Here is a 115,343-nt window from a genome sequence, read left to right as displayed (position 1 = left end):
CTCACCGCCGGGGCGCAGGATCCGCTGGGCGCCGGTGAACATCCGCCACGCTGTCGTGTCGGTCGTCGCCTGGTGCGAGTGGAACGGAGGATTGTTGAGCACCAGGTCGACGCTCCCGGCCGGCACCCCGGCCACCCCGTCCCCGACCCGGAACTCCGCGTGTCCGGGCACCCCGTTCGCCTGGTACGTCGCCTCCGCCGAGGCGACGGCCTGGAACGACTCGTCCACGAACAGCACCTCGGCCCCGGGATCGGCCAGCGACACCGCCGTTCCGACCACGCCGTTGCCGCACCCCAGGTCCACGACCCGGCGCCCGCCCGTCGTGGCCGGCAGATGCTGGAGGAAGAACCGGGTGCCGATGTCCAGCCGGTCGGCACAGAAGACACCCGCGTGATTGACGACCGTACGCCCCGAGAGCGGACCGATGCCGTCGGGCAGGGCGTAGCGGTACGGCCACGGGTTGTCGCCCCGCTCCCGCGACGGCTCCGGCGTGCAGAAGACGAGCCGCGCCTTCTGTTCCGCGAGCGAGGTCCGCGTCGGCCCCAGGATGCGCTCGAACAACTGGAGGGTCGAGGTGTGGATCTCCTTCACCATGCCGGTGCCGACGACGACCGTGCGCTCGTGCACCGCGGGTGCCAGCCGCAGCAACTGGTCCTCGAGCAGCGCCAGGCTCTTCGGAACCCGCACCAGGAGGACGTCGATGCGGGCCGGCGGCGCGTCCCGCGTGGTCAGCAGCGCCACCGAGCCGGCCTCGACACCGTTGCGGGCGAGGTTGGCCGAGGTCGCCTCCCGGGTGAGGAAGGAGTCGGTGATCTGCGTCGGCCGGTGTGCCGCGAGCGCCGTGACCAGCGCGCCCCAGCGGTCCCCGACCACCACGACCGTGCCGGACAGCGGGACCCCCTCGTCCGCCAGGTGCCGCAGCAGATACGTGTCTGAGGCGTCCCAGGCACGCAGTCGGTCACGCGGGTCCGCGGGGAAGCGGGACAGCTCGAACTCGCCCAGGGGAGTCGTCATACGGTCGTTCATCGTGCGTCAAGGCTAGCCGAGCCGCAGCTCAGTGCTGGTCGGGACGGCGTCCCCCGGGTGCACGCGGGAAACCGCACCGCCGGAACCGGGCCTGACCGGACGGCTGAACATCAGGCTCGGAGTCAGCGGCCTGCGGGCCGACGGCATCCGCGGATCATGGGAGACTCGCCCTCATGAGCGGGAAGGCGGACCCTCGGACGAACGGGGAAGGGATGACCACCCACCGGACGCGGCTGGACCGGGGGCGGGGCGCGCTCGGGCCCGCCCTGGAACTCGTGCACACCGGACGCGCGCCGACCCGTGCCGTCCTCACCGCCGAGCTCGGCGTGACCCGGGCCACAGCCGGTGCCGTCGCCGCCGAACTGGAGGCCCTCGGGCTGATCCGGGTGGACGCCCGGCCCGGAGCGGCGGCCGGTTCGCAGGGGCGGCCCTCGCACCGGCTCGCGGTCGCCGAGGAGGGACCCGTCGTCCTCGCCGCGCAGGTGCACGCCGACGGGTTCCGGGCGGCCCTGGTCGGGCTGGGCGGCCGTATCGTCGCCACCGCGCCCGGCTGCGAGACCGTGGACGCCGACCCGGCGAAGGTCCTGAGCTCCGTCGTGGAAGCCGGGGCAGAACTGCTGCGCACCACCGGACGCAGCTGCGTCGGCGCCGGCCTCGCCGTGCCGTCCGCGGTCGCCGAACCGGACGGGCTCGCACTGAATCCGCTGCACCTGGCCTGGCCGGTGGGGGCGCCGGTGCGCCGCATCTTCGAGGAGTGCGTGCGCGCGGCCGGCATCACCGGACCGGCGTTCGCGGGCAACGACGTCAACCTCGCCGCCCTCGCGGAGCACCGGCACGGCGCGGGCCGCGGCGCTCGTGACCTGCTGTGCGTGGCCACCGGGCACCGGGGCGTGGGCGGGGCACTCGTGCTGGACGGGCGCCTGCACACCGGCAGTTCGGGTCTCGCCCTCGAGGTCGGCCACCTCACCGTCCATCCCGAGGGCCGCCCCTGCTACTGCGGCAGCCGCGGCTGCCTGGACGTCGAGGCCGACCCGCTGGCCTTCCTCACGGCCGCCGGACGGGACCCGGGCCCGGAGGTGTCGCTGCTCCAGCTGGCCAACGACCTGATCCGCGACCACTACGACGACCCGTCCGTCCGCACCGCCACCGAGACCCTCATCGACCGGCTCGGACTCGGCCTCGCGGGCCTGGTGAACATCCTCAACCCGGACCGCATCATCCTCGGTGGCCTGCACCGCACCCTCCTCGACGCCGACCCGGACCGGCTGCGCGCGGTCGTCGCCGACCGCAGCCTGTGGGGACAGAGCGGCGGCGTTCCCCTCCTCGCCTGCACCCTCGACCACAACAGCCTGGTCGGCGCCGCGGAGTTGGCCTGGCAGCCGGTCCTCGACGATCCGCTGGGCGCGCTGACATAGCCGCCCGGCCCCGTCGTACTGCCCGGAAGATCGCCGTCATCGGCGAGACACCCGTACCGCGGGAGCGGTCGGCCCACTTCGCCGCGTAGGCTCGGTGCATGCGGATCTCCGTCTCCTCGGACATGGACGAACCGGTCGCGCGCGGTCTCGTGGCGGAGCTGCGGGCGCGCGGCCACGACGTGGTCGCCCACGGGGCGCTCGAGCCCGGCGACGACCCCCGGTGGGCCGTCTGCTCGGAGGCCGCGGCCCGCGAGGTCGCCGACGGCAGGGCCGACCAGGCCGTCGTGTGCTGCTGGACCGGCACCGGCGCCTCGATCGCCGCGAACAAGGTGCCCGGCGTCCGTGCGGCCCTGTGCACCGACGCCTACACCGCCGACGGCGCCCGCCGCTGGAACCACGCCAACGTGCTCGCCCTCAGCCTCCGGCTGACCTCCGAGCCCCTGCTCAAGGAGATCCTCGACGCCTGGTTCTCCGCCGAGGCCGGCGAGGACACCGAGGACCGCGAGAACGTGGCACACGTCGGACGCCTGGACCACGGCAGGGCCCCGTAGATCACCGGCACGGACTCCACGGGGCCGCCACCGGCGGTCGGACAGCGGTGGGCGCGGATCGCCCGGTCGTGCGCGTCGCACACGCCCAGGCGTACGGGGCGGACGTCACCGGGCAACCGTACGGACCGTGCTCACCACTGGCGTCCCCGGGGCAGCCGGTCACGGCCCGGCGCCGACATGTGCAGCACCCGGAAGATGTCTCCTTCGGCCTTCGGGATGTCATGCTCCCAGAGCGAGAACCGGACCAGCTCCCAGCGGCCGGTGTCCACGGCCGCCGCCGCGAGGACCGCACCGTCCTCCCCGGCCAGCCGTTCGGTCTCCCGCACGGCATCCTCCATGCAGGCCGCCAACTCCACGCCGTCCGGCACGGGTTGCCGGTGCCGCACCGCAACCCGCGCGGGCGAACCGACGGTGCCGCCCTCCTCGTACGCCACCCCTGTCCACTGTCGCACCGACGGCCGCCCGAAGTCATCGCTGAGCCCCTGGAAGGCGCCACCCCAGAGGAAGGAGTTCATGCCCTCCATGGTGTTCCACAGGTAGAACGGCGCGTACTGGTTGACCGGCGAGCCGTCCACACCGCGCTCGCGCAGCAGATACGCCTTGCAGCCGAGGCCCTCCCAGTCGTCGAGCAGATGCCCGACGCGTCGGACGCGGTCGCGGATCACGCCGGTGTCGTAGTCGGCGGGCAGGGTGAGCTCGTACTGCATGGCGTGCACGGCGAAGAACTCCTTTACCGGGTACGGGTGTTGTCGCGGGGGGCGAGGAGTGAGAGCAGGCCGCGCACACCCGCGTCGAAGGCGGCGGGCGAACCGGACGCGCGGGCGAGGACGTAGCCGCCCTGGACGGTCGCGAGGACGGCCGCGGCGATCTCCTCGCCGTCCAGCCAGGGCGCGAACTGGCCCTGCTCCTTGCCCTCCTCGACGATCCCTGCGATCCGCTCGCGGATCAGGTCGAACGTCTTGTCGACGGGCGCGCGCAGCTCGTCGCTGGCGACGATGTCCGGGTCCATCGTCAGCCGCCCGACCGGGCACCCGCGCAGCACATCCCGCTCGCGCAGGAGATAGGCCTCGATCCGTTCGTACGGAGTGCCGGGCCCGTCGAGTACTCCCTCGGCGGTAGCCAGCAACTCCTCGGCTGTGCGCCGGATCGCGGCCAGGGCGAGATCGGGCTTGCCCTTGAAGTGGTGGTACATGCTGCCCTGTCCGGCCCCCGCTCGCTCGAGGATGGCCTTGGGGCTGGTGCCCACGTAGCCGCGCTCCCACAGCAGCTCGCGGGTGGAGTCGATCAGTCGCTCCGAGGTGCTCATGCGCCAACTGTACATACTGGTAGTTACAGAAGTCGAGTCCACAAGGAGCAGCGGAGACCTCCGCGCGTACTCCCAGGGAGGTACACCGACTGCCGCTGGCCGTACGACGACCCGGGCCCCTTCCCGGCGGGAGTCTCGAGACATCACCAAAAGACCCACTGAGGAGATGACCCGAGATGCAGACCCTGGCGAACTGGGACGGCGGACCCGGCCCGTGGATCCTGTTCTTCCCGCTGATCTGGGCGGCCGTTGTGATCGGCGTCGTCACCGTCCTGCGCCGCACCGTCTGGCGCGGCCGCCGTGGACCGTGGCGCGCGGCGGGCGGCAGCGGCCCCTGGCGCGCGGCGGGCGACATGGACCCGTCCGGCGACTCCCCAATCGCGATGCTCGGCCGGCGCTTCGCCTCCGGCGAGATCGACGAGGACGAGTACTGGCGCCGACTGTCCGTCCTGGACGAGCAGTTCGGCCGTGGAGGCAAGGGCGGTGCGGCATGACCACCACACCCTGCGACCACGTGCCGCCGAGCAACACCCCCCAGTACCCGGGGGAGGCACCGCCCGGTCAGCCGGCGACGACCGACCGGGCGGGAGCGCGTTCCGGGCGGCGCAGGTCGACCGCGTGCTCGGCCTCCGCGAACCGGTGTACGGGCGTGTCCACGAGCTGACGTCGGGGCGGCCGCGCGGCGTTCGCCCGCGTGGACGACGGCGTGGGCAGCGTGAACCACACGACCTTGCCGGAATCGCCGTCCGGCCGCGCGCCCCAGCTCTCGCTGACCGCGGCGACCATCGCGAGTCCGCGCCCGCAGGTCGCGAGCGTGTCCGCGTCGGCGTCTTCGATGGATCCCACGACCGGCAGGCGCGGGTCGTGGTCGCGCACCGAGACCCTGAGCCGGTCGAGCACCAGCTCGATCTCGACCGTGCATGTCTTGTCGGGCCGGGCGTGTTGGTGGACGTTCGTCAACAACTCCGTCACACCGAGCGCCGCTCGGTCTATGAGGGGATCCAGATGCCAGTAACGCAACTGCGCCGATACGATTCTGCGGACCTGGCCGATCCGCGACGGCAGGGCTTGGAGTTCCACGGTGCAGTGCCTGCTCGGGTGACTGATCACGGCTGCGACTCCCCGACGTAGAGGTCCGGAAGAACACGGAGTTCGGATCGATCCAGCAGAGTGCCTGCGTGAACCGGCCGCCTGCTGTAAGTGCCCGGCGGGCTGGTTCGCAGTGTTGTCGCCGGTAAACCCAGAGTGACGTGAGATCAGCGTGACGCAGGGGATGCGGTCCCGCAACTCGTAGTGACTCAGCCGCTACGCCCCGCAGCCCTGCGTACGGCTTCGATGAACCGGCGTGCCGCGGGCGGACCGGGCTCGCCGGGGGCCGGGTCCTGCCCGCCCAGGGTGAGCAGGTACCGCTTGCCGTTGAGGTCCGCCAGGGCCCGGTCCTCCGGGGCGAACCAGGGTTTGGACGCGCGTACCGCCTGCACCGGCGCGCTGTCGATCTCGCTGCCGTAACTGGTGAGCAACTCGAGTCTGCCGCCGCTGATCCGGACCTGCCCGGCCCGCGTGAGTGAGCGCAGCCGTTTCCCGATCCGCACGCCTGTCGCCCTGAACTCCGGCTCCGCCATCGCGCCCCGCCCCCTTGTGCGTGTGGTTGTGCCGACCCGCGCTCCCGCGGGGGCCGTTGTCCTGCTCCTGTCCTGTTCCAGTCTGCGCCCCCCGTCCGGACCTTCGTCCCGACGGGCAGTCTGCCCGCTACCGGCGTGGAGCACCAGTGCGCATCGACGCTTCGCCAGGGCGCTCGGAGCACTCACGCCAATGCGCCCCCATGACCGTGCGCCGCCGTGCCCCCAGGGCTGCCTTTGACATCTCCAAAGGTGTGTTTATGCAGGTGAGGAGCGTGCGAGAGGTGTCTATGATCGGTGTGTCGGCCGCGTGACGCGCCGTCGGCGCGCAGCCTAAGGAGCCCTGCCGTGACTACCCCCCAGAAGACCCGGACCGGAGACACCCTCGACGTCGACCACAGCGACGCCGCCTACCGTGGCTGGCTGAAAGAAGCCGTCCGCAAAGTCCAGGCCGACGCCAACCGCTCCGCCGACACCCACCTGCTCCGCTTCCCGTTGCCCGAGCGCTGGGGCATCGACCTGTACCTCAAGGACGAGTCGACCCACCCGACCGGCAGTCTCAAGCACCGGCTTGCCCGCTCCCTCTTCCTCTACGGCCTGTGCAATGGCTGGATCCGGCCGGGACGCCCGGTGATCGAGGCGTCCAGCGGCTCGACGGCCGTGTCCGAGGCGTACTTCGCCAAGCTGATCGGCGTGCCCTTCATCGCCGTCATGCCGCGGACGACCAGCGCCGAGAAGATCCGCCTGATCGAGTTCCATGGCGGGCAGTGCCATTTCGTGGACGACTCGCGCCGGATGTACGAGGAGTCCGCCCGCCTCGCGGTGGAGACCGGCGGCCACTACATGGACCAGTTCACCTACGCGGAACGGGCCACGGACTGGCGCGGCAACAACAACATCGCCGAATCCATCTTCCGGCAGTTGCGGTTGGAGCGGTTTCCGGAGCCTGCGTGGATCGTCGCCACGGCGGGCACCGGCGGCACCTCGGCGACCCTCGCGCGCTACGTCCACTACATGCAGTACGACACCCGCGTCTGTGTGGCCGATCCGGAGAACTCGTGTTTTTTCGAGGGCTGGACCACCGGCGATCCGGACGTCACCTGCGGACGCGGCTCCCGCATCGAGGGCATCGGCCGGCCGCGCATGGAACCGAGCTTCGTGCCCGGCGCGATCGACCGCATGATGAAGGTCCCGGACGCCGCCGGCATCGCCGCCGTCCGCGCCCTGGAGCAGGTCATCGGCCGCAAGGCGGGCGGCTCGACCGGCACCGGGCTGTGGAGTGCGCTGAAGCTCGTCGCCGAGATGGTCGCCGAGGGCCGGCAGGGGAGCGTCGTCACCCTGCTGTGCGACCACGGGGACCGCTACCTCGACAAGTACTACTCCGACGCATGGCTCGCGGAACAGGGCCTGGACATCGCGCCGTACACGGCGGCGATCACCTCCCTGCTGGAGACCGGCGTCTGGCGCTGAGGGGCTGGTGAAGGATGTCTGGCGCTGAGGGGCTTGTGAGGGAGCCGACGACCCGCGAAGTACGGGACTAGCGGGCCGTAAGACGCCGGTCCAGGGAGGTGACGGCGTCCCGGAAGGCGCGTCCGAGGCCCGCGCGAGCCAGCGTCAGCCCGAAGCGGAACGCCGCCGGACCGTCGGCGGCGAGGGTCCACCGCACCCGGGTGCCGGTGCCCACCGGGACGAGCCGCCACTCCTCGACCAGTGCACGGGCGCCGGGCGCGTTGGTCACGTCGACGCGGTACGCGTACACCTCGGGCTCCTTGGCGGCCAGCACCGTCTCCAGGAAGCGGGTTCCGCCCTTGAGCCGGATCTCACGCCGGGCACCGTCGTGGAGCGGCCGGGCCAGTTTCACCGCCGTGAACCACTCGGCCCACCCGGGCACATCCTCGGCGAGAGCACGGAAGACCACTTCCGGGGAGGCGGAGATCTCCCGGGTGAAGGCGAGCCGTACGGGCGCGGTCTCGACGAACTCGAGGCCGACCGGGAGGAGTTGGCGAGCCATGTGCGGAACCCCCTGGGCAAGAACGGGTGGTTGACCGGGCGAAGTCGTCACGCCCGACGGCGGGGCGAGCGGCAGGCCATCTTAATTGACGAAACGTCAGATGTCCGTACCGGCATCGCGCTCGCCCGCCACCACCAGCCGCCGCAGATGCTCCGACACCTCCGCGCGCGCCTCGCCCGACAGTCCGGCGTCCGTCACCAGTGTGTCGACCTGCTCCAGCGCCGCGAACGAACTCAGACCCACCGTGCCCCACTTGGTGTGGTCGGCGACCACCACGACCCGCCGCGCCGACTGCACCAGACGCCGGTTGGTCTCGGCCTCCGCGAGGTTCGGCGTGGACAGGCCGGCCTCGACCGATATCCCGTGCACTCCGAGGAACAGCACGTCGAAGTGGAGCGCCGCGATCGCCTGGTCGGCCACCGGCCCCACCAGCGAGTCGGAGGGGGTGCGCACCCCGCCGGTCAGCACCACCGTGGCCGCACCCTGCCGGGGGCCCGAGGTGCGCTGCGCCGCGTGGAAGACGTCGGCCACCCGCACCGAGTTGGTGACCACGGTCAGATCGGGCACGTCCACCAGCTGCTGTGCGAGCGCGAATGTCGTCGTACCGCCCGACAGGGCGATCGCGCTGCCCGGCGCGACCAGCTCGGCGGCGGCCCGCGCGATGTCCTCCTTGGCGGACAGCTCCAGACCCGACTTCGCCTCGAACCCCGGTTCGTGCGTGCTCGCCTCGACCACCGGGACCGCGCCGCCGTGCACCTTCTCCAGGACACCCTGCCGGGCGAGCGCGTCCAGATCGCGTCGCACCGTCATGTCCGACACGCCGAGCTTTCGGGTCAGCTCGTTGACGCGCACACCGCCACGCCGCCGGACCTCGTCCAGGATCAGGGCGCGCCGCTGCTCCGCGAGGAGGTTCTGATTCTCACTCACGTACGCTCCGGTCCTTTCGCTTCAAGCCGTCCGGCACACCTCGCGCCACCCGCTCCGACATGGACATTTTGCCCGTCCCTGGTGCGGGGATGTCTCATCCTCGCATGTGCCGTGTCGGGAAGCCCCACCGACGGTCGGGCCGCGCGGATGTCATCCACGCGACATCCGGGCTCCCGGCTGGCACACGGATCGGGGAGATTCGGTGACGAGAGGTGTACATCGCGCGCTCAGCGGCGATCCTTGTGCCCGCACAGACAGATGCCGACAGCGCGTCACGGGGGAAGTGCGAACAGTGGAACCTGCGCAGGAACGTGTCCCGACCGACAGAGCCGACGGCCGCGGCTCCCCGACCGACGAAGCCGGAACCGCCCTGGAACTCCTGGTTCACGGGGTGGGCGGCACCACACCGGAGCAGATGCTGGACGATCCGCGCACGGTGCGGATCACCGGCGACGAGGTCGCGGCCGTCTTCCGGCGCGCCGACGACGCCGATGCCGAATCCCAGCCGGCCCAGTCGGCCGACCGCCGCGGCCGTCCGGTTCCGGAGGCGTACGTCTGGTGCAATCTGACCTCCGGCAACGGCAGCCGTGCTCTGTGGCTGTTGCTCCTGCCGTTCATGGTCGTCAACCTCGCGCACTGGATGCGTCCCACGGCCCGGGGCCGCCTGCGGACGGTGCGTCTGTACGGGCTGCTGGTGCGGCTCACCGGACTCACCCTGACCGTGCTGCTGGTCGCCGCCGCCTGCGAGGTGGCGCTGGATCTCGCGGCCTGGCAGTGCGCGGGCACACGCGCGTGCGCCGAGCGGCACTCCTGGCTGGGCTTTCTGTCGCCGGTGGTGTCCGAGGGCGGCTGGTGGAGCAGGCCTGGCCGCCGTCTCGTGGTCGCGGCCCTGGTCCCGGCCGTTCTCACGGCCCTGCTGTGGTACCTGTCCCACCGCACCTGGAGCGCGTACGAGTCCCAGGAGCCGATGTCCCGCGCCGCGGAGCCCGAGGAGGAGACCGGCCGCACCGCGCTGAGCCGGCCCGGCTTCTGGTACGGGCGCCGCCTGGTGGCCCGGCTGCGTGCCGCGCACACCGCCGCCGGACTGCTGACCGTCACCGCCGCGGTGGGCACCTCGGCCGCCCGCTTCGACCACCGGCCGGGCGGCCCCGTCCTCCTCGACGTCCTGGGCCGCCTCCTGGAGACCGCGCTGGTGGTGGCCGCGGCCGGTGTGGTGTGGGTGGTGTGTCGGCGGGGCCGCAGCGAGCACCGCCTGGACCGGGAACTCGACCGGCATCTCGTGCGACGGCTGCCGCTCGCCGCCGTCGCCCTGCTGGTCCTGACGGCGGTGTACGCCGGGTGGGAGCGCCCGGGGTGGGAATCGGCCGGCCGGCTGCCCGGCAACCTGACCTTCGGGGGTATCACTCTGGTCCAGGGCCTGTTGGTGATCGCCCTCGGTGGGGTCGCCCATGTGCTGCACCGGGCGCATCCCGACCCGCGGGCCGCGATGCGCGGCCTGGGCGGGCCGGCCGTGGCGATGCTGGCCTGCGCGCTCGGCGGGGTGATGTCCGGCGGGGTCTCCCAGCGCGTCGCCGACTGGCTGGACGGCACCGGTACCGACATCCCCGGGCCGCCGGTCCTGCTGACCTGGCAGGCGTCCGTGATCCCGCCGCTGCTCGTCGTTCTGCTGGCGCTGTTCGGCTGGCTGGCATGGCGCACCTGGCTGCTGCGCCGTCTCGAAATGGCCGCCGTGGAGCGTGACTACCCGGACGAACCGCTCGACACCACGCGCACCCGCCGTATCGCCCGCACCCGCGCGATGGCCACCCTCACCGACCGGGCCCCCCTCCTGGTCGCGGTCGTCTCCGCCACGACGCTGCTGCTGGGCGCCGCCGCCCTGGTCGGCGCGACAACGGACAAGACACCCGGCGAGGCCGCCCGGCACACGTACGCCGTCGTCGAGAGCGCCGCCGAGACCGCCCAGGCGCTCGGCTCCTGGCTGATCGGACTCGGCTTCATACTCTTCGTCACCTGGGGCCGACGCGCCTACAAGGACCCCTCCGCGCGGCGCACCATCGGCATTCTGTGGGACGTCGGCACCTTCTGGCCCCGCGCCGCCCATCCCTTCGCCCCGCCCTGCTACGCCGAGCGCGCGGTTCCGGATCTGACCTGGCGGATGGCGACCTGGACCCGGGCCACCGGTGGCCGGCTCGTCCTCTCCGGCCACTCGCAGGGCAGCGTGCTGGCCGCCGCGGCCGCCTGGCAGTTGACCCCGGCCGTCCGCAAGCGCGTGGCCCTGCTGACCTACGGCTGCCCGCTGGAGCGGCTCTACGGCCGCTGGTTCCCGGCGCACTTCGGCTCGGCCGCGCTCAGCGCCCTGCACCGTGACGTGGACTGCTGGCGCAATCTGTACCGGCCCACCGACCCCATCGGCGGCCCGGTCCGCCTGCCCGGCGACTGCGGCCCCGAAGTCGACCGTGAGGCCCTCAAGGACCCGCTCGCCTACGGCCGTACAGCCCGGCACCCGCTGCCCGCACCGATCCTCGGCCACTCCGACTACCAGGCCGACCCGGTGTTCGCCGAGGAGCGCGAACGGCTGTTGGGCCGGCTGCGGCCGGAGGTGCCGGTGCAGCGGCCTCAGGCAGACCCGGGCAGGTCCTCGCCGTAGAGCAGGGTCAGGTCGTCCGTGTCCGGGTCGGTGAGCTGGGCGACCCGGCTCGCATGGCGTTCGACCATCGCCTCGAAGGTCTGGCGGGCGGTACGGCCGTTGCCGAAGGCAGGGCCCTTGGGGAGCGTGGCGAAGTACTTCAGCAGGGCCTCGGCGGCGCCCGGGGCCAGCCGGTACTCGTGCTCCTCGGCCTGCTGCTCGACGATCCGCAGCAGTTCCTCGGGGTCGTAGTCGCTGAAGGTGATGGTCCGCGAGAAGCGGGACGCCACCCCCGGGTTGACCGAAAGGAACCGTTCCATCTCGGCCGTGTAGCCCGCGACGATCACCACGACCGCGTCCCGATGGTCCTCCATCAGCTTCACCAGCGTGTCGATGGCCTCCTTGCCGAAGTCACGGCCCGAGTCCTCCGGCGACAGCGCGTACGCCTCGTCGACGAACAGCACACCGCCGCGCGCCTTGTCGAAGGCCTCCTGGGTACGGATCGCGGTGGAGCCGATGTGCTCGCCCACCAGGTCGACGCGGGACACCTCGACCAGATGGCCCTTCTCCAGCACCCCGAGGGAGGCGAGGATCTCGCCGTAGAGTCGGGCGACCGTCGTCTTGCCGGTGCCGGGGGAGCCCGTGAAGACCAGATGGCGCTTGACCGACGCGGCCTTCAGGCCCGCCTGCCGACGACGCCGGCCCACCTCGATCATGTCGGTGAGGGCCCGCACCTCGCGCTTGACGCTGTCCAGACCCACCAGCGCGTCCAGTTCACCGAGCACGTCCTTCGGAGTGCGCGTCGCCTTCTCCGGTTCGGCCGCGGTGACCAGCGGTTCCTGTTCGGTGGCGCGCTGGCCGGGGATCGAGCCCAGCAGTCCGGGGGAGTGGGACGTCGTCTGGACGGCGGTCTCCCGGGGGGTGGGCGGCCGCAGGCCACCACCGCTCTCGTCGCTGGTGCAGTCCTCCACGACGGGACCCGCGCCGGGCGGCGCGTCGGGCCCGGCGTCCGCGAACTCGTACCCGCCGCGCGCGCACCGTTCCGTGCGGCACTTCGTCAGCGTCGTCCGGCAGCCGTCGATCACATGGAAGCCATAGCCGCCACTGCCGGTCACCCGGCAGTTCAGGAAGCTCCCGCGGCCGCCCGCCGACACGTAGAAGCCCGCTTCGGCGGGGGAGTCGACAGTGCAGCGCTCGATCGTCGGGTCGGCGCCCTTGGTGACGATCACACCGGTCTGGGTGCCGTCCACAGTGCAGTTGTTGAGGGTGCCGCCGCTGCCGTGGTCGCGGAACCAGGCGCCGGTCGCCGCGTTGCTGATCCGGCAGTCGTCGAGCTGCGCGGTGGCGCCGTCGCTCACCGACACAGCCGTGTTGCGTACCTGGGACAGGTCGCTGTCGACGACGTCCGCGCGTGAGCCGCGGTCGAGGACGAACAGGGCGTCCGGCACGTCGTGCACGCGGCAGGAGTCCAGTACGGCGGTCGCGCCGTCGCTGACCCAGACGGCCGGGTAGTCGCCGGTGCTGTCGAAGATCTCGCACTGGTTGGCGTCCACGCGGGTGCCCGGGTCCCACACCGACAGACCGTTGCGGCCGAACTGACGGACCGTCGTGCGGGTCAGCGTCAGGACCGAGCGTGAACGCAGGTCGACCGCGTTCTCGGGGATGTCGTGGATACGGCAGTCGGCCAGGGTCAGCACGGCGTCCGTGTCGAGCGTGACGCCGTCGGCGGTGGTGCGGTGCACGTCGCAGTCGGTGAGGTGGGCGGTGGCCCGGCCGGTGACCTGGACGCCGCTGCCGCGGACCTCGTAGACCTCGCAACCCACCGCCTCCAGCGCGGAGTTCTCGCCGGTGACCGACAGGCCCACGCCCGAGGTGTGGTGCACCCGGCAACGCTCGAGGCGGGGGTGCGCGCCCCCGCCCACCGCGACGCCCGCCTGGCCCGCCGCGACGACCTCGCACTCCTCGAACACCCCGCCACCGCCGTCGAGTACGGCGATGCCGATGCCGGCCGGGTTGTCGACGGTGCAGCGCCGCACGGTCGGCCGGGCGCCGCTCCGCACCTCGATGCCGGCCGCGGAGCGGGTGACGATCCGCAGGTCCGCGAGTTCCGGTGTGCCCTCCTCGACGAGCAGCGCGGGAGCGGCCGCGTCCTGGCCCTCCACGTGCAGGTCCTGGACCACGGCCGAGGCGCGCACGGTCAGCGGCACTCCGTCCAGGGGCGCGATCCGTACGGAGCCGGGGGAGCCCTCCGGGCCGCGCAGGGTCACCGCCCGCTGGATGACGAGGTTCTCCCGGTAGGTGCCGGGGGCGACGGTGAGGACGTCGCCGTCGGCCGCGGCCTCCAGGGCGGCGGCGAGCGACGCGTACTCACCCGTGCGGCGCCGCCACCTCGATGTGCCGGTGTGCGTCACCTGGACCGTGCCCTGTGCCATGGCGTTGCTGTGCCCCCACCTCGTGATACGCGGGTCGATGCCGAATGCGTTCGGCCGGTCCACCGTAGCGTGCGCGCAGGCGGTGGGTTGACCAGAGCCGGAAGGCGGTCAGCTGCCGGTGCCGGTCCTGCCCCAGTCCGGCCCCGCCCGGTCCCATGCCTGGTCCCAACGGGCGTACCGGCGGCGGACCATGCGCCACAGGGCCAGCCGTCTGGCGCCCTCGACGACGCCTGCCGTCAACAGGGCCGCACCGATCCCGCCGAGGACGGCGTGGGTCGTCGCGGTGGCGGAGTCCAGCGGCCGGGTCACCATGCGGCCGTGTTCGTCCGTCCACAACCTGAAGTGGTCGCCGCGGTGCGGGCTCTGGAGGGCGGCCAGCACCGTGCCGTGGTGGGCGGTGCCGTCCGGAGCGGTCCAGTCGGCGACCACGCGGCTGCCCAGGTCCCGGCCGGAGGAGGCCTCGGGGTCGGCCTCCAGCGGGGAGCGGTCCAGCTTGCGGACCACGGTGGCCGTCACCTGGCGATGGGACTCGCGCTGCTCGCGGACGGCCCGCTGCAGTGTGGCCTGGGCGGCGCCGCCGACGAGTGAGCCGATCACGGGCCCGACGACCAGGATCACCAGCAGAGCCGCCAGGCACACCCAGCCCTCCACCTGATCGGTCCTGCGGCGCAGCGGGTTGTGCCGCCAGCGCCAGAGTCCGCTGATTGCTCGCACCGTTCCGCACCCCCTTCCCGCTCGGTGACAGCCGCCGCTGCCGTTCACGTGCGGCCCCGGTCGAAGAGAGAGGGAAATCACCGCCGGGGCCTTTCACGAACCTCACACGGAAAATCCAACGTCCGGGCACCCGGGCAGTGTTCCCGGGATCTTCGCCGGAGCGGGATCCGTCCTAATCGAGGACGGTGACCGGGTCGCCGACGCGGATCGTGCCTCGGGATTCGGGCACCAGGTTCTGTCCGAAGGCGAGCTTGCCGTCGAGGCGGCGGTGTCGGCCGAGGGTGCTCAGGGGCTCCCTGCCACGATCGGCGGTGGCCTGGTCGGTGGTCGTCACGACGCACCGGCCGCAGATCTTGGCGACGCGGAAGGTGACCTCCCCGATGGCGACGCGCGACCAGTCGTCCTCGGCCCAGGCGACGGTGCCCGCCACGACCACGTTGGGCCGGAAACGGTTCATCGGCAAGGGGCCCTCGTGCGCGTGATCACCTTGGGCGATCAGGGAGTTGAGGGCGTCGAGGGAGGCCGCGGAGGCGAGCAGCAGCGGGTAGCCGTCGGCGAACGAGACCGTCTCACCGGGCAGCGCGTACTGCGGTTCGACGGGCCGCCGGGTGGCGGGGTCGTCCATGTGGACCAGGCGCACGTCGGCGCCCAGGTACGCGCCGCACCAGGCGTGCGCGGCGTCCCCCTCGGCGGGCACGCCCTCGGCCTTGTCCCCGAAGATGATCACCGGCACCGTGCCGGACGGCTGGGGGACGGGCACCGCCAGCGGGTCCCTGCCGGGCGCGGACAAGCGAACGCCGCCGCCGGGCAGAAGCTCGGCGGCGGCCAGTGCGAGGCGCGCGTGCTCGCGTTGTGTGACGACCTTTCCCCTGTCGTCGATCAGCGCCCAGCGCCGGTCTCCCGCCAGCCCCCAGGGCTCCACGACGGCCTCCCGGGGCGCCAGGCCCCGGAACGCCTTGACCGGATGAACATGAATCGACTGCAGTTGCGCGTTCCCCATGCATCCATGGTGCCAGGCGGCACGGACAGTCCGGGAGACGTGTCAGTAACCGCCGCGGTACGGCTGCTGCTGGTTGTTGTACGGCTCCTGGTAGGTGGCCTGCGCCGGCCGGGGAGCGGCGGGACGCATCGCCTCGTACCCCGTCGTCATGCCCATGCCGGGGGCCGCCGGGCGCGGCTGCTGCGGCTGCTGTTGCTGTGGATACCCGCGCGGCGCGGCGGCCTGCTGCGGGATGTACGCGGCGGGCGCCTGCTGGAGCGGGGCGGGCTGCTGATGCTGCGGGTAGCCGTAGTTGGGCTGGGAGGGGGCCGACGGAAGGGCGGGCAGCGCCGACGGAAGGGCGGGCAGGTGACTGCCCGGCATGTCGTACGCGGCGGGGACCCGGATCGGGGCGATCTGCGGGGTGCCCCGCTCGGCCACGAGTGAGTCGTAGATCGGAGTGTCCGGGAAGGAGGCGGAGTAGTAGCCGCCGCCATAAGTGGAGCGGGGGGAGGTCATGGCACATAAGTTAAGCCCACGATGTGCTGGTTGGGGAGACCGATAAGAGGGTTGTTTTCCGTGTCGTCAGTGGTGTGGGATCCCCAATGCGAGCGAACTCGGCAAAAAGGGGCGGCGTCCTGGGCAGTGTTCAGGTAAAGGCCGAGTTCCCCACCCGTTACTGCGGGTTGGAGACCCGCCGCCCTGTGCCGCTCCCTGTGCCGCTCCTTGTGCCGCTCATGGGAGTTCGCCGTCCCGGACAATAGGTTGAGCGAGTGGCCGGGACGGACAGGACTGCCGGGGCTCGGCCCTGGCACGCCGACACATGATGGGGGCGGACATGTCAATGGCGAAGGGTTCCAACGCTCCGGTGCCGACGACGGCACTGCGCGTCGCACTGGGCTGGCGAACCGGGCCGGGCGTGCCCGACGCGGACGCCTCGGCTCTGCTGCTGGTGAACGGAAAGGTCCGCTCCGACAACGACTTCGTCTTTTACAACCAGCCGGTGCACTCCTCCGGCGCGGTCCGGCACGAGGGCAAACGGCAGGCGGGCGACCAGGTGACCGACACCCTTTTTGTCGACCTCGCGCGCGTGGAGCCCACGATCGGGACCGTGGTCCTCGCCGTCTCCGCCGACGGCGGCACGTTCGCCGCCGTGCCCGATCTCCACATCGAAGTCAGGGACGCCGAGAGAGACACGGTGGCCGTCCGGTTCGACAGCACCGGGGCCACCGTCGAAACCGCTTTCGTACTCGGCGAGTTCTATCGCCGGCAGGGCGCCTGGAAGTTCCGGGCCGTGGGCCAGGGCTACGGCAGCGGACTGGAGGGCCTCGCCACGGACTACGGCATCACGGTCGACGAACCCCAGCGCGCCGCACCCGCACCCGCACCCGCACCCGCCCCCACCGCCCCGCCGGCCGGCGCATCCGCGGTCACTCCGCCCCCCGCCCCCACCGCCCCGATCACCCCGCCGGCCGGCGCACCCGCGATCACACCGCCCCCCGTCCCCGCGCACCCGTTCACCTCGCCACCACCACCACCGCCTCCTCCTCCTCCTCCCTCGGCACCCTCCACCGCGCCGCTGCGCCTGACGAAGGTGACGCTCACCAAGGCGGCCCCCTCCGTCTCGCTCACCAAGCAGGGCGGAGCCTCGGGCGCCCTGCGCGTGAACCTCAACTGGGAGGTGCACAAGCAGTTCTCGGGCTGGGGCAGCAAGCTCGGCCGCGCGGTCGCCCGAAACGCGGACCTAGACCTCGACCTGTGCGCCCTGTACGAACTCACCGACGGCGGCAAGGGCGTCGTCCAGGCCCTCGGCAACGCCTTCGGAGCCCTGCACCGTCCGCCGTACATCCACCTGGACGGCGACGACCGCACCGGCTCCGTCTCGAGCGGCGAGAACCTCACGGTCAACCTCGACCACAGGCAGGCCTTCCGGCGCATCCTCGTCTTCGTGACCATCTACGAAGGAGCGCGCTCGTTCGCCGACCTGCACGCCACGGTCACGCTCCAGCCGCAGCACGGCGCCGCGATCGACTTCTCCCTGGACGAGTGCACGGTCCCCTCCACGGTGTGTGCGCTGGCCCTGATCACCAACAGCGGAAGCGACCTGGTCGTCCAGCGCGAGGCCCGTTACCTGGTGCCCGAGCGCGGGGTGAGCCCGCAGCGGACCCTCGACCGCGCCTACGGGTGGGGCATGAACTGGGCCCCGGGCCGGAAGTGACCGCTCAGGTCTCGTCGCCGACGACGGCGTCCGGACGTGTGTAGGTGCGGCCCTTCCAGGCGGCGCCGCGCCCCCTGTAGTGCTGCACCGCGGAATCGACCGTCATGAGGAGATAGAGGAACGCGGTGAACGGCAGCAGCGGAGCGAGCCACAGCGGCTGCCGGTAGTAACGCAGCATGGGCACATACGTCCCGGTCATCACCAGCCACGCGAGACCGCCGACGACCCCGGCCGTCGTACTCCCCATGGCCAGGCCCACGACCAGGGCCACCGGCGGCACCAGGTAGACCAGCGCCAGCCCGGCCACCGTACCGACGAGCAGCAGGGGGTTGTGCCGCAGTTGCGCGTACGCGCTGCGCGAGACCATGCGCCACAGGTCGTGCAGCCGTGGGTACGGACGGACGCTGTCCACTCCGTCCGCCAAACCCAGCCAGATGTGGCCGCCGCTGCCCTTGACGGCCCGCGCGAGTGCCACGTCGTCGATGACGGCGTGCCGGATGGCGTCCGGGATCCGGGCCTGCTCGGCGGCCCCGGCGCGCAGCAGCACACAGCCGCCCGCCGCGGCCGCCGTCCGTCCTTTCCGCCGGCCGATCCACCGGAACGGATACAGCTGTGCGAAGAAGTAGACGAAGGCCGGCACGACCAGTCGCTCCCACAGGCTCTCCACCCGCAGCCGGGCCATCTGGGAGACGACGTCGAAGCCGCCCGCGCTCGCCGCCGCGACCAACTGGCGCAGGCTGTCCGGCGCGTGGGCGATGTCGGCGTCCGTGAGGAGGAGGTACTCGGGGCCACGCGCGCGTGCCAGGCCGACGCCATGGCGTACGGCCCACAGCTTCCCGGTCCAGCCGGCGGGCGGTTCACCGGGTGAGGACACGGTCAGCGGCAGTCCGCCGTGGCGGCGGGCCAACTCCCGCGCCAGTTCCCCCGTGCCGTCCGTGCTGCCGTCGTCGACGAGGAAGACCTCCGCCCGCCCGGGGTAGTCCTGGGCGAGCAACGACGGCAGACTCGCGGGCAGCACCGCCGCCTCGTCACGGGCCGGCACGACGACACAGACGGACGGCCACGCCTCCGGATCCCGGCGGGGCGGCAGCCTGACGTCCGTACGCCAGAAGAAGCCCTGGCCGAGCAGCAGCCACAGCCACGCGGCGAGTGATCCGGCGGCGGTCCACACGATGGCGCTCACGGGCGCAGTCTGCCCCACCGGCATGGCCGCTGAGGACCCATCGTCTATCGTGGCGGGGTGAAGATCGCGCTCATGGACTCCGGAATCGGTCTGCTGGCGGCCACCGCCGCGGTACGGCGCCTGCGGCCCGACGCCGATCTCGTGCTCTCCCTCGATCCCGACGGAATGCCCTGGGGCCCTCGCACCCCTCAGGACCTCACCCGGCGCGCTCTCGCCGTCGCCGAGGCCGCCGCCGCGCGGCGGCCCGACGCCCTCATCATCGGCTGCAACACCGCCACCGTGCACGCGCTGCCCACCCTGCGCGCCCGCCTCGAACCCGGCATCCCGGTCATCGGCACGGTCCCCGCGATCAAGCCCGCCGCGGCCGGCGGCGGACCCTTCGCGATCTGGGCGACGCCCGCCACCACGGGCAGCCCCTACCAACGCGGGCTCATCGACGACTTCGCCGACGGTGTGGCGGTCACCGAGGTGCCCTGCCACGGCCTCGCGGAGGCGGTGGAGCACGCGGACGAGACGGCCATCGCGTCCGCCGTCGCCGCGGCCGCGGCCCTGACCCCCGACGACGTGACGACCGTCGTCCTGGGCTGCACCCATTACGAACTGGTCTCCGAGCACATTCGCGCCGCCGTGCAGCGCCCCGGTTTCCCCCCGCTCGTCCTGCACGGCTCCGCCGGAGCGGTCGCCGCCCAGGCGCTGCGCCGGCTCGGTGAACAGCCCGCCGCGCGGGCAGCGGCGAACGGGACCCTGACCGTGCTGCTCAGCGGTCGCGAGGGCACGCTCCCCGAGCCCGCACTGGCCTATGCGGAAGGCCGACTCCTCAAGGCGGTCAGCCCCGCCTGGTGACCCCCACTCGGAGCAGTCACTCTGTGCAACGCCCTACCGGCGCAGCGAAACCTGAGTAGTCTCATAGCCATGAGGGACCACCCCCACGGCAAGACCACTCCACACTCCGATGTCTGGACCGGGCGGGCCTCCAACCGGTTCCAGTGGCTGCTGGCGCTCGGCGGCGCCGCCTGTCTGGCGCTCGGCATCGAGCTGGCCGTCGACTCCAAGTGGACGACCGGCATCGCCCCGCTCGTGATGTCCGTCGTCGGCTGCATCGCGGCCGGGCTGCTGGTCCTGTTCGGCACCCTCGCCTTCGTGCATGTCGCCCTGAAGGTCGACAAGGAGTCCCTCGAGGTGCGCTGCGGCCACATCGGCGTGCCGCGCCGCCGTATTCCGCTGGCCCATGTGGTCGGCGCCGACTTCGACCCGCTCGTCACTCCGCGCCACTGGGGTGGCTGGGGCTACCGCTGGCGCCCCGAGAAGGGCACCGCCGTCGTCGTACGCCGGGGCGAGGGTGTGGTGCTGCGACTGTGGGACGGCCACACGTTCACCGTCACCGTGGACGACGCCGAGGCGGCCGTACGGGTGATCAGGGAGCGGCTGCGGTCCGGCGCCGCGCACTGAAGGGCACGGATCGCGGCGCGGTGAACCCGGGGATCACAGCGCACGGGACCCCCATACCCCCGCTGTCTCGTAGTTCACGGAGCCGGCCAGCCACCACGTGCGCGGACGCCCGTGCCGCCGGCCACCACGTGCGCGGACGCCAGTTCGGTGCCGCGGTGACTCGTCGGCCAGGGGACGGGCTGTGGCCGGCCCCGCCGGCAGTCCCGCGCCACCGACACCGTGGTGAAGCCCAGGGCGTTGCCCAGGCAGGCGATCGCCGCAACCGCCGTCGGGGCCGCACCCGGGGCCATCCCCGTGGAGCCCACCCCGCCCCCGAACCCCGGTCGCCCCCGACCAGCGTCGTCCCCGGTCGTACGGACGTCACCGGCCCGTACGACAAAAACGTGGGGCACACCGTAACCGCTGATGACGGTTTGTGGACGAGTTGGACCGAGATGTGCAGGAACGACGGGGCCGACGTGAGGGCCGGCGGCCCTGGGGCGGGAGGGGCCGCGCTGTCGGCGCCGAGGCCGGCCGCCGTACACTCCCACAGTGACCGTCACCGCAACTTCCGTGGACGAGTCGGACCAGGTGAGGCCGCCGATCGCGCCCGCATCGCGCGGGACGCGGCTCCTGCGACTCGTTCCGGCCGCCGCCGCAGTGCTCTCCGGAGTGCTGCTCTATGTCAGTTTCCCGCCGCGCACCCTGTGGTGGCTGGCCCTGCCGGCCTTCGCCGTCTTCGGGTGGGTGCTGCGCGGGCGCGGCTGGAAGGCGGGCCTGGGTCTCGGCTACCTCTTCGGCCTCGGCTTCCTGCTGCCCCTTCTGGTGTGGACCGGCGTGGAGGTCGGCCCCGGGCCCTGGCTGGCGCTGGTCGTCATCGAGGCGATCTTCGTCGCGCTGGTCGGCGCGGGCGTCGCCGCGGTGTCGAAGCTGCCGGGCTGGCCGGTGTGGGCGGCCGCGGTGTGGATCGCCGGAGAGGCGGCACGCGCGCGTGCGCCCTTCCACGGCTTCCCCTGGGGCAAGATCGCGTTCGGCCAGGCGGACGGTGTCTTCCTGCCGCTCGCCGCGGTGGGCGGCACCCCGGTGCTCGGCTTCGCCGTCGTCCTGTGCGGCTTCGGCCTGTACGAGGTCGTGCGGCTGGCCGTTCAGGCGCGGGGCACGGGTGCCGTTCGACGGTCGGCGGCGGCCGTGGCCCTGCTGAGCGTGGCCGTGCCGGTGGTGGGCGCGGCGGCCGCGCGGCCGCTGGTGACCGACAAGGCCGAGGACGGGAGCGTCACCGTCGCGGTCATCCAGGGCAATGTGCCGCGCGCGGGGCTGGAGTTCAACGCTCAGCGGCGGGCCGTGCTCGACTACCACGCGCGCGAGACCGAGCGGCTCGCCGCGGAGGTCAGGGCAGGCAAGGTCGCCAAGCCCGACTTCGTGCTGTGGCCCGAGAACTCCTCCGACATCGACCCGTTCGCCAACGCCGACGCGGGCGTCGTCATCGACCAGGCGGCCAAGGCGATCGGCGTGCCGATCTCGGTCGGCGGTGTCGTGGAACGCGACGGCAAGCTCCTGAACGAGCAGATCCTGTGGGACCCGGTGAAGGGGCCCGTCGACACCTACGACAAACGGCAGATCCAGCCGTTCGGCGAGTACCTCCCGCTGCGCTCGCTCCTCGGGGCGATCAACAAGAACTGGACCTCCATGGTCCGCCAGGACTTCAGCCGGGGCAGCGAGCCCGGCGTGTTCGACATGGGCGGCGCCAAGGTCGGCCTGGTCACCTGTTACGAGGCCGCCTTCGACTGGGCCGTGCGCTCCGAGGTCACCGACGGAGCCCAGATGATCTCCGTGCCGAGCAACAACGCCACTTTCGACCGCAGCGAGATGACCTACCAGCAGCTCGCCATGTCCCGGGTACGCGCCGTCGAGCACAGCCGGACCGTCACCGTCCCGGTGACCAGCGGCGTCAGCGCGATCATCATGCCGGACGGCCGGATCACCCAGAGGACCGGCATGTTCGTGGCCGACTCGCTGGTGCAGAAGATTCCCCTGCGGTCCTCGCAGACGCCGGCCGCGCGTCTGGGCATCCTGCCGGAGATCGCTCTGGTACTGGTCGCCGCGGGCGGACTCGGCTGGGCGATCGGCACCGGTGTGCGCCGTCGACGCGCCGCTGACGTGTAGCCGTACGCCCGTCGCACGCCCGGCGAAGATCACCGGAGCCGGGAAACCGGCCCGTTAGGGTCGGGGCATGGCTACTCCTGACTTCATCCGCTCGCTGCGGACCTCCATCGGCCACACGTTGCTGTGGCTGCCCGGTGTCAGCGCCGTCGTCTTCGACGACGAGGGCAGAGTGCTGCTCAACCGCCGCACGGACACCCTCAAGTGGGCGCTGATCGGCGGTATCCCGGAGCCGGGCGAGCAGCCGGCGGCCTGCGCCGTGCGCGAGGTCGAGGAGGAGACGGGGGTGCGCTGCGAGGTGGAGCGGGTGATCGTCGTGCAGACGCTCTCACCCGTCACCTACGACAACGGCGACGTGTGCCAGTACATGGACATCGGCTTCCGCTGTCGGGCCGTCGGCGGCGAGGCGCGGGTCAACGACGACGAGTCGCTGGACGTGGGCTGGTTCGCCGTGGACGCCCTGCCCGAGCTGAACGAGTTCGCGCTGCTGAGGATCAAGCAGGCCATGGCAGACGACCCCACATGGTTCGACTCCACCAGCTCCGAGTGAAGTATGGGTGGTGACCACATGGGGCGGGAGGCGGGTGCTGCCTAAGGTCGGGGCATGACCGCTCGCAGCGCCCTCCCGGGATCCCACGCCCCCACGCTCGACCTCGGCGGCCGCACCGCCCTCGTCACCGGTGCGGCCGGCGGCATCGGCCGCGCCTGTGCCCTGCGGCTCGCCGCCGCCGGGGCCAAGGTGAGAGCGGTCGACCGGGACGCCGCCGGTCTGGAGGCGCTCGCCGAGCAGGGCCGGGACCTCGCGGGCACCGTCGAGGCACACGTCCTCGACCTCACGGACCTGGACGACGCCGAACGCGCCGCCGCAGGCACCGATGTCCTCGTCAACAACGCCGGGCTGCAACTGGTGTGCCCCATCGAGGAGTTCCCGCCCGACGTCTTCCACACCGTGCTCACGGTGATGCTGGAGGCGCCCTTCCGGCTCATCCGCGGCGCCCTGCCCCACATGTACGGACAGGGGTGGGGCCGCATCGTGAACGTGTCCTCCGTGCACGGCCTGCGGGCCTCGGCCTACAAGTCCGCCTATGTGGCCGCGAAACACGGGCTGGAGGGGCTGTCCAAGACGGCCGCCCTCGAAGGCGCCCCCCACGGGGTCACCTCGAACTGTGTGAACCCGGCCTATGTGCGCACACCACTGGTCGAGAAGCAGCTCGCGGACCAGGCTCGGGCGCACGACATCCCCGAGGAGCGGGTACTGGCCGAGGTGCTGTTGCAGGACAGCGCCCTCAAACGGCTGATCGAACCGGAGGAGGTCGCCGAGGCTGTCGCGTATCTCTGCGGCCCGCATGCCTCCTTCGTGACCGGGACCTCGCTCGTCCTCGACGGCGGCTGGACCGCGCACTGAGGGGGGATGGCGGTGACCCCCGGAGTTTTCCACAGGGCTGACGCGGCGGCCGGACGATGAGGAATCCTGTGGGCATGTCCCGCGATCACGTACAGTCCGCCGAGCGAGCCGTTGGCGCCGACGTCGCCGACCCACCGGCCGACGACCGGCTGGCCGACGGTGCGCCGAGCGACGCCGCCCAGGTGCCGGCTCCTGGCGATGTGGGCGCCGCGTCGGTGCCCGGCAGCGCCGAGGCGCCCTTCCTGGAGCTGCTGGCCCGGGGCGCGTCCGCCGACGCCTATGAGCAGCCGGTGCTGATCGCCCGCGCCGAGGGGCGGCCCGCCCGGGAGATCACCGCGCTGGAGGCGGCCAAGCTTTTCGCGCTGCGCGTGCGCTCGGAGCTGGAGGGCCGGCGCCGGCGGGAGGCCGAGCTGTCCGCCCTCTTCGAGACCGCCCACGACCTGGCCGGACTGCGCGACCTGGACGCCGTGCTGCAGGCCATCGTGCAGCGCGCCCGCTCACTGCTCGGCACGGACGTGGCCTACCTCAGCCTGAACGATCCGGCCCGCGGCGACACCTACATGCGCGTCACCGAGGGCTCGGTCGCCGCCCGCTTCCAGCAGTTGCGCCTCGGGATGGGCGAGGGACTCGGCGGCCTCGTCGCCCAGACGGCCCGGCCGTACGTCACCGACGACTACTTTAAGGACGCCCGCTTCCAGCACACTCTCCCCATCGACGCGGGCGTGCGGGACGAGGGTCTGGTCGCCATCCTCGGTGTGCCGCTGATGCTCGGTCCGCAGGTGATCGGGGTGCTGTTCGCGGCGGACCGGCGGGCCCGGGTCTTCGAACGCGAGCAGATCGCGCTGCTCGGCTCGTTCGCCGCGCTGGCCGCCGCCGCCATCGACACCGCCAACCTCCTCACCGAGACCCGCTCCGCCCTCGCCGACCTGGAGCGGGCCAACGAGATCATCAGAGACCGCAGCGGGGTGATCGAGCGCGCCTCGGACGTCCACGACCGGCTCGCCGAACTCGTTCTGCGCGGCGGTGGGGTCCATGACGTGGCCGCCGCGGTCTCCGGAGTCCTGGGCGGCGCGGTCGAGTTCAGGGAGGCGACCGCCGCCCCGGCCGGGGCGTTGGAGGCATCCCGCGCGGACGGGCACGCGGTGCGGCATGCGGACGACTGGATCGCCGCCGTGGCCGCCGGCGGCGAACTCCTCGGCGTCCTCGTCCTGCGCGGCCACCCGGGGCTCGATCCCGTCGACCAGCGCACGCTGGAGCGCGCGGCGATGGTCACCTCACTGCTGCTGCTCGCCCAGCGCTCCGCCGCCGAGGCCGAACAGCGCGTGCGGGGCGAGCTGTTGGACGACCTGCTGGACGCCCGTGACCGCGACCCGCGGCTGCTGCGCGAGCGCGCGTCCCGGTTGCGTGCCGATCTCGACGCCACCCATGTGGTGCTGGCCGCGCGTCTGGACGGTAGGGCGGCCGACGCCGACCAGGAGGCGGCCGCCCGTAGGCGTCTGTGGTCCGCCGCCTCCCACCTCGCCGCGACCCGGCACGGCCTGGCCGCGGCCCGCGACGGCGGCACCGTCCTGCTGCTGCCGCTCGAGCCCGGCGACCGTGCGTCGGAGGTGGCCCGCCGCACGGCCCGCCACCTCGGCACCGCCGTGCACGAGTCGGTCACCGTCGGAGCGTCCGCCCCCGTCGAGGACCTCGCCACCCACCCGGACGCCGTGGCCGCCGCCTATGAGGAAGGCCGTCGCTGCCTGGACGCGCTACGGCTGCTCGGCCGCTCCGGCGACGGAGCCGCCGCCGAGGACTTCGGCTTCCTGGGCCTCCTGCTCGCCGGGGACCGCGACATCGCCGGCTTCGTCGCCCGCACCATCGGTCAGGTCGTCGCGTACGACGAGCGGCGCGGCACCGAACTGGTCCGCACCCTCGACGCCTTCTTCGCGAGCGGGATGAGCCCGGCCCGTACCAAGGACGCACTGCACGTCCATGTGAACACGGTCGCCCAGCGGTTGGAGCGGGTCGGCCGCCTCCTCGGCGCCGACTGGCAGAGTCCCGCCAGGGTGCTGGAGATCCAACTTGCCCTGAGACTCCACCAGTTGTCGGGCGCCGGGCCGCGCTGACCCCCGTACGCACGGTCGTACGGGGGCCGGAGCCGGACTCGTTGCGGGCTCTCGGGGTTCAGGCCGTGCGCGCGTCCGCGGCCGTGACGGTCGCGGGTTGGGCGTCGGCGGGAGCTTCCACGTCGGCCAGGTCCCGGCGGCGGGTCTCCTTGGCCACGCCGACCGCGACGACCGTGAGGACTGCGGCGGCGATGACGTACAGCGCGATGGGGGTGGAGCTGTCGTAGTCGGCCAGCAGTGCGGTGGCGATCAGGGGTGCGGGTGCGCCGGCCGCGACCGAGGCGAACTGGGCGCCGATGGAAGCCCCCGAGTAGCGCATCCGGGTCGCGAACATCTCGGAGAAGAAGGCGGCCTGGGGTGCGTACATCGCGCCGTGCATGACCAGACCGACGGTCACGGCGAGGATGAGGCTGCCGAAGCCGCCGGTGTCGATGAGCGAGAAGAACGGGAACATCCACAGGCCGACGCCGACCGCGCCCAGCAGGTAGACGGGGCGGCGACCGACACGGTCCGACAGGGCACCCCAGGCCGGGATCACCGCGAAGTGCACGGCGGAGGCGATCAGCACCGCGTTGAGCGCGGTCTGCCGGGAGACACCGGCGGAGGTGGTGGCGTAGACGAGGATGAACGCGGTGATGACGTAGTAGCTGATGTTCTCCGCCAGGCGGGCGCCCATCGCCACCAGCACGTCCCGCCAGTGGTGCTTCAGCACGGAGACGAGCGGAAGCTTCTCGGCTTCGGCTTCCGCCTCGGTTTCGGCCGCCCGGGCCGTCTTGCGTGCCTCTGCCTGCGCCAGTGCCTGCTTGAACACCGGAGATTCATCGACAGACAGACGAATCCACAAACCGACGATCACCAGCACACCGGAGAGCAGGAACGGGATCCGCCAGCCCCAGTCGCCGAACGCGCCTTCGGACAGAACGGCGGTCAGCAGGGACAGCACACCGGTGGCGAGCAGTTGCCCCGCGGGCGCCCCGGTCTGCGGCCACGAGGCCCAGAAGCCGCGCCGACGTGCGTCCCCGTGTTCGGACACCAGCAGCACGGCGCCGCCCCACTCACCCCCGAGTGCGAAGCCCTGCACCAGACGCAGCACGGTCAGCAGCACGGGAGCGGCGGTGCCGATCGTGGCATGCGTGGGCAGCAGCCCGATCGCGAAGGTCGCCCCGCCCATCAACAGCAGGCTCAACACCAGCAGTTTCTTCCGCCCGAGCCGGTCACCGTAGTGCCCGAACACCAGGGCCCCCAGCGGCCGGGCGGCGAACCCGACGGCGTACGTCAGAAACGACAGCAGCGTGCCGACGAGCGGATCCGAGCCCGGAAAGAACAGCTTGTTGAAGACGAGGGCGGCCGCGGAGCCGTAGAGGAAGAAGTCGTACCACTCGATGGTGGTGCCGATGAGGCTGGCGGCGACGATGCGTTTGAGGTTCGACGGGGCAGGCGGAGCGGTCGCGGGGGAGGACATCGGTACCACTTCCAAGCGGTTGGCGGGGACGTGTTCGTGTCGCCATACCGTAGGAATCCGCAGGTCAGGGGCACATGTGGTGGGACACCATAGTTCTGGGTGCTGAGGTGCGTGCGGGCACCATGCGGACGCTGCCGACGCCACTGGGAGAGCCTCAATCGAGCCCGCGAGGGTGCTGCCTGATGTGCACTATTCAGGCACGCTTTTGAGGTGGGGTGCTGATTCCCGTGCTGGTTCGGTGCTGACTGAAAGCCCATGTCATCACCCGTTCTCACCTCTCCCGTGCTCGACGCGGGGCGGTGACGGCGTCGACGGAGTTGAATCCCAAATGAGTGTCGGCAGACGGCGTTGACGCGGATGCCGCGGGGCGCGTATTCGAGGGCGGCGCTGGTGGTCAGGCCGATGACTCCGTGCTTGGAAGCGTGGCAGGAAGCGCGGCCGGGGAGGCCGACGAGGCCGCCGAGGGAGGAGCCGTTGACGATGGCGCCGCTGCCCCTGGGTGCGCATGTGCCGCAGCTCGTGCTTCATGCAGGCCCAGACCTCGCGGAGGTTGATCGCGTTGACGCGGTCGAAGCGTTCGGCGGGTTCGTCGGCGGCGTCGCTGGGCGGGATGTGGATACCGGCGTTGTTGTAGGCCATGTCGAGGCGACCGAACGTCTCCACGGTTCGGTCGACCGCGTCGGCGACCTGGCCCTCGTCGCTGACGTCGCAGGTCAGGGCGAGGACCCGATGGCCTGCGTCGGTGAGATCCTTCGCGGCTGAGTTGAGGGCTGCTTCGTCGATGTCGGTGAGGCGACGGCGGCCCCGGACTCGGCGAACGCGCGGGCGGTCGCCAGGCCCATGCCGAAGCTGGCTCCGGTAACGAAGGCGACCTTGCCGGTGAAGTTGTAGGTGGGGTTCATGTCGTGCTCTTCGATCGAGGGCTGTTCTGTGGCCCGGGTCTCGTTATTGGGTTCGTGGCGAGGTCTGCGCGCTTGCTCTGTGCGCCGGTCCGTGTCGGTGGTCGTGCAGCGGAGGGTCCGCGGTCAGCGAGGGGACGGCGCCTGTGCGGATATGTCATCCAGCGCGTGGGCCGGGGCGGTGCGCTGGGCCACGATTCGGCTCTTGCCGGAGGTGCCGCGGACGGCGAGGGCGATGAGCGGGAAGAGGGTGAGCACGGCGATGAGGGTGCCGACCAGGGGCGGGCCGGTCAGCCCGAGGGAGGAATCCAGGGCCGCACCCGCGATGAAGGATCCGCCGGCCACGCCGACGTTGAAGGCGGAGGTAGTCAGCGCGGACGTGAGGGTGGGCGCGTCGCCGGCGAAGCGCATGGCGAGCGCTGTGACGACAGGGTTCACCGCGAAACCGGTCAGGCCCATGAGGAAGACGAGGACGATGGCCGTGACCGCGTTGGTGGACAGCGGGATCATCAGGAACAGGACCAGGGCGGTGGCCGCGGCGGCGGTGATGGTGGTGACCATCGGACGGCGTTCACCCAGACGCCCACCGGTAGTGGTGCCGCCCAGGGCGCCGAGGCCGAAGGCGATGAGGACGAACGGGACGGCGCCCGCCGGGATCCCGGCGCGGTTGGTCAGCAGCGGGGTGATGTAGCTGTACGTCGCCAGGACGCCGCCCATGATCAGCATGGCGGCGCTCAGTGTCAGCCATAGCCGGCCCTGGCGCAGGGCGCCGAACTCGGCGCACAGCGAGGCGGTCGCGCGCTGTTCCTGGGTGGGGATGAAGCGGCCGATGAAGACGGCGGCGAGCGCGGAAAGAGCGGCCAGGGGACGACGCGGAGGCGGCGGCGGGCGTGTTGTCGGTGCAGGCGGTGACGGCGAGCAGCAGGGCGGCGGCTACGGCGCCACGGGCCGCCAGGTTGGGGAAGGCGGTCGGCATCACGGGGCGTCCAGGGATTCAGTCGGGCAGCGGCTCGGAGTAGTGGCGGAAGCCGTCGCGCTCGGTGTGGATGTCATACAGGCGCCCGGCCAGGGCGTCGGGGCTGCTGTGTTCGGCGTCGGGCCGGATGGCGCCGGGGACGATCAGCTGGGCGACGTGGATGTTCTCCGGGGCGAGCGCGTCGTGCAGCATGCGGGCGTAGGCGCTCTCGCCGGCGAAAGCGATGGAGGTGCCGGCGACGTTCGGGTTGGGCCGTACGGCGCTGGAGCCGTTGACGAACAACAGCGTGCCGCGTCCGAGTTCGCGCATGGCGGGCAGGACGGCGTTCACGGCCGAGACGGGGCCCTTGACGGAGAAGGCGAGGGGGGCGTCGAGGTCGTCGGCGCCGGTGTCCAGGACCGGCTTCATGAAGTCGGCGCGGGGCACGGCGCTGTACTGGAGGATCTCGATGGTCCCCAGCGAGGTGCCGGCCGCGTACAGGGCCGCGGTCAGGGACTCGATGTCGAGGACGTCGGCGGCGAAGCCGCGGGCCTTGATGCCGTCGCGGGCCAGCTCGGCCGTGAGGTCGTCCAGGTGCTGGGTGTTGCGGGCGATGAGAGCGACGGAGTGGCCGACGGTTCCGAAGCGGCGGGCGGTGGCGAGCCCGAGGCCGGGTCCGGCACCGACGAGGGCGAAAGTGGTCACGGTGGTCCTTGTCCAGGAGGGGGCCGTCCGGGGTCGGGCAGGGGATGCCCGGCTCCCGCGATGGACGATTTACGGGTCAGGGCTTCAGAAGCGCTTTTATGGCGCGGCATTCGTCCATGGCCCGGTAGCCCTCGGCGACCTGGTCCAGGGGCAGGGTGAGGTCGAAGACCTTGCCAGGGTCGATCCGGCCGGAGAGGACCCGCTCGATCAGATCGGGCAGGTAGGCGCGCACCGGGGCGGGGCCGCCGCGCAGGCCGACCTGGGAGAAGAACAGCTCCTGGCCCTCGACCGAAACCTCGTGCGGGACGCCGACGAAGCCCACGTTGCCGCCGGGGCGGGCGGAGTGCAGGGCCTGGTGCATGGACTCGGGGGTGCCGACGCACTCCAGTACGGAGTCCGCGCCGATGCCGTCGGTGAGGTCCTTGACGCGGGCGATGCCTTCGTCTCCGCGTTCGGTGACGATGTCCGTGGCGCCGAACTCGAGGGCGAGCTTCTGGCGGGACGCGTGGCGGCTCATGGCGATGATCCGCTCGGCGCCGAGTTCCTTGGCGGCGATGACGCCGCACAGACCGACCGCTCCGTCGCCGACGACGACGGCGGTGGAGCCAGGCTTCACTTCGGCGGCGACGGCGGCGTACCAGCCAGTGCCCATGACGTCGGAGACGGCGAGCAGGCTGGGCACGAACTCGCCAGGCGGGTGCTCGTGGGTGGCCACGAGCGTGCCGTGGGCGTTGGGGATGCGCACATAGTCGGCCTGGCAGGTACCCATGAACTCGCGGTGCAGGCAGGAGGACTGCCAGCCGTTCAGGCAGTTCGCGCAGGTGTTGTCCGAGGTGGCGAACGACCCGACGACGAACTGGCCCGGCTTGACGTTGGTGACCTCGCTGCCGACTTCCTCGACGATGCCGACGTACTCGTGTCCCATTGGATGGGGTTCGGCCACCGGCTCCGCGCCACGGTAGGGCCACAAGTCCGAGCCGCACACACAGGTGGCGACCGTGCGGATGATCGCGTCGGTCGGCCGGCTGATCTTCGGGTCGTCGAGGGTCTCGAAGCGCACGTCGCCGGGGGCGTGAATGACTGCTCCGCGCATGATGGGGTGCTTCCTTCGGTACGAGGGTCTGGAACCGCAGTCTGGAATCTGGGGCGGCTGCTCGATATCGAGCCTCACACGCGAGGGCGGGCGCGAAAAGCGGAGGAATTTATCCGGGGAGAGGAACATCCAGGGAGGAAATTCTCCCCCCTTGCTCATGAGCGATCGATGTCATTCTGGGAAGCATGACCAGCACCGTCCCCCTGAATGAACTGGGAGAATTCCTCAGGAAGCGCCGCTCACAGCTGAGCCCGCGCACGGTCGGGCTTCCATCGACCGGCCGGCCGCGCCGGGCCGAGGGGCTGCGCCGTGAGGAGGTCGCCCATCTTGCCGCGATCAGCACGGACTACTACACGCGTCTTGAGCAGGGCCGTATGCAGGCGTCCGCTCCTGTGCTGGACACCATCGCCCGCGTCCTCCACCTGGGCGACGACGAGCGGGGCTATCAGTTCCAGCTCGCGGCCAGGACCACTGTACGCACGCGGCGCCGTGGCGTGCAGGAGGTCCGGTCGCTATTGCAGAGGGTGCTGGAGGGCCTCACCTCCATCCCGGCCCTGGTCCAGGGGCGGCGCGGTGACATTCTGGCGTGGAGCGCGCTGGCGGCCGCCCTGGTCACCGACTTCTCTCGCATTCCGGCGAAGCACCGCACCTACCCGCGGCTCCTGTTCACGATTCCGGCGATGCGCGAGCTCCACGCCGACTGGGACACGGCCGCGCAGGTGACGGTGGCGCAGCTGCGGATAGAGGCGGCGAAGTATCCCGAGGACCCCCGTCTGATCGCGCTTGTCGGTGAATTGTTCATGCGCGACAAGCAGTTCGCCCAGTGGTGGGGAGATCATCGCGTAGCGGCCCGCCCCGTCGGCACCAAGACCCTGATCCATCCGGTCGTGGGCGAGGTCACCCTCGACTGCGACACTCTCACCGCCACCACCGACCCCAACCAGTACATGACGGTTTGGACCGCCGCCTCGGGATCTCCCGCGCATGATCAGCTGCGCGTCCTCGCCTCCTGGGCCGCCGACCAGAACCTGCCGACCTCCTCAGGATGGGAAGCATGACCAGCAACGTTCCTCTCAATGAGCTGGGCGAGTTCCTCAAGAAGCGCCGTTCAGAACTGAGCCCGCGCACGGTCGGGCTGCCGGAGACGGGCGGACCCCGCCGGGTGGCCGGGCTGCGCCGTGAGGAGGTCGCCCAGCTCGCCTCGATCAGCACGGACTACTACACGCGTCTTGAGCAGGGCCGTATGCAGGCGTCCGCTCCTGTGCTGGACACCATCGCCCGTGTCCTCCACCTGGACGACGACGAGCGGGGCTATCTGTTCCAGCTCGCGGGCAAGACCACTACCCGCACCCGGCGCCACGGCAGGCAGAAGGTTCAGCCCCAGCTGCAACGCGTGCTGGACGACCTCACCGCCACCCCGGCCATCGTGCAGGGGCGGCGCGGTGACATTCTGGCGTGGAACGCGCTGGCGGCCGCCCTGGTCACCGACTTCTCCCGGATCCCGGAAAAGCACCGCAACTACCCGCGGCTCATCTTCACCGATCCGGCGATGCGCAGCCTGTACGCCGACTGGGAGCACTCGGCGCGGATCGCCGTGGCGCAGGTGCGGATGGAGGCGGCGAAGTATCCCGAGGATCCCCGTCTCATCGAGCTGGTCGGTGAACTGTCCACGCGGGACAAGCAGTTCTCGCAATGGTGGGGCGACCACAAGGTCGCCGCCCGCACCGTGGGCACCAAGACCCTCCATCACCCGGTCGTCGGTGAGTTGGTTTTGGACTGGGACACCCTCACCGCCAACACCGATCCCGACCAGCATCTCACCGTCTGGACCGCCGCCCCCGGTTCTCCAACCCACGAGCGGCTGCGCATCCTCGCTTCATGGGCCGCCGACCAGAACATGTCGGCCTCTTCTACCGTCCGCTGACCGCGGTCAATGACATCGCAGGAGTTGCTCGCTGGGGGAGCACCGGAACCCCTTTTCGACACCACTTGGCGGGCCGAGCAACTGGATGATGTGTCGACGCTGACCTGGACCTGGCGCAGGAACCTGTTCCGGCAGCCTGGCTTCTACAATTATGTAGATGATGTGGTGAGTGCCGGTCGGGGCGCGATGGCCGGCGGCGAGGCGTCTATACGATGGACCGCCTGTGAACTCGGGGTCGGTGGAAGGGAGACAGGACGTGACGGATCAGCGGCAGGGCCCCCGGCGGCGGGGCCAGGGGGAGCTGGAGGCGCTCGTCCTGTCCGCGCTGCGTGAGGCGGATCGTCCGGCGAGCGCGGGCTGGGTGCAGGAGCGGCTCGGCGGGAACCTCGCCTATACGACGGTGATCACGATCCTGACCCGGCTGCTGGCCAAGGGTGCGGTGACCCGCGAGCGCGCCGGCCGGTCCTTCGCCTGGACCCCGGCCTCGGATCAGGCGGGTTTGGCCGCGCACAAGATGCGCAAGGTGCTGGACGCCGAGAGCAACCGGGAGGCTGTGCTGTCCAGCTTCATCACCTCTCTGGAACCGGACGACGAACGGCTGCTGCGCGAACTGCTGGGTCGAGCCGAGAATGAAAGGGAAGACTGAATCCTCATGGGGGTGTTCGTCTTTCTGCCGCTGGTCCTGCCGCTCACGGCATGGCCGATCGCACGCCTGGCCGAGCAGCGGCTGCACCCGCGGACCGCCACGCGGTTGCTGACCGGGCTGGCCGTCGTGATGGCGGTGTGCAGCACCGTGTGCCTGGGACTGCTGATGGTGGTCGGTACCGCGCAGCTGCCCGGGAACCCGCTGCCCGACGCCTGGTCGGACCCTGAGGTGCGCGAAGCCGTGCCGTACGACGAGGTTGCCGGAAAGCTGGCCATTCCGGCGTTGCTGGCCGTGTTGCTGACGTGCGGCCGGTCCCTGTTGCGGCATGGGCGGGTCCGCCGCCGCGCCCACCGGGCCCTGGCCGGGCTGCCGGGCGCCGAGGTGGCGGTGCTGCCCCATGAGGTGCCCTACGCCTACGCGCTCCCCGGCGGGCGACGGGACCGGGTGGTCGTGACCACCGCCATGTTGTCCTGCCTCGAACCTGCAGAACGGCGTGCCCTGTTCGCCCACGAGCGTGCCCATCTCACCGCCCGGCACCACCGGTTCCTGCTCGCCGTTCAACTGGCCGCACGCGCCAACCCGTTCCTGCGACCACTGCGTACAGCCGTGTCCTACACCGCGGAGCGGTGGGCCGACGAGGAGGCGGCCCGGACGGTCGGCAGCCGCACGGCCGTGGCATGCGCGATCGGCAAGGCCGCCCTGGTCTCCCGCGGCACCCCGGCCCCCACGATCGCGGGCTTCGCCGCGCCGGGACCGGTGCCGCGAAGGGTCGCCGCCCTTTTGGGGCCCCCGCCCGCGTTGCGCAACTGGCCGCCGGTGTTCACCTCGGTGGGCCTGGCCGCCTGGGGTGCGGCGGTCGGGACCGCGGTCTCCGCGCTGTCCTCCGCGAACTCCGCGGTGACGATGGTGCTCATCCTGCACACGGCGACACCATTCTGAGGACGATCTCTGGGTGTGGCAGGGGCCACTGATCAGACGTTGTCGATGAATCGGGGCGATTCCGATGACGAGGCCCAGGGCGGGTTGGCCGAGACCTCCCCGTCGCGAAGAAGGAGGCGAACAGGCCGGGTGTGCTGTCGGTGCCGCCCATGTGCGCCCCTTGACTTCCGTGTCTGCCGACGTGTCTTGAAGACGGGTGGTGTGGCGTTCCCGCTTCTGCGTGCGGTGAGAAAAACCCGCCTGCGGCCCGTATATCTACATGGATGTAGAGTTTCGCCGTTCGGTGACCATGGGCACCGAACGCTCGTGAGCGGCTGATCGGCCGGGCGCGGCCGAACGGGAGGAAGGGGCCCCGGTGGGCGGTACGGGACAACGGCGGCGCGCTCCGGCCGGAAGCAGGCCGACGCGGCTGACGCGGCGGGGCCGGATCCTCGCACGGGTCGCGGGGGCGGTCGCGGTGCTCATCCTCGGCGTCGCCGGAGTCGGTGCCTGGATTTACCAGGACCTGGACGACAACATCAACGCCGCCGACCTCGACAACAAACTAGGCGGGGACCGCCCCGCCAACCTCAGCCCGGGCTCGAAGAACATCCTGGTCGTCGGCTCGGACAGCCGCGACGGAGCCAACGCGAAGTACGGCAAGGATCTGACCACCATGCAGTCGGACACCCTGATGGTGATGCACGTTCCGGCGAACCGGAAATGGGCGACCGTGGTGTCCTTCCCCCGTGACTCGTGGGTGCGGATATCCGCGTGCGACAAGGGCGACGGCGTCACCTCCGCCCGGCACCACGCCAAGATCAATGAAGCCTTCGCGATCGGCGGTACCAGCGGCAAGGTCGCCGAGGCCGCCGCCTGCACCATCAAGACCGTCGAGGCCGACACGGGCCTGCGCATCGACCACTTCATGTCCGTCGACTTCCAGGGCTTCAAGGGGATGGTCAACGCCCTGGACGGCATCAAGGTCTGCCCCGAACAGGCCATCCACGACGAGAAGGCACGCCTCGACCTGGAAGCCGGCTGCCAGACCGTCAAGGACGAGGAAGCGCTCGGCTATGTACGCGCCCGCTACAGCGTCGGTGACGGCTCCGACATCGGACGCATCGGCCGCCAGCAGGAGTTCATGGAGGCACTCGCTGAGAAGGCCCAGTCCAAGCTGACCAGCCCCAAGGCCCTGTACGACTTCCTGCAGTCCGCAACCAAGTCCCTCACCACGGACGAGGACCTGGCCGGCATCAAGCCGCTGTACAGCCTCGCCTCCGAGGTGAAGGGCATCCCCAGCCAGAGGCTGACGTTCCTCACCGTCCCCAACTATCCGCGCGAGGCGGATGTGGCCACCGACAAGGCCAACATCGTGTGGCAGTATCCGCAGGCCGCCGACCTGTTCACCTCCCTTGCCCAGGACAAGGAGGTCAACAAGAAGGAACTGCAAGCCGACGCCCAGGACTTGATCTACGCGTCCAGAGTGCGCGTCCAGGTCCTCAACGGCACCGGCGTCACAGGGCGTGCCGCAACCGTCGCCGGAATGCTGCGCGAGGCCGGCTTCTCCGTCGCCGGAACGGGAAACGCGCCGGAGACCACCCGCACCACCACGGCCACCTACCCGCAGGGCCTGGACGAGCAGGCGAAGGTACTCACTTCGCGGCTGCCCGGCGCCCGGGCCACGCAACGGCCGGATGCCGCCGCGGGTGTGGTGACCCTGGTGGTGGGAACCGACCTTGACCTTGATGACATCCGGTGATCCAGTTGGACATGGAGTACTTCGTGACGGCTCTCCGGCGTGGGTACCTGGCCGTCATTGTGTGGAAGACCTTCTTCGGTTCACTCCTTCCTCCTCGAAGTCGTCCAGAAGGTCGGTGAAGCAGCACACCTGTTCCTCCTCGTCCGGCACCGCGCCTGGCCCCAGGCGGCCTGGTCGGGGTCCTGGCCGGCGGGCACGTCGCCGTAGGGCGCGACGGACGATGTCGCCGCCGAACACCGGTGCTATACCGCTTTGTTGATGATCTCTACGGTTTCGGCGCCGTCGGCTGATACCTCGCCGGGCTTCGGCTCCGTGACCGAGGTATAGCGGCGGTCGTGGTACAGCAGCGGTCCGGGCTGGTCTCGGCCGCTGTGGCCGCCCCTTTCCGGCGCGGCCAGGACGATGTGGTGGTCGCCCGCCGGGATGCGGTCGACGATCCGGCATTCGAGCCAGGCGACGGCGTCGGCGACCGACGTCCGACCGTCGTCGTCACCGATGGCCGGGTGATCGAACCGATCGATTCCCGTGGTGGCGAATCTGTGGGCCAGCTCCTGGCTGTCCTCGCCGAGTAGATGGATGCCTATCCGGTCAGTCACGGACAGGGCCGGCCACGCGGACGCCGTCCGGGCCACGCAGAAGAGCACGAGCGGTGGATCCGCGGACACGGAGGTGAGCGATGTCGCCGTCAGGCCGGCCCGGTCGCCACGGTCACCCCCATCCGTGGTGATGAGGGCGACCGTGGCGGCCTGGCGGCGCATGATGCGCTTGAACAGTTCCGGGGTCATTGGCCGGATCACAGAGTCAGCGAGACAGTGGGCATCATGTCGAAGGCGACCCGGCCGTGGTCCTCGGCGAGGATGTAGGGCGTGAAGTACGGGTGCCGGGTGCCGACAGCGACGTCCCGCCAGAAGCGCTGCAGCGGATTGGCGTCGGCGAATCCGCTCGCACCGTGGAGATCGAGCAGCAGTTCCAGCGCCTCGCGGCACTCCCGGGCTGCTGTCGTCAGCTCCACTCGCAGCCGGATCCGTTCGGTCACCGGTATCGCCGCACCTGGACGGAGCGCGTCTATGACGTCCGCCACCCGCAACGTCCGCTGCAGGGCCGATTCGGTGCGCTGGAGCGCCTCGGTGAACCAGTACCGGCCCAAGGGGGAATCCGCGACGCGCGCGTAGGTGGTCGCGTACGGAGCCCGTTTACCGGCGATCGCCGCCTCGACGACGTCCAGTGCTCCGCGTGTCGCCCCGATCATGGGCGCGAGCGCCGCGAGGCCGCCCATGAACACCGCCTCCGGCGGGACCATGGGGCCGGCACCGTCCGGGAACGTGACGAGGCTTTCCGGTACGAAGACGTCCTCGGCCACGAGGGTGTGGCTGCTCGTCCCGGCCAGGCCCGCCGCCCTCCACGTACGGTCGACCGAGAGGTCCGATGCCGGTACGAGAGTGGGGCAGACAGTCGGCGGCCCGTCGCCCGTCAGCGGCACCATGACCATGGCCCAGGACGCCAGTTCGGAGCCGGACGCCATCGCCCACCGCCCGGAGATCCGAAGGCCGCCGGGCACGCGCTCACCGCGGGCGCCCTGGGGGACACCGGAGGCGCAGACGACCGCGTTCGGGTCGGCCAGGAGAGCGTCGCGGGCCGTGTCGGAGACGATCGACGCAGTCAGTTTCTTGGCCGAGGCGCACAGCGCGACGACCCAGGCGGTCGAGGCGCAGCCGCGTCCCAACTCGGCGATCACCTCGACGAATGTGTGCAGGTCGACGTCAAGGCCACCGGCCTCGGTGGGCACGGAGAGAGCGAACAAGCCGGCGTCGCGCACCGCCGTCACGCTGTCCGGCGCGGGCCGCAGTTCGCGTTCGGTAAGTGCCGCGTTCGCTGACAGCGTCGGCACTGTTTTACGGGCAGCATTCAGCAACGTGTCGTTCACAGCTGGTGATCTTCCTTAAGCAGGTAAGAGGCGGAGTCAGCCTCGGTCGGGGTGGCGACCCTGGGTGAGGGCAAGGCGAGCGGCGTCGACAGAGCCGGTCTCCGCGGTGAAAACCACTGCGCGGAGGTCGCCCTCGTGGATCGTCATGATGTCGCAGTCGACCGTGATGTCTCCGGCGTCCGGGTGGTGGATCGTGACCTGATCGTCCTGATAACGCGTGTCCACATGCGCCTGCCACAGGCGCGCGAACGTTTCGCTGACCGTTTGCAGATCAGCGACGAGATCCCGCAACCAGTCGTCGTCCGGATACCGCAGGGCCGTGGCGCGCAGGTCCGTGACGAGCGAGGACTGGAAGCGGATCTCCTTCTCGGAAGTCCGCTCCGTACGTCCCTGATCCCCGGTGAAGGCACGCCAGGCCATGTTCCGTTCCCGGCCATGGGAATCGATCGAGGCGCAGCCCAGTTGCTCCCAGGCTGTGTTCCAGGCCAAAACGGTCCAGGCGGCGTCACTGATACAGACCGGGGTCTCGCCGAGCCGGTCGAGCAGACGTCGGGCGCCGGGCCCGACCTGGTGTGGTACCCGCCCGGCACCCGAAGGCGCGTGCCCGGCCAGCGAACAGAGGTACTCGTACTCCGGCCGGGACAACCGCAGAGCCCTGGCGAGTGCGTACAACACCCCGGCCGACGGCCGTCCCCGGCCCTGTTCAAGCCGTTTGATGTATTCGGCGGACACCCCGGCCGCAGCGGCGAGCTCGTCCCGGCGCATCCCAGGTGCACGTCGGCGGGTGGAGGAGCCGAACCCGTTCTGCGGCGGCGTCGCCTGGTCGCGCCATCGCCGGAGTACGACGCCGAAATCATTGCCTGCGGTCATGCAGACGATGATGCCGTGAGTCCGGCGGAACAGCGTGGCCCGGAAACTACCAGGATCAACGCTCGGTCGTGTCCTCTAGTGCCGCGGCAGGCAATGTTCGCCCCGTCGCGACGCCTGGCACGCACTCTCGCCGCACCGGGCGAAAGCCCAAGTACATCCAGTACGAGGGCTTCCGCCCGGCACGCCGATAGCACGCACCAGACGCCGCTCCTTCTCGGGCAAACATTGCCTGCCGCGGCACTAGCCAGACCCACCTGGATATCGACCGCCCCGGGGCCTCATCCATCGTCACCCGGCCCGCCGGACGAGCACGATCCCGTCGAGGTACCCGACCTGCTGCCCGCTCCCCGGACGGAGGACGGCCGCGCGGCGTGGGAGGCGGACGGGTCTGTTCGCCTCGACAGAAGCGGAGGGGACTGTGCCGCGGCCCTCGGGGCATATCTGGGGTGAGCATACTTCTCAATGAGGGGCAGTCATGGAGATCTCGGGTGTCATCAGTGCCATCGTGATCGGCATTGTCATCGGCCTCCTTGGGCGGCTGGTCGTCCCTGGACGCCAGCACATCGGCGTGCTGTGGACGATCCTCGTAGGCATCGCGGCCGCGTTCGTCGGCACCGGCGTCGCTGCGGCGTTCGACGTGGCCGACACCAAGGGGGTCGACTGGATCGAACTGGCCATCCAGATCGGCCTGGCGGCCCTCGGCGTCGCCGCACTGGACCGGACCAAGGGCCGCCGCTGACACCGCGCCCGACACACTTGTGGGTGGTGTGGTTACGCTGCGGTCATGCGGGCGGTGGCGAAGTGCCCGTCACCTCGAGACAGGCGGCCGGCCACCGGGTCCGCACCGCGAGCGGCAGGGTCTGCCCCAGGGGCAGCAGCACGCTCGCGACGGAGGCGCCGTGAACGGGTGAGCGTCCCGCCTGCCGCTTCCTCGAGTGGCGTTCTCCGACAAGGGATACCGGCGTTCCCGGTCCGGATGGGCGGCCGCGTTGCCGTACACAGGCGCGAGGCAATCACACGATGGAGCAGCCGAGTTGAACTGAACGGGCTCGGACACGCACCACAACGACACCAGGGTCTCCCGGCACTGCTCGGTCAGATGCGCATCCCCGAGCTACCGACAGGGCCTGCCTTCATGCGCTTACAACGGGAAGATCACCCGGCGGGAAACCTGTTCGACCCCACGTTCCATGATCGGTTGAGGTACGGCTCCTGCGGGTCGCCGGTGAGCTGGTGAGCTGATGTGCCGGCAGAGGAGTGCGCCGCCCAGAGGCACCAACTGCGCATCAGCAGGGCGTTCTCGGGGAAGGGCACGGCCAGGTACGGGGAGATGTGGGACAAGCGACGAGCCTGAAGTGCCCGGCGGCGCGGATTCACCGCATGCCGGACTTCTCGGGCGAGCCCGTGGCAAGGCTCGACCTGCGCGTGGGGGCCGAGCGCTTGGCTCTGCAGGTCACCGGCGTCAACAACGGCGTGATGGTTGAAGCGTTCGGTGCTCCGGAGGGCGTGAGCGTGACTGAGGTACGGCTGAAGCCGCGGCTGGACCGGCCCACAACGTGACGGAGGCCGGCGACTTCGTGCATTGATCCCCTCCCCCCCTTGACCGGACGCCGTCCCGCCGGAACTCTCCACCTCCAGTGCCCGCACCACAGTCAGCAGCGGTCGCACGTCTTGACCCCCGTTTCGAGTTGCGCCTACGCTCCGGCTGTAAACATCGGATGCCTTCTCAAAGCTGGAAGGCTCGATTAATGTTCAAAGTCGTCCACCGGGCGTGTCCGTCACCGCGGCGACATTGGCTTGACGTCCCATCCGAACTGCGAGAACCACCTAAATGGCGCTCTCTGTCCGGGGCAGGTGCTCCTTCTATAGCTGGCCACGTGATCGCCAGCCAGATGCTCGGAGATCCGATGCCTAGATTCGTTCGTTTGGCTTCCGGCCTTACCGCAGCCCTGCTCTTGGGCGCTCTCGGCACCGCGGCCTCCTCCTCCGCGGCGCCTGCGCCGCCCCCTGTGCTGCTCCACGCGGCACCGGACGGATCCGGATCGGCGTGCACCTTGTCGCGGCCGTGCTCCGTGCTCGGCGCACAGCAACGTGAGCGGCAGGCGCTGGCCGGCAACGAGGGCGCGGGCCGGGACGTCGTCGTCATGCTGTCCGACGGCACGTACCGGCTCACCGCGCCGCTGCGGTTCGGGCCGGCCGACTCCGGCCGGAACGGACATCGGGTGACCTGGACCTCCGCACCGGGCGCTCGACCGGTGCTGAACGGCGCGACACGTGTGAAGGGTTGGCGGTTGACCGATCCGGTGAAGAATGTCTGGTCCGCTCCCCTGCCCGCGGGCCTCGCCACACGGCAGATCTACGTCGACGGCAAGCAGGCGCCGATCGCGCAGACCACTCCGGATGAGCAGGGCGTCACCTTCGCAGCCACCGACGGCGGTTACACCACCTCGCCGGACTGGGCCGCCGGACTGCGGGACCGTATCGGTGCCGCCGCGATGTCGCGGGTGGAGTTCGCCTACACAGGGAAGAACGGGGACTGGACCGAGTCGCGCTGCCGCGTCGACTCGGTCAGCGGAACCACCGTGCTGATGCAGCAACCCTGCTGGCGCAACATCACCAGCCGCCCGGTGTTCACCCAGGCATCCGGAGGCCTGCCCAACATGAAACCGGGCACCGCGCCGACCCGGATGGAGAACGCCTACCCGTTCCTGCACACCGGGCAGTGGTATCTCGACCCGAAGCGGCAGGTGCTGAACTACGTTCCGCTGCCGGGGCAGGACGTGAACCGCCTCGACATCGAGGCGCCTCGGCTGACCTCGCTGGTCACGGGTGCCGGCACGCTCGACCAGCCGGTGCACGACATCACCTTCAGGGGGCTGCGGTTCGCGTACGCGACATGGAACGAGCCGAGTTCGGCCGCCGGGTTCGCCGACGTGCAGGACAATCTGCGGCTCACCGGCGCCGACCCCACCTACCCGCAGGGGACGTGCACGTTCGGAGCCCCGCCGGGCACCTGCCCGTTCGGCTCGTTGACCCGTCAGCCGGGCAATGTGCAGTGGCGTGCCGCGCACGACGTGACCTTCGAACGGAACACGTTCACCGGCCTGGGCGCCGCAGGACTGGTCTTCGAGTACGGCAGCCGGCACAACACGATTCAGGGCAACGTGTTCAGCGGTATCGCCGGCAACGGTGTGATCCTCGGCGACACCACCGACCCGCACCCGTCCGACGTGGGCGCGGACGACCGGGAGATCAACGCGTACAACACGATCGACAACAACCTGATCGAGCACGTCGGCACCGACTACCCGAGCGCGGCGGCCATCACGCTGTTCTTCACCCAGCACACGTCGGTGACGCACAACGACATCCGGGACGTGCCGTACACCGGGATCAGCGCGGGCGTCATCCAGGGGCATGTCGACAACGTCGACCACCCCGACAACACCACGAACGTCAACAGCGACAACACGATCAGCGCCAACCTGATCCACGGCTTCATGCAGGTGCTCGGCGACGGCGGTGCCATCTACGCCGAAGGCCACCAGGGCCAGACCGTCCTCGCCGCCGACGGCTCCGTCGACCGCGCTGCCGGCATCAAGCACGGACTGCACGCCGTGGGCAACGTCGCCTACGACCAGGGCAACGTCAACTTCACCTGGTACGACGACGCGGGAGCGAAGTGGATCAACTGGGACGGCAATGTCGAATGGAACGGCAAGCTGTCACAGGGCGGCTGCCAGACCACCGGACACTTCGACGTGACGGGCAACTACTCCGCACAGCCCATCGGCCAGTACCACTGCACGCCGCCCGGTGGCACCGACGTCACCTACACGGACAACAAGGCCCTGCCTCTGCGGCCGACGGCGAGCGACCTGCCGTTGGGGAGGGTACGTGACGCCGGGCTGCAAAGCGGCTTCCGTGACCTGGTGACGGACCGAGCCCCGCAGGTCGTTTACGCCCAGGCCGAGGGCCGTACGGTCTTCGTGGCGGGGGACGGTTTCACGGCCCGCACCAGGGTGAGCGTCGCCGGGACGCCCGCCGCGTCCGTGACGGTGCACTCGCCGGCCTTCCTGACCGCCACCGCACCCTCCGGCACGGCCGTGACCTCGGTGACCGTCACGACACCCGCCGGCGTGGCGTCCGGCGTGGTTCCGGCGCCCGATGTCGCACTGGGCAAACCCGCCGAGCAGTCGTCGACGGTCTCGTCCAACTACCCCGCGAGCTATGCCGTGGACGACGACCTGCGCGACTACGCCGGCACCAAGACCGAGGCGCAGCCGTGGTGGCAGGTCGACACGGGAGCCTCCTATCCGATCGACAAGATCGCCCTCCACAACCGGGCGGACTGCTGCGCCGACCGGCTCGCGGACTACTACATCTTCGTGTCCGACACCCCTTTCACATCCACCTCGCTCAGCGACACCCTCACTCAGCCAGGAGTGTGGTGGACGCACAAGAGCGAGCAGGCCGGTAGGCCGAGCACGATCGACGTGGGGCGCACCGGTCGATACGTCCGCGTCCAGCTCGCCGGGACCAACCAACTCGCACTTGCCGAGGTGCAGGTCCTGACAGCGCCGCACAGCCAGTGAAGGGAACATCCCCGCAGGGGCGGGGGGCAGACTCCATGCCGGTACCGGTCGCAGCCCGCGGGGAGGTCTTTCTCCGAGGAGGGCGAGCTGGCCGTTGCCACGCCGGGCAGCCGCCACACCGGCCGCCGCGGCGGCCATGCCATCGTCAGGCGCTGCTCCCCGCACCCGCAGGGATGGAGAGCCGCAGTCCGGCGGTCGGGCCGCTCACGGACCTGATCGCATACTTGGCCGGATCTGTGATCGGCGCGCAGGTGCTGCCGCCCCTAGCCTTTGAAGATCTCGGCGACGGAGGTCCTCATGCTTGCCAGCAGCCCGGCTCGCCTGTCAGTTACGCCTCGCGGTCCCGGCCGGACCTGCCGTCAGCAACGTGTCTCCCAGAGCCGGTTGCGCTCAACCGCCGCCGGATGCCCGGTTGTCGGCACTGGTCGTGTCCGGCCGTCCCGGCGAGGCGCACCCGAGCACCTCGACCGTAGTGGCGCGTCCCGAGACGAATGCACTCAAGGGCATGGACAGGTGCCCATTCTCTTTCGCGGAGGTTCGTAGTGACGCGCCACCTTCACGCCCGCCCAATCCGTAGAAGAACAGCCGTACTTGTCGCCACAGGCCTGTTGTGCGTGGTCGGCCTCACCCCGCCGGCCCTTGCCGCCGCCGCGCCGCAGTCGCCGGCACAGAACCCCTCCCCTGACGCACCCGCCGCGCCAGGGCCGGCCGACGACCTTGCCCTCACCCCGCCGATGGGTTTCAACAACTGGAACTCCACGCACTGCCGTGCCGAGTTCAACGAGGACATGGTCAAGGGGATCGCGGACCTCTTCGTGGCGAAGGGTCTCAAGGACTCCGGGTACCAGTACGTCAATCTGGATGACTGTTGGGCCCTGCCGTCTCGTGACGCGAACGGCAAGCTGGTGCCCGACCCCACGCGATTCCCCGGCGGAATCAAGGCGGTCGCCGACTACGTGCACGCCAAGGGGCTCAAACTCGGTATCTACACCAGCGCCGGCACGAAGACGTGCGACAGCGTGGGGTTCCCGGGCGCCCTCGGTCACGAGTACAGCGACGCCCAGCAGTTCGCGGACTGGGGCGTCGACTACCTCAAGTACGACAACTGCAACAACCAGGGCGTGGACGCGAAGTCGCGGTACACGACCATGCGTGACGCCCTCAGGGCCACCGGGCGCCCCATCGTCTACAGCATCTGCGAGTGGGGCCAGAACAAACCGTGGGAATGGGCTTCGGAGGTCGGACACCTGTGGCGCACCACCGGTGACATCAGCGACAGCTGGGGCTCGATGCTGTCGATCCTCAAGCAGAATCTGCCCCTCGCGTCGTCCGCCGGTCCCGGACACTGGAACGACCCGGACATGCTGGAGGTCGGCAACGGAGGTATGACCGACACCGAGTACCGTTCGCACTTCTCGATGTGGTCGATCATGGCCGCGCCGCTGCTCATCGGCTCCGACCTGCGCACGGCCTCCGACGCGACCTTCGACATCCTCGACAACAAGGAAGTCATCGCGGTCGACCAGGACCCACTGGGACGGCAGGGCAGGGTGCTCTCCTCCGCGGGAGGCCGCTGGGTCGTCGCCAAGGAGATGCAGGACGGTAGCAGGGCAGTGGCCCTGTTCAACGAGACCGGCAGCCCGCAGCGGATCGCCACGAGCGCTGAGGCCGTCGGACTGCCCGCCGCGGACGCCTACGCCCTGCGCGATCTGTGGCAGCACAAGAGGTACAACACCGCGGGCACGATCTCCGCGACCGTACCCGCGCACGGCACCGTGCTCGTCCGCGCCTCGGTGGACGCGAGGTGGGCCGAGAAGCCTCCGGCCGTCGAACTCGGTGTCGATGACGGCCTGTTGGTCGAGGCGGGCAGGGCGAACACGCTGACGTCGACGGTCACCGACCTCGGACGGACACCGGCGACCCGTGTCTCGGTCGCGCTGAGCGGACCGGAGGGCTGGACGGTGCGAGCGGCGTCGCCGACCACTGCGGGCACGCTGCCGACGGGCCGAGCGCTGCGTACGAAGTGGCGGATCCTCGCACCTGTCGACGCGGCGACGGGTGCGTACGACCTGACGCTGAGGACGACCTACCGCTCACCCACCGGCGTACGCGCCGAGAGCGTGCTCCCGCTGAAGGCGTCCGTGGTCGTGGCACCGCCGGCGGGAGTCTCCTCGCTCGGCGACCTGCCCTGGCTGTCGACGACCAACGGCTGGGGTCCCGTCGAACGCGACACGAGTAACGGGGAGAGCGGAGCGGGAGACGGCCGACCGATCACCATCGGCGGAGTCGTCCACGCCAAGGGATTGGGTGCGCACGCCGAGAGCAGCATCGAGTACTACACGAGCAAGGCCTGCGAGACGGTCACCGCCGAGGTCGGCGTCGACGACGAGAAGGATGCCAACGGAACCGTCGCCTTCGAGATCTGGGCAGACGACGTCAACGTCGCAAAAACCGGGGTCTTGACCACCGCGATGCCGGCGCAGTCGATTTCGGCCGACGTGAGCGGAGCCCGGACGGTTCGCCTCGTCGTCACGGACGGCGGCGACGGCATCGACTCGGACCACGCGGACTGGGCGGACGCGAAGCTCGGCTGCTGAGCTCAGGCGCAGCCGACAGTCGTCCGGGAGCCGCACAGTCGCAACACGGTCGGACCCGTCACCCCGTCACCCCGTCATCGACCGCCCGTGACTCCCGGTGGGGATTGCCTCATTGTGACCGGGCGGGGATTCGCCGTAACAGCGGTGGACATGGGGTGTCTCCTTCGGACTCCCTGTGGTGTTTCCGGTGTCAGGCCCCCCACGGAAAGGGCGCCGGGGTCAGCCGCTGTGGCCGCCCACGTGGCCTCGGACGGCCTGGGCGATGAGCTGCTTGACCCGGTCGGCGGGCACCGGCTCGCCCGGGGCTTCCCGGAACCACCGCTGCCACTCCGGTTGGTGCCAATCCTGTTGGGTGATCTGCGCCGGTCGTGGGCCCTGGTAGGGCTGGACGTAGACGGGTGTGCCGGGCTCGCAGCGCCAGCTGTCGGCGAGGGTGCCGATGTCCACGGCGTCATAGCCCAGGACGTCGAGAAGCCTGACCATCTCGGCCTTGGCGGCCGGGTCGTCGCCGGCTACGGGCAGGGCGCTGCGGTCGGGGGCGCCGGCGGGGCGGGCCCGGCTGTACAGGCGGATCCAGTCCATGTTGTGGAGCGTCTTCACCACGCGGGAGCCGGTCAGGTGCCGTTGGAGCAGCTCACTGGAGGTGATGTCGCCGCCGTCCAGTTCGGCGATGCGGCCGTCGCGCCCCGGGTAGTAATTCATGGTGTCGATCACGGTCCTGCCCGCGAGAGCGTCGGCGGGCAGCTTGGCGTAGACGCCCAGCGGGACGGTCGCCACCACCACATCGCCCGCCTTCGCCGCCTCCTCCGGGGTGGCCGCGCGGGCGTGCTCACCGAGTTCGGCGACCAGGTCGGCGAGGGTCTCGGGGCCGCGGGAATTGCTCATGACGACGTTCAGGCCGGCGGCGACTGCGAGGCGGGCGAGAGCGCCGCCGATCATGCCGCTTCCGATGAATCCGATGGTCTGGGTCACAGTGTCAAACCTCCATGACGAAAGCGCGCGAACGGCGCGCTCTGGAACTGAATGAGTCCTCGGCGGACTGAAAGGGAACGCAGACGCATAGGTCTGTGAAGTGGTTCTGCGGACTGCCTCAGCCAGGCCGCCACCATGAGCCCAGCTGAGGCGTTCCGTGCGGCCTTGCGGCGCTCAGTGACCTTGACGGTCAAGGTGGGCGTGGAGCAGGTTGGGGTCGGTGGCGGTGGTGTAGGCGGCGCTGGGTATGTAGACGTCGTTGCCGCGGACCGCCACGGAGGTGGGGTTCTGCAGCCCGTCGGAGGCGTTCAGGACGGTGGTGTTCGATCCGTCGTCCGTGATGCGCACGACCTTGTTCGGCTGGTTGAGGGCGCCGAGAATCTCGTTGCCACGGCCCGTGAAGGCGAAGTCGTCGATGCCCTGCAGGCCGGTGGCCTTGACGGTCGGCCTGCCCGCGCGGTGGTCGTCGCCGACGGGTATGCGCACCACGGTGCCCTGGTCGAAGTTGGTCACCCAGAGGGCGTTGTCGTGCACGCGTGCGCCGTTGGCTCCGAGGAATCCGTGGGGTGCGAGTTCCGGTGCGGTGGACCAGGCCGTCGCGCGTCCGCCGTGAGCAGGCACGGACCATACGGTGCCGAGGACCGAGTCCGTGATGTAGAAGGCGTTCGAGCGAGGGTCGAAGGCGAGTCCGTTGGGCAGGCTGTCGGCCGGGAGGGCCGCGATGCGTTCCGGCGTCGTGTGCCCCGGCTTCAAGCGCCACAGCCCGGTCAGGTCCTTGGCGCCGGTGGCGTACAGGGCGTAGAGCGCTCCGTCGGGGGTGCGGGCGAGTCCGGTGGCGAGGGCGAAGCCGAGCACGGGGGTGTGGACACCGCCGTCGGAGGGGGCCGGCAGGGTGGCCAGGATGTGCGTCGTGCCGTTGCCGTCGACGCGCGCTATCTGGTGGGCGCCGGCGAAGGTCATGTCCACGGAGCCGTTCGGCTCGATGAGTGCGTTCTCCGGGCTCTGCCCCTTGGCCAGGTTGAAGTGGGCGACGATGTGAGCCCGGGACAGGGGCTCCGTGGCGGCCCCCGCGGGAGTCGCAACGGCGACCGTCGCGAGAGTCAGGCTTGCCGCGGCCGCGGCAAGGACTGCACGCATGATTCTGTTCTTCATGATTCCTCCTGAGGTTCGGGCATGACGGGTCATGGCGGTTACATCGACTTGGCCTGCGCGAGCCTTCGGCCCGGTGGCCGCGTTTCGAGGGCCGTCGGCTCTGGGGTGTGGGCAGTACAGCGCCGGCCCGGGGCCGGCGTGTGTCAGGTGTAGAGGAGTTCCGCCTGCCACCAGCCCTGCGGCTGCTGGTGCAGGTCGAGGTAGGCCGCGGCCAAGGCTTCGGGTGTGAAGCGCGGGTCGCCACCGCCGATGTAGCCGGTGACGGTCACGGTGGTCACGTGCACGTCGGAGCCTTGCTGCTGCTTGCACAGGGACTGGACGTAGGCCCGCAGTGCCGCCTTGCCCACCGACAGCGAGGCGTACTCCGCCGAGGGATCGAGGGCGAGTCCACCGCCGGTGAACAGCAGGCTTCCCCGGCCGCCCGGCAGGAGCGGGAGGACCGTCCTGGCCGCGACCATGGCCCCGGTGACGTTCACCGCGAGGGTGCGCGCGAAGTCCTGCGCGTCCAGTTCGGTGGGCGTGTCGGGAGCCATCAGGGCCGCGTTGTACACGAGCACCTCCGGCGCCCCCAGGTCATCTGCCGCCTGGACGAGCGCTGCCCGCAGTCCCTCGGGGTCGGTGGCGTCCACCTGGTAAGCGTTCGCGGTATGACCTTCGGCCGAAAGCCCGGCCGCATATGTCTCCAGGCTCTCGGCGCAACGACCGAACAGCGCCACCGGGTTGCCGTCCCGGGCGAAGGCTTCCGCGAGAGCCAGACCGAGGCCGGGGCCTACACCCACGATGAGCGCGGATCCCTTGCTCATGATTGCTCCTCCGGCTACCGAGTGTTCCTACGGCCCCGCGACTCGCGGCGACCAGACGTCGTGCCGCGACGAACGGACGGTCCGCCCCCGCGGCAACGGACCCCATACAACCGCCCGGGCGACCGATGAGGGAGAGCCTGATGACCCAGGTACTGGCAGGACCTCCCAGGTCACGCGCACGCCGACCAGTCTCGGAGCATGGACGGACAGACAGAGGTCCGCGAATTCCTGACCTCCCGAAGAGCCAAGATCACCCCGAAGCAGGCAGGACTGAGATGGTCTCAGCGAGTTTGCCGCGGGTCGGGGCCCTGGGCCGGCTGATCGCCCTGCTCGTGATCGGAGGCGGCGGCCCAGCTGGCAAGGAAGCCGAGCGCCTCTTCGGAGGGGGAGCCGGGTTCGGCGCTGTAGGCGACGAGGGTCAGGCCGGAGTCGGCGTCGAGGGCCATCGACTCATAGGGCAGGGAAAGGTCGCCGACGACAGGGTGGTGGAGCTTCTTGACGCCATTGCGGTGCACGCGCACGTTGTGGGCTGCCCATCGGGTGCGGAAGAACTCGCTGCGCGTGGACAGTTCACCGACGAGGTCTGTCAGCGCCTTGTCGTAGGGGTTGCGGCCTGCTTGCCAACGCAAGGCGGCGACGGTGCCGTTGGCGGAACCCTCCCAGTCGCTGAAGAATTCTTCCGCCCGGGGGTCGAGGAAGAGGAACCGGGCGTGGTTGACGGGCAGGGGCCGGTCCTGGATCACCGGTGAGAACAGGGCACGCCCCAGCCGGTTGGCGGCCAGCGTGTCGAAGTGTCCGTTCCACACATGCGCAGGTGTCGTCATCGCGTCCAGGATGCGCTGCACAGCCGGACGCATCCGCTGCCGGCCGGTCCGGCGGGGCCGGGTGGTGGCGTTCGCCGCGCGGACCAGGTCGAAGAGGTGGGTTCGCTCGGCCTCGGTGAGCTGGAGTGCCCGGGCGAGGTTGTCCAGGACGTTGTCGGAGACGCCGCGCGCGTTGCCGCGCTCCAGGCGGGTGTAGTAGTCGACGCTGACTCCGGCCAGGAGTGCGACTTCCTCGCGACGCAGACCGGGAACACGCCGTGCGTCGCTGCCGAAGGCGGGCAGCTCCGCCTGTGCGGGGGTGATCTTGGCTCGGCGGGTTGTCAGGAACTCCCGGATCTCTTTTCTCCTGTCCATTCTCCGAGGTTATGTCCGGCAATGGCGAGGCTGGGAGGCCCTGTCAGTACCCGGCTCGTCAGGCTCTCCCTCATCGGACGTCGAGGGCTGTTGCATGGATGGTGCTCCGGTGGTGGCGAGAGGACCCGTCCACCGGATGCACGGCGTCGGCCACTCAGCTGCCCTGGGTCGGCGGAGCGCGGCCCCGGCGTAGTGGCCTGTGCTCCGCCCTCTGGCGCCACTCGCTCGACCTGTTGTCCCGTTTTGAGGGCAGCCCCGAACAAGGAAGCACTACGTGTCCACTCCCGAGAACACTGTGCCGCCTGCCACAGCGCGGTCCGGTCCGGCTGTGACCCGGCAGCGGCGGCGGGGGATCAGCCGCGGGCTGACGCTGCTGTTCGCCATCGCCGGCGGTGCGGCCGTCGCGAATCTCTACTGGGCGCAGCCCCTGCTGGACTTCATCGCGCGCGACCTGCACGCGTCCGCCTCGCTCGCGGGATGGCTGGTCACGGCCACCCAGATCGGCTACGCGGTCGGCATCCTGCTCATCGTGCCGCTCGGCGACGTGATGGACCGGCGCCGGCTCATCCCGCTGATGATGCTGATCGGGGCCGTGGCGCTGGTGGGATGCGCGCTGGCCCCGTCGATCGGCGTGCTCCTGGTGGCGATCACCGCGCTGGGGTTGAGCACGGTGTCCGGGCAGATCCTCGCCCCGCTCGCCGGGGACCTCGCCGACGACGCCGACCGTGGCCGTGTGGTCGGTACGGTGGCCTCCGGAATTCTCATCGGCATCCTTGTCTCGCGGACCGTGAGCGGTCTGGTCGCGAGTGTCGCGGGATGGCGCGTCGTGTTCGTCGTCGCAGCGGTTGCCGAGGTGATCTTCACCGTCCTCCTCCACCGTGCGATCCCGTCGATGGAACCCAAGCTCCGGATGCCGTACCCGGCACTGATCGCGTCCGTCGGACGGGTGGTCCGGCAGGAGCGGATGGTGCGCTGGACCCTGGTCCTGGGTGCCACTGGATTCGGCGCGTTCACGATGTTCTGGACAGCGCTGACGTTCCTGCTGAGCGCGCCTCCGTTCTCCTACCCGGTGTCCGTCATCGGCCTGTTCGGGCTGGCAGGTCTGGCCGGTGCCTCGGCCGCACAGGGGGCGGGCCGGCTCCACGACCGCGGATGGTCGCTGCCGGCCACCGGTGCGGGCTGGGCCTTGGCCCTGGTCGCCTTCGGTGCCGCAGCCCTCGCCGGTCGCTCCGTCGTCCTGCTCGTGGTGGCCATCGTGTTGCTGGACATCGCTGTCATGGGCCTGACGATCCTCAACCAGGCGCGGTTGTTCGCTGTGTCGCGGCAGGCCCGAAGTCGGATCAACACCGCACTGGTGACCAGCAATTTCGTCGGCGGCGCGATCGGTTCGGCCGCAGCCTCCCTGCTGTGGCAGGCCGGAGGCTGGCCCGGGGTGACGCTCACCGGTGCCGGCCTGGCCCTTGTCGCCCTGACCGTGTGGGCGATCGGCCGCCGTGGACCTCTCACGGGAGACCGATAGCGGTGACGCACTGCATGGCCCACTTGAAGCCGACCGAACCAGCCTTCGCCCCGCAGATCCCACAACCATCCGCCTGTTCACTCTCACAACAGAGGCGCCGTTCGCGCGCTTTCGTCATGGAGGTTTGACACTGTGACCCAGACCATCGGATTCATCGGAAGCGGCATGATCGGCGGCGCTCTCGCCCGCCTCGCAGTCGCCGCCGGCCTGAACGTCGTCATGAGCAATTCCCGCGGCCCCGAGACCCTCGCCGACCTGGTCGCCGAACTCGGTGAGCACGCCCGCGCGGCCGGCCGCGAGGAGGCGGCGCAGGCGGGTGACCTGGTGGTGGCGACCGTCCCCATGAGCGCCTACGACCAGCTCCCCGCCGAGGCTCTCGCGGGCAGGACCGTGATCGACACCCTGAATTACTACCCGGAGCGCGATGGCCGCATCGCCGAACTGGACGGCGGCGACATCACCTCCAGTGAGCTGCTCCAACGGCACCTGACCGGCTCCCGCGTGGTGAAGACGCTCCACAACATGGACTGGATCCGCCTGTACAGCCGGGCCCGCCCCGCCGGCGCCCCCGACCGCAGCGCCCTGCCCGTAGCCGGCGACGACCCGGCCGCCAAGGCCGAGATGGTCAGGCTTCTCGACGTCCTGGGCTATGACGCCGTGGACATCGGCACCCTCGCCGACAGCTGGCGCTGCGAGCCCGGCACACCCGTCTACGTCTGGCCCTACCTCGGAGAACGCCCTGAGGGGGCCACCAAGGAGGAGTCGCAGCGGTGGTTCCGGGAAGGCCCGGGCGAGCCGGTGCCCGCCGACCGGGTCAAGGAGCTCATCGACGCGGCCGTCCGAGGCCCCGTGGGCGGCTCTTTCGCCGCCCTCCCGTTCTGGGGCTGAGCCCCGGAGCCCTTCCCTGGATGACCGACACCGAGACACAGCGTCCCTCGGGCGGCAGTCACCCAGGCGCCTTCGGGCCGCCGGCCGCCGCCGCCGGCCGGCGGCGGCCCGAAGGCACCACAGTGGGGACACACCGCCTCCGTGCCACGGGACGCGAGTGTGCAGTCCAGGTTTCGGCGAGGGAGGGTCGAGGCCGCCAAGGAATCGCTCGGTGGGCGCTTGACGCATCCCCTCGATCGGGCAGAGTGGGGACGTTCAGCTCCACGTTCATGGGGGACCACATCCGGGCCACGGTTTCCTCCCGCCACCGGGCACAATCGGTGGATGCGCAGCCACTGCCAGGATACGCCGTCCAATGTGCGCGCAAGGTGGGACGAGGATCGCCAGCAGGTCTTCAGGCAGCATCGCTGATCGGCAGGTATGCGGGGAACTGCGTCCGAAGACGGGCCTCAGACGCCGTCGGACGTGTTCCGGTCGGCGAGGAGGCGCCGGCCTTCGAGGGCCCATTCCGCGCGGGTCCTGGCGACGGCGGCCAGGACCCACCCGGCAGGTCCCATCAGGCGCGCCGTTCACCCTCACGGACCTGTGGACCGGCGGAACGTCGAGCCCGTCCGGACAGACCTCCGCGAGCGGGCCGGCGCACGGCGTCGCCGTGTTCCGGGTGACCGGCGGCAGCCCGCTGACCGTCACCACCTCTGACCGCTGCCACCTCGCGGCTTCATGACGATTCGCGTACCACGAGTTCGGTGGGAAGAACGACGTGCTGGCGCGGCTCCTCGGGATTGCCGATCTCCTTGAGGAGGATGTGGGCGATCCTGCTGCCGATCTCCTCGACGGGCTGGCGCACGCTGGTGAGGGGCGGGTTGCTGTGCCGGGCGATGATGGAGTCGTCGAATCCGACCACCGCCACGTCGTCGGGGACATTGCGCTTGTGCCTGCGCAACTCCGCCAATGCCCCCGCCGCCATGACATCCGAGGCGACGAACACGGCGTCGAGCCCGGGAACCCGTCCAAGGAGTGAACGCATGGCGGCCCCGCCGCCCTCCTCGGTGAAGTCGGCCGAGGCCACCAGTCGATCGGTGACCTCGTGACCTGCCGTCTCGAGGGTCTCCCGCCAGCCCTGGAGCCGACTGCGCGCTACGTCCATGTCGAGGGGCCCGCTGATCGTGGCGACGGTCCGCCGCCCTCGTGCGAGCAGGTGGCTGACGGCCGTCGCGGCTCCGCCCGCGTTGTCGGAGTGTACGTGGCTGAGTGACTCGGCGGGGGAGCGGCGGCCGGCGAGCACCGTGGGCAGCCCCATGTCCTCCAGCAGCCCCGGCAGCGGGTCGTGCTCGTGCACCGAGACCAGGAGGACTCCGTCGACGCGCCGCTCCGCCACCGACTCGGTGAGCTGGTCCCGCTCGGACTGGTCGCGTACGAGCACCAGTTGGAGCTGTGTCCGGGTTTCCGCGAGGGCGGTGCTGACCCCGCGGATGACCGCCGAGAAGTAGGGCTCGGAGCCCAGCCTGCTCTCCGACTCGGGGATCACCAGGGCCACGGAGTTCGTCCTGCTCGTCACCAGCCCCCGGGCAACCGAGTTCGGTATGTAGTTCAGCTCGGCGATGGCGGCGAGCACGGCGGCCTTCGCCTTCTCGCTGACGAGCTCCGAGCCGTTGATGACTCGTGAAACCGTAGTGCGTCCGACGCCGGCACGCGCGGCCACGGTCTTGATGGTCGGGCGTTGCCTTTCCCGCATGACGTCCCCCTCGCTCACGCGCTGCCCGGCGGCTTTCACCTGCGCATTGTGCCAGACCCCCGGAGAGCGCCCGCAGGCTTCGAGCGGAGCGTAGCGACATCTTTCGTCAACGAAGTGGGTTCAACTCATTGACAGTTGCCTTTCGCGACGGCCAGGCTTCGGGCTTCCGAGTGGGCACGTTCCCATCGCCTTTTGGGAACGTACCCACCAGACAAATCGTGCCTGCGGAGCGGACCGTGGGACTCGAACTCCGGTGCGTCAGCGCCGCCGCCAGGAGGACCAGATGGACAAGTCCCGAAGGAAGTTACACACGAGGATTGTGGCCGCCGTGTCGGTTGTGTCGGCTCTCGGGCTGGTCGTGGGCTGTGGAGGCAGCGACGGAGGAGGGACGGGCGGAGGGAAGAAGGACGGCAAGGTCACCATCACCATGGGCCTGTTCGGCGTCATGGGCTTCAAGGAGACCGGTCTGCTCGACAAGTACATGAAGGACCACCCGAACGTCGTCATCAAGGCGGACGTCGCGGGTGACGAGCAGACCTACTACACCGCCCTGCAGACCCACTTGGCCGCCGGCAGTGGGCTGAAGGACATCCAGGGCATAGAGATTGGTCGGGCCAAGGAACTCTCCGACACCCAGAAGGACAAGTTCGTCGATATGGCCGGTGTGGCCGGGACGGACCACTTCCTTCCGTGGAAGCAGAGCCAGGTCACCGCCGCGGACAAGAAGGTCATCGGCCTCGGCACCGACATCGGCCCGATGGCGGTCTGCTACCGCAAGGACCTCTTCGAGCAGGCCGGTCTGCCCACCGACCGCGAGGAGGTCGCCAAGCTGTGGGAGGGCGACTGGTCGAAGTACGTCGACGTGGGCAAGCGGTTCAAGGAGAAGTCGAAGGACGACAAGGTCGCCTTCATGGACAGCTCCAGCGGACTGTTCAACGCCATGATCTACGGCAACTCCCAGCAGTTCTACGACAAGAAGGGTGAGCTGATCTACGCCACCAACCCCGTCGTGAAGGACGCGTGGAAGTTGGCCTCCGAGGCGGCCACGTCCGATCTGACCGCGAAGCTCCGTCAGTTCCAGCCCGGTTGGGACCCCGGCCTGGCCAACAGCACCTTCGCCAGCACTGTCTGCCCGGCGTGGATGCTCGCGCACATCAGCGAGAAGGCGGGCCCGAAGAACAAGGGCAAGTGGGATGTCGCCAAGGCGCCCAAGGGCGCCAACTGGGGCGGAGCGTTCCTCGGAGTGATGGAGAAGAGTCCCGTCAAGAAGGAGGCGCAGGAGCTCGTCGCCTGGCTCACCGCCCCTGAGCAGCAGGCCTACCTCTTCAAGAAGATCGGCAACTTCCCCTCGTCGCAGACCGCGTTGAAGATGCCTGAAGTCGTCGACGCCAAGTCGGACTACTTCAGTGGCGCGCCCATCGGGAAGATCTTCGGCGCAGCGGCCCAGGAGATCCCCGACGAGCAGGTGCTCGGCCGCAAGGACGGCAGCATCAAGGACATTTTCTCGCAGGGGCTGACCTTGATCGAGGCGCAGAACAAGAGCCCGAACGAGGCGTGGAAGACCACGGACAAGCGCATCGAGAAGGCCGCCGGCTGACCTCGGGTCCCGTCGCCCGTCGCCGCAGCTGCCCGGCGCCCCACGCACGGCCCGTGTGGGCCGCCGGGCCCCTGTCCGCTTCCGCACCTTCCAGGAAGGACGCCTTCCGGTGGCCATCTCCACCTCGACACCCTCAGACGGTGCGCCCCGCACCGCCCCGCCGGCCGGCACCGGCACCGGCGGGGACCGTCAGCGGCGCAGTACGCTGCTGCACCGCCTCGACGTCCGGGGCGCCCCGTACGCCTTCGTCGCCCCGTTCTTCGTCGTCTTCGCCGCGTTCAGCTTCTACCCGCTCATCTACACCTCGTGGATCTCCCTGCACCACGTCGAACTGTCGACCCTGAACGTCATGGAGTGGGTCGGCTTCGACAACTACACAGCCCTGTGGGACGACGACCGCTTCTGGAACGCGCTGCTCAACACCATCACCATCGGCGTCCTGTCGACGGTGCCGCAGCTGCTGATGGCGCTCGGGCTGGCTCATCTGCTCAACTACCGGCTGCGTGGCTCGACGTTCTTCCGCGTCGCCGCACTGACGCCCTACGCCACCTCGGTGGGCGCCGCAGCCCTTGTGTTCACGATGCTCTTCGAGCGCGATTTCGGCATGATCAACTGGATGTTGAGTCTGGTCGGTGTCGACAACATCGACTGGGAGAACAACAAGTGGGCCGCGCAGGCGGCCATTTCCACGATCGTCATCTGGCGCTGGACCGGCTACAACGCCCTGCTCTACCTCGCCGCGATGCAGGCCATCCCGCGCGACCGGTACGAAGCCGCGGCCATCGACGGCGCCTCGCGGTGGCAGCAGTTCCTGAAGGTCACCGTCCCCGGCATCCGTTCCACCATCGTGTTCACCATCGTCCTGTCCACGATCGGCGCCACACAGCTCTTCGGTGAGCCCCTGATCTTCGGTCAGGGCCCGAACGGCATCACCGGGGGAGCGGACAACCAGTACCAGACGCTGGGACTGCTGCTGTACGAGGAGGGCTGGAAGAACTACCAGATGGGCCGGGCCGCCACCGTGGCCTGGGCGATGTTCCTGCTGCTCATTGTCGTGTTCGTCGTCCAACGAGTCGTCAAGCGCGTCGTAGCGCGCAAGGCCTGACCGGGAGATCTCCATGACCACAGACAGCATCCAGGTCGGGTCGGCGGACGCACGCCCTCACACCGCGCGGAAAGCCCGCAAGGGCACCCCGTCCGGCGGACGGCGCCGACCACTGTTCCGGCACCCGGGTGCCGGACGTCAGCACCACGCGGGTCCCGTCGCCTACATCCTGCTGGGACTCGCGGCGGTGTTCTCTCTCTTTCCGCTCTACTGGACGATGGTGGCGGCGTCGTCCGACAACACGCGCGTCACCCAGACGCCTCCGCCGTTCCTGCCCGGCCCCCACCTTCTGGAGAACCTCGGCAAGGCATGGCAGGACGCCGCGTTGGGCAAGGCCATGCTCAACAGCCTGATCGTGGCCGGCGCGATCGCCCTGTCCACGGTGCTGTTCGCCACCCTCGCCGGCTTCGCGTTCGCCAAACTCCGCTTCAAGGGCCGCAACATCCTGCTGATGCTCGTCATCGGCACGATGATGGTGCCGCCCCAACTCGGCGTCGTACCGCTGTTCATGATGATGACCGAGCTGGGCTGGGGGCAGACGCTGCCCGCCGTCATCTTCCCCACGCTCGTCAGCGCCGTCGGCGTGTTCTTCATGCGGCAGTACCTGACCGAGGCGCTGCCCGACGAACTCGTCGAGGCCGGGCGGGTGGACGGCGCGCACTCCCTGCGCATCTTCTGGAGCATCGTCCTGCCGATCGCCCGGCCTCCCATGGCCGTACTGTTCATGATCACGTTCGTACACGCGTGGAACGACTTCTTCTGGCCGTTCATCGTGCTCGACATGACCAATCCGACGGTCCCCGTCGCGCTCACCCAGCTGAGCGCGGGATACGTGCGCGACCAGTCACTGATCATGGCGGGTGCCCTGCTCGGCACGCTGCCCCTGCTCGTCATGTTCATCGTCTTCGGGCGTCAGATCGTCGGCGGAATCATGCAGGGAGCGGTCAAGGGATGAGTGCCCCGACGTCCCCCCGCTGCCGCGCCCCTTCGAGGCCGCCAGCACACTTCGCCGCTCCCGCCCCGCAGCACATCCGGCCCTCAGTACTTCTGGAAGGACCCACGTGACCACCACTGCCCGACGTGTCGCGCCCGCCCCGGAGAACACCACCGGTATCACATTTCCTCAGGGATTCACCTGGGGCACGGCGACCGCCGCGTACCAGATCGAGGGTGCCGCCTCCGTGGACGGACGCACTCCTTCGATCTGGGACACCTACTCGCACACGCCCGGCAGGGTGCGCAACGGCGACACCGGTGACGTCGCCACCGACCACTACCATCGCTGGCGCGAGGACGTCGCGATCATGGCCGACCTCGGCGTGAGCGCCTACCGGTTCTCCCTCTCATGGCCCCGTGTGCAGCCGACCGGCCGCGGCCCCGCCGTCCAGAGAGGACTCGACTTCTACCGCGCCCTGACCGACGCGCTGCTGGAGAAGGGCATCGAGCCGGTCGTCACGCTCTACCACTGGGACCTGCCGCAGGAGTTGGAGGACGCGGGCGGGTGGCCGGAGCGCGTCACCGCCGACCGGTTCGCCGACTACGCGGCCCTGGCGGCCCACGCGCTGGGGGACCGGGTGAAGACCTGGACCACCCTCAACGAGCCGTGGTGCAGCGCCTTCCTCGGGTACGGCTCGGGTGTCCACGCGCCCGGGCGCACCGACCCGGTCGCGGCCCTGCGCGCGGCGCACCACCTCAACCTCGCCCATGGCAAGGCCGTTCAGGCACTGCGCGCCGAACTGCCCTCCCGCGCACGGACGTCCATCACGCTCAACGTCCACCACGTCCGTGCGCTGACCGAGGCCGCCGACGACCTCGACGCGGCCCGGAGGATCGACGCGCTGGCCAACCGCGTCTTCACCGGTCCCCTGCTGGAAGGCCGGTACCCGCAGGATCTCCTCCAGGACACGGCCGGCCTGACCGACTGGTCCTTCGTACGGGACGGTGACACCGCCACGATCCACCAGCCGCTGGACTTCCTGGGCGTCAACTACTACACACCCACACTCGTTTCCGCCGCCACCGGCGAGGCCGGCCACGGCTCCGACGGCCACGGGATGAGCGAGCACAGTCCCTGGCCGGGCGCCGACCGGATCGCCTTCCACCGTCCTCCGGGCAGCACCACGGCGATGGGCTGGGCGGTCGACCCGAGCGGTCTGTACGACCTGCTGATGCGACTCAAGGCGGACTTCCCCGCGATGCCTTTGATGATCACCGAGAACGGGGCCGCGTTCGACGACTACGTCAACCCGGAGGGCGAGGTGGCCGACCCTGATCGCATCGCCTACCTGCACGGCCACCTGTCGGCCGTGCAGCGGGCGATCGTGGCCGGCGTCGACGTGCGGGGCTACTTCTTGTGGTCCCTGCTGGACAACTTCGAGTGGGGCTACGGCTACAGCAAGCGCTTCGGTGCCGTCTACGTCGACTACCCGACCGGTAAGCGCATCCCCAAGGCGAGCGCGCGGTGGTACGCCGACGTGGCCCGCACCGGCATGTTGCCGGACAGGGACGGCGGTTCGACGCCCCCGACCTGCATTCCCTGATCATCATGGGCTCGGCCGTCTCGGTCCTTCCCCTGATCGCCCTGGTCCTGAGCCTGCAGAGGTTCTGGCGGGCGGATCTCCGGGCCGGAGGCCTGAAGGGGTGACCCGGCGCACCCTCACCGGGCCGCCCTCGACCCCGGCCCGCCGCGTTCAGGTGCCGCGCCCGTCCCCTCCTCGTCAAAGTAAGGTACGGATATGGGAGTAAGTGAGAGGCTGCCCGTCGGCCGTGTGCGGACGGGCGACGGCGACGGGATGTGCCCGCAGCGCGGCGCCTTGGAGCACGTCACCAGCCGCTGGGGCACGCTGGCCCTGATCGCGCTGCTGGACCGCTCGTACAGGTTCAGTGAACTGCGCCGGGAGATCGGCAAGGTCAGCGAGAAGATGTTGACCCAGACCCTGCAGACCCTGGAGCGCGACGGTCTGGTCCACCGCGACGCCAAGCCCGTGATCCCGCCCCGAGTGGACTACTCCCTCACGGATCTCGGCCGGGAGGCCGCCCAACAGGTCCGTGCCCTCGCACAGTGGACGGAGCGGCGGATGGCGGCGATCCAGCAGGCACGCGAGGAGTACGACGCGGCGAAAGCGTGACCCGGATGGGCTGCCCCCGCAGCATGTGCCCTCCGTCGCAGCACCTGCCCCGCACCACCTGACGGAGCTCGGGGAGCGGCGGCCCGCCGGACATCTGCCCGGCAGACCGCCGTCCCTGCCCGTACTCCGCACCCCTGCCTGTACTCCGTACCCGTGTCCGTGGTCGGTACCGGTACGGAAGCGTTCGATACTGGTACGGATGTGTTCGGTACCGGTCAGGCGCAGCTGCCCGTCGGCCGTGTCCGGGTCACCAGATTGCTGATGCCGGTGGTCGCGTCGAGCCACAGGACCTGGGTGCCAGGCGCCGCGGCGGCGGAGAGCTGCTCGCCCCGGTTGCAGGAGACCCGGCTCCTGCGTACGGCATCGCCCGTGCCCGTCGGCGAGAACTGCCAGAGCTTGGACAGCGACTCGTTGCGGATCTCGGTGTCCGGGGTCCGAGCGGTCATCGTCACCGCCTCCTCGGAGGCCGTCACGGTGGAGACGTTCAGGGCGTCCGGGCCGCTCTCCGGGCTGAGGTCGGTGACGCCCGAACCGTCGAGGCCGGCCCGGCGCAGGGTCGTCACGCCGTTCTGGTTGATCTCGTCGAGCAGCCAGTAGACGTGATCACCGGTGAGGGCGGTCGGACCCAGGTCGGCGCCCGGGGCGGCCTGCTGGATCACCGTCTCCTCACCGGTCGCCACATCGATCATCCGGGTGGTGGACTCGTACTCCGCGCGTACGCCCTGCCGGTCCTGCTCCGCGCGTACGCCCTGCCGGTCCTGCTCCGCGCGTACGCGCCGCCGGTCCTGGTAGACGACCTTGCCGTCGCTCACCGACGGGAAGGTGGCCCGGCGGTAGGTGCCCCCGCCGAGCTGGACCTTGTTCGCCGGGTCCTTCAGGCTCAGGTAGGCCACGCCCGCCCGGCCGCCCTGGTTGTTGTACGCGAAGGCCACGACGTCGCCGTCGACATCCAGCGCGTTGCCCACGCTCCGGCCGTGCCACAGGACCTTCACCGGCCCGCCCGCGACGGGCCGGGCGAGAATGTCCACGCCGTCGGACCCGTGCGCCTGCCACACCACCGTCCTGCCGTCGGTGGCCGGATTCACGTGGTAGCGGCCGTCGTTGGGGCTCATCAGCTTCAACTGCCCGGTGCCGTCCGTGCGTCCGGCCCACACTGAGTACGCCTCGGCGCCCTTCTCGTCGGACGTGGAGGCCGCCCACCAGCCACCGCCCGCACCCACCTGGGAGTCGGTGGTGTTGACCCGCTCGAGCAGCAGATCGGAGTCGACGCCGAGGGCCAGCTCCCAGTTGGGCACGATGCCATGGGCGTTGAAGGCCCGCTGGACGGACGTGAGGTCCCGGCCGCCGACGTTCAGGGCCTTGGCGGCGGCGATCACCGCGGCCCGCCCCTCGGTGAAGCCGTCGATCGGGGTGAGGTACTCCGTGAGCGCCTTGTACACGATCCGGTCGGCGAGGGCGGGGTCGAGGTCCTCGCGGATGTCCCACAACGCACCCGAGAAGATGGTGGAGTTGAGGTGGACACCACCGTTGTCGGTGCCGAATCCCACGCCGGTGAAGGACTTGGCGGTGGTCCGCCCGTCGTTCATGTCGCGGATCGCGCACTCGCGGGCGGACTTGGTCCGGCAGAGCGCCTGGCCGAGCAGGGCCGCGTCCGGGTCGTTCGCGGGGATGCCGTACGCGTCCGTCTCGATGGCATTGCCGAAGTAGTCCGCGATCGCCTCGTTCATGGCACCGGACTGGCCCGCGTAGACGAGGTCGGCGGAGTGCTCGATGACGCCGTGGGTCATCTCGTGGCCGACGACGTCCAGTCCGGCGGAAAGCGGACGGTACTCGTCGTCGCCGTTGCCGTACACCATCTTCTGGCCGTCCCAGAAGGCGTTGACGTACGGCTGTCCGTAATCGGTCACTCCCACAAGGGAGTTGATCGCCATGCCCCGCCCGTCGAGGCTGTCGCGGCCGTGTTTGTTCCGGTAGTAGTCGTACACCTGCCCGGCGGCCCAGTGCGCGTCCACCGCGCCCGCCTCGGTCGCGTCGGCGCCGAAGGCCGGGGTCGGTGAGGCGAACTCCTGGATGTCCGCGGGCCAGGTGCCCACGACGTCACTGGCCCACATGCCGCGGGCGTCCCAGGTGGCGAGGGCGTTGTCGGTATCGTTGTGGATGCGGGAGCGGTCGCGCAGGACGTACGCGCCGCGGGTCTCGTCGTGGGTGACCGGGAGTTCGACGCTCCGGCCGTCCAGCTTCACGCCGGAGCCCGCCTCCGCGGGGGCGGCTTCCGCGGCGAGGCTGCGCTGTGCCGCATTCCTTCCGCCCGCCGCGGGCGTGCCGAACGTCCGGATACCGCTGTACTGGAGGACGGGATATCCGGCCCGCGCGTCGATGTAGACCTCGCGCAGCACCGGTTCTCCGTGCGCCGGATCCTCGCCCTGCACGGTGACGTGCCGGGTGAGCACGCCCGGGCCCTTGGGCAGGACGACCAGGCCGTGGGAGGTGCCGGTCAGCGGCGGCCGGTCCTGCGTTTCCTGCGTGTCCTGCGTGTCCTGCGTGTACGCGGTGAAGTCCTGTGCGCGCAGGCCGGACAGTACGGCGTCGACGGCCCGCTCCACGGCGAGCGCGTCGTCGACCTCGGCCGTGGTGCCGGTCCGCAGCCCGGTGAAGTACTTGCCGGAGGTGCCGGTGACGACCCGATCGCCGTTCTGTTTCTCCATGCGGACGACGTACTGACCGCCCAGAACCGGGATGCCGTGGTACTTCTGCCGCAGCCGCACGGTCTCCTGGCCGTCGGCCGAGACGGTCTTCACCGGCTCCAGATCGCGCCCCGGGTCCGCGATCCGGTAGCGGGCCTGTTTCGTGCCGAGGTAGGCGCGCGCCGCGCCCGCCGCGTCCCGTGCCGCCGGGGCCTGTTCCCGGATGCCCTCCACCAGCGCGGGCGTCGCCGTCTGCTGCCCCGGGATCACCTCTCCCGGACTCGGCGGTGCTGTCCCGTCCCCCGTGGCCGCGGCCGCGGGAACCGCCGAGACGACGAGTGCGGCGACGCCGATCAGCGCCGCCGCACCCGATATGCCGCCTCTTCCTGCTCTTCGCGCTCTTGGTGACCCCGCAGACAACCCCGCAGGTCTCTGCGAACTCGCTCTGGACTGACGCACAGTCCCCCCACCCCCAAGAAATCCGTACCGGCGGCGGTCCGCCGCCGGGCAGGGCCATGGAACCTGCGATACGCCCCCGCATCAATGGGACGGAGGTTCCACAGATGACTTCCGGCCCCGTCGTGAGGAACCGCCCGAGGCAGCCGCCGACCGCGCCCGGACCAGGGCCGGAATCCGGCGGTTGGCCGGGAACCTCCACACCGTGTGCCGACGGGGGAGCGGTACGGCGGATCCGATACGCGCCAATATCATCTGCGCGCCCCCCGCGGCCGTCCGGCGTCACCGGCTCCGTCGAACCACCCCGCCCCACCCGCACTGCCTGGGCTTTTACGGCCCCCACGAAACACGCACGAGTCCACCACGTCATCTTCACGTGATGCGCACTTTCGGCCGGACGGGGCTCCGGGGCCCCTGACGGGGCAGGCGGTGCGCGTGTGGGCTGCCTAGCCTCCCAGGTCATGCGATCACCACTGATGAGACGCTTCGGCCTCGGTGCCGTCCTCGCCCTCGCCCTCGCCGTGTTCGGCCTGACCCCGACCGCGAGTGCGGCCGACCCGGCGCCGGCCGAACTGACGTTCGCCACCGACAGTGCCACCGTCACACCCGGCGGCACGGTGAATCTGTCGATGACCCTCACCAACCACAAGACCTACGACGTCTGGTTCGTGTACCAGACGATCGAGCCGACCTGGCTGACCACGCAGCGCCCCGACCTGAAGTACAGCTTCACCGGCTGCAGCCTGGCCACCGCCAACGGCTCCACCCCCTGCTCCGGGATCGGCCCCGCCGACCTCGGCACCGACTACGGTGCCACCATTCCGCCCGGTCAGAGCCGCACCGTCACTCTCACACTCCGGGTGGCACCCGACTCCGGCTGCAACGGCAACATCGGCTTCTACTCGTACTACTACGCCGAGTTCAGCGACACCACCAACATCAGCGGCGGTCCGGTCTACACGCCCGAGACGCGCGTGCTCTGCGCCTGACCGCCCGCCAGGGGGCGGTGGGTCGTGGTGCGGTGACCTGAAACCGGCCTGTGACCAGGCGCACACCGCGGTGTGGGACACCGGCACCGCGCCCGGCGGGCCCTCGCGGCCCGCCGGTGCGCCACGCCGCGCCGGAAAGCGCCGGACCAGTACCCGGGGCGCTTCCGCGCCTCGGGCCGCCCGCGCCTCCGCGACGGAAAAGCGTGCTATTCGGTTCCATGGATGACGTGTTGGACACCTGCGCTTTTCCGTCATGTTTCGCAGGATGGCCACGAAAGCTACACACCTGCATCACTATGTGACGCGACGGACGCGTCGACGACCGGCTTCTGAGGGGGACGCCGGCGCCACGCGAGGGGGTGCGTCAGCTCCATGGGAGCCGTACTCACCCCTGCCCGGGGAGGGGACTTCACCGCATGAAGCGGACCATACGCACGACCGCGCTCACTGTGGGCGCGCTCGTCGCCGCACTCGGCCTGCCGGCCGGCGCGGCCCACGCCGACGACACCACGCCCCGCATCGACCTGCGGGTTCTTGTGGTGAGCGACGGAGGCCCGTCCACCGACGCCATCGCGGCGGAACTGGACACGGCCGGAACGCCGTACACCGAGATCGACCTCACGCGGTCCGGACGGCCCGTGATCGACGCCGGCTTCCTCGCGGACACCGTGGACGGCCGGCCGCGCGCCAAGTACCAGGCCGTCGTGCTGCCCAACGACAACCCGTTCGCGGCGGGTTCGACGGAGATGGCGGCGCTCGCGGCCTACGAGCAGACGTACGCGATCCCCCAGGTCGACGCCTACACCTACGCGCGTCCGCAGGCCGGACTGCAGTACCCGGTGAACGGCGGTTACTCCGGCAGCGTCGACGGGGCGCAGGCCGCGGTGACCTCCGCCGGCCGGGCCGGCCCCTTCGGCTACCTCGACGGCTCGGTGCCCTTCGAGGACAACGACCCTGCCGTGGGGGAGAGTTACGCCTACCTGTCCACTCCCGTGGCGGGCGCCGACTTCACCTCGTACGTCGACGCCCCGATCCCCGGGCGGCAGACGCGGGGCTCGCTGGTGGGCGAGTACCGGCACGACGGGCGGCGCGAGCTGGTCGTCACGTTCGTCTACAACCAGTACCAGCAGCAGTTCCGGCTGCTGGCCCGCGGCATCGTGGAGTGGATGACCGGCGGCGTCCACCTCGGCGCCTCCCGCAACTACTTCGCCGTGCACGTGGACGACGTGTTCGCCGCCGACGACCGCTGGAACACCACCCTCAACTGCACGCCCGGCGACATCGACTGCACCGACCCGGGCGCCACGCCCGACCCGATCCGCATGACCTCCGCGGACGTCGACCACGCCACCGCCTGGCAGGACAGCCGCCACTTCACCCTCGACCTCGCCTACAACGCCGCCGGCAGCGTCGACGAGCGTGAGGACAACAACGGCGTCGACGCGCTCGCCGACAAGTTCGTCGCGGACCGAGGCGAGTTCCGCTGGATCAACCACACCTACTCGCACGCCTTCCTCGGCTGCGTGCAGGACATCGCGGTCGTGCCCTGGAAGTGCGCCACCAACGCCGACGGCAGCACCAGGTGGGTCAGCCGCAAGGAGATCTCCGACGAGATCGCCACCAACCGCGTATGGGGACAGAGCGCCAAACTCCCGCTGGAACACGATGAGTTGGTCACCGGCGAGCACTCCGGCATGAAGATCCTGCCGCAGCAGCCCGAGGACAACCCCAACCTGGCGCTCGCCCTCGGCGACAACGGCATCGGCTGGCTCGGCTCCGACAACTCCCGTGACCCCGCCCAGCGTCAGGTCGGCCCGGCCACCACCGTCCCCCGCTACCCGATGAACGTCTTCTACAACGCGGGCAAGGCAGCCGAGCAGGTCGACGAGTACAACTGGATCTACACCAGCCGCGCCCAGGGCGGCAGCGGCATCTGTGAGGACAACCCGGCCACCACCACCTGCCTCGCGGCACCGCTGGACACGGCCACCGGCTATGCCGGCCACATCGTGCCGCTGGAGAAGCGGATCGCCCTCGGGCACGTCCTATCCAACGACCCCAAGCCGCACTACATCCACCAGTCGAACCTGGCCGAGGAGCGCATCGCCTACCCGCTGCTCAACGGCGTCCTCGATGGCTACGAAGCCCTGTTCGCCGACAGCACCCCCATCGTGAACCTGCGGATGAAGGACATCGGCACCGAACTGCAGCGCAGAGCCGCCTGGCGGGCCGCCCTCCAGGCCGGCCGGATCACCGCCTACCGCATCGGCGACGCGGTGACCGTCGAGGCACCGGACGCAGTGGCCGTGCCGGTGACCGCGCCCACCGGCACCACCCGGGCCGGCGCCGCCTTCGGCACGGCGTACGCGGGCCAGGGGTCCGGCTGGACGCCCGCCGCGGGCACCCCGCTCGGCCTCACCCTGCCGGCGTCCGCCGCGTTCCCGGCCGCCGACGCCTCCGAAGCCGCCGCGGCCACGGACCCCGCGCCGGACACCCACGTCCCCGCAGGCGTGACCGCGCAGGTCCCGTACTCCGCGGACAACTGAACGGCGCACCGACGCAAGGACCGACCGAGGTCCCGGCCGCCACCCGTGGCCGGGACCGGTACGAACCACCCCACACCTCGGCCGTGGAGCCCATCGATGCACGTTCCCCACGGCGCGCGACGCCCCAGCGTGACGCGTGTCACCCTGCTCACCGAAGGCACCTACCCGCACAGCCATGGCGGTGTGAGCGTCTGGTGCGACCAACTCGTCCAGGGCATGCCCGACATCGACTTCGACGTCCTCGCCGTCACCGGCACCGGACGCGAACCCGTCGTCTGGGACCTGCCCGCCCATGTCTCGCACGTCCGGTCCGTGCCCATGTGGGGCGCCCCGCCCGAGGGGCGCCCGCTCAGGGGCCGCGCCCGCAACCGACTCGCCGCCGCCTACGAGCGGTTCCTCACCGCGCTGCTCGATCCGCGCGCCGAGGACCAGTTCCCGCCCGCCCTGTACACCATGGCGCGGGCCGCCGCGGACGGGGCGCTGAGCCCGTTCCTGCGCGGCGACCGGGCCGTCGCGATCCTGGCCGACGTGTGGAACCGGCCGGGCCTCGCGGTACGCGAGTCCGGTCCCACCCTGCACGACGCGCTCACCGCGACCACCCTGCTGGAGCACGCCCTGCGCCCGCTGGCCACGCCGCTGCCGCAGACCGGGGTCGCGCACGCCGTCAGCGGCGGCGTCGCCGCCCTGCCCGGCCTCGCCGCGCTCGAACGGCACGGCGTGCCCCTGCTGTTGACCGAGCACGGTGTCTATCTGCGCGAGCGCTACCTGGGTTACCGCACCGCCCCCTACCGCTGGCCCGTGAAGGCCGTCGTCCTCGGTTTCTTCAGACTGCTTGCGGAGGAGACCTACCGCCGGGCGGCCCTGATCACGCCGGGCAACCGCTACAACCGGCTCTGGGAGGAACAGGGCGGCGCCGACCCGGGGTCGATCCGCACCGTCTACAACGGCGTGGACCCGGCCGCGTTCCCGCCGGCCGGACCCGAGCCGGAGGCGCTCACCCTCAGCTGGGCGGGCCGGGTCGACCCCATCAAGGACCTGGAGACCCTCATCCGGGCCTTCTCCCTCGTACGGGCCCAACTCCCCGGCACCCGGCTCCGGTTGTTCGGCGGAACACCGCGCGGCGGGGAGGCCTATCGGGAGCGCTGTGAGGCGCTGGCGGCCGGACTCGGGCACGCGGACGCCGTTACCTTCGAGGGGCGCGTCGACGACATCAAGGACGCGTACGCGGCCGGCAACGTCGTGATGCTCTCCAGCATCAGTGAAGGTTTCCCGTTCACCCTGATCGAGGCCATGTCGTGCGGGCGGGCGACCGTCTCCACCGACGTGGGCGGTGTACGCGAGGCCGTCGGCGACACCGGGCTCGTCGTACCGCCGCGTGATCCGGCCGCGATGGCGGCGGCCGCACTGGAACTGCTCCGCGATCCGGCGCGGCGCCGAGTGATGGGCGAAGCGGCCCGGCTACGCGTGATCGAGCAGTTCACACTGCGACAGACCATCGACACCTTCCGGTCCATCTACCTCGAACTCCCCACGCGGAAACGGCAGTCGAAGCTGGCCGCGCCCGGGGCGCAGGCGCTTGCGCCGGTGAGCACGGTGGCCGGATGAGCGGGCCGATATCCCTCGAACCCGGGGGCGCCGAACAGGACACCCTGGCGCTGCGACTGGCCGAGACCCGCCCGCCGCGCCGCCGTCCGCGCTGGGCCCTCGACGACAGCACGCTCGCCATCCGGTTACCGAGGCGCGGCCCGGACGAGGAGGCGGTCAGCGCGCTCGCCGCCGAACTCGCCGACCGGGTGGGCCCCGCCGTCCACCCGTACGAGGTCGCCGCGCTGCTGGAGGCGGAGGGCATGTCCGCCTCCCTGATCAAGGAGCGGTACGGCCACCCGAACCTCTTCTCGCTCGCCTCCGCCCTGTACGAGCGGGTCCCGCGCACCTTCCCGGAACCCGCGCCGCCGACCGATCCCTGGCGCCCGGACACCGTGCGCTGCCTCCTACGGGGCGTACTGTTCGCGCTGCCGGGACTCGCCTACCTGCTGACCGCACCCCTGTGGAACGCCGAAGAACACGCCACGGCCCTGATCGTGGCCGGACTCGTCTCCTGGGCCTGGGGGCAGGCGCTCGGCCACCGCGCCCACCTGCGGATGGCGACCGGGCAGCGCGAGGCGGGCCGTACGCTCCTGGCCGGCGCGCCCGTCGGAGCCGCACTCGCCACGGCGATCGCGGCGCTGCCCGCGGCGGGCGGCCCGGTCACGCTCGCCGCGGCCGCGCAGTCGGCCTACCTGGCCGCCGCGGGCGTCCTGCTGGTGCTGGGCCGGGAGCGGCTGCTGCTGGCCGGGCTCAGTCCCCTGATCGTCGGCGCCGCCGTCCTGCCATGGTGGGAGCCGGGCGCCCTGCTGCGGGCCGGCCTGCCCTTGCTGGCGCTGCTCGCCACCCTCGCGGTCACCGGACGGGCCCTGTGGACCGTCCTCGCCGTCCCGGCCGTGTCCGGCGCCACCCGGCCACGCCTGCTGTGGTCCCTGCCGTACGGCCTGTTCGGACTGGCCGCGGGCGTGCTGGTGCTGGTCGAAGGACGTGCGGAGCCCTACGCGGTGATCGTGCTCACCGTGAGCATGGGACCGGCCGAGTGGCTGCTGTACCGCTACCGGGGCCTGTCGGTCGCCGCCCTGCGCGCCACCGCGACACCCGCCCGGTTCCTGCTCCGCTCGGCCGGCATCCTCGCCCTCTGTCTGCTCCTCTACGTCCTGCCGCTGCTGCCCGCGGCCCTGCTCACCGGCGCCGACCCGGCCGCCCTGCTGCTGCTCGCGGCCGCCCTGTGGACCGCGCTGCTGCTCCAGGCGTTCGGGGCCGCCTGGCCGTCGGCCGTGATCTGTCTCGCCGCCGCGGGCGGTGCCGGGGCGATCACCCTGCTGCACCTGCCACCCGGCCCGGCGGCGCTGCCGCTGTGCTGCGGCGCCGCGGCGCTGTGTCTGGCGGGGTACGCCCTGTGGCTCCTCGGACGGCCCGCCCCGCATGTCTGACGTACCGGCCGGCACATACCGGTTCGCTTGCTCCCCGCACGCCCGACCCACTGGAAGGATCACCGAGTTGACCTCCGCACCGCTCGCCGCCGTCACCGGAGCCGAGGGTTTCATCGGCTCGCACCTCACCGAGGCGCTCGTCGCCTCCGGACACCGGGTGCGGGCCATGGCCCAGTACAACTCCTTCTCCTCCTACGGCTGGCTGGAGACCCTGCACCCGGACGTCCTGGACCAGGTGGAGATCGTCCTCGGCGACGTCCGCGACCCCGGCTCGGTCCGCGGCCTGCTCGAAGGGGCCGACGTCGCCTACCACCTGGCCGCCCTCATCGCGATCCCGTACTCCTACCAGGCACCGCACAGCTATGTGGACACCAACGTCACCGGCACCCTCAACGTGCTGGAGACCGTCCGCGCGCTCGGCACACCCCGGCTGGTGCACACCTCCACCAGCGAGACGTACGGCACCGCGCAGACCGTGCCGATCACCGAGGACCACCCCATCAACACCCAGTCGCCGTACGCCGCGTCGAAGGCGGGCGGGGACCGGCTGGCCGACAGTTACCACGCCAGCTTCGACACCCCGGTGGTGACGTTGCGGCCGTTCAACACCTTCGGGCCGCGCCAGTCGATGCGCGCGGTCATCCCCACCGTGATCGGCCAAGTGGCCGCCGGGGAACGCACGATCACCCTCGGTGACCTGCGTCCCACCCGGGACTTCACCTTCGTCAAGGACACCGCACAGGCGTTCCTCGCCGTGGGCACCGCGCCCGCCGGGCAGGTCGTGGGCCGCACCTTCAACGCCGGCACCGGCGGGGAGATCTCGGTCGGCGACCTCGTCGCACTGATCGGCAAGGTGATGGACACCGCACTCGACGTGCGCGAGGACACAGCGCGCATCCGCCCGGCGAACTCCGAGGTGATGCGGTTGGTCGCGGACGCGAGTCGGCTCGCCGCCGCCACCGGCTGGCAGCCCGCCCACACCCTGGGGGAAGGGCTCGCGCACACCGTGGAGTTCTTCCGCGACGCGGCCAACCTGGCCCGCTACAAGACCGGCATCTACAACATCTGACCTCGTCCGGCACGTCTGCGCACGTACACGAAGGAGGAGCCCCATGCACGTAGTGATCCTGGCGGGAGGCAAGGGTGTCCGGCTGCGGCCCTACACGACCGCGCTGCCCAAACCGCTGGTCCCCATCGGCGACCAGCACGCCATCCTGGAGATCGTGCTGCGCCAGCTGTCCACGGCCGGCTTCACCAGCTGCACCATCGCCATCGGCCACCTCGGCGAGATCATCCGGGCGTACGTCGGGGACGGATCCCAGTGGGGGCTGGCCATCGACTACGCCACCGAGGAGAGCCCACTGGGCACCATGGGCCCGCTGCTCACCCTGCGCGACCGGCTGCCCGAGACGTTCCTGGTGATGAACGGCGACATCCTGACCGACCTCGACTACGCCGACGTCCTGCGCCGGCACCGGGACTCGGGAGCACCGCTGACCATCGCCACGTACACCCGCAAGGTGCACATCGACTTCGGGGTGCTGACCACCGACTCGAGTCGGATCGTCGCGTTCACCGAGAAGCCGAGCATGGACTACCGCGTCTCCATGGGTGTCTACGGCCTGTCCCGCTCGACCCTCGACGGCTACACGCCCGGACTGCCGCTGGGCTTCGACGAGTTGGTGCTCGATCTGCTGACCGCGCAGAACCAGCCGCACGCCTACGAGTTCGCCGGATACTGGCTGGACATCGGCCGCCCGGACGACTACGACCGGGCCAACGCCGAGTTCACCAGCCGCAAGTCGCATCTGCTCAAGGGAGCCTGAGCGCCGCATGCGTATTCTCGTCCTGGGCCACACAGGCTATCTGGGCACCCACGTCGTCGAGCGGCTGCGGACCCTGCCGGGCGCGCTGGCCCTCGGCGGCGGCCGCTCGTCCGCCGCCGACTTCCCCGTCGACCTCGCCTCGGTCCGCCCGGAGCGGCTGGCGAAGACCCTCGCGGCGGCCGCTCCCGACACCGTGATCAACTGTGCCGGCGCGACCGGCGGGGAGGCCGTGACCCTCGCGGAGGTCAACGCCCGCGGCCCCGCGGTGCTGTGCGCCGCGCTCCGCGAAGCGGCGCCCGCGGCCCGCCTGGTGCACCTGGGCTCCGCCGCCGAGTACGGCCCCGGCACTCCGGGCGCCCGGATGCCGGAATCGGCGGCGACCCGTCCGGTCGGCCCGTACGGCGCGACGAAGCTGGCGGGCACGATCGCGGTGACCACCTCCGGCCTGGACGCGGTGGTGCTACGGGTGGGCAATCCGGTGGGACCAGGGGCGCCCTCCACCGGGCTGCCCGGCCGGATCACCGCACTGCTGCGTTCGGCCGGGCCGGGACCCGACGCGGTGCTGCGACTCGGCGACCTGTCCGCCCACCGCGACTTCGTCGACGTACGCGATGTGGCACGGGCGGTGGTCCTCGCGGTCACCGCCCCCGGCCCGCTGCCGCCCGTCCTCAACATCGGCGGGGGCCGGGCCGTCCCGGTGCGCGACCTGGTGCGGGGACTGGCCGGCCGGGCGGGCTTCCGGGGGCGGATCGAGGAGAACACCGCCGGCTCGGCCCGCTCGGCCGAGGTCTCATGGCAGTGCTCCGACATCGCCGCCGCCGAGGAGGCCCTGGGCTGGCGCCCGGTCCACACCCTCGACGACGCGCTGGCCGCGCTCTGGGAAGGAGACGGTACGCCGTGAGCCTACTGATCCCGCTGTACGTCCACCCGGCCGAGGACCCGGGTGCCTGGCACCGGCTGATCACGGCCGCGACCCGCACCTACGGGGTCGTCCTCAACCCCGCCGACGGCCCCGGCGACGGCCCCGATCCCGCGTTCACCGCGGCCGCCGGGGCGTTGCGCGCGGCCGGGGCACGACTGCTCGGCTACGTCGACACCGACTACGGCGTGCGCGACCTCGCCGACATCGCCGACGACGTGCGCCGGCACCAGGAGTGGTACGAGGCCGACGGCTGCTTCCTCGACCGGGTGACGGCGACACCGGACGGCCTGCCGGCCTGCCGCCGACTGGTGCGGACCGTCCGCAGGCTGGGCGCGGCGACGGTCGTGATCAATCCCGGGGTGCATCCGGCCCCCGGGTACGCCCGCCTCGCCGACCTCACCGTCACCTTCGAGGGGCCCTGGTCGATGTACGTGTCGGCGTTCAGCAGGCCTGCCTGGACCGTGCGGCATCCGCCGGAGCGGCTGTGTCATCTGGTCTACGGCGTGCCCGAGGCGCTCGTTCCGCTCGCCGTACGCACCGCGCGCGAACGGGGCGCGGCGGTCTGCGGACCGGTGACGGGTGAACTCCCCAATCCCTGGGACCAGTTGACCCCCGCTCTGACCGGGACCGAGCGATGAGGCACACGACACTGACCGCAGCGGCCCTGCTGGCAGCCCTCACGCTGACGGCCTGCTCCACCACCTCCGGTCGGGACGGCGGGGAGGACCGGCCGGCCGGCGCGCGCGGCACGGCGTCGGACACACCGCGCACCACCGCACCCACGACCACGCCACCGGCCACCAGCCGACCCCCGTCCACTTCCGTCAGCTCCTTGTCCCCCTCTCCCAACTCGCCATCCCGGCCTACCACTTCATCGCCCGCGGGAAAGGCCCGCTGGAAGCCGCGGCCCGGCCTCGCCTGGCAGTGGCAGCTCGACGGAAAGGTCGACCCCACCGCCGATGTGCCCGTCTACGACATCGACGGCTTCGAGAACTCCGCGGCGGACGTGGCCCGGCTGCACCGCGACGGCCGTAAGGTCATCTGCTACGTCAACGTGGGGGCGTGGGAGAACTTCCGGCCCGACCAGGACGCCTTCCCCCGCGCGGTGCTCGGCGAGTCCAACGGCTGGGCCGGCGAACGGTGGTTGGACATCCGGCAGCTGTCCGTCCTGCGGCCGGTCATGGAACGCCGCTTCGACATGTGCCGCGACAAGGGCTTCGACGCGGTGGAGCCCGACCTGGTGGAGGGCTACGGCAACGACACCGGCTTCCCGCTCACCGCACACGACCAGCTCCGCTACAACCGCATGATCGCCGCCATCGCCCACGCGCGCGGTCTGTCGGTCGGACTGAAGAACGACCTCCCGCAGATCCCCCGACTCCTCGCCGACTTCGACTTCGCGGTCAACGAGGAGTGCGCCCAGTACGACGAGTGCGCGGACCTCACGCCGTTCATCGCGGCCGGCAAGGCGGTGTTCCACGTGGAGTACGAGGAACCCAGAAGCAGCTTCTGCGCCGAGTCCCGCCGACTGGGACTGTCCTCGATGGTGAAGGAACCGGAACTGGGGGTGTGGCGTCAGCCCTGCTGACTCCGGAGCGTCTCTAGAACTCTGTGTGTTCCTGTGGTTTCCAGGCTTTTCGGGCGTGGCGTGGCCGTGTGCGGTCGCTGTCCGGTGGTCCGAACCTCGGGGTGAGGGGGTGGACTTCGGTGGCGTGCAGGTGGTGGAAGCCGGTCCGCTCGGCGGCGCGGGTGCGCCGGCGACAGGTTCTGTGTGAGAGCCGCACCCGGCTGGATCGAAGAAGGTCTTCTTCGGGCCGGTGGGGTGCGGGTACTCCATGACCTGACGCCGGCCCGGATGTGGCGGCTGGTGTCGTGGTGTCATGCCCCGCCGGACGCTGGACCGTCCCCGTGGTGGGGGTGGTGGCGGGGACCGTACGCACTTCGGGCGTACGGCGGGAGGTTTCTGAGCCCGAGGCCAGGCCTGGGGCTGTGTGCCTGGTGTTTGGGTGGCGGGTGCTGCCCGGCCTGCTGGGGGTGGGACGCCCCTTGCCGGTGGTGGTCTTCGGGCCGCGTGGTCGGGGTGGGGCCGTCTGCGCGTGGCGTTGGCGGCGCAGGCGGCGGGTGGTCTTCTTGGGACGCCGGACCAGTGTCACCGTGGCGTCCACTGTGGTGCGGATGGTCCGGGCGCCGGTGGCGCGGTCGGTGGTGGTGTGGGTTTGTGCGAGCAGGCCGCGGGAGACGATCCGGCGGGCGGCGGCATGATCACGGTCCATCGACAGCCCGCAGCCGGTGCAGTGTGCCCACTTCCAGCCGCGCTCGGACAGCCGGTCGGGGGCCGGATGGTGGGTGAGGGTGTTCAGGCAGCCGGGGCACAGCCTGGAGGTGCCCCGGGCCGGGACGGTGACCACCGCGATCCCCGCCTTCGCGGCCAGGTGCCGCATCGCTTCGGCGACGGTGCCGCGGACCTGTCCGGACAGGCGGGCGTTGCCGCGTCGGTGGCCGCGGGCTTCCAGGGTGGCGAGGTCTTCGAGGTAGATGACGCTCGCGCCGAGCGCCACGGCCTGGTCGACGGCCCAGCGGGCCGCAGCCCAGGCCAGCGCGGTATTCAGGTGCCGGATGCGGGCACACACCCGCCCGTGCTCGTCTTCCAGTACCCGCGCCCGGTCGAGGTGTTCGGGCCAGCGTAGGTGTGGGGAGCCGAGTCCGTCCGCGAGGGCCCGGTAGTGGTCGCGTTTGGCGGCAAGGGTTTCGCGTACGCCGCGCAGCCGGTGCAGGGCGGCACTGACCGTGGTGGCGTCGAAGACGAGGGGACGCCCGTCGGTGACCACCCGGCGCATCTGGCCTTTCCCGCTCAGGCGGCCGAGTGTGCCGGTGAGCAGGGTGTTGACACCCCAGTCGAAGCCGAGGGCGACGGTATGACCGCTCGCCTTGGTGGCTGGGGCGGGCCGGGAGTGCGGCAGGTCGACGGCGATCCGGCCCGTGCGGGTGGGACGCAGGGTCGGGGTGTGCAGCACCGCATCCGGCGCGATGGTGGCGGGCAGGCGGATGTCGATCACGTGCCAGGCCCAGTCACGGCCCGTGGCCGGGGCCGCGCACAGGGGGAGTTTCACCCGGAGCCGGGCGGTGACCGCGTCCACCCGGGCCAGGGTGACCTGCTGGCGGTCCATCGCGGCCAGCAACACCAGCGGGGCCACCTGCGGCGGTCCCTCCAGGACGCACAGCCCGGCGGGCAACTGCCCGTGCCCGGCCACGTACGCGCCAATCTGCCGGGTGCGGTTGCGGATCTCCGCACCACTCACCCCGGCAGGCAGCAGGCGTCGCAACGCCGCCCATTCCGCCTCGGTGCGGCGGCTCGGATCGGCGGGCCAGGTGGCGAGGACCGCGGCCACGATATTGCGCCGGTGCAGTGCCAGGCGCAGGGTGCGGGCCGCGTACTCCTCCACGCCCCGGCGCACCCGGTCCGGCACATACACCCCGGCTGGGGGCGTGAGAGTCTGCGGCCAGTTCAGGCGGCGCAGTGCCATCCACCCCTTGGACGGCAGGATTTCACCGCGCTCGTCCACCCCGGCGGCCAGTACGTCGAAGGAGTTCTCGTCCCACCGGGCGGCCATCAGAGCGCCGGTCAGTGTCCGGCTCAACTCGGCCAGGAAACCCACCCGTTCCAGCAAGCCCCGCTGCCCGATCCGCTCACCGGTTGCCTCCAGCACACCGGCGAAGGCGGTGCACGTGGCCGTCGCCATCAGCTTGGCCATGCCCACCACCTCACTCTCCCGCACGTGTCCGGCCACCTTCAGCAGCGGCCGCATCCCCGTCTCCGATCGGCCTAACGACTGACCATCACACAAGGACACGGCTTTCCCGCACCCTGCGGGTGCGGGAAGGCCGGAGGGGCAGAGCGGGACGACCACGATCGTCGGCGTCGGCGTGCAACGGATCGAGGAACACCACATTCCGCTGACCTGCACAAAAGGCATCTCATGAGGATGAAAGGATCGACAGATCCTGAGGAACCGCACCGATGACACGGAGCAGCATCAACCAGCCTGCTTAAGCTAAACAACCAACAGTTGAGGACCCTCGTCCAGCTCGATGAGGGCGATGTCCGCGCCGGGCGTGGGGGCCATCGCGTCGGCCCATCCCTGTCAGTCCACGATGCCGGAGCCCAGTGCGGTCATGTAGGGCTGCTGCTGCGCGAAGACGGTGTCGTCGACGGTGAGGTGGACGTCGATCGGTCCGACCGCGTCCTTCCAGTGGGCCAGCGCGATGCGCGGGGCGTGGCGACGGGCGACGGCGACCGGGTCACCGCCCCCGAGGGTGATGTGGCAGGAATCGGGGCACAGCCACACATAGCGCGGATCGGTCAGGGCCATGAACAGGTCGATGTCCCGCTCGTACCAGAGCGTGCTGTGGGACTCCGTGTGGAAGGCGAGCTTCACCCCCTGCCGAGTGACCGCCTCGCCCACCACGTGTGCGATGTCGGCCATGCGGGTCATGTACGCGGCGTCGACGAAGAAGGGCGGCCGCGTCCCGAACGTCGTGCGCATGGGCAGTCCGGCCACGAGGAGTCCCGCGCCCACCTCGGCGAGAAAGGCCGCACGGCGCTCCGCGTCGGCGACGATGGCGGACAGGTTGATGAACCCCATGGGGGTGATGGCGCCTTTGTGGCTGACAGGGACGCTACGAATCCCGTGTTGCGGCGGCGTGGCACACCGGTCACGAATAATTTCGGAACATGTAGCGAATTCGGTTCGCCCCGTTTCCCGCCTGAAGATGGCTGGGCGGGCCCCGAGCCGGTCGGTACCGCGCGAAGCAGGACCGAGGGGGTGGGGCGGTGCTGCTGGTGCCGGGTGCGCGGGGTACGGACCGCCTCGTCGACCCGCTGCCGCCCTGGGTGAACTCCTGAGACCACCATGAATGCTCTGGTCGTGCTCGGGTACGCGAGCAGGAACGCCGCTGCCGGGGCGATCTTGCCCCGGGCGGCCCGCACTACCGCCGCTACCAGGGGAAACAGTCATGGATACACCTGCGTACGACAACAACGTCACCCCGGCCCGGCGGGCGCTGGACGCGCTGGCCGAGAACACCGAGGACACCGCGGCACTGGACACGCTCGCGAGCAGCGAGGTGCTCGTGCCCGTGCCCGACGACGCCGGTCAGGAGGAGGTCAGTGACCCCGGGACGGTCGCACTGCCCGTCCTCGAACAGCAGAACGGAGCTCCGGTGGTGCCGGTGTTCACCTCCGAACCGGAGATGGCCGAGCTCCTCCCGTACGTCTCCCGCTACCGGCTGGTCCCGCTGGGCATGCTCGCCGCACAGTGGCCGGCCGACGATCTGTCCCTCAGCATCGACGCCAGCTCCGAGCACCCGCTGACCCTCACCTCCGAGGGCGTGCGCACCCTGCTGGCCAGGCCGTAGGACCGAGCGGACCGGGCCCGGCCACCGCGCAGCGACCAGGGAGCGGCCGGGTCCGTCGAGGGGTGCGGGTGCTCCCGCCTGCGCACTCATGCCCTCCCGTGCCCCGCACTCATGCCTTCCCGTGCCCCGGTCTGCTCACAGGCTCTTGCCGGGGTTGAGGATCCCTCTCGGGTCGAACACCTCCTTGAGCCTGCGCTGCAAGGCGTGAGCGGCGGGTCCGAGTTCCTCCGCGACCCACTGCCGCTTGAGCACGCCCACCCCGTGCTCGCCGGTCAGGGTGCCGCCGAGCCGCAGCGCCAGCGCGAAGATCTCGCCGGCCGCCTCCCACGCGGCGTCCGGCAGCCGGTCCAGGGACGGGTCCACCACGATGATCGGGTGCAGGTTTCCGTCCGCCGCGTGCGCGAGGGTGTACACGGGCACGTCGTGGCGTGCCGAGATGGCCCGGATCTCGCGCACCGCCTCCGCCAGACGGGAGCGCGGGACGGCGATGTCCTCGATGAGCGGGCGGCCCAGCCGCTCCAGCGCGGGCAGGGCCAGGCGACGGGCGGCCAGCAGCGCCCCGGCCTCGGCGGGGTCCTGAGTCGTCTCCACCGTGGTGGCCAGGGGCGCGAGCAGCCGGGCGACCGCGGTCGCCTCGACCGCCGCGCCCGCGCCGTCGCACTGCACCACCAGCAGCGCCCCGCCCCTCTCCCGCAGCGCCGGATCGATGGCCTGCAGTACCGGCCCGTCCACGAGTTCGGCCAGCGCGGGCTCCACTCCGGCCCGGGTGATCGCGTACGAGGCCTCGGCCGCCGCCTCGAAGGTGGGGAAGTACGCGGCGAGCGTGGCCGTGGCCATGGGGACCGGCCGCAGCCGCAGCGTCGCCGAGGTGATCACCGCGAGGGTGCCCTCCGAGCCGGTGAGCAGCGCGGTCAGGTCGTAGCCGGTGACGCCCTTGACCGTACGGCGGCCCGTACGCACCACCGTCCCGTCGGCGAGGACCGCTTCCAGCCCCAGCACACTGTCCCGGGTCACCCCGTACTTCGCGCACCGCAGGCCACCCGCGTTGGTCGCGATGTTCCCGCCGATGGTGGACAGGGCCGCGCTCGCCGGGTCGGGCGCGTACCGCAGTCCGTGCGCGCCCGCCGCCCGGTCCAGGTCGGCGGTGATCACGCCGGGTTCGACGACGGCGAGCTGGTCGTCGACGGACAGTTCGACGATGCGGTCCATCCCGGACAGGTCCAGGACCAGGCAGCCGTCGTTCGCGGTGGCTCCGCCCGACAGCCCGGTGCCCGCGCCGCGCGGCACCACCGGCACCCGCAGGGCGTGCGCGTGCCGCAAGGCGACGGCGACCTCCTCGGTCCGCCGCGCGCGCACCAGGGCCAGCGGTTCACCGGCGGGCCTGGTGCCGGAACGGTCCGTGGCGTGCGCTGCGAGTACCGCCGGGTCGGTGGACAGCCGGTCGGGCGGCAGATCCCGGGCGAGCAGGCCGAGGAGCCGGGCGGACGTGGTCGTTTCGGGTGCTGTGGTCACGGGTTCAGTGCCTTCGTTGTGATGCCGAGCAGGGAGATGTTCTCCTGGGGCGCGTGCACGGGCGCGCACCGGATGTTCCGCAAGTGCCGCTCCGAACGGGTCGTCGCGGGCCGGCGCAGGGTTGCCCGGTAGCCGAACCGCCGACTCCACGGCCCGCATCCCGTGCCGGCCGTCCGGCACCCGTGTACCCAGGGCCTGTCCGGGGCAGTACGAGGGGTCGCCGGCGTCCAGTTTCGGCGCCGCCGAACACCAGCTGCTCGGCGGCGCCGAGCAGCACCTCGACTCGCCCGCCCGCGCCCGAAGCGCTCCGTCCGGGCCACCGGGTGGGGCGGCGGCGGACGTGCGCAGGGCGCGGCGGAACAACACGGGCTCTCCATCAGGCGGCTTGGGCGGTGGCGCGGTGGGCGAGTTCCTGACGCACCAGCGGAAGGACGTGACGGGCGTAGTCGATCGCGTCGTTGAGCGGGTCGTAGCCGCGGATCGACAGCAGGTCGCAGCCGATGTCGACGTAGTCGAGCAGTGCCTTGGCCACCGTCTCCGGCGAGCCGACCAGCGCGGTGGAGGCGCCGGCCGCGTTGGTGGCGACCGCCGGGGCGGTCCACAGGCAGCGGTCGTGGACCTCGCCGCGCTCGGCGATGTCGAGCAGCCGCTGCGAACCGACGTTGGCGGGGCGGCCGTCGGTGCGGTAGTGGCGCAGAAGCTCGGTGTTGCGGGCCTGGTCCTGGAGCACCCCCAGCGTGCGGTGCGCCTTTTCCCAGGCCAGGTCGTCGGTGGGCGCGATGATCGGGCGGAACGACACCCAGATACGGGGCCGGGGGCGCCCGGCGGCGTCCGCGACCGCGTTCACCGCGGCGATCTGTTCTGCCGTCTCCTTCAGCGGCTCGCCCCACAGACCGAAGATGTCGCCCTGCTGCCCGCCGACCCGGTAGGCGTCCTGGGAGGAGCCGCCCACCGAGATCGGGACCAGCCCGTTCACCGGCTTCACGTCGGAGTGGTAGCCCTCGAACCTGAAGTGCTTGCCCTCGTGCGAGACGGGCCCGTCGGCCTGCCACACCTGCCGCAGGATCTGGATGTACTCGTCCGAACGCTCGTACCGTTCGGTCTTGTCGAGGTAGTCGCCCTCGCGGCGCTGCTCCTCGTCGCTGCCGCCGGAGATGATGTGCACCGTGAGGCGGCCGCCGCTGATCTGGTCCAGTGTGGCGAGCGCCCGGGCGGCGTGCGTGGGGAAGATCACGCCTGGCCGGTGCGCCAGGATCGGGCGGATCCGCTCGGTGTGGGTGGCGACGAACTGGGCGATCTGGAAGGCGTCCGGGGACGCCGAGTGGTAGGCGACCAGGGTGTGGTCGAAGCCGCCGTCGTCCAGCGCGCGGGCGTACCTGCGCAGATGGTCGACGTCGAGGCCGGTACGGCTCGCGGCGGCCGGACCCGAGGCTCCGACGTCGGTGTGGACGGCGCTGATGAACTCGACAGGCATGAGCAACTCCCTGCTGAAACCGATGCTTGGGAAGGGACGAAACCGACTGCTTGGAAGAAGACTGGTTGGGACGGGGTGAAATCGACTACTTGAGAACGGACGGGTCGGCCGACTTCGCCACGTCGACGTTCGGTTCGAGGACACCGATGCCGTTCATGAGGTCGGCCACGCCCTGGACGGTCGTGTTCACGTCGCCCGTGACCGGCAGGACCTTGCTGTAGGCGGCCGAGGCGAGCGTCCTGGCGACGGACGCGTCGGCGCCGTTGCGGGTCTCGATGGCCTTGGCGTAGGCGTCCTGGTGCGTGCTGGTCCACTGCAGGGCCGTGCCGAGCCGCTTGAGGAAGTCGGTGAGCGCGGCCTTCTTCGACGGGTCGGCGAGGGCCTTGTCGGAGGCGTTGACGAAGCCGATGCCGCTGACCCGGCCGTCCGCGCCGTCGACGAGGAGCTTGCCGCCCTGCTCCAGGCCGACGGCCTGGTAGACACCGAACGTCGCCCAGACCTTGATCTTCCCGGAGGCGAACGCGGCCTGCGCGTCGGTCGGCAGCAGGTACTGGACCTTGACGTCCCGGTAGCTGAGCCCGTTCTGCTTCAGCACGTTGGCCAGTAGGTACTCGGCGACGCTGCCCTTGGCGGAGGACACCACGACCTTCTGGCCCTTGAGGTCCTTGACGCTGTCGATGCCGGAGTCCTTGCGGACGACGAGGCCGACGTGCTTGCCGTCGTTCCTGAGGGCGGCGACGTTCTTGACCTTCACCCCGCCGCTGAGCGCCTGCAGCGCCGGCAGATCCGCGGAGTACCCGGTGTCGGCGGCGCCCGCCTGCACGGCCTGGTAGAGCGGGGCCGCACCCTCGAACTCGGCCCACTTCACCTTGTACGTGGCGCCCTTGAGGGCATCCGACGCGGCGACGATCGTCTGGAGGGTCCTGGCCTGGTCGCCGATGGTGAGAGTGGCCTCCTTCGAGGAGGCGTCCGCCGAGGAGTCCGCGCCGCAGGCGGTCAGCGCCAGCAGGGTGGAAAAGCTCAGCGCGGCAGCTGCGATCCTGGGTGTCACGACGGGGTTCCTTCCAACGTACGGGTCACGCCGAGCCAGTTCAGGAGGCGGGCGCGTAGGGTGACGAACTCGGGGGCGGTCAGGTCGCGGGGGCGGGGCAGGTCGACGGTGAGTTCGTGGGCGATGCGGCCCTCGTCCATCACCAGCACCCGGTCGGCGAGCAGCAGCGCCTCCTCCACGTCATGGGTGACCAGGAGGATCGCGCAGCCATGGCGCTGCCACAGCTCGGCGACCAACTGCTGCACCCTGCCCCGGGTGAGCGCGTCCAGTGCGCCGAACGGCTCGTCCAGGAGCAGCAGTTCCGGCTCGCGCACCAGGGCTCGGGCCAGGGAGACGCGCTGGGCCTGGCCGCCGGAGAGCGTCTTGGGCCAGACGGTCGCACGGTCCTTGATACCGACCTCGTCCAGCGCCTTCGCCGCGAGCGTCCGGTCGGCCCGGCCGGGCAGTCCGAGGACGACGTTGCGCCACACCTTCAGCCAGGGCAGCAGCCGCGGCGACTGGAACGCGGCACTGCGGCGGGCGGGCACGGTGACCTCGCCGCCGATCTCCTCGTCCAGCCCGGCGAGGATCCGCAACAGCGTCGACTTGCCGCAGCCACTGTGTCCCAGCAGGGCCACGAACTCGCCCTCACGGATGTCGAGATCGAGTTCGTGCAGAACGGTGTTCCCGTCGAAGGCCCGCGAAAGGCCCCTGATCTCCACGCTGTTGGACATCCGTCACGCCTCGCCTTCGAAGTTGGCGCGCCAGGTCAGCAGCCGGCGCGAAAGGATCCGTACGGCGAAGTCACAGGCCAGCCCGAGCAGCCCGTACACGACGAGGCACAGCACGATGACGTCCGTACGGAAGTACTGCTGGGCGTTGCTCATCAGATAGCCGAGGCCCGCGTCCGCGTTGATCTGCTCGGCGAAGACCAGCGCCAGCCAGGCGGTGGACAGTGCGTAGCGCAGCCCCACGAGAGCCCCCGGCAGCGCGCTCGGCAGGATCACGTACGTGATCAGCCCGAGCCTGCCGAGGCCCATCATCCGGGCGGCCTCGACGAGTTGGGAGTCGGTGGAGCGGATGCCGCCGTAGATGTTGAAGTACAGCGGATAGGTGACACCGAGGGCGACCAGCGCGATCTTCGGGGTCTCGTCGATGCCGAACCAGACGATGAACAGCGGGATCAGGCCCACCCAGGGGATCGCCCGGAACATGCCCATCGAGGAGTCGATGACGTCCTCGCCGAGCCGGAACAACCCCGCCAGCAGGGACAGGCTCAGCGCGACGGAGGCCCCGATCAGGAAGCCGACGGCGGCCCGCCGGCCCGATGCCGCGATGGCGTCGGGCAGCTCGCCGCTCTTCGTGAGCTCCACGGCCTGGCGCACGACGTCCACGGGGGAGGCCAGCACGGTTTCCGGGAGGACACCGGTGGCCGAGGTGAGGAACCACAGCAGTATCAGGCCCAGGGGCCCCGCGGCACGACGTACGGAACGGGGGACGGTGAGTCGGCGCGCGGTCCTGGCGGTGCCGCGGATGGTGACGCGGGCGGGGGGAGGGGCCTTGTCCGGGGGCGCCGACTGCTGCGGCAGCACCGCCGGGTCCAGGGGTTTCGTCGTCACGGGTGTTTTCCCTTCGCGGCCGGACGGGCCGGATCGGCGGACCAGGCGGACCAGGAGCCGGGGAAGAGCACGGCCTCGAAGCCGGCGATCTCCAGCGCGGCGATCTGGTGGGCGGCGGTGACGCCGGAGCCGCAGTACACCCCGATGCGCGCGGCGTCGGCGGCCCCCTTCTCCTCGAACCGCTTGCGCAGTTCCTCGGGAGGCAGGAACGTCCCGTCCGGCGCGAGGTTCTCCCCGGTGGGTGCGGAGACCGCGCCCGGGATGTGTCCCGCGCGTGGATCGACCGGCTCCACCTCACCTCGATAGCGCTCCGCGGCCCGCGCGTCCAACAGCAGCCCGGACAGGGCGAGTTCGGCGGCGCCGTCGGCATCGGTCACCGGCAGGCCGCCCGAGCCCAGCACGACGTCGCCGGGCGGTGGAGCGGCCGGGATCCCGGAGTCCAGTGGCAGCCCGGCCGACCGCCAGGCACCGAGCGCCCCGTCGAGGAGCGTCACCCGGGTCAGGCCCGCATGGCGCAGCAGCCACCAGGCGCGGGCGGCGGCGGTGTTGCCCACGTCGTCGTGGACGACGACCCGTTGCCCCTGCCGGATGCCCCACCGGCGTGCCGCGTCCTGGAGATCCCCGGAGTCGGGCAGCGGATGCCTGCCGCCCTCCGCACTCGGGGGCGTGGCCAGTTCGGTGTCCAGGTCGACGTAGACCGCGCCCGGGATGTGGCCCTCGGCGTAGTGGTCGCGGCCGTGCGGGTCGCCGAGCGCCCAGCGGACGTCGAGTACGGCCGGGGGCTCGCCGGAGGCGAGGAGTTCGCGCAGCTCGGAGACGGTCGTCGTCACGGTCATACGAGTCCCTCCGCGATCGCGGGCAGCTCGGAGGACAGGCGCAGCCGCTCCAGGAACAGCACGACGGTCGCGGCGGCCGTGCGGTGCAGGGCGTCGTTGAGGATGTCGTGCCGGCCGCCCGCGAAGGTCACCGTCCGTACGGCTGGGTGGCCCGCGTACGCGCGCAGCGCTTGATCGACCGGGCTGACCGCGTCGTCCTTCCCGTGCAGGGCCAGGACGGGAACACGCACCCGGTCGAGGTCGAATGCGGGCAGGTCGGAGGTGTTGTCGAGGCTGCCGCGCCGGACGTCCGGGTCGTTCGTCAGCCTGCCCTGGTGGGTGGGGCAGGCGGTGCGGGCCTCGACCTCCGCCGCCCAACTCCCGCCAGCCCAGGGCGTGGTGGGGAGGCCGGCCAGGATCAGGGCGGCGACGCCCGCGGGCTGCTCGGCGGCGAGACGGGCGGCGTACAGAGCGCCGGCGTCCGAGCCGACCAGCACCTTCGGGCCGGGCAGCGACTCGTCGGCGAGCAGCTTGGCCGCCTCGTCCAGCACGGTCGGATCGGTGCCGGCGTCGCCGAGGGCACGGACGCGGTAGGCGTCGAAGGCGAGCCGGCGGCCGAACCGCTCGTACACGCCGCCGTGTTCGCCCCGCCCGGCCAGCACGATCAGCGTGCCGCGCGCAGCGAGGCCTTCGGGTTCGTCCCAGGAGAAGGATGCGGACATGAGAGGGCAACTCCCGTTTCGGGGCAGGGGGCAGTCAAGCCGACATGACGGCACAACGGGCCTGTAGACAGGTGGAATAGCGCAAGGACAGCCGAGGGCGACCGTCACGTGTCAGTGAGAAGGGAACGTGATCGGCTCGGAGCGCGGAAAAGGGGCCGGAGTGCGGCTGAGGGTCAGCGACAGCGCGCGCTGCACGCCACGCCGAAGTCAATGACTCGGCGCTGCGTCAGAAGGGCAGCGGAAGCGATCGCGTGCAACATGCGCCCATCATGACCGGCAGGGACGGGCCGCGTCCAACGATGATTCCGCATCGAAATCGATCAGGGATCGCGATCGGTCCGTCCGGAGGGCTACTGTCGCGGCATGTCCCGACCCGTCCTCGACATCGTGGCCCTGCGCAGTCTGACCGCGATCGCCGACTGCGGGGGCTTCCACCGCGCCGCGCAGACGTTGTCCCTGAGCCAGTCCGCGGTCAGCCAGCACGTCCGCAAACTGGAGAAGGCGCTCGGACGGCCCGTCGTCGAGCGGGAGGGACGCGGCACCCGGTTCACGCCGGAGGGGCGCCTGCTGCTGGAGCAGGCCCGCCGGATCCTCGCCGTGCACGACGAGGCCGTACGCAGCCTGTTCGAGGCGGACGGCGACACGGTCACCGTCGGCTCCACCGAGCATGCCGCCGACCAGTTCCTGCCCCGGCTCACCGCCGCCGTCCAGGCGGTGCGGCCCGGCTGCCGGGTCCGCTTCCGCATCGACCGCTCCGCCCGGCTCGTCGAGGCAGTGGAACGCGGCAGCGTCGATGTCGCGGTGTACGTCACGGAGGCAGCCGCCACCGAGGGCACACCCGTCGGCGGCCTGCCGCTCACCTGGCACACGGTCCCCGGCTGGAAGCCGCCGCCCGCGCCGGCCCCGGTCCCGCTGGTGGCCATCGAGGACCCCTGTGCGATCCGCCGGCGGGCCATCGCGACCCTGGCCGCACACGGCGTGCCTTCCGCGGTCGTCGGCGACGCCGGGTATCTCGCGGGTGTCCTCGACATCGCCCGCACGGGTCAGGGCGTGGCCCTGCTCGCCGCCGTGGGACCGGCCCCGGACGGCCTGGCCCCGTACGCGGGCCTGCCCGCGGTCACCCCCATAGCGATGAGCGCACTCGCCCGCCCCGGCGCGGATCCGGCGACGGTCGAGGCCGCCCTCACCGCGGTACGCGAACTGCTGCGCTGAAACCGACCGGCCCCTCCGGGTACTGGCCCAGCATCCGGGCCAGCACCTCCCGCTGCAGTGGCCGCACCTCCGCGAGGAGGTCACGGCCCTTGCGGGTCAGGGAGACGGACACGCCCCGGCGGTCCTCCGCGCAGACGGAGCGCTCGATCAGGCCCTCCTTCTCCAGCCGGCCGATGAGCCGGGACAGCGCGCTCTGGCTGAGATGAACCCGTCCGACGAGGTTCAGCACCCGGCACCGGCCGCCCTCCTCGGGTGATTCGGCAGCCAGCATGTCGAGCACCTCGAAGTCACTCGCGCCCAGCCCGTGCGGATGCAGCACGCGGTCGATCTCGCACATCGTGCGCGCGTGCACGGACAGGATGTCCCGCCACTGTTCCTCCAGCCGGCTGTCGGCCGTGTTCACTGCCATATACCCGATGTTAATGCGCAGGCAATGGCATCGAGGCAGGGACGAAGCCGCGCACGGTGTCAGGACGCGCAGGTCACCGTCCGCAGGTCGGTCCTGACCTGCAGGGAGGCATGGCCGCCGCTGAGCGGGCCCGCCGAACGGCCTGTCGACACGGGGCGGTCAGCCGGGGGAGGGGAGGGGAGGGGAGGGGAGGGGAGGGGAGGGGAGGGGAGGGGCGGCGGCGGTGGACATGACCCCGCCCGGCGCCGAGGTTAGGCTGTTGACCGGCCGCGATCACGTTCGCGGCGCGGCGGTGGGGCCCGCCGTACCCGAACCGCGGCAGGTGCCGCCAACGGTCCCTACTTGCGATGGCGCGCGCCCGGCGGCCAGCCCCGGCGAGTAGGAGACGTACGACCATGACAGCCCCGGACACCGAGAGCCTCCCCGCCCCCGGGCGCACCGCACGACGGCCCGACGTACGTGGTCAGGCGCCCGTCGTCGCGGTGGTCGCGCTCGGCGGCGCCCTCGGCGCCACCGCCCGGTACGCCCTCTCCCTCGGATGGCCCGCCCAGCCCGGCGGATTTCCGTGGGCGACCTTCTGGACCAACGTCATCGGCTGCGCCCTGATCGGCGTGTTCATGGTCGTCATCACCGACGTGTGGGCCGCCCACCGCCTGGTCCGTCCCTTCTTCGGCACCGGTGTCCTCGGCGGCTTCACCACCTTCTCGACGTACGCCGTCGACATCCGGAAACTGGTCGACTCCGGCCATCCCCGCACCGCGCTGGCCTGTCTCGCCGTGACCCTGCTCGCGGCGCTCACGGCGGTGTGGCTCGCGGTCGTGGCCACCCGCCGCGTCCTGAAGTGGAGGCAGCCATGACGAGGCTGACCGGCCGCGCCCTGCGCGTGACCGTACTCATCGGCGAGCACGACACCTGGCACCACAAGCCCCTCTACGGCGAGATCGTGCACCGCGCCCACGCCGCGGGTCTCGCGGGCGCCAGCGTCTTCCGGGGCATCGAGGGCTACGGCGCCTCCTCCCTGATCCACACCTCACGGCTGCTCTCGCTGAGCGAGGACCTGCCGGTGGCCGTCGTGATCGTCGACGACGAGGAGCGCGTACGGGCATTCCTGCCGAGACTCGACGAACTCGTCAGCGAGGGACTGGTGATCCTCGACGACTGCGAGGTCATCAGGTACGTCGACCGGAAGGACGAAAAAGGCAATCCGGGCGCGAAGGGTAAGAAGTCGTTGTGAACTGGCTGCTCGTCGTCGTGGGCGCGATGATCGGCGCCCCGCTCCGCTACCTCACCGACCGGGCGGTGCAGTCCCGCCACGACTCGGTCTTCCCGTGGGGCACCTTCGCGGTCAATGTCACCGGCTGTCTGATCCTCGGACTGCTGACCGGCGCGGTGGCCGCCGGGGCCGCCGGCTCCCACCTTCAGCTGCTCCTGGGCACGGGCCTGTGCGGGGCGCTGACGACGTACTCGACCTTCTCGTACGAAACCCTCCGGCTGACCGAGACGGGCGCCGGTTTCTACGCCGCCGCGAACGTGGTCGCGAGCGTGGTGGCCGGTCTGGGGGCGGCCTTCGTGGGGGTGAGCCTGGCGCAGGCGGTGTGGGCGTAGGGCGTGCGGGTGGTGCGGGCGCACCCCGCGCGGGCGGTGGGGGTGCGGGTGAGCCCGCGGTGGAGGCGCGGGGTTCGGCGGCGCGGACGCGGGGCTCGGCTCTCGTCCGGGTGTAGTAAGACTGTCCCCGCCGCACTGCCCCTCCCCGAGAAGAACTGGATCCCATGAGCGTCATCAGCGTCGGTCAGGCCGTCGTCCTCGGAGCCGTCGAGGGAGTGACCGAGTTCCTGCCCGTCTCCTCCACCGGCCATCTGAAGATCGTCGAGGGGCTCATGAACATCCCCGTCGACGACGACGCCGTCGTCGGGTTCTCGGCGGTCATCCAGGTCGGGGCGATCGCCGCCGTGCTCGTGTACTTCTTCAAGGACATCGTGCGGATCGTCTCGGCATGGGGCCGCGGTCTCGCACACCGCGAGGAGCGCTACCACCACGACTACAAGTTCGCGTGGTGGGTCATCTACGCCACGATCCCCATCGTCGTCGTCGGTCTGGCCGCCAAGCCGCTGATCGAGGGCCCGCTCGCCTCGCTGTGGGTGGTGGCCGGCTCGCTGATCGTCGGCAGCGGCGTGATGTGGGCGGCGGACCAGATGGGCCGGCACAAGCGGGGCGAGGACGACACCTCCTTCAAGGACGCCATGCTGGTCGGCAGCTCCCAGATCCTCGCCCTGCTCTTCCCCGGCTTCTCCCGCTCCGGCGCCACCATGTCCACGGCACTGATCCTGGACCTGGACCGGGTGGCCGCCACCCGGCTCTCCTTCTTCCTCGGCATCCCCGCCCTGACCGGCGCCGGCCTGTACGAACTCAAGGACGCCCTGGGGGCCGGGGTGGGCGCGGCTCCGCTCGCCGTCGGGACGGTCGTCTCCTTCGTGGTCGCCTACGCGTCGATCGCCTGGCTGCTGAAGTTCGTGGCCAAGCACTCCTTCAACGCCTTCGTGGTCTACCGGATCATCGTGGGTGTGCTGCTGTTCGGGCTGCTGGCCACGGGGGGCCTCAGCAGCTGATCGCCGGGGGTGCGAGGCTGTTTTCCGGCCCCGCACCCCATGAATTTCTCCTTTCAGGGACCTTGACAGGGGCCTCACCCCACCCGGAGTATCACTCCCGTGAACCTGTCAGACAGCCAGACAGTCAGTCGGGGACCGCGGCGCGTCAGCGCCATGGAAGCGGTGCTCGGGCATCTGCGCGCCGCCATCGAGCGCGGCGACTACGTGATCGGCGACAAGCTCCCCTCCGAGGCGGAGCTGTGCCGCGGCCTTGAGGTCTCCCGGCCCGTCCTGCGGGAGGCCCTCAGGGCCCTGCAGACGATGGGGCTGACCGTCTCCAAGACCGGCAAGGGCACCTTCGTCGTCGCGGACGCCGTCGAGGACCCCACCTTCGGCGACTACGCGGCCAGCGACCTGCTGGAGGTGCGGCGCCACGTCGAGATCCCGGTCGCCGGGTACGCGGCCCGGCGCCGCACTCCGGAGAACCTCGACCACCTGGCCCATCTGCTGGACCGGATGGAGCGGGAGACCGACACCACCGCATGGGTCGCGATGGACACGCTGTTCCACCTCGGCATGGCCGAGGCCGCCCAGAACCCGGTCTTCCGCCGGGTCATCGAGGAGATCCGCGACGCGCTGGCCCGCCAGTCCGCCTTCCTCAACGAACTGGGCGGCCGCCGCGAACAGTCCAACCGCGAGCACCGGGCGATCGTCGAGGCGCTGATCGACGGTTCCGAGACCGACGCGGTGGAGGCCATGGCCCACCACCTCGACCGCGTCGAGTCGACCCTCACCGACATCGTGCGCCCCCCGCGCACGGACACCCCCACAGAAGGCGGTCCCGAGGCGTGAGCGAGCAGCACCTCCAAGAGGCGACCCGCAAACCGACCGCGCACATCGACGCCGGTGACGCGGGCTACAGCAAGTCCCTGAAGTCCCGGCACGTCAACATGATCGCGATCGGCGGCGCCATCGGCACCGGCCTCTTCCTCGGCGCCGGCGGCCGCCTCGCCGACGCCGGTCCGTCCCTGTTCATCGCCTACGCGGTCTGCGGAATCTTCGCCTTCCTCGTCGTTCGCGCGCTCGGTGAACTCGTCCTGTACCGCCCGTCCTCCGGCGCTTTCGTGTCGTACGCCCGGGAGTTCCTCGGCGAGAAGGGCGCGTACACCGCGGGCTGGATGTACTTCCTGAACTGGGCCACCACCGGCATCGCCGACATCACCGCGGTGGCCACCTACACCCACTACTGGGGGATGTTCTCCGACATCCCGCAGTGGGTGATCGCGCTGATCGCCCTGGCCGTGGTTCTCACCGTGAACCTCATCTCGGTGAAGATCTTCGGCGAACTGGAGTTCTGGTTCGCGATCGTCAAGGTCAGCGCGCTGGTGGTCTTCATGTGCATCGGCATCTTCGTGCTGGTCACCCAGCACCCGGTGGACGGCACCGCACCCGGCCCGTCCCTGATCACCGACCACGGCGGCGTGTTCCCCAACGGCCTGCTGCCCATGCTGCTGATCATCCAGGGCGTCGTCTTCGCCTACGCCTCCGTGGAGTTGGTGGGCGTCGCCGCCGGTGAGACGGAGAGCCCCGAGAAGATCATGCCGAAGGCGATCAACTCGATCATGTGGCGCGTGGGCCTGTTCTACGTCGGCTCGGTCGTCCTGCTCTCGATGCTGCTGCCGTGGAACAAGTACACGTCCGGCGAAAGCCCCTTCGTGACCGTGCTCTCCCACATCGGCATCCCGGCGGCCGGCGGCGTGATGAACCTGGTCGTGCTCACCGCGGCCATGTCTTCGCTCAACTCGGGCCTGTACTCCACCGGCCGCATCCTGCGCTCCATGGCGATGTCGGGCTCGGCCCCCAGGTTCACGTCCGTGATGAGCCGCAGCCAGGTCCCGTACGGCGGCATCCTGCTCACCAGCGGTATCTGTGTCCTCGGCGGCGGCCTCAACTTCGTGGTCCCCGCCGACGCGTTCGAGATCGTGCTGAACTTCGCCGCGATCGGCATCCTCTCCACCTGGGGCATGATCATGGTCTGCCACCTGCTCTTCTGGCGGAAGACCCAGAAGGGCGAACTGGCCCGCCCCGGCTACCGGTTGCCGGGATCCCCCTGGACCGAGCTGGTGACGCTGGCGTTCCTCGCCGCCGTCCTGGTCCTCATGTACGCCGACGGCGGCGCCGGACGCACCACCGTGCTGTGTCTCCCGCTGATCGCCGGGGTACTGGTCCTCGGATGGTTCGGCATCCGGGGCCGTGTCGCACGCAAGTCCCCTACCGGAGCCGACGCGTGAGGCATGCGCCGCTCCCTGAGAAGAAGGCAGTGATGTTCAGCAGTTTCGCCGCGGACGCACCCCTGATCCGCGAGCCCCTCCACGCTCCCGTCGCCCACCTCGTACGCGGCGGGGTCGTCGAGGGCATCCACTACGGCTCTGTCGTCGTCCTCGGCGCCGACGGCCACGTCCAGTTCCAGCTCGGCGACATCGAGGCCGCCTTCCACCCCCGCTCGGCGCTCAAGCCCGTCCAGGCGGTCGCGATGGTCCGGGCCGGGCTCCCGCTCGACGGCGAGCTGCTCTCGCTCGCCGCGGCCAGTCACTCCGGCGAGGAACGCCACCTCGCCGGCACCTGCCGCATCCTGGAGCTCGCCGGGCTCACCGAGGACGACCTGCGCAACGTCCGAGACCTGCCCTTCGACCCGGTGGTCCGGGACGACTGGATCCGGCAGGGCCGCCTGCCCTCCCGGCTCGCCCAGAACTGCTCCGGCAAGCACGCGGCCATGCTGTACACCTGCAAGCTCAACGGCTGGTCCCTGGACGACTACCTCGACCCCGCGCACCCGCTCCAGCAGGCCATCGCCGAGATCGTCGAGGACCTCACCGGGCAGCAGATCGCCCAGGTGACCGTCGACGGCTGCGGTGCGCCCCTGTTCTCCGTCTCCCTGCACGGCCTCGCCCGCGCCGCCGCCCGCATCACCACCGCGGCCCCCGGCACCCCGGAGTCACGGGTGGCCGACGCGATGCGCGAGCACGCCGAGATGGCGTCCGGCTCCGGCCGGGACGTGGCCGCGCTGATGCGGGCCGTACCCGGACTGCTCGCCAAGGACGGCTTCGAGGGCGTCCAGGTCGCGGCCTTCCCGGACGGCCGTGCCGTCGCGGTGAAGATCGCCGACGGGGCCGACCGGGCGCGCGTCCCGGTCGCGGCGGCCGCACTCGCGCGGGCCGGTGCCGACCCGGCGGCGCTCGCCCAGTTCGCGGGGGAACCGCTGCTCGGCGGTGGCGAACCGGTGGGCTGCGTCCGCCCGGTCCGCGCGCTCGACCCGGTCACCCTGTCGGCCTGCGCCTGACGGTCCCGCCGCCGGCAGCGTCGTATCGCCAGACCTGGACGCGTGCCGGGCGCCTGCTCCGGGCGTGCGTCGGTCCTGTGCGTGATCGCCGCGAGGACTCGCCTCGGTGGCTGACACGCGGGCCGACGTGCGACCGATGGGCGTGAGCGGCTCCTACGGCGGCCTGGGCTCGGCCTGCCGCCTGGCTGGCTGGCTGGCTGGCTGGCTGGCTGCCTGCCTGCTTGTGTGGTGCGGCACCTCGCTCGGTGATCGGCTGACCCGCTCCGGTGGCCGTCACGCGGGCCGGCGCCCCGCCCCGCCCGGACCGTCGGCGACCACGTACCGCCGGACCGGTCGCTCCTCGGGCCGCGCCGGCCGGCTCGGTGGTGGGCGTCGCCTCGTGGTACCGGTCCGGCAGGTCTCCGCCCCGCTCCATCCCTCCGCCCCTCGCCCCCTCGCCCCTCGCCCCCAGAAAGAGGCCGCCCCTCATGACCGCAGCCACCCGCAGCGAACACGACCTGCTTGGCGACCGTGATGTCCCCGCCGAGGCGTACTGGGGCATCCACACCCTGCGCGCGACGGAGAACTTCCCCATCACCGGCACTCCGATCTCGGTCTACCCGCACCTGATCGACGCCCTCGCCGCCGTCAAGGAGGCCGCCGCCCTCGCCAACGAGGAGCTCGGTCTGCTGGAACCGAGGAAGGCCGCCGCCATCGTCGAGGCCTGCCGTGAGATCCGCGAGGGCAAGCTGCACGAGCAGTTCGTCGTCGACGTGATCCAGGGCGGCGCCGGCACCTCGACCAACATGAACGCCAACGAGGTCGTCGCCAACCGGACGTTGGAGCTGCTGGGCCACGCCAAGGGCGAGTACGGATTCCTGCACCCCAACGAGGACGTCAACCTCGGCCAGTCGACCAATGACGTCTACCCGACCGCGGTCAAGATCGCGACGGTGTTCGCGGTCCGTGGACTGCTGACGGCGATGTCCGTACTGCAGGACGCCTTCGCCCGTAAGGCCGTCGAGTTCCATGACGTGCTCAAGATGGGCCGTACACAGTTGCAGGACGCGGTGCCGATGACGCTCGGTCAAGAGTTCTCCGCGTATGCCGTCATGATCGACGAGGACCGCAGCCGTCTCGCCGAGGCCGTCGAGTTGATCCATGAGATCAACCTGGGCGCCACGGCGATCGGAACGGGTCTGAACGCCCCCGCCGGATACGCCGAGTCGGCCCGCCGCCACCTCTCCGAAATCACCGGACTCCAGCTGGTCACCGCGGCCAACCTGGTGGAAGCCACCCAGGACTGTGGGGCGTTCGTGCAGATGTCGGGCGTGCTCAAGCGGATCGCCGTCAAGCTGTCGAAGAGCTGCAACGACCTTCGGCTGCTGTCCTCGGGGCCGCGTGCGGGCTTCGGCGAGATCAACCTGCCGCCCGTGCAGGCCGGTTCGAGCATCATGCCCGGCAAGGTCAACCCGGTGATCCCCGAGGTCGTCAACCAGGTCGCCTTCGAGGTGATCGGCAACGACGTCGCCATCACCATGGCCGCCGAGGCCGGACAGCTCCAGCTCAACGCCTTCGAGCCGATCATCCTGCACTCCCTGTCGGAGTCCATCACCCACCTGAGGGCTGCCTGCCTGACCCTCGCCGAGCGCTGTGTGGACGGCATCACCGCCAACACCGAGGCGCTGCGCGCGAGCGTGGAGAACTCCATCGGCCTGGTGACCGCCCTCAACCCGCACATCGGGTACACGGCCGCCACCGACATCGCCAAGGAGGCGCTGGTCACCGGTCGCGGCGTGGCGGAACTCGTCCTGGAGAAGGGCCTGTTGCCCGCCGAGACCCTCGCCGATCTGCTGCGTCCGGAGGTCGTGGCCGGCAGCGGCTCACCACTGGCCTGAGCTCGGGCCGCGCACCTGGACCGGCACAGAGGCACAATGGTGATCATGACTTCGTCCATGACCTTCCAGCCGGTCCTGGAACGCATCGCCGCCGAGATCGCACAAACCCCCGGCCGCGGGCGCCCCGCCGACTACATTCCGGCGCTCGCGGCCTGCGACCCGCGCAGCTTCGGCATGGCCGTCGCGGAACTGGACGGCACGGTGTACGGGGTGGGGGACTGGCGGGAGCCGTTCTCCACGCAGTCCCTCACCAAGGTCTTCACCCTCGCCCTCGACCTGGCCCGCGAGGGCGACGAACTCTGGGCGCACGTGGGCCGCGAGCCCTCCGGCAACCCCTTCAACTCCCTGATCCAGCTGGAGTACGAGAACGGCATCCCGCGCAACCCGTTCATCAACGCGGGCGCCCTCGTCGTCACCGACCGACTGCAGACCGGCACCTCGGACGCGGCGGGCGAACTGCGGGGCTTCCTCCGCTCCGAATCCGGCAATCCCACCCTCGACTTCGACGCGGAGGTCGCCGCCTCCGAGGCCGCGCACGGTGACCGCAATGCCGCCCTGGCCCACTTCATGGCCTCGTACGGCAACATCGACAACTCGATCCCGGTCCTGCTCGACCAGTACTTCCGCCAGTGTTCGATCACCGCGTCCTGCGCCGACCTCGCCCTCGCGACCACCTTCCTGGCCCGGCACGGCATCCGCGCCGACGGCACCCGGCTGCTCACCCGCAGCCAGGCCAAGCAGGTCAACGCGGTGATGCTGACCTGCGGCACCTACGACGCGGCGGGCGACTTCGCCTACCGGGTCGGCCTGCCCGGCAAGAGCGGCGTGGGCGGCGGCATCATCGCGGTCGTCCCGGGCCGCTGCACCCTGTGCGTGTGGAGCCCGGGGCTGGACGAGCGGGGGAACTCGGTGGCGGGTGTGGCGGCTCTCGACCGCTTCACCACGCTGACCGGGGTCTCGATCTTCTGAGCCGACGAGTCCTGGAAGTGCTCCGGACAGGGTGCGAGCGCCGCGTAGGCGTCGGCGGCTCACACGCCGGTCACGCACAGGCCCCCGCCCGGAGAGCGGAGCGTCGCTTCGCGGCCACCCGGCGTTGACACGCTTCCCGAGTGCTGGCCATGGCTCTTCCCGTCGATCTCCGCCGCTGCCAGGTCCTCGGCCTGGTCGGAACCGCCTTCCTCGCGGCCGGAGGTGAGACCGCGGGAGCCCTGCCCGTGCGGGAGCTCCTCGCCCCGTCCTCCGCGCAGGCCGCGCTGGGTCTGGTCGGCGTCTACTTCGGTGTCGTCCTGCTGATCGCGGCCTGGGCGCTGCTCGGGAGACTGATCCGCGGTGCGACGCCGCCCAGCCCGCGGGCCCTGATGGTGGTCCTGGCGATCTGGGCGGCGCCGCTGCTGCTCGCGCCCCCGCTGTTCAGCCGTGACGTCTACAGCTACCTCGCGCAGGGCGCGATGGTCGACGCGCACATGGACGTCTACGCGCACGGGCCCGCCCACCTCGGGGGTCCGCTCGCCGCCGAGGTCTCCCCACTGTGGCGGCACACCGGAGCCCCGTACGGCCCGGTCTTCCTCGGTGTGGCCTCAGCGCTGTCCGGGCTGACCCGGGGCGAGGTGCCCGCCGGTCTCTTCGGCATGCGGCTCGTCGCGCTGCTGGGTGTGGCACTGATGGCGGCCGCGCTGCCCCGGCTCGCCCGCCACAGCGGCGCCGACCCGGCCGCCGCGCTCTGGCTCGGCGCCCTCAACCCGCTGGTCCTGCTGCATCTGGTCGCGGGCGCACACAACGACGCCATCATGATGGGCCTGCTCGGACTCGGCCTGGTCGCGGCCCTGGGCCGGTGGCCGGTGCTGGGCGCCGTACTCGTCACCCTCGCCGCACTGGTCAAGGCGCCCGCCGCGCTCGGACTCGTCGCGGTCGTCGTGCTCCAGGTGCGTGCGGGCCGGGGCCGTACGCGGGCCGTCACCACGACCGCGGTCGCGGCGACGGCCACCACGGTCGCCGCGACCGCCGTCGCCGGCACGGGATACGGCTGGCTGGGCGCCCTCGACACCCCTGTCTCCCCGCAGAACTGGGCCCTGACCAGTCTGGTCGGCCGCGCCACCCGGGCCCTGCTGGAACGGCTCGGCAGTGATCTGGCCCCCCTGGCCATCCCGGCCTGGCACGCCTTCGGCGTGGTGGCGGCCGTGGTCGCGGTCCTCGTCATATGGCTGCGACTGCGTCCTCGGCCGGTGTACGCGCTGGGGCTGAGCCTGGCGGCCGTGGCCGCCCTCGGCCCGGCGATCCGCCCCTGGTACGCCCTGTGGGGACTGTTCCTCATCGCCGCCGCCGCGCCCAGCGCCTCGGTACGGCACCGGCTGGCCGCCGTGACGGGGGTGCTCGCGCTCGCCGCCCTGCCCAGCGGCGGTCCGGCCGACACCGGGCAACTGGTCCTGGCGGTGTCCGGCGGGCTGCTCGCGGGGGTCGTCCTGTGGCAGGTTCACCAGGCCGAACTGGCCCCGATGCCGGGGCGTACGGCATGACCCTGCCCCGCACCGACCGCGCGCGGCTGCTGTTCCTGTTCGCCGCCGCGGTCGCGGTGACCGTGTTCACGGCGACCGTGCCGTTGCTGCGCGACTGGTTCGACCTGCGCGTCTACCACGGGGCCGTCGACCACTGGATCCACCACGGCGGACGGCTCTACGACTACCGGGTGCCCGGGACGCCGTACGGCTTCACCTATCCGCCGTTCGCGGCCGTCGCCATGCTGCCGATGGCCCTGCTCGGCCTGCACGCGGCGATCGCCGTCGCGCTGCTGCTCAACCTGGCGGCCCTGGCCTGGGTCCTGCGCATCCTCACGGGCCCGGCCTGGCGGCGCTACGGCTGGTTCGGCTGCGCCCTGGGCGCCTGTGTGCTCGCACTGTTCGAACCGCTGCGCGACACCATCAGCTTCGGCCAGGTGAACCTCATACTGCTGGCTCTCGTCCTGACCGACGCGTGGCTCCTGGCCACCGGCCGGGAACGGTGGGCGGGCGTCGGAACAGGCATCGCCGCCGCGATCAAGCTCACGCCCGCGCTCTTCATCGGACTGCTGCTGCTCGCCGGTCGTCGGCGGGAGGCCGCGGTGGCCACCGCCGTCGCCGCCGGCGCGACCGGATTCGCCGCCTGCGTGGCCCCGGACGCCTCCCGCTTCTACTGGACCGTGGCGATGTGGGACACGACCCGGGTGGGCCGTCCGGACTACGTCTCCAACCAGTCCCTGCAAGGGATCCTGGCCCGGCTCGGTGAGCCGGACCGAGCGGCGTGGGCGGCGGCCGTGCTGCTGGTGCTGTGCGTATGGGCGAACCGTGCCCGGCGGGCGGTCGCCGCGGGGGAGTGGGTGACCGCGTTCGCTCTCACCGGGCTGACCGCATGCCTGGTCAGCCCGGTCACCTGGGTGCACCACCTGGTCTGGCTGCTGCCGTCCTTCGCCGTCCTGGTCCGCGCGGGGCGTCCGCGGGTCGCGGGCGCCCTGTACGCGGTGCTGTGCACCAGCGTGGTCTGGCTGTGGTTCGACGACGCGTCCGGCATCGACGGGTTCCTCGGCAGCAACGCCTACACCTGGATCACACTCGGCCTGCTGCTGTGGCTGCCGATCCGTCAACCCTGCTCCGACGGCGCGACCTTGCCCCGCAGCACGAGGGCGACGGCACCGGCGCCCAGCGCGGCGGCCCCCGCGATCGCACCCGTCTCGGGCCACCCGGCTCCACCGTCCGCGGCGGGCAGCGCGGACGCGGGCAGTGCGGACGCGGGCAGTGCCGCCGTGGTCGACGCGACCGGACCGGACCGCGGCCTCACCCGCAGCGCGTCGAGCGACCCCACCGGGTCGGCCCGCCCGGCGGCGCCGAAGCCCCAGTCGAGCAGCTCCCGAGCCTCCTCGTACACGGTGAAGCCCCCGCCCGCCTGAGGGTTCATCACCGTCACGACCAGGGTGCGCCCACCCCGGCGTGCGGCGGCGACCAGCGTGTTGCCGGCGTTGGTGGTGTAGCCGTTCTTGATGCCGATCAGCCCGCGATACGGCCGCACGCCGTCCGCACCGGTCAGCAGCCGGTTGGTGTTACGGATCCCGTACGCCACTCCGTCGCGGCCGGGGAAACCGGCCTCGGCCGTGCCGCAGTACCGCGCGAACTCCGGGTTGCGCAGCCCCTCCCGGCCGAAGACGGCGAGGTCGTACGCGGAGGACACCTGGCCCGGTGTGTCGTACCCGTCCGGCGACAGCACGCGGGTGTCACGCGCTCCGAGGGCACGGGCCCTGGCCTGCATCCGGGTGGCGGCTGAGCGCCAGCCGCCGCTCAGCTCGGCCAGCACGTGCACCGCGTCGTTGCCGGAGTTGAGGAAGACCCCGCGCCACAGGTCGGAGACCCGGTACGTGAGCCCTTCGGCGACCCCGACCATACTGCTGCCGGCGCCGATCCCGGCCAGTTCGTCCTCGCGGACCGTGTGCCGGATGCCGTGCGGGAGCACCGGCAGCACGGTGAGGGCGAACAGCGTCTTGAGGGTGCTGGCGGGCGGCAGCCTGCGGTGCGCGTCGTGCGCGGCGAGCACCTCGTCGGTGCCGGCGTCGGCCACCAGCCACGACAGCGCCGAGACGTCCGGCAGCCTCGGCACCCCGGCGCGCGCCCGGACCTGCGTTCCGGGGCGGTACAGCAGGGCGGGCTGCGGGACCGCCGCCCGCGGGCCGCCGTCGGTATCGGCGTCCGCCCCGGTACGGGCGGCCGCGGCGGCGGGCGCGAGGGCGAGCAGGCCCGCGACGCAGAGCGCGCAGGTGGACACGGCAGCCCGGGAAGGAAATCCGATTGTCATACCGCAAACGTAGGGAGGGAGCCGTCGAACACGGCGCCGCCCCGGCCGAAAGGGGCCCGCGTGCACCCGGATGCCGCACGTCCGGCGGATCGGGCGGTTCCGGAGGGGCTGGTCAGCCGACGGGCAGCGTCGGCAGGATGCGGCGCAGGAAGGTCGCGTTGTCCGGGGTCTCGCGCATCCGCTCCAGCAGGGTCTCCAGGTTGGTCTGGCCGTCCCGGCTCTGCAGCACGCGGCGCAGACCGTGTACGGCGGCCAACTCGGCCGGGGGCAGCAGGAGCTCCTCGCGGCGGGTGCCGGACGGGTTGATGTCGAGGGCCGGGAAGACGCGCCGGGCGGCGAGCTCGCGGGTGAGGCGGAGCTCCATGTTGCCGGTGCTCTTGAGCTCCTCGAAGTAGAAGTCGTCGGCGCGGGAGCCGGTCTCCACCAGCGCGGTGGCGAGGATGGTGAGCGAGCCGCCCTCCTCGGCCGACCGGGCGGCGCCGAAGAACCGCTTGGGGCCGATCAGCGCGGTCGCGTCGACCCCGCCGCTGAGGGTGCGGCCACCGGCGGCGGCCGCGTTGTTGTGGGCCCGGCACAGCCGGGTGAGGGAGTCGAGAAGGATGACGACGTCCTCGCCCGCCTCCACGAGCCGCTTGGCCCGCTCGATCACGAGCTCGGCGAGGGCGATGTGCTGCTTGGGTGCCTTGTCGAAGGTCGAGGCGTACACCTCGCCGCGCACGGAGCGCCGCATGTCGGTGACCTCCTCGGGGCGTTCGTCGAGCAGCACGACCATTAGCCGGGCCTCGGGGTGGTTGCCGGCGACGGCGGCCGCGATCTGCTGGAGCAGGACGGTCTTGCCGGTCTTGGGCGGGGCCACGATCAGCCCGCGCTGCCCCTTGCCGACGGGGGCGAGCAGGTCGGCGACGCGGCCGGTCAGCCCGGCTGCCGGGTGTTCGAGGCGGAGCCGGTCGCGGGGGTGCAGCGGCGTCAGGTCGCGGAAGTGACGACGGCCGCGCTGCTCCTCGGGGCTGCGCCCGTTGACCCGGGCGACCTCGGTGAGGGCGCGCTGGGTGCCGCGTACGCCGTCGACGAGGTCGCCCTTGCGCAGGCCGTACCGGCGGATCAGCTGGGCAGGGACCTGGAGGTCGGTGGGCGAGGGCAGCAGGTCCGGGGAGCGAAGGTGCCCCTTCCCGTTCGCGTCGATGTCGAGGACGCCGGTGGCGACCCGGGACGGGAGCTGCTGCACAGGAGGGTGTTCGAGTGTGGTGGTCACGAGGGGTGGTCCTTTCACGGACGGAAGGGCATGGGACATGCGGAAGAAGGAGGGGGAGAAGCCGCGAGGGGAGGCGCAACAAGAACGCGCCTCGGCGGCGGAAACAGCACCTCGGGTACGACGAAGAAGCCCTCGACGAGGTGGTGGTGGGAAGCCGATGTGTCGGCCGGTGGGCCGGCGAGCGGGTCGGCTGTCCGAAGAGAACTGGCACCGGCGCCCGGAGAACGGGCGTACACGAGTGCTAGTGGGAATGTAGCACGGCGTACGCGGTCCCGTCTGTGAGAGGGGACTCAGCGACCGGCCGGCAGCCCGTGGAAGGAGATCCGTCGGCAGGGGCGCCGGCGCGCCTGGGCGTGCACGGTTCGCCCCGACGCCGGTTCGTGGAACGGTCCCTGCGGGCCGTTGCTTGAGCTGAGCGGGTACCGGCGTAGCCATGACCCCGCGGTGATGTGTTGATCCTCTCCCAGGCCGGGCCCCTGGATCGCGGGTAAATTGGAAGGCCAAGCAGTCGCGCTCACAGGCCACGGAGGGCGTGTGATGACAGCGGACATCAACTTCATGGCGTTCTTCGACGCCACACCGAGCCCGTACCTCATGCTGGACACGGACCTGATGATCCACTACGTCAACGCCGCATACCTGCAGACCACCGGCCTGACCAAAGACCATCTGATCGGGAAGTACTTCTTCGACGCGCTGCCGGAGCACCCCGGCCCCGACGACGACTCACAACAGAACCTGAGGGCGTCACTGCTCCGGGTCCTGGGCACCGGAAAACCGGACACCCTGGTGCTGCAGCGGTACGACATCCCCGCCCTCCACCGGCCAGGCGGCTTCGAGGAGCGATGGTGGTCCGAGATCCACACGCCGATCACCGGGTCCGACGGCGCGGTGAAGTGGATCGTCCAACGGGCCGAGGACGTCACGGCCTTCGTCCGATCGCGCCGGGCACGCCGGCTCACCGAGGAGTTCACCGAGGGGGAGAAGGGCCTGGCGGCCGAGCTGTACGCGCGGGCCCACGAGCTGCACCGGCTGAACCAGCAACTGCGCGAGGCCCACACCCGCGAACGGCAGGTCGCCGTCGCCCTGCAGGAAGCCATGCTCTCCGCCCCCGACCTCGACCACCACACCGACAACATCGCCGTGCGCTACCTGCCGGCGACCAGATCACTCAACGTGTGCGGCGACTGGTATGACGTCGTCGACCTGGCACCCGACCGCTACGCCGCAGCGGTCGGAGACGTCGTCGGCCACGGCCTGCACGCCGCCGCCATCATGGGCATGCTCCGCAGCGCCCTGAGCGCAGCCATCCGCGCCATTCCCAGTCCCGCCCAGGCCCTGGAAGTCCTCGGCCTGTACGCCCGCTCCCTGGAGGGAGCTACGGCCGCGACCGCGGTCAAGGTCATCATCGACACCCGCAGCAGACTGATCATCTACAGCAACGCCGGACACCCACCGCCCGTCCTGCTCCACCCCGACGGGACCTGGGACATGCTGGACCAAGCGACCGATCCACCGCTCGGAGCCCGCCCCCACCATGTCCCCCGCCCCCAGGCCGGCATCACCTACACCCGGGGGGACACCCTCGTGATGTACACCGACGGCCTCATCGAGCGCCGTGGCGAGGACATCGACGCCAGCCTGGCGCGCTTGACCACAGCCCTGGCCAAGGACAGCACCCTCGCCCCTGAAGAGCTGGCCGACGGACTGTTGACCCGCCTCGACGTCACTGAAGGTGCCGACGACGACATCGCCCTCATCGTCATCCGCATATGACCCTGCGTGGTCTCCCGACACCTCGCGACACCACTCGACAGCTCAGGACAGCTCACGACATCTCCGAGGGTGCATCCGGTCGACGGGACTCCGCCTGGGCGGCCGACTGATGTTGTGATGCCAGTCACCACAGGTTTAGGGTGAAGGCGCTGGAGGACTTCAGCGGGCCGCGTGCCGAACCGCGGTGCATGGGCCCGGGCCGTCTCCAGACAGGGAAGTGGTCCCGTTGTCCGTCGCCTGGGACGACATCGGCGGTCTCGCCGATGCCCACGAACGTTTTCTGACCGGTGCGCTCGTCGACTCCGCGGTCCGGGACGCGGTACTCGACTCCTGGAAGCGGTGCAGGACGGCCGGGCTTCAGCCGCACCAGGTGCTGGTTCCCTACGCCTCGGACCTGACGCTGGAGGAGCGGTTCCTGCGTGCCGCCGACCCCGTTCTGCAGGACCTGACCGGCTCGCTCTCCGCGGTCGACATCACCGTGGCGCTCTGCGACGCGCGGGGCCGTATGGTCGAGCGGTTCGGCGGCGGCCGGCAACTGCGCGACCGCCTCGACGAGGTGCGGTTCGCCCCCGGCTTCGACGCCTCCGAGCGGATCGTCGGCACCAACGGCGTGGGTACCGCGCTGGCCGAGCGCAGCCCCGTCTACGTCAACGGCCGCGAGCACTTCGCCGACTGCCTCCAGCCCTTCGCCTGCGCGGGTGCACCCGTGCGCGACCCCTTCAGCGGACGTATCGAGGCCGTCCTCGACCTGACCTGTCTGCGCGGCGACGCCGACCCGACGATGCTGCGGCTGGTCCACCAGGCCGCCCGCGGCATCGAGGTGCGACTGCTGGAACAGTCCACGCAACGGGAGCGCGCCCTGCTCGCCGCGTACCGACGGGCGGGCCCTGACTCGGGTGGCCGTCCGCGGCAACCCGGGTTCGTGGTGCAGGCCGGCGGAGGCGACGGCGACGACGGCGATCTCGGCCGGATCGACCTCGCCGTACTGCGCGAGAAGGCCGAGGAACTCCTCGCCTCCTCCCAGCGCACTCTCGACCAGGTGATCCTCTCCGGTGGCCGGGTCGCCACGTTGCTGCGCCGCACGGTGAACGGAGCGGCGGGCGAGACGGGCGTGGTCGTCGAGGCGAGAATCCTGGGCGGCCCGCGCCTGCGCCAGGCCGGACCGACGGTGCGGGACACGCCGAGCGTCGGGGGCATACCTGCCGGGCGCGGGGCGGATGTCCCGGGTTCCCGGCCGGAGGCCGTGGTCGCAACACCCGGTCCGAGGGCGTCGGTCCTGTTGACCGGGCAGGGGGCAGTGGCCCGGGCGGGCGGGGCGGGGGCCTCGGTGGCTGGGCGCGAGGCGGTGGTCGGGGCAGCCGGGTCCGTGGCGTCGGCCCCGTTGACCGGGCAGGAGGCCGCGGGCGAGCGGACCGGGGCGGGAACGACGGCCCCGCCCACGACGCCGAAGGCGGCGGCCGCGCCGCAGACGGTGACCACCCCGACCCCGCTGAAAACGCCGACTGCCCTCGCCGCCCCGACCACCCGGGCGGCCCCGGCCCCGGCCGCCCCGCCCGCCCAGGCAGTCCCGCCCCCGGCCGCCCGAAGGACGACGCCCTCGGTCGCCCCGCCGGAGGCCGTCACCGCGCCGACCGCCGCTCTCCTGGACGCTGTGCCGCCCCCCATCTCGCCCACCCCCACTCTCACCTCCACATCCGACGACACCGACACCGACACCGACACCGACACCGACACCGACACCGACACCGCCGCCGACAGCCAGCTCCTCCTGATAGGAGAACCCGGTGTCGGACGGCTTGCCGTGCTGGCGCGCAGACGGCTTGAGCTGCTCCACGACGCCGGTGTCCGGATCGGTACCACCCTGGACGTCACGCGCACGGCCGAGGAACTGGCCGAGGTGACCGTCCCCTGGTTCGCCGACTTCACCGCCGTCGACCTGCCCGACTCCGTGCTGTACGGCGACGAGCCCGAACCGCTCTGCTCGGGCACCCCGCTGCGCCGGGTCGCCCTGGGCTGCGTCCACGAGGCGTCCCACCTGTACGCCGCGGGTGACGCCGTCCGCTTCGTACCGTCCACCCCGCAGGCCCGCAGTCTGGAGAGCAGGCGGTCCGTCCTCGAACCCGTCCTCACGGAGGCCGACGGCTGGCACGCCCAGGACCCGCCACGCGTGGAACGCGTCCTGGCGGCCGGGATCCACTCGCTGATCACCGTGCCGCTGCGGGCACGCGGCGCGACCCTCGGCGTGGTCAGCTTCTACCGCTCCGAGAAGCCCGCACCCTTCGAGGAGGACGACCTCTCGCTGGCCCAGGAACTGGCCGGCCGCGCGGCGATCAGCATCGACAACGCCCGCCGCTGGACCCGCGAGCACAACACCGCACTCGCCCTCCAGCGCAGTCTGCTGCCCCGGGGCCGGCCCGAACAGAGCGCCGTCGACGTCGCCTACCGGTACCTGCCCGCACAGTCAGGCGTCGGCGGTGACTGGTTCGACGTCATCCCACTGTCCGGCGCCCGGGTCGCGCTGGTCGTCGGCGATGTCGTCGGCCACGGACTGCACGCCGCCGCCACCATGGGCCGCCTGCGCACCGCCGTCCACAACTTCTGCTCCCTGGACCTGCCGCCCGACGACCTGCTCACCCACCTCGACGACCTCGTCGGACGGCTTGACCGGGGCGAGGGCTGGGCGGTGGAGAACACCCAGACGGACTCCGGGATCGTCGGAGCCACCTGCCTGTACGCCGTGTACGACCCGGTGTCCCGGCGCTGCACCCTCGCCCGCGCCGGGCATCCGCTGCCCGCGGTCGTCAGCCCCGACGGCGTCGTGGAATTCGTGGACCTGCCCGCGGGTCCGCCGCTCGGACTCGGTGGCCTGCCCTTCGAGACCGCCGAGCTGGAGCTGGCCGAGGGCAGCCAACTCGTGCTGTACACCGACGGACTGATCGAGGACCGGCACCGGGACATCGACACCGGCATCGACCGGCTGCGCACCGTTCTGGCCCGGGCCGACCGGGAGCCGGAGGACACCTGCGAGGCCGTTCTCGACGCACTGTTGCCGGCCCGCCCGAACGACGACGTGGCCCTCCTCGTCGCCCGCACGCACACCCTGGGCCCCGAGCGGGTCGCCCAGTGGGAGCTGCCCAGCGACCCGGCGGTCGTCTCCCGCACCCGCGCGGCGGTCACCGACCAGCTCCGTGCCTGGGGCCTGGACGACCTGGCCGTCACCACCGAACTCGTCGCGAGCGAACTGGTCACCAATGCCATCCGCCACGCCACCGGCCCGGTCCAGCTCCGGCTCCTCCGCGACCGCGCCCTGATCTGCGAGGTCTACGACTGCAGCAGCACCTCGCCCCGCCTCCGGCGCGCCTGCACCGAGGACGAGGGGGGTCGTGGCCTCTTCCTCGTCGCCCAGCTCACGGAACGCTGGGGCACCCGCTACACGCCGCACGGCAAGATCATCTGGACCGAACAGCCCCTGCCGCCCTCCTCATGACGCGTCGAACGCGTCCGGGATCGGCTTTCACGCCGCCTTCGAGACGGAGAACCCGCGGTGGTGCGAGCGCGTTCTCGCGATCCTCGGTCGGCGGGCTCCCCTAAGCTGACGCGGATGTTCAGCCCCGAAGGTCCCCGTCTCCGTGAACTCGCCGTGCAGGCGCTGTCGTCCGTCGAGCGCGGCTACGACCTGCTCGCTCCGAAGTTCGACCACACGCCCTTCCGTACACCGGAGTCGGTGCTCGACGCCGTCGCCTCGGCGCTGCGCCGCACCGGTCCCTTCGACGCCGGTCTCGACCTGTGCTGCGGCACCGGCGCCGGGGTGGACGTGCTGGCGCGGGTGTGCCGGAACGGCGTGACCGGGGTCGACTTCAGCGCGGGCATGCTGGCGGTGGCCCGGGAGCACGTACGGCCCGACGGCCGGCGTGTCTCCTGGGTGCGCGCGGACGCCCGGGCCCTGCCGTTCGGACCCGCCTTCGACCTGGTCGTGAGCTTCGGGGCCTTCGGGCACTTTCGGCCGCGCGAACTGCCGGGCCTGTTCGCCCAGGTCCACTCGGTGCTACGGCCGGGCGGCTGCTTCGCCTTCCCCGTCGTCGCCCCGCCGCCGCCCGCGTCCCGCGCCTCCTGGATGCTGCTGGCCTTCGACGCGGTGATGCGGGTGCGCAACGCCGTGTGGCGGCCTCCGTTCGTCATGTACTACCGGGCCTTCCGGATGGCCGACGTACGCAGGGAGTTGGAATGTGCCGGGTTCGATGTCGAGCTCCAGGCGCTGCCCGAGTTCGGGCGACGCCGGGACGGCAGCCCGCGGGTCCGCTTGGTCGTGGCGCGTCGGCTGCCGTAGCCGTCCGGCGGCCGTCGGAGGGGTCGTGCTTGCTCACTGCCTCTTCGAGGCGCCGTTCGCGATCGCCCAGGACCCCAGGACGCGGTGTGGTCCTTTTCGCCCGAGATGACCGGCTACGAGCCGCGCGGAGGATTGATCCCGCTGTACATCCATCGCTCGCGACAGCCGGTGACAGCTGGTGATAGCCGGTGACGGCTGGTGACGTCACAAGACGCTGTACAGGGCGTCCACGAGGGCCGTTTTTCGAGGGTCGTCGGCGATATGGGAGCCCATACGGTTCATCACATAGCCCAGAGACACCCCGGCCTCCGGGTCGGCCAGCCCGCAGGAGCCGCCGAAGCCGTCGTGACCGACGGCCCGCGGATTGGGTCCGTACGAGCCGTTCGTGCCGCTGAGCCACACGCCGAGCCCGATCTCGGTCTCGCCCTCGAAACCGGCGCCCAGCACCAGGTCACGGCAGCTGCCCTGCCCCTCGCGAGCCCGCTCGGCGGCCTCGGCGGAGAGGACACGGTGACCGCCGTACACCCCCCGGCCCGCGAGGATCCCGTAGAGCCCGGCGACGGCCCGCGCGGTGCCGTGGCCGTTGGCGGCGGGAACCTCGGCGGCCCGCCACTCGGGCGTGTTGGCTGCGGTCGCACTGACCCCGGGGTTGGTCAGGGCGGCGAGCGCGGCAGGCGTGAACCGGCTGAAGTTCGCCGCCTGTTCGCTGGTCGCCTCGACGGGCGGCTGCACCAGCTCGGCCACCCGCCCGGCCTCCTTCTCCGGCAGCCCGATGGTGAAATCGATGCCGAGCGGCCCGGTCACCTCCCGCTCCAGGAACGCACCCGGCAGCAGCCCCGAGACTCGTCGCACGACCTCCCCGACCAGGAAGCCGTAGGTCATCGCGTGGTACCCCGACCGTGTGCCCGGCTCCCACCAGGGCTTCGCAGCGGCCAGCCGTCGCGTCGTCAGGTCCCAGTCGTAGAGCTGGGCGAGCGAGTGCGGCTCCCGCAGGCCGGCCAGCCCGGCCCGGTGCGACAGCAGATGACGTACGAGGACCTTCTCCTTGCCGGCCGCAGCGAACTCCGGCCAGTACGTGGTCACCGGCTCGTCGAAGTCGAGCAGGCCGCGGTCGGCGAGGATGTGAGCGCACAGGGCCACCGGCCCCTTCGTCGTCGACCACACGTTGACCAGGGTGTCCCGCTCCCAGGAGCGGGTGCCCGCCGCGTCGGCCCGACCACCCCACAGGTCCACCACCGTCTCGCCGTCGACCGTGACGCAGACCGCGGCACCGATCTCCTCGCGGTCCCGGAAGTTCTCCTCGAATGCCCTGCGCACCGAGGCGAAGCGCTCGTCGCAGTGGCCGTCAACCTGGGGCTCCTGCTGGGACATGGACCCTCCGTCGTCCGCCGGAAGCCCGGCCCGCGATCACGCGGCCCGGACTCCCTGAACATACCGACTGGTCGGATGGGAGGGAAGGTTTCGTGCGGACCTCGGAGGAGGTCTCGGAGGAGGTCTCGGAGGAGGTCTCAGGGCTTCCTCGGAAGTAGCTGGTCCCTCAGGCGTACGACCGCAGCCAGCGCAGTTTGGCCGCCTCCTGGAACGGGCCACCGCCCTCGTGGTCGTTGAAGTCGTACACCTCGATCGCCTTCTTCTCGTGCGCCCAGGCGTTGAACGCCGCGAACACGGTGGACGGCGGACAGGTTTGGTCCTCCAGGGCCGCCGAGAACAGTGCGGGAGCGCGGCCACGGGTCGCGAAGTGCACGCCGTCGAAGTAGGAGAGGGTGTGCAGGGCCTCCGCGGTGTGGCCTCGGTGCGTCTTGAGGTAGAGGCCGATCTCCCGGTACGGGTGACGGTCCGTCAGGGTCGCCGCGCGCGGGTAGTCGCACAGGAACGGCACGTCCGGTGCGACCGCCGCCAGGTCCGGGACGAGGCCGCCCACCGCGATCGAGATGCCGCCGCCCTGGCTGCTGCCGAGGACCACCGTGCGCGCCGCGTCGGCCAGCGGATGCGAGCGGGCCGCCTCCACCGCACGGACCCCGTCCGTGTACACCCGGCGGTAGTAGTAGTTCTCAGGGTCGTCGATGCCCCGAGTCATGAAACCCGGGTACGAGGGCGCCCCGCCCACCGGGTCCGCGGTGCCACCACCGCCGCCCCAGGCGCTGCCCTGGCCCCGGGTGTCCATCACGAGGTGCGCCCGGCCCGTCGACGCCCACAGCAGATGCTCGTGCGGCAGCCCGCGCCCGCCGCCGTACCCGACGAACTCCACCACCACCGGGATCGGTGCGGAGACCTCGGCGGGGAGGGTGAACCAGCCCTTCACCGGGTGCCCACCGAACCCGGCGAACGTCACGTCGTACACCTTCACCGTGGTCAGGCCCGTGTCGACGAGCTCGAAGCGGGCGTCCAGGTCGTGCGCGCGGGCCTCTTCGAGCGTCTTGGACCAGAACGCGTCGAAACCCTCCGGCTCGGGCGACGCGCTGCGGTACTCCTGGAGCTCGTCGAGGGGAAGGTCGAACAGGGCCATGTGGGACCGCCTTTGTGAAGAGCGAGTGCGGATGATCACACCGTACGTGGGTGGTCGGACGTCTCGCCAGATCGCCGCCTCGGTCACGCGTCGGCGTCGGCATGACTTCTGCTTCTGCCGCTGGAGCGCCGGCCCCGACGCGCTGTTGCTCGGCTGCGCGGCTGCTGTCGCGGAGGGGCGGACGCTGCTCATGAGGGGGCGTGGGTGGGGGAGGACGGGGGAGGGTCGGACGTATCACGGGCGTCTTCCGGATGCGGTCAAGCCCTGCGGCGTGTCCCCTTCGCCGGGAATGTTCACCCATGCCCGCGCCCGGGGCCGCCGGTTTGGCGTGCCCGGCCGGGACGCGGCGAAACACCGGGCGACGAGTGACGCGGCGAAACACCGGGCGACGAGGGACGCGGCGAAACACCGGGTGACGAGGGACGCGGCGAAACACCGCCGCGGCACGGGACGGGCGAAACGCCGGGTGGCACGGGACGGGCGAAACGCCCGGTGGCACGGGACGCGGGAATCGGTAAGGGGTAGCCACGGGAATCGGTCAGGGGATGTCGGGGGTCCCGGCCGTCAGCCGAAGCGTTCGATGCGGATGCGGTCCACGGGCTGGCCGACCGACACCAGCAGTCGTGAGGCGTGTTCGGCGAAGGCGTTGGAGCCGCACACATAGGCCTCCCACCCACCAGGAGGCTGCTCGGCCAGGAGCGCCGCCACATGTGTGGCCGCCATACGTCCCACCGCTGCACCCTCCGGCGCGCTCCGCGTGAACACGGGCGTCGTCTCCGCGCCCAACTCCCGTGCGTAGATCAGCTCCTCGGGGCTGCGCGCCGACACCAGCATCCGCAGCGGCACGGACAGCCCACGCGCCCGGTGGTGCCGCACCATCGACATCAGCGGTACGACCCCGGAGCCGGCGCCGACCAGCAGCGCGGCCCGGTCACCGGGCCAGGCGAAGAAGCCGCTCAGCGGGCCGCGCACCTCGACCTCGTCCCCGGGCTCGGCCACCGAGTGGAACCAGCCGGAGACCTCGCCGCCCTCGACATGGTCGAGAGTGAGCTCGATGTGACCGGAGTCGTCGGGCGCGGAAGCGATGGAGTAGTGGCGCTGGGCCACATAGCCGTCCTCCGCGGTCAGCCGCAGCATCAGGTGCTGCCCGGGCAGATGCCCCGCCCACGCGGGCACCGCGAAGCGGAACGTGGAGGCGCGCGGGGTCTCCCGCCGGATCTCGGTGAGGGTGGCGGTCTGCCACCTCGCCACGACCTCGTTGCTCACGGCGATCCGTCCGGGCACGGCGAACCGGCTCGGCGGAGTGAAGGCGGGGGAAGTCGATGTGTCAGTCACCGGAGTAGCGCTGCTCCTCCCACGGGTTGCCCCGCGCGTGATAGCCGTTCTGCTCCCAGAAACCCGGCTCGTCGTGGTCGAGGAGACGCAGGCCCGCGATCCACTTGGCGCTCTTCCAGAAGTACAGGTGCGGCACCAGCAGCCGCGCCGGGCCGCCGTGCTCGGCGGACAGCGGCTGCCCCTCGTACTCCCACGCGATCCAGGCCCGCCCGTCGGTGAGGTCGGCGAGCGGGAGGTTCGTGGTGTAACCGGTGTGCGCGTAGGCGACGGCATGGGTGGCGGACCCATGGGGCCGCACCACATCGAGGAACGCGTCCAAGGACACGCCGCCGAACCGCACGCCGAACTTCGACCAGCTCGTCACGCAGTGGATGTCACCCTGGTAGGCGGACGCCGACAGCGCGTGCGCCTCGTCCCAGTTCCACGTGTACGGCTGCTCCACCAGTCCGTCGATGCGGAAGGTCCAGTCGGCGGGCGCCAGTTCGGGAGTGACCTCGACGGACAGGACAGGCCAGTCGTCGCCCGCGTCGTACTGGCCGGGCGGCAGTCCTGGGTTGTGGACACGGTCGCGTCCGGTGAAGCCTCGGGAGACGTTCATGCGATTCCAGCGTGACAACGGGGGTGGTTGCTTACGCGGTCAACCGTACGTGCATGTCAGGCATGTCCGGTGCCCGGCCCTCTCCGGGATCGTGAAGGCCGTATGAACTCTCCCGCGCGCCGGGAATAGCGAGGCGCCGATCTTCCTTGCCGACTGGTGCCGCATCCGGTGGCCAGGACAGGCATCCTCGGAGCGTGACAACCGGTGTCCGGCGGAAGCGAAGGAGAGTGGGAACAGTGCCCAAGGCGTACGTCTTCACGCGGTACGGCGGCCCGGAGGCCGAGGCCCTCGTCGAGGTGGACCGGCCCGTCCCCGGCCCCGGTCAGATCCTGGTCTCGGTGCGTGCCGCGGGCGTGAATCCCGTCGACTGGAAGCAGCGCGCCGGCTACCGCCGCCCCGGGGAGAGCGGCGAGCGCGTGTTCCCGGCCGTGTTCGGTGCCGAGGTCTCCGGGGTCGTCGAGGCGACCGGCGACGGCGTCGAGGGGTTCGCCGCCGGGGACGAGGTCTTCGGCAACACGGTGGCCGGAGGTTACGCCGAGTACGCCCTGCTGCCCGCCGAGGTCGCCGCCCACAAGCCCGCCGGCCTGTCTTTCGCCCGCGCCGCGACCCTTCCGGTCGCCGCCGCGACCGCCTACGACGGTGTTCGTCAGCTTGACCTGCCCGTCGGGGCGACCCTGCTGGTCACCGGCGCGGGCGGCGGCGTCGGCGCGGCGGCCGTGCAGATCGCCCGGGCCTTCGGACTGAGCGTCGTCGGCGTCGCGAGCGAGGGCAAGAAGGACTTCGTCGAGGCGGTCGGGGCCGTGCACGTCCCGTCCGGGCCGGGCTGGGCCGAGCGGGTGCGGGCGGTCGCGCCGGACGGCGTCACCGGGGTGTACGACCTGGTGGGCGGCGAAGTGCTGGCCGAGGCCGCCGAACTGCTCGCCGACCGGACCAGGTTGATCACCGCCGGGGCCCCGCCCGAGGAGGTGGCGCGACTCGGCGGCGCCCGCGTGGCCCGGGCCCGCAACGCCGCCGTCCTGAAGGAAGTGGCCGACCTCGTCGTCAAGGGCGACCTCGACCCGCACATCACCCTGACGTTCCCGCTCGACCGGGCGAACGACGCCCTGCGCACGGTCGAGGACGGCCACGCCCGCGGCAAGGTCGTGATCGAGGTCGCCCGATGACCATGGAGATCACGCCAACCACCGACATCACGCCGACCACGGACGTCCCGTCGGCCACGGATGTCCCGTCGGCCACGGTCATTCCACCGCCGGACCACGGACAGGACATTCCACCGACCACGGACGTCCCATTGACCACGGACGTCCCTCCGACCACGGTCGTCCCGCCGACCATGGATATTCCGTCGCGGCGGGCGTCAGGTCCGCCGTCAGGCCTGGCTGGGCCCACCGGCGCGTCCCACGTCCTCGACCACCCCGCCCACGCCGCGCTGACCGGCCCGCACGCGCACTTCGCCGAGTGGCGCGGCCGGGTGGTGCGCTACCCCGTCGACGTCACGCCGTGGCTGGCCCTGCCCGAGGAGCCCGACGCCGACGACTGGGCGGACGCCGCGGCACTCGCGGGCCCCGGCGGCGAGGTTCCGCTGCTCGGGTTCCAGGGACAGGTTCCCGAAGACTGGGAGGTCACCTTCCGGTTCGAGGGCGTGCAGTATGTGGACGAGGGACTCGCCGTCGCCCCGGATCCGGAGGCGGTCCGGCTCGGCCCGGCCGACGTGCCCGAGATCCTCGACCTGATCGCCCGCACCCAGCCCGGCCCGTTCCTCCCGCGCACCATAGAACTCGGCACCTACCTGGGCATCCGCCGCGGCGGCGCCCTCGTCGCCATGGCGGGGGAGCGGCTGCACCCGCCCGGCTGGACCGAGATCAGCGGGGTCTGCACCGACCCCGTCGTCCGCGGCGAGGGCCTCGCCACCCGGCTGATCCTCGCCGTCGCCCACGGCATCCGGGAACGCGGCGAGACCCCGTTCCTGCACACCGGCGCGGGTAACACCAACGCCATCCGGCTCTACGAGTCCCTGGGCTTCCGGCTGCGCCGGACGACGGCGTTCGGGGCGGCCCGGGCACCGGAAGGGCTGCTGAAGGGACGTACACCCGCGGCACCGGTGTCGTAGAGCTCGTCGAGCGGCGGGGCGTGGGCCGGGAACTGGGCCGTGAGCTGGGCCGGGAGCGCTCAGGCGCCCCCGGCCTCCCCGCCCGAGCCCGCGTTGTAGCGGACGAGACAGGCGGCGAACCACTCCAGATCCTCCTCCGCCCAGTCCACCAGCCGCTCCCGTACGGCGGCGCGGCGGCTCACGGTGACCTGGGCGAGGATCCGTCGGCCGGCCTCCGTCAGATGCAGCACCTGCACCCGGTGGTCCTCCGGGTCCCGGCGCCGCTCGACGAGCCCGGCCCGCTCCAGGGCGGTGACCTGGCGGCTGACCGTGGACTTGTCCAGGGCGTAGTGGGCGGCCAGGTCGGTGGCGCGGCAACCGCCGCCCTCCTCCAGGTGCCCGAGCAGGGTGTACGACACCAGCGACAGTTCGGGGTGCATGCGTCCGGCGGAGGCGCGGGCGCGGCGGGCAAACGCGGTCATCTCCCGTTGGATGGTCTCCACCGCTGCTTCGGTTACGTTCACGGGATCTCCCTCGCCCTGGTGGTTGCATAATACAACTTGGCCTGGAGAGGCGTTCCGGCACTGGTCGTTGGGGTAGTGTGACCGTCCGGCTGCGGGTTGTCCCGGCCATGAGGTTCCGAGGAGGTGAGACCCATTACCGCTGTGTCAGGTCGGGTGCTCTCCCCTCGAACCGGTGCGGATCACCGGCCGTAGGTGACCGCGGGAGCGCCCCACGGCTCCCGAAAGGCTTTCGGCTTCCATGCCTCCACTTCCTCCGTTCCCTCCGTTTTCCTCGACGCCGTCCCGTGCCTTGGTCGTCGCCGCTCTGCGTGCCGCAGGCTGTGTCTTCGCCGAGGACGAGGCGGAACTGCTCCTCGCCGCCGCCCCCACCCCGGGCGAACTGGCCACGCTGGTGGACCGCCGGATCACCGGGGAGCCGCTGGAACTCGTCCTGGGCTGGGCCGAGTTCAGCGGACTGCGTATCGCGGTGGAACCCGGGGTCTTCGTACCCCGCCGCCGCACCGAGTTCCTTGTCGAGCAGGCCCTCGCCCACGTCCCCGACGCGGCCGTCGTCGTGGACCTTTGCTGCGGATCGGGCGCCGTGGGCGCCGCCCTCGCCGCAGCACTCGGCCCGGTCGAACTGCACGCCGCCGACATCGACCCGGCGGCGGTGCGCTGCGCCCGCCGCAACATCCCCGAAGCCGACGGGCAGGTCCACACGGGCGACCTGTTCGAGGCGCTGCCCGTCGGATTGCGCGGCCGTGTGGACATCCTCGCCGCCAATGTGCCGTACGTCCCCACCGACGAGGTCAAACTCCTGCCCGCCGAGGCGCGCGACCACGAGCCGCTGGTCGCTCTCGACGGCGGCTCGGACGGCCTGGACCTCCTGCGCCGGGTCGCGATCGAGGCACCCGACTGGCTCACTCAGGGCGGCTGCCTGCTGGTCGAGACGAGCGAGCGCCAGGCTCCGGCGGCCGTCGAGGCCTTCACCCGGGCCGGCTTGCGGACCCGCCCGGCCGTCTCGGAGGAGGAATACGCCCACGTAGTGATCGGCACCAGGCCCTAGGGCCTGTGTGGAGTTGTGATCAAGACTGTGATCCGAGGTGTCGGATCCAGAGGAGGCCGGCGCATAATTCGAGTCCGGCCTGGTAGCTTTC

General features: G+C 71.1%; 99 protein-coding genes and 2 pseudogenes (1 of these 101 running past the window's edge). 56 read left to right on the top strand and 45 right to left on the bottom strand.

The genetic code is table 11. The features are described from left to right. Positions 1 to 1,014 carry the 5' portion of a methyltransferase gene (locus M2271_RS02770; RefSeq protein WP_280885438.1) on the bottom strand. The gene continues 120 nt to the left of window position 1, outside the view, so 1,014 of the gene's 1,134 nt are visible here — the first part of the coding sequence; it begins with the start codon at positions 1,012 to 1,014; the stop codon falls past the left edge of the window. A 185-nt stretch (positions 1,015 to 1,199) separates the two neighbouring features. Here M2271_RS02770 and M2271_RS02765 point away from each other — a divergent pair, with 185 nt between their 5' ends. Further along, positions 1,200 to 2,441: an ROK family protein gene (locus M2271_RS02765; RefSeq protein ID WP_280885437.1), complete on the top strand. Its 1,242-nt coding sequence runs from the start codon at positions 1,200 to 1,202 to the stop codon at positions 2,439 to 2,441. A gap of 98 nt (positions 2,442 to 2,539) precedes the next feature. Then, on the top strand, positions 2,540 to 2,992 hold the full coding sequence (locus M2271_RS02760) for an RpiB/LacA/LacB family sugar-phosphate isomerase (RefSeq protein ID WP_280885436.1): 453 nt from the start codon (positions 2,540 to 2,542) through the stop codon (positions 2,990 to 2,992). 131 nt (positions 2,993 to 3,123) lie between these two features. On the opposite strand, the gene M2271_RS02755 is transcribed toward M2271_RS02760, so the two are convergent. Both M2271_RS02755 and M2271_RS02750 read right to left on the bottom strand, forming a co-directional pair. After that, positions 3,124 to 3,708 carry a DUF4865 family protein gene (locus tag M2271_RS02755; protein WP_280885435.1) on the bottom strand — a complete coding sequence of 195 codons (585 nt, stop codon included), beginning with the start codon at positions 3,706 to 3,708 and terminating at the stop codon, positions 3,124 to 3,126. Positions 3,709 to 3,722: 14 nt separating this feature from the next. Then, positions 3,723 to 4,298 (bottom strand): TetR/AcrR family transcriptional regulator, encoded by a 576-nt coding sequence (locus M2271_RS02750; protein ID WP_280885434.1) that lies wholly within the window; start codon positions 4,296 to 4,298, stop codon positions 3,723 to 3,725. Between the two features lie 176 nt (positions 4,299 to 4,474). Here M2271_RS02750 and M2271_RS02745 point away from each other — a divergent pair, with 176 nt between their 5' ends. Next, positions 4,475 to 4,792 carry an SHOCT domain-containing protein gene (locus tag M2271_RS02745; RefSeq protein WP_280885433.1) on the top strand — a complete coding sequence of 106 codons (318 nt, stop codon included), beginning with the start codon at positions 4,475 to 4,477 and terminating at the stop codon, positions 4,790 to 4,792. Positions 4,793 to 4,859: 67 nt separating this feature from the next. Here M2271_RS02745 and M2271_RS02740 read toward each other — a convergent pair whose 3' ends face one another. Together M2271_RS02740 and M2271_RS02735 are read right to left on the bottom strand one after the other, a co-directional pair. Then, entirely contained in the window at positions 4,860 to 5,408 is a 549-nt protein-coding gene (locus M2271_RS02740; protein WP_280885432.1) for an ATP-binding protein, read from the bottom strand. Positions 5,409 to 5,596: 188 nt separating this feature from the next. Next, complete coding sequence (locus tag M2271_RS02735) at positions 5,597 to 5,920, bottom strand: hypothetical protein (protein ID WP_280885431.1); 324 nt, start codon at positions 5,918 to 5,920, stop codon at positions 5,597 to 5,599. 345 nt (positions 5,921 to 6,265) lie between these two features. On the opposite strand from M2271_RS02735, the gene M2271_RS02730 reads away from it, so the two are divergent. After that, positions 6,266 to 7,387 carry a PLP-dependent cysteine synthase family protein gene (locus M2271_RS02730; RefSeq protein WP_280885430.1) on the top strand — a complete coding sequence of 374 codons (1,122 nt, stop codon included), beginning with the start codon at positions 6,266 to 6,268 and terminating at the stop codon, positions 7,385 to 7,387. A 67-nt stretch (positions 7,388 to 7,454) separates the two neighbouring features. On the opposite strand, the gene M2271_RS02725 is transcribed toward M2271_RS02730, so the two are convergent. Together M2271_RS02725 and M2271_RS02720 are read right to left on the bottom strand one after the other, a co-directional pair. Continuing rightward, the gene (locus M2271_RS02725) at positions 7,455 to 7,928 is read right to left on the bottom strand and encodes an SRPBCC family protein (protein ID WP_280885429.1); all 474 of its coding nucleotides are present in this window, start codon (positions 7,926 to 7,928) and stop codon (positions 7,455 to 7,457) included. A 96-nt stretch (positions 7,929 to 8,024) separates the two neighbouring features. Further along, entirely contained in the window at positions 8,025 to 8,855 is an 831-nt protein-coding gene (locus tag M2271_RS02720; protein WP_280885428.1) for a DeoR/GlpR family DNA-binding transcription regulator, read from the bottom strand. Positions 8,856 to 9,270: 415 nt separating this feature from the next. On the opposite strand from M2271_RS02720, the gene M2271_RS02715 reads away from it, so the two are divergent. Further along, a complete protein-coding gene (locus M2271_RS02715) occupies positions 9,271 to 11,502 on the top strand; it encodes a hypothetical protein (RefSeq protein ID WP_280885699.1) in 2,232 nt (743 codons plus the stop codon). Here the strand turns inward: M2271_RS02715 and M2271_RS02710 are convergent. From M2271_RS02710 to M2271_RS02695, 4 genes are all read right to left on the bottom strand, one after another. Then, positions 11,472 to 13,913 carry a right-handed parallel beta-helix repeat-containing protein gene (locus M2271_RS02710; RefSeq protein WP_280885427.1) on the bottom strand — a complete coding sequence of 814 codons (2,442 nt, stop codon included), beginning with the start codon at positions 13,911 to 13,913 and terminating at the stop codon, positions 11,472 to 11,474. The genes M2271_RS02715 and M2271_RS02710 overlap by 31 nt on opposite strands. A gap of 108 nt (positions 13,914 to 14,021) precedes the next feature. Continuing rightward, a complete protein-coding gene (locus M2271_RS02705; protein ID WP_280885426.1) occupies positions 14,022 to 14,627 on the bottom strand; it encodes a hypothetical protein in 606 nt (201 codons plus the stop codon). A gap of 172 nt (positions 14,628 to 14,799) precedes the next feature. Next, entirely contained in the window at positions 14,800 to 15,627 is an 828-nt protein-coding gene (locus M2271_RS02700; RefSeq protein WP_280885425.1) for an MOSC N-terminal beta barrel domain-containing protein, read from the bottom strand. Between the two features lie 42 nt (positions 15,628 to 15,669). Continuing rightward, positions 15,670 to 16,125 carry a DUF6643 family protein gene (locus M2271_RS02695; protein ID WP_280885424.1) on the bottom strand — a complete coding sequence of 152 codons (456 nt, stop codon included), beginning with the start codon at positions 16,123 to 16,125 and terminating at the stop codon, positions 15,670 to 15,672. 325 nt (positions 16,126 to 16,450) lie between these two features. On the opposite strand from M2271_RS02695, the gene M2271_RS02690 reads away from it, so the two are divergent. Beyond that, positions 16,451 to 17,824, top strand: a complete 1,374-nt coding sequence (locus tag M2271_RS02690; RefSeq protein ID WP_280885698.1) for a TerD family protein — start codon at positions 16,451 to 16,453, stop codon at positions 17,822 to 17,824. Between the two features lie 4 nt (positions 17,825 to 17,828). Here M2271_RS02690 and M2271_RS02685 read toward each other — a convergent pair whose 3' ends face one another. Next, positions 17,829 to 19,007, bottom strand: coding sequence for a glycosyltransferase (locus M2271_RS02685; RefSeq protein WP_280885423.1), 1,179 nt, complete (start codon positions 19,005 to 19,007; stop codon positions 17,829 to 17,831). 57 nt (positions 19,008 to 19,064) lie between these two features. Between M2271_RS02685 and M2271_RS02680 the strand changes: the two genes are divergently transcribed. Together M2271_RS02680 and M2271_RS02675 are read left to right on the top strand one after the other, a co-directional pair. Continuing rightward, positions 19,065 to 19,850 carry an aspartate/glutamate racemase family protein gene (locus M2271_RS02680; protein ID WP_280885422.1) on the top strand — a complete coding sequence of 262 codons (786 nt, stop codon included), beginning with the start codon at positions 19,065 to 19,067 and terminating at the stop codon, positions 19,848 to 19,850. A 69-nt stretch (positions 19,851 to 19,919) separates the two neighbouring features. Then, a complete protein-coding gene (locus M2271_RS02675) occupies positions 19,920 to 20,456 on the top strand; it encodes a hypothetical protein (protein WP_280885421.1) in 537 nt (178 codons plus the stop codon). Between the two features lie 74 nt (positions 20,457 to 20,530). Here the strand turns inward: M2271_RS02675 and M2271_RS02670 are convergent, their stop codons facing one another. Further along, positions 20,531 to 20,848: a hypothetical protein gene (locus tag M2271_RS02670; RefSeq protein WP_280885420.1), complete on the bottom strand. Its 318-nt coding sequence runs from the start codon at positions 20,846 to 20,848 to the stop codon at positions 20,531 to 20,533. Between the two features lie 139 nt (positions 20,849 to 20,987). On the opposite strand from M2271_RS02670, the gene lnt reads away from it, so the two are divergent. The 4 genes from lnt to M2271_RS02650 all read left to right on the top strand — a co-directional run bounded on the left by lnt (position 20,988) and on the right by M2271_RS02650 (position 26,108). Further along, positions 20,988 to 22,598, top strand: coding sequence for an apolipoprotein N-acyltransferase (gene lnt / locus M2271_RS02665; protein ID WP_280885419.1), 1,611 nt, complete (start codon positions 20,988 to 20,990; stop codon positions 22,596 to 22,598). Positions 22,599 to 22,665: 67 nt separating this feature from the next. Further along, the gene (locus M2271_RS02660; RefSeq protein ID WP_280885418.1) at positions 22,666 to 23,145 is read left to right on the top strand and encodes an NUDIX domain-containing protein; all 480 of its coding nucleotides are present in this window, start codon (positions 22,666 to 22,668) and stop codon (positions 23,143 to 23,145) included. A gap of 54 nt (positions 23,146 to 23,199) precedes the next feature. Then, positions 23,200 to 24,000: a 3-hydroxybutyrate dehydrogenase gene (locus M2271_RS02655; protein WP_280885417.1), complete on the top strand. Its 801-nt coding sequence runs from the start codon at positions 23,200 to 23,202 to the stop codon at positions 23,998 to 24,000. A gap of 74 nt (positions 24,001 to 24,074) precedes the next feature. Further along, positions 24,075 to 26,108: a GAF domain-containing protein gene (locus tag M2271_RS02650; RefSeq protein WP_280885416.1), complete on the top strand. Its 2,034-nt coding sequence runs from the start codon at positions 24,075 to 24,077 to the stop codon at positions 26,106 to 26,108. A gap of 58 nt (positions 26,109 to 26,166) precedes the next feature. Here M2271_RS02650 and M2271_RS02645 read toward each other — a convergent pair whose 3' ends face one another. The 5 genes and pseudogenes from M2271_RS02645 to M2271_RS02625 all read right to left on the bottom strand — a co-directional run bounded on the left by M2271_RS02645 (position 26,167) and on the right by M2271_RS02625 (position 31,222). Then, positions 26,167 to 27,570 (bottom strand): MFS transporter, encoded by a 1,404-nt coding sequence (locus tag M2271_RS02645; RefSeq protein ID WP_280885415.1) that lies wholly within the window; start codon positions 27,568 to 27,570, stop codon positions 26,167 to 26,169. 338 nt (positions 27,571 to 27,908) lie between these two features. Continuing rightward, a pseudogene (locus tag M2271_RS02640) lies at positions 27,909 to 28,472 on the bottom strand (SDR family NAD(P)-dependent oxidoreductase); the annotation flags it as partial. A gap of 123 nt (positions 28,473 to 28,595) precedes the next feature. Further along, positions 28,596 to 29,333 carry an MFS transporter gene (locus tag M2271_RS02635; protein WP_280885697.1) on the bottom strand — a complete coding sequence of 246 codons (738 nt, stop codon included), beginning with the start codon at positions 29,331 to 29,333 and terminating at the stop codon, positions 28,596 to 28,598. 130 nt (positions 29,334 to 29,463) lie between these two features. Continuing rightward, complete coding sequence (locus M2271_RS02630) at positions 29,464 to 30,129, bottom strand: SDR family NAD(P)-dependent oxidoreductase (protein WP_280885414.1); 666 nt, start codon at positions 30,127 to 30,129, stop codon at positions 29,464 to 29,466. Between the two features lie 76 nt (positions 30,130 to 30,205). Further along, the gene (locus tag M2271_RS02625) at positions 30,206 to 31,222 is read right to left on the bottom strand and encodes a zinc-dependent alcohol dehydrogenase family protein (protein ID WP_280885413.1); all 1,017 of its coding nucleotides are present in this window, start codon (positions 31,220 to 31,222) and stop codon (positions 30,206 to 30,208) included. A gap of 185 nt (positions 31,223 to 31,407) precedes the next feature. Here M2271_RS02625 and M2271_RS02620 point away from each other — a divergent pair, with 185 nt between their 5' ends. From M2271_RS02620 to M2271_RS02600, 5 genes are all read left to right on the top strand, one after another. Further along, positions 31,408 to 32,280, top strand: a complete 873-nt coding sequence (locus M2271_RS02620; RefSeq protein WP_280885412.1) for a helix-turn-helix domain-containing protein — start codon at positions 31,408 to 31,410, stop codon at positions 32,278 to 32,280. Next, positions 32,277 to 33,146, top strand: a complete 870-nt coding sequence (locus M2271_RS02615; protein WP_280885411.1) for a helix-turn-helix transcriptional regulator — start codon at positions 32,277 to 32,279, stop codon at positions 33,144 to 33,146. Before M2271_RS02620 ends, M2271_RS02615 begins: the two co-directional genes overlap by 4 nt. Positions 33,147 to 33,402: 256 nt before the next feature. Beyond that, complete coding sequence (locus M2271_RS02610) at positions 33,403 to 33,792, top strand: BlaI/MecI/CopY family transcriptional regulator (RefSeq protein ID WP_280885410.1); 390 nt, start codon at positions 33,403 to 33,405, stop codon at positions 33,790 to 33,792. Between the two features lie 6 nt (positions 33,793 to 33,798). Beyond that, a complete protein-coding gene (locus M2271_RS02605) occupies positions 33,799 to 34,731 on the top strand; it encodes a M56 family metallopeptidase (RefSeq protein ID WP_280885409.1) in 933 nt (310 codons plus the stop codon). Between the two features lie 409 nt (positions 34,732 to 35,140). Then, positions 35,141 to 36,472, top strand: a complete 1,332-nt coding sequence (locus tag M2271_RS02600; RefSeq protein ID WP_280885696.1) for an LCP family protein — start codon at positions 35,141 to 35,143, stop codon at positions 36,470 to 36,472. Between the two features lie 242 nt (positions 36,473 to 36,714). Here the strand turns inward: M2271_RS02600 and M2271_RS02595 are convergent, their stop codons facing one another. From M2271_RS02595 to M2271_RS02585, 3 genes are read right to left on the bottom strand one after another with little or no spacing between them, the layout of a single operon-like run. After that, positions 36,715 to 37,257, bottom strand: coding sequence for a flavin reductase family protein (locus M2271_RS02595; protein ID WP_280885408.1), 543 nt, complete (start codon positions 37,255 to 37,257; stop codon positions 36,715 to 36,717). Positions 37,258 to 37,265: 8 nt separating this feature from the next. Next, positions 37,266 to 38,396, bottom strand: coding sequence for an acyl-CoA dehydrogenase family protein (locus M2271_RS02590; protein WP_280885407.1), 1,131 nt, complete (start codon positions 38,394 to 38,396; stop codon positions 37,266 to 37,268). Between the two features lie 36 nt (positions 38,397 to 38,432). Continuing rightward, entirely contained in the window at positions 38,433 to 39,266 is an 834-nt protein-coding gene (locus M2271_RS02585) for a helix-turn-helix domain-containing protein (protein WP_280885406.1), read from the bottom strand. A 475-nt stretch (positions 39,267 to 39,741) separates the two neighbouring features. Here M2271_RS02585 and M2271_RS02580 point away from each other — a divergent pair, with 475 nt between their 5' ends. Then, complete coding sequence (locus tag M2271_RS02580; protein WP_280885405.1) at positions 39,742 to 40,005, top strand: GlsB/YeaQ/YmgE family stress response membrane protein; 264 nt, start codon at positions 39,742 to 39,744, stop codon at positions 40,003 to 40,005. Between the two features lie 416 nt (positions 40,006 to 40,421). Here the strand turns inward: M2271_RS02580 and M2271_RS02575 are convergent, their stop codons facing one another. Beyond that, positions 40,422 to 40,607 carry a hypothetical protein gene (locus M2271_RS02575; protein WP_280885404.1) on the bottom strand — a complete coding sequence of 62 codons (186 nt, stop codon included), beginning with the start codon at positions 40,605 to 40,607 and terminating at the stop codon, positions 40,422 to 40,424. Positions 40,608 to 40,646: 39 nt separating this feature from the next. On the opposite strand from M2271_RS02575, the gene M2271_RS02570 reads away from it, so the two are divergent. From M2271_RS02570 to M2271_RS02560, 3 genes are all read left to right on the top strand, one after another. Then, positions 40,647 to 40,826, top strand: coding sequence for a hypothetical protein (locus tag M2271_RS02570; protein ID WP_280885403.1), 180 nt, complete (start codon positions 40,647 to 40,649; stop codon positions 40,824 to 40,826). 365 nt (positions 40,827 to 41,191) lie between these two features. Further along, complete coding sequence (locus tag M2271_RS02565; protein WP_280885402.1) at positions 41,192 to 43,861, top strand: discoidin domain-containing protein; 2,670 nt, start codon at positions 41,192 to 41,194, stop codon at positions 43,859 to 43,861. A 491-nt stretch (positions 43,862 to 44,352) separates the two neighbouring features. Next, positions 44,353 to 46,458 (top strand): NPCBM/NEW2 domain-containing protein, encoded by a 2,106-nt coding sequence (locus tag M2271_RS02560; RefSeq protein ID WP_280885401.1) that lies wholly within the window; start codon positions 44,353 to 44,355, stop codon positions 46,456 to 46,458. A 219-nt stretch (positions 46,459 to 46,677) separates the two neighbouring features. Here the strand turns inward: M2271_RS02560 and M2271_RS02555 are convergent, their stop codons facing one another. From M2271_RS02555 to M2271_RS02540, 4 genes are all read right to left on the bottom strand, one after another. Next, positions 46,678 to 47,430, bottom strand: a complete 753-nt coding sequence (locus M2271_RS02555; RefSeq protein ID WP_280885400.1) for an NADPH-dependent F420 reductase — start codon at positions 47,428 to 47,430, stop codon at positions 46,678 to 46,680. Positions 47,431 to 47,604: 174 nt separating this feature from the next. Further along, positions 47,605 to 48,582: a hypothetical protein gene (locus tag M2271_RS02550; RefSeq protein ID WP_280885399.1), complete on the bottom strand. Its 978-nt coding sequence runs from the start codon at positions 48,580 to 48,582 to the stop codon at positions 47,605 to 47,607. 143 nt (positions 48,583 to 48,725) lie between these two features. Next, positions 48,726 to 49,385 carry an SDR family NAD(P)-dependent oxidoreductase gene (locus tag M2271_RS02545; RefSeq protein ID WP_280885398.1) on the bottom strand — a complete coding sequence of 220 codons (660 nt, stop codon included), beginning with the start codon at positions 49,383 to 49,385 and terminating at the stop codon, positions 48,726 to 48,728. A gap of 281 nt (positions 49,386 to 49,666) precedes the next feature. Beyond that, positions 49,667 to 50,563 (bottom strand): helix-turn-helix transcriptional regulator, encoded by an 897-nt coding sequence (locus M2271_RS02540; RefSeq protein ID WP_280885397.1) that lies wholly within the window; start codon positions 50,561 to 50,563, stop codon positions 49,667 to 49,669. A 274-nt stretch (positions 50,564 to 50,837) separates the two neighbouring features. Here M2271_RS02540 and M2271_RS02535 point away from each other — a divergent pair, with 274 nt between their 5' ends. Then, on the top strand, positions 50,838 to 52,082 hold the full coding sequence (locus tag M2271_RS02535) for an MFS transporter (RefSeq protein ID WP_280885396.1): 1,245 nt from the start codon (positions 50,838 to 50,840) through the stop codon (positions 52,080 to 52,082). A 132-nt stretch (positions 52,083 to 52,214) separates the two neighbouring features. Further along, positions 52,215 to 52,970, top strand: coding sequence for an NAD(P)-binding domain-containing protein (locus tag M2271_RS02530; RefSeq protein WP_280885395.1), 756 nt, complete (start codon positions 52,215 to 52,217; stop codon positions 52,968 to 52,970). A 718-nt stretch (positions 52,971 to 53,688) separates the two neighbouring features. Here M2271_RS02530 and M2271_RS02525 read toward each other — a convergent pair. Continuing rightward, positions 53,689 to 54,705: a LacI family DNA-binding transcriptional regulator gene (locus tag M2271_RS02525; RefSeq protein ID WP_280885695.1), complete on the bottom strand. Its 1,017-nt coding sequence runs from the start codon at positions 54,703 to 54,705 to the stop codon at positions 53,689 to 53,691. A 283-nt stretch (positions 54,706 to 54,988) separates the two neighbouring features. On the opposite strand from M2271_RS02525, the gene M2271_RS02520 reads away from it, so the two are divergent. From M2271_RS02520 to M2271_RS02500, 5 genes are all read left to right on the top strand, one after another. Continuing rightward, positions 54,989 to 56,302: an extracellular solute-binding protein gene (locus M2271_RS02520; protein ID WP_280885394.1), complete on the top strand. Its 1,314-nt coding sequence runs from the start codon at positions 54,989 to 54,991 to the stop codon at positions 56,300 to 56,302. Between the two features lie 109 nt (positions 56,303 to 56,411). Further along, positions 56,412 to 57,407: a sugar ABC transporter permease gene (locus M2271_RS02515; protein WP_280885393.1), complete on the top strand. Its 996-nt coding sequence runs from the start codon at positions 56,412 to 56,414 to the stop codon at positions 57,405 to 57,407. Between the two features lie 13 nt (positions 57,408 to 57,420). Continuing rightward, positions 57,421 to 58,362: a carbohydrate ABC transporter permease gene (locus M2271_RS02510; protein ID WP_280885392.1), complete on the top strand. Its 942-nt coding sequence runs from the start codon at positions 57,421 to 57,423 to the stop codon at positions 58,360 to 58,362. Between the two features lie 106 nt (positions 58,363 to 58,468). Beyond that, on the top strand, positions 58,469 to 59,947 hold the full coding sequence (locus tag M2271_RS02505; RefSeq protein ID WP_280885391.1) for a GH1 family beta-glucosidase: 1,479 nt from the start codon (positions 58,469 to 58,471) through the stop codon (positions 59,945 to 59,947). 195 nt (positions 59,948 to 60,142) lie between these two features. Then, on the top strand, positions 60,143 to 60,535 hold the full coding sequence (locus tag M2271_RS02500) for a helix-turn-helix domain-containing protein (protein WP_280885390.1): 393 nt from the start codon (positions 60,143 to 60,145) through the stop codon (positions 60,533 to 60,535). A gap of 215 nt (positions 60,536 to 60,750) precedes the next feature. Here M2271_RS02500 and M2271_RS02495 read toward each other — a convergent pair whose 3' ends face one another. Next, a complete protein-coding gene (locus tag M2271_RS02495) occupies positions 60,751 to 63,489 on the bottom strand; it encodes a M4 family metallopeptidase (RefSeq protein ID WP_280885389.1) in 2,739 nt (912 codons plus the stop codon). 662 nt (positions 63,490 to 64,151) lie between these two features. On the opposite strand from M2271_RS02495, the gene M2271_RS02490 reads away from it, so the two are divergent. The 9 genes from M2271_RS02490 (at position 64,152) to M2271_RS02450 (ending at position 74,563) form a co-directional block, all read left to right on the top strand. Further along, complete coding sequence (locus tag M2271_RS02490; protein ID WP_280885388.1) at positions 64,152 to 64,664, top strand: hypothetical protein; 513 nt, start codon at positions 64,152 to 64,154, stop codon at positions 64,662 to 64,664. Between the two features lie 416 nt (positions 64,665 to 65,080). Continuing rightward, a complete protein-coding gene (locus M2271_RS02485; protein ID WP_280885387.1) occupies positions 65,081 to 67,210 on the top strand; it encodes a hypothetical protein in 2,130 nt (709 codons plus the stop codon). Positions 67,211 to 67,306: 96 nt separating this feature from the next. Beyond that, positions 67,307 to 68,815 (top strand): GT4 family glycosyltransferase PelF, encoded by a 1,509-nt coding sequence (gene pelF / locus M2271_RS02480; protein WP_280885386.1) that lies wholly within the window; start codon positions 67,307 to 67,309, stop codon positions 68,813 to 68,815. After that, the gene (locus tag M2271_RS02475) at positions 68,812 to 70,227 is read left to right on the top strand and encodes a hypothetical protein (protein WP_280885385.1); all 1,416 of its coding nucleotides are present in this window, start codon (positions 68,812 to 68,814) and stop codon (positions 70,225 to 70,227) included. Before pelF ends, M2271_RS02475 begins: the two co-directional genes overlap by 4 nt. Positions 70,228 to 70,294: 67 nt before the next feature. Then, positions 70,295 to 71,296 carry a GDP-mannose 4,6-dehydratase gene (locus M2271_RS02470; RefSeq protein ID WP_280885384.1) on the top strand — a complete coding sequence of 334 codons (1,002 nt, stop codon included), beginning with the start codon at positions 70,295 to 70,297 and terminating at the stop codon, positions 71,294 to 71,296. A 43-nt stretch (positions 71,297 to 71,339) separates the two neighbouring features. Further along, positions 71,340 to 72,053, top strand: a complete 714-nt coding sequence (locus M2271_RS02465) for a sugar phosphate nucleotidyltransferase (RefSeq protein ID WP_280885383.1) — start codon at positions 71,340 to 71,342, stop codon at positions 72,051 to 72,053. A gap of 7 nt (positions 72,054 to 72,060) precedes the next feature. Beyond that, positions 72,061 to 72,954: an NAD-dependent epimerase/dehydratase family protein gene (locus tag M2271_RS02460; protein WP_280885382.1), complete on the top strand. Its 894-nt coding sequence runs from the start codon at positions 72,061 to 72,063 to the stop codon at positions 72,952 to 72,954. Then, positions 72,951 to 73,613 carry a spherulation-specific family 4 protein gene (locus M2271_RS02455; RefSeq protein WP_280885381.1) on the top strand — a complete coding sequence of 221 codons (663 nt, stop codon included), beginning with the start codon at positions 72,951 to 72,953 and terminating at the stop codon, positions 73,611 to 73,613. The genes M2271_RS02460 and M2271_RS02455 overlap by 4 nt, the downstream gene beginning before the upstream one ends. Further along, positions 73,610 to 74,563 (top strand): endo alpha-1,4 polygalactosaminidase, encoded by a 954-nt coding sequence (locus M2271_RS02450; RefSeq protein WP_280885380.1) that lies wholly within the window; start codon positions 73,610 to 73,612, stop codon positions 74,561 to 74,563. Before M2271_RS02455 ends, M2271_RS02450 begins: the two co-directional genes overlap by 4 nt. A 13-nt stretch (positions 74,564 to 74,576) precedes the next feature. Here M2271_RS02450 and M2271_RS02445 read toward each other — a convergent pair whose 3' ends face one another. Continuing rightward, entirely contained in the window at positions 74,577 to 76,781 is a 2,205-nt protein-coding gene (locus M2271_RS02445) for a zinc ribbon domain-containing protein (RefSeq protein ID WP_280885379.1), read from the bottom strand. 336 nt (positions 76,782 to 77,117) lie between these two features. Further along, positions 77,118 to 77,618 carry a TIM barrel protein gene (locus tag M2271_RS02440; protein ID WP_280885378.1) on the bottom strand — a complete coding sequence of 167 codons (501 nt, stop codon included), beginning with the start codon at positions 77,616 to 77,618 and terminating at the stop codon, positions 77,118 to 77,120. A 370-nt stretch (positions 77,619 to 77,988) separates the two neighbouring features. Here M2271_RS02440 and M2271_RS02435 point away from each other — a divergent pair, with 370 nt between their 5' ends. Further along, positions 77,989 to 78,390, top strand: a complete 402-nt coding sequence (locus tag M2271_RS02435) for an SseB family protein (protein ID WP_280885377.1) — start codon at positions 77,989 to 77,991, stop codon at positions 78,388 to 78,390. A 135-nt stretch (positions 78,391 to 78,525) separates the two neighbouring features. On the opposite strand, the gene M2271_RS02430 is transcribed toward M2271_RS02435, so the two are convergent. The 7 genes from M2271_RS02430 to M2271_RS02400 form a co-directional block, all read right to left on the bottom strand. Further along, on the bottom strand, positions 78,526 to 79,902 hold the full coding sequence (locus M2271_RS02430; RefSeq protein ID WP_280885376.1) for an FAD-linked oxidase C-terminal domain-containing protein: 1,377 nt from the start codon (positions 79,900 to 79,902) through the stop codon (positions 78,526 to 78,528). Between the two features lie 376 nt (positions 79,903 to 80,278). Continuing rightward, positions 80,279 to 81,376, bottom strand: a complete 1,098-nt coding sequence (locus tag M2271_RS02425; protein WP_280885375.1) for an LLM class flavin-dependent oxidoreductase — start codon at positions 81,374 to 81,376, stop codon at positions 80,279 to 80,281. 85 nt (positions 81,377 to 81,461) lie between these two features. Further along, positions 81,462 to 82,427, bottom strand: a complete 966-nt coding sequence (locus tag M2271_RS02420; protein ID WP_280885374.1) for an ABC transporter substrate-binding protein — start codon at positions 82,425 to 82,427, stop codon at positions 81,462 to 81,464. Next, positions 82,424 to 83,140, bottom strand: coding sequence for an ABC transporter ATP-binding protein (locus tag M2271_RS02415; RefSeq protein ID WP_280885373.1), 717 nt, complete (start codon positions 83,138 to 83,140; stop codon positions 82,424 to 82,426). The genes M2271_RS02420 and M2271_RS02415 overlap by 4 nt, the downstream gene beginning before the upstream one ends. Positions 83,141 to 83,143: 3 nt before the next feature. After that, the gene (locus tag M2271_RS02410) at positions 83,144 to 84,025 is read right to left on the bottom strand and encodes an ABC transporter permease (protein ID WP_280885372.1); all 882 of its coding nucleotides are present in this window, start codon (positions 84,023 to 84,025) and stop codon (positions 83,144 to 83,146) included. Then, the gene (locus M2271_RS02405) at positions 84,022 to 84,861 is read right to left on the bottom strand and encodes a sulfurtransferase (RefSeq protein WP_280885371.1); all 840 of its coding nucleotides are present in this window, start codon (positions 84,859 to 84,861) and stop codon (positions 84,022 to 84,024) included. The genes M2271_RS02410 and M2271_RS02405 overlap by 4 nt, the downstream gene beginning before the upstream one ends. After that, the gene (locus tag M2271_RS02400; protein ID WP_280885370.1) at positions 84,858 to 85,562 is read right to left on the bottom strand and encodes a lysophospholipase; all 705 of its coding nucleotides are present in this window, start codon (positions 85,560 to 85,562) and stop codon (positions 84,858 to 84,860) included. Before M2271_RS02400 ends, M2271_RS02405 begins: the two co-directional genes overlap by 4 nt. Positions 85,563 to 85,925: 363 nt before the next feature. Here M2271_RS02400 and M2271_RS02395 point away from each other — a divergent pair, with 363 nt between their 5' ends. Beyond that, on the top strand, positions 85,926 to 86,774 hold the full coding sequence (locus tag M2271_RS02395) for a LysR family transcriptional regulator (protein WP_280885369.1): 849 nt from the start codon (positions 85,926 to 85,928) through the stop codon (positions 86,772 to 86,774). On the opposite strand, the gene M2271_RS02390 is transcribed toward M2271_RS02395, so the two are convergent. Beyond that, on the bottom strand, positions 86,746 to 87,183 hold the full coding sequence (locus M2271_RS02390; protein ID WP_280885368.1) for a MarR family transcriptional regulator: 438 nt from the start codon (positions 87,181 to 87,183) through the stop codon (positions 86,746 to 86,748). The genes M2271_RS02395 and M2271_RS02390 overlap by 29 nt on opposite strands. A 395-nt stretch (positions 87,184 to 87,578) precedes the next feature. Between M2271_RS02390 and crcB (M2271_RS02385) the strand changes: the two genes are divergently transcribed. From crcB (M2271_RS02385) to M2271_RS42445, 11 genes are all read left to right on the top strand, one after another. Beyond that, the gene (gene crcB, locus M2271_RS02385) at positions 87,579 to 88,040 is read left to right on the top strand and encodes a fluoride efflux transporter CrcB (RefSeq protein ID WP_280885367.1); all 462 of its coding nucleotides are present in this window, start codon (positions 87,579 to 87,581) and stop codon (positions 88,038 to 88,040) included. Next, positions 88,037 to 88,417 (top strand): DUF190 domain-containing protein, encoded by a 381-nt coding sequence (locus tag M2271_RS02380; protein ID WP_280885366.1) that lies wholly within the window; start codon positions 88,037 to 88,039, stop codon positions 88,415 to 88,417. The genes crcB (M2271_RS02385) and M2271_RS02380 overlap by 4 nt, the downstream gene beginning before the upstream one ends. Next, a complete protein-coding gene (crcB, locus tag M2271_RS02375) occupies positions 88,414 to 88,788 on the top strand; it encodes a fluoride efflux transporter CrcB (RefSeq protein WP_280885365.1) in 375 nt (124 codons plus the stop codon). The genes M2271_RS02380 and crcB (M2271_RS02375) overlap by 4 nt, the downstream gene beginning before the upstream one ends. 164 nt (positions 88,789 to 88,952) lie before the next feature. Further along, positions 88,953 to 89,789, top strand: a complete 837-nt coding sequence (locus M2271_RS02370; RefSeq protein ID WP_280885364.1) for an undecaprenyl-diphosphate phosphatase — start codon at positions 88,953 to 88,955, stop codon at positions 89,787 to 89,789. 153 nt (positions 89,790 to 89,942) lie between these two features. After that, entirely contained in the window at positions 89,943 to 90,620 is a 678-nt protein-coding gene (locus M2271_RS02365; RefSeq protein ID WP_280885694.1) for a FadR/GntR family transcriptional regulator, read from the top strand. Further along, positions 90,617 to 92,059 carry an amino acid permease gene (locus tag M2271_RS02360; protein ID WP_280885363.1) on the top strand — a complete coding sequence of 481 codons (1,443 nt, stop codon included), beginning with the start codon at positions 90,617 to 90,619 and terminating at the stop codon, positions 92,057 to 92,059. The genes M2271_RS02365 and M2271_RS02360 overlap by 4 nt, the downstream gene beginning before the upstream one ends. Before the next feature lie 32 nt (positions 92,060 to 92,091). Next, positions 92,092 to 93,108, top strand: a complete 1,017-nt coding sequence (locus M2271_RS02355) for an asparaginase (RefSeq protein ID WP_280885362.1) — start codon at positions 92,092 to 92,094, stop codon at positions 93,106 to 93,108. Positions 93,109 to 93,575: 467 nt separating this feature from the next. Continuing rightward, on the top strand, positions 93,576 to 94,985 hold the full coding sequence (aspA, locus tag M2271_RS02350) for an aspartate ammonia-lyase (RefSeq protein WP_280885361.1): 1,410 nt from the start codon (positions 93,576 to 93,578) through the stop codon (positions 94,983 to 94,985). A gap of 36 nt (positions 94,986 to 95,021) precedes the next feature. Further along, complete coding sequence (locus M2271_RS02345; protein WP_280885360.1) at positions 95,022 to 95,954, top strand: glutaminase; 933 nt, start codon at positions 95,022 to 95,024, stop codon at positions 95,952 to 95,954. A 149-nt stretch (positions 95,955 to 96,103) separates the two neighbouring features. Then, positions 96,104 to 97,498, top strand: a complete 1,395-nt coding sequence (gene mptB, locus M2271_RS02340) for a polyprenol phosphomannose-dependent alpha 1,6 mannosyltransferase MptB (RefSeq protein WP_280885359.1) — start codon at positions 96,104 to 96,106, stop codon at positions 97,496 to 97,498. Next, entirely contained in the window at positions 97,495 to 98,901 is a 1,407-nt protein-coding gene (locus M2271_RS42445; protein WP_348539138.1) for a glycosyltransferase 87 family protein, read from the top strand. The genes mptB and M2271_RS42445 overlap by 4 nt, the downstream gene beginning before the upstream one ends. A 59-nt stretch (positions 98,902 to 98,960) precedes the next feature. On the opposite strand, the pseudogene M2271_RS02330 reads toward M2271_RS42445, so the two are convergent. Next, positions 98,961 to 99,797, bottom strand: a pseudogene (locus M2271_RS02330) (serine hydrolase); the annotation flags it as partial. Positions 99,798 to 99,909: 112 nt separating this feature from the next. Beyond that, positions 99,910 to 101,049: a transcription termination factor Rho gene (gene rho / locus M2271_RS02325; protein ID WP_280885357.1), complete on the bottom strand. Its 1,140-nt coding sequence runs from the start codon at positions 101,047 to 101,049 to the stop codon at positions 99,910 to 99,912. 537 nt (positions 101,050 to 101,586) lie between these two features. On the opposite strand from rho, the gene M2271_RS02320 reads away from it, so the two are divergent. The 3 genes from M2271_RS02320 to M2271_RS02310 all read left to right on the top strand — a co-directional run bounded on the left by M2271_RS02320 (position 101,587) and on the right by M2271_RS02310 (position 107,152). Next, positions 101,587 to 102,825, top strand: a complete 1,239-nt coding sequence (locus M2271_RS02320) for a SpoIIE family protein phosphatase (protein ID WP_280885356.1) — start codon at positions 101,587 to 101,589, stop codon at positions 102,823 to 102,825. Between the two features lie 226 nt (positions 102,826 to 103,051). Next, positions 103,052 to 106,312, top strand: a complete 3,261-nt coding sequence (locus M2271_RS02315; protein WP_280885355.1) for a SpoIIE family protein phosphatase — start codon at positions 103,052 to 103,054, stop codon at positions 106,310 to 106,312. A 114-nt stretch (positions 106,313 to 106,426) separates the two neighbouring features. Further along, positions 106,427 to 107,152, top strand: coding sequence for a class I SAM-dependent methyltransferase (locus M2271_RS02310; RefSeq protein ID WP_280885354.1), 726 nt, complete (start codon positions 106,427 to 106,429; stop codon positions 107,150 to 107,152). A gap of 204 nt (positions 107,153 to 107,356) precedes the next feature. Here M2271_RS02310 and M2271_RS02305 read toward each other — a convergent pair whose 3' ends face one another. From M2271_RS02305 to M2271_RS02290, 4 genes are all read right to left on the bottom strand, one after another. Continuing rightward, the gene (locus M2271_RS02305; protein ID WP_280885353.1) at positions 107,357 to 108,523 is read right to left on the bottom strand and encodes a serine hydrolase domain-containing protein; all 1,167 of its coding nucleotides are present in this window, start codon (positions 108,521 to 108,523) and stop codon (positions 107,357 to 107,359) included. 166 nt (positions 108,524 to 108,689) lie between these two features. Continuing rightward, entirely contained in the window at positions 108,690 to 109,658 is a 969-nt protein-coding gene (locus M2271_RS02300) for an acetylxylan esterase (protein WP_280885352.1), read from the bottom strand. A 564-nt stretch (positions 109,659 to 110,222) separates the two neighbouring features. Then, on the bottom strand, positions 110,223 to 110,993 hold the full coding sequence (locus tag M2271_RS02295; RefSeq protein WP_280885351.1) for a ferredoxin reductase: 771 nt from the start codon (positions 110,991 to 110,993) through the stop codon (positions 110,223 to 110,225). After that, positions 110,986 to 111,591, bottom strand: coding sequence for a sulfite oxidase-like oxidoreductase (locus M2271_RS02290; RefSeq protein WP_280885350.1), 606 nt, complete (start codon positions 111,589 to 111,591; stop codon positions 110,986 to 110,988). Before M2271_RS02290 ends, M2271_RS02295 begins: the two co-directional genes overlap by 8 nt. A 236-nt stretch (positions 111,592 to 111,827) precedes the next feature. Between M2271_RS02290 and M2271_RS02285 the strand changes: the two genes are divergently transcribed. Both M2271_RS02285 and M2271_RS02280 read left to right on the top strand, forming a co-directional pair. Then, entirely contained in the window at positions 111,828 to 112,754 is a 927-nt protein-coding gene (locus M2271_RS02285; RefSeq protein ID WP_280885349.1) for an NADP-dependent oxidoreductase, read from the top strand. A gap of 173 nt (positions 112,755 to 112,927) precedes the next feature. Further along, positions 112,928 to 113,704, top strand: coding sequence for a GNAT family N-acetyltransferase (locus M2271_RS02280; protein ID WP_280885693.1), 777 nt, complete (start codon positions 112,928 to 112,930; stop codon positions 113,702 to 113,704). 59 nt (positions 113,705 to 113,763) lie between these two features. On the opposite strand, the gene M2271_RS02275 is transcribed toward M2271_RS02280, so the two are convergent. Continuing rightward, a complete protein-coding gene (locus M2271_RS02275) occupies positions 113,764 to 114,207 on the bottom strand; it encodes a MarR family winged helix-turn-helix transcriptional regulator (protein ID WP_280885348.1) in 444 nt (147 codons plus the stop codon). A gap of 238 nt (positions 114,208 to 114,445) precedes the next feature. Between M2271_RS02275 and M2271_RS02270 the strand changes: the two genes are divergently transcribed. After that, entirely contained in the window at positions 114,446 to 115,252 is an 807-nt protein-coding gene (locus tag M2271_RS02270) for a putative protein N(5)-glutamine methyltransferase (protein WP_280885347.1), read from the top strand. Positions 115,253 to 115,343 lie beyond the last annotated feature (91 nt).

Source organism: Streptomyces sp. LBL (assembly GCF_029893585.1).
GTDB lineage: Bacteria > Actinomycetota > Actinomycetes > Streptomycetales > Streptomycetaceae > Streptomyces.
Note: the sequence above shows the minus strand (reverse complement) of the source record. Positions and strands in the feature narration are given on the sequence as shown.

Excerpts from the sequence above, each read along its gene's own strand:
- M2271_RS02765 (WP_280885437.1), top strand. The coding sequence starts at position 1,200 with ATGAGCGGGAAGGCGGACCCTCGGACGAACGGGGAAGGGATGACCACC.
- M2271_RS02760 (WP_280885436.1), top strand. The coding sequence starts at position 2,540 with ATGCGGATCTCCGTCTCCTCGGACATGGACGAACCGGTCGCGCGCGGT.
- M2271_RS02750 (WP_280885434.1), bottom strand. The coding sequence starts at position 4,298 with ATGAGCACCTCGGAGCGACTGATCGACTCCACCCGCGAGCTGCTGTGG.
- M2271_RS02745 (WP_280885433.1), top strand. The coding sequence starts at position 4,475 with ATGCAGACCCTGGCGAACTGGGACGGCGGACCCGGCCCGTGGATCCTG.
- M2271_RS02735 (WP_280885431.1), bottom strand. The coding sequence starts at position 5,920 with ATGGCGGAGCCGGAGTTCAGGGCGACAGGCGTGCGGATCGGGAAACGG.
- M2271_RS02725 (WP_280885429.1), bottom strand. The coding sequence starts at position 7,928 with ATGGCTCGCCAACTCCTCCCGGTCGGCCTCGAGTTCGTCGAGACCGCG.
- M2271_RS02715 (WP_280885699.1), top strand. The coding sequence starts at position 9,271 with ATGCTGGACGATCCGCGCACGGTGCGGATCACCGGCGACGAGGTCGCG.
- M2271_RS02710 (WP_280885427.1), bottom strand. The coding sequence starts at position 13,913 with ATGGCACAGGGCACGGTCCAGGTGACGCACACCGGCACATCGAGGTGG.
- M2271_RS02700 (WP_280885425.1), bottom strand. The coding sequence starts at position 15,627 with ATGGGGAACGCGCAACTGCAGTCGATTCATGTTCATCCGGTCAAGGCG.
- M2271_RS02695 (WP_280885424.1), bottom strand. The coding sequence starts at position 16,125 with ATGACCTCCCCCCGCTCCACTTATGGCGGCGGCTACTACTCCGCCTCC.
- M2271_RS02690 (WP_280885698.1), top strand. The coding sequence starts at position 16,451 with ATGGCGAAGGGTTCCAACGCTCCGGTGCCGACGACGGCACTGCGCGTC.
- M2271_RS02675 (WP_280885421.1), top strand. The coding sequence starts at position 19,920 with ATGAGGGACCACCCCCACGGCAAGACCACTCCACACTCCGATGTCTGG.
- M2271_RS02660 (WP_280885418.1), top strand. The coding sequence starts at position 22,666 with ATGGCTACTCCTGACTTCATCCGCTCGCTGCGGACCTCCATCGGCCAC.
- M2271_RS02655 (WP_280885417.1), top strand. The coding sequence starts at position 23,200 with ATGACCGCTCGCAGCGCCCTCCCGGGATCCCACGCCCCCACGCTCGAC.
- M2271_RS02650 (WP_280885416.1), top strand. The coding sequence starts at position 24,075 with ATGTCCCGCGATCACGTACAGTCCGCCGAGCGAGCCGTTGGCGCCGAC.
- M2271_RS02645 (WP_280885415.1), bottom strand. The coding sequence starts at position 27,570 with ATGTCCTCCCCCGCGACCGCTCCGCCTGCCCCGTCGAACCTCAAACGC.
- M2271_RS02625 (WP_280885413.1), bottom strand. The coding sequence starts at position 31,222 with ATGCGCGGAGCAGTCATTCACGCCCCCGGCGACGTGCGCTTCGAGACC.
- M2271_RS02620 (WP_280885412.1), top strand. The coding sequence starts at position 31,408 with ATGACCAGCACCGTCCCCCTGAATGAACTGGGAGAATTCCTCAGGAAG.
- M2271_RS02615 (WP_280885411.1), top strand. The coding sequence starts at position 32,277 with ATGACCAGCAACGTTCCTCTCAATGAGCTGGGCGAGTTCCTCAAGAAG.
- M2271_RS02605 (WP_280885409.1), top strand. The coding sequence starts at position 33,799 with ATGGGGGTGTTCGTCTTTCTGCCGCTGGTCCTGCCGCTCACGGCATGG.
- M2271_RS02595 (WP_280885408.1), bottom strand. The coding sequence starts at position 37,257 with ATGACCCCGGAACTGTTCAAGCGCATCATGCGCCGCCAGGCCGCCACG.
- M2271_RS02585 (WP_280885406.1), bottom strand. The coding sequence starts at position 39,266 with ATGACCGCAGGCAATGATTTCGGCGTCGTACTCCGGCGATGGCGCGAC.
- M2271_RS02580 (WP_280885405.1), top strand. The coding sequence starts at position 39,742 with ATGGAGATCTCGGGTGTCATCAGTGCCATCGTGATCGGCATTGTCATC.
- M2271_RS02570 (WP_280885403.1), top strand. The coding sequence starts at position 40,647 with ATGCCGGACTTCTCGGGCGAGCCCGTGGCAAGGCTCGACCTGCGCGTG.
- M2271_RS02560 (WP_280885401.1), top strand. The coding sequence starts at position 44,353 with ATGCACTCAAGGGCATGGACAGGTGCCCATTCTCTTTCGCGGAGGTTC.
- M2271_RS02550 (WP_280885399.1), bottom strand. The coding sequence starts at position 48,582 with ATGAAGAACAGAATCATGCGTGCAGTCCTTGCCGCGGCCGCGGCAAGC.
- M2271_RS02545 (WP_280885398.1), bottom strand. The coding sequence starts at position 49,385 with ATGAGCAAGGGATCCGCGCTCATCGTGGGTGTAGGCCCCGGCCTCGGT.
- M2271_RS02540 (WP_280885397.1), bottom strand. The coding sequence starts at position 50,563 with ATGGACAGGAGAAAAGAGATCCGGGAGTTCCTGACAACCCGCCGAGCC.
- M2271_RS02525 (WP_280885695.1), bottom strand. The coding sequence starts at position 54,705 with ATGCGGGAAAGGCAACGCCCGACCATCAAGACCGTGGCCGCGCGTGCC.
- M2271_RS02520 (WP_280885394.1), top strand. The coding sequence starts at position 54,989 with ATGGACAAGTCCCGAAGGAAGTTACACACGAGGATTGTGGCCGCCGTG.
- M2271_RS02510 (WP_280885392.1), top strand. The coding sequence starts at position 57,421 with ATGACCACAGACAGCATCCAGGTCGGGTCGGCGGACGCACGCCCTCAC.
- M2271_RS02500 (WP_280885390.1), top strand. The coding sequence starts at position 60,143 with ATGGGAGTAAGTGAGAGGCTGCCCGTCGGCCGTGTGCGGACGGGCGAC.
- M2271_RS02490 (WP_280885388.1), top strand. The coding sequence starts at position 64,152 with ATGAGACGCTTCGGCCTCGGTGCCGTCCTCGCCCTCGCCCTCGCCGTG.
- M2271_RS02485 (WP_280885387.1), top strand. The coding sequence starts at position 65,081 with ATGAAGCGGACCATACGCACGACCGCGCTCACTGTGGGCGCGCTCGTC.
- pelF (WP_280885386.1), top strand. The coding sequence starts at position 67,307 with ATGCACGTTCCCCACGGCGCGCGACGCCCCAGCGTGACGCGTGTCACC.
- M2271_RS02475 (WP_280885385.1), top strand. The coding sequence starts at position 68,812 with ATGAGCGGGCCGATATCCCTCGAACCCGGGGGCGCCGAACAGGACACC.
- M2271_RS02465 (WP_280885383.1), top strand. The coding sequence starts at position 71,340 with ATGCACGTAGTGATCCTGGCGGGAGGCAAGGGTGTCCGGCTGCGGCCC.
- M2271_RS02460 (WP_280885382.1), top strand. The coding sequence starts at position 72,061 with ATGCGTATTCTCGTCCTGGGCCACACAGGCTATCTGGGCACCCACGTC.
- M2271_RS02450 (WP_280885380.1), top strand. The coding sequence starts at position 73,610 with ATGAGGCACACGACACTGACCGCAGCGGCCCTGCTGGCAGCCCTCACG.
- M2271_RS02445 (WP_280885379.1), bottom strand. The coding sequence starts at position 76,781 with ATGCGGCCGCTGCTGAAGGTGGCCGGACACGTGCGGGAGAGTGAGGTG.
- M2271_RS02440 (WP_280885378.1), bottom strand. The coding sequence starts at position 77,618 with ATGGGGTTCATCAACCTGTCCGCCATCGTCGCCGACGCGGAGCGCCGT.
- M2271_RS02435 (WP_280885377.1), top strand. The coding sequence starts at position 77,989 with ATGGATACACCTGCGTACGACAACAACGTCACCCCGGCCCGGCGGGCG.
- M2271_RS02425 (WP_280885375.1), bottom strand. The coding sequence starts at position 81,376 with ATGCCTGTCGAGTTCATCAGCGCCGTCCACACCGACGTCGGAGCCTCG.
- M2271_RS02415 (WP_280885373.1), bottom strand. The coding sequence starts at position 83,140 with ATGTCCAACAGCGTGGAGATCAGGGGCCTTTCGCGGGCCTTCGACGGG.
- M2271_RS02405 (WP_280885371.1), bottom strand. The coding sequence starts at position 84,861 with ATGACCGTGACGACGACCGTCTCCGAGCTGCGCGAACTCCTCGCCTCC.
- M2271_RS02400 (WP_280885370.1), bottom strand. The coding sequence starts at position 85,562 with ATGTCCGCATCCTTCTCCTGGGACGAACCCGAAGGCCTCGCTGCGCGC.
- M2271_RS02395 (WP_280885369.1), top strand. The coding sequence starts at position 85,926 with ATGTCCCGACCCGTCCTCGACATCGTGGCCCTGCGCAGTCTGACCGCG.
- M2271_RS02390 (WP_280885368.1), bottom strand. The coding sequence starts at position 87,183 with ATGGCAGTGAACACGGCCGACAGCCGGCTGGAGGAACAGTGGCGGGAC.
- crcB (WP_280885367.1), top strand. The coding sequence starts at position 87,579 with ATGACAGCCCCGGACACCGAGAGCCTCCCCGCCCCCGGGCGCACCGCA.
- M2271_RS02380 (WP_280885366.1), top strand. The coding sequence starts at position 88,037 with ATGACGAGGCTGACCGGCCGCGCCCTGCGCGTGACCGTACTCATCGGC.
- M2271_RS02370 (WP_280885364.1), top strand. The coding sequence starts at position 88,953 with ATGAGCGTCATCAGCGTCGGTCAGGCCGTCGTCCTCGGAGCCGTCGAG.
- M2271_RS02365 (WP_280885694.1), top strand. The coding sequence starts at position 89,943 with ATGGAAGCGGTGCTCGGGCATCTGCGCGCCGCCATCGAGCGCGGCGAC.
- M2271_RS02355 (WP_280885362.1), top strand. The coding sequence starts at position 92,092 with ATGTTCAGCAGTTTCGCCGCGGACGCACCCCTGATCCGCGAGCCCCTC.
- aspA (WP_280885361.1), top strand. The coding sequence starts at position 93,576 with ATGACCGCAGCCACCCGCAGCGAACACGACCTGCTTGGCGACCGTGAT.
- M2271_RS02345 (WP_280885360.1), top strand. The coding sequence starts at position 95,022 with ATGGTGATCATGACTTCGTCCATGACCTTCCAGCCGGTCCTGGAACGC.
- mptB (WP_280885359.1), top strand. The coding sequence starts at position 96,104 with ATGGCTCTTCCCGTCGATCTCCGCCGCTGCCAGGTCCTCGGCCTGGTC.
- M2271_RS42445 (WP_348539138.1), top strand. The coding sequence starts at position 97,495 with ATGACCCTGCCCCGCACCGACCGCGCGCGGCTGCTGTTCCTGTTCGCC.
- M2271_RS02320 (WP_280885356.1), top strand. The coding sequence starts at position 101,587 with ATGACAGCGGACATCAACTTCATGGCGTTCTTCGACGCCACACCGAGC.
- M2271_RS02310 (WP_280885354.1), top strand. The coding sequence starts at position 106,427 with ATGTTCAGCCCCGAAGGTCCCCGTCTCCGTGAACTCGCCGTGCAGGCG.
- M2271_RS02305 (WP_280885353.1), bottom strand. The coding sequence starts at position 108,523 with ATGTCCCAGCAGGAGCCCCAGGTTGACGGCCACTGCGACGAGCGCTTC.
- M2271_RS02300 (WP_280885352.1), bottom strand. The coding sequence starts at position 109,658 with ATGGCCCTGTTCGACCTTCCCCTCGACGAGCTCCAGGAGTACCGCAGC.
- M2271_RS02290 (WP_280885350.1), bottom strand. The coding sequence starts at position 111,591 with ATGAACGTCTCCCGAGGCTTCACCGGACGCGACCGTGTCCACAACCCA.
- M2271_RS02280 (WP_280885693.1), top strand. The coding sequence starts at position 112,928 with ATGGATATTCCGTCGCGGCGGGCGTCAGGTCCGCCGTCAGGCCTGGCT.
- M2271_RS02270 (WP_280885347.1), top strand. The coding sequence starts at position 114,446 with ATGCCTCCACTTCCTCCGTTCCCTCCGTTTTCCTCGACGCCGTCCCGT.